This is a genomic window from Yoonia sp. BS5-3, from assembly GCF_038069655.2.
GTDB lineage: Bacteria > Pseudomonadota > Alphaproteobacteria > Rhodobacterales > Rhodobacteraceae > Yoonia > Yoonia phaeophyticola.
Window position 1 is genome coordinate 1,503,020 of the sequence record NZ_CP150951.2, and the last position, 113,457, is coordinate 1,616,476.

Annotated in this window: 113 protein-coding genes and 2 pseudogenes (2 of these 115 only partly in view); 67 read left to right on the forward strand and 48 right to left on the reverse strand. The window is 56.8% G+C overall.

Annotated elements, in window-relative coordinates:
* Together AABB29_RS07650 and fliF are read right to left on the reverse strand one after the other, a co-directional pair.
* A protein-coding gene (locus tag AABB29_RS07650) for a hypothetical protein (protein ID WP_341367497.1) crosses the window boundary here: on the reverse strand, positions 1-244 show its 5' portion. The gene continues 317 nt to the left of window position 1, outside the view; 244 of the gene's 561 nt are visible here — the first part of the coding sequence; the start codon lies at positions 242-244; its stop codon lies beyond the left edge, outside the window.
* The gene (gene fliF / locus AABB29_RS07655; protein WP_341367496.1) at positions 244-1,830 is read right to left on the reverse strand and encodes a flagellar basal-body MS-ring/collar protein FliF; all 1,587 of its coding nucleotides are present in this window, start codon (positions 1,828-1,830) and stop codon (positions 244-246) included. Before fliF ends, AABB29_RS07650 begins: the two co-directional genes overlap by 1 nt.
* 102 nt (positions 1,831-1,932) lie before the next feature.
* On the opposite strand from fliF, the gene fliL reads away from it, so the two are divergent.
* The 9 genes from fliL (at position 1,933) to AABB29_RS07700 (ending at position 11,125) form a co-directional block, all read left to right on the forward strand.
* Positions 1,933-2,427, forward strand: a complete 495-nt coding sequence (fliL, locus tag AABB29_RS07660; protein WP_373636859.1) for a flagellar basal body-associated protein FliL — start codon at positions 1,933-1,935, stop codon at positions 2,425-2,427.
* A gap of 13 nt (positions 2,428-2,440) precedes the next feature.
* A complete protein-coding gene (locus AABB29_RS07665; RefSeq protein ID WP_341367494.1) occupies positions 2,441-2,794 on the forward strand; it encodes a hypothetical protein in 354 nt (117 codons plus the stop codon).
* A complete protein-coding gene (locus AABB29_RS07670; RefSeq protein WP_341367493.1) occupies positions 2,791-3,360 on the forward strand; it encodes a magnesium transporter MgtE N-terminal domain-containing protein in 570 nt (189 codons plus the stop codon). The genes AABB29_RS07665 and AABB29_RS07670 overlap by 4 nt, the downstream gene beginning before the upstream one ends.
* A gap of 84 nt (positions 3,361-3,444) precedes the next feature.
* On the forward strand, positions 3,445-4,314 hold the full coding sequence (gene motA / locus AABB29_RS07675) for a flagellar motor stator protein MotA (RefSeq protein ID WP_341367492.1): 870 nt from the start codon (positions 3,445-3,447) through the stop codon (positions 4,312-4,314).
* Entirely contained in the window at positions 4,314-6,533 is a 2,220-nt protein-coding gene (locus tag AABB29_RS07680) for a hypothetical protein (protein ID WP_341367491.1), read from the forward strand. Before motA ends, AABB29_RS07680 begins: the two co-directional genes overlap by 1 nt.
* Before the next feature lie 248 nt (positions 6,534-6,781).
* On the forward strand, positions 6,782-8,872 hold the full coding sequence (gene flhA, locus AABB29_RS07685) for a flagellar biosynthesis protein FlhA (protein ID WP_373636860.1): 2,091 nt from the start codon (positions 6,782-6,784) through the stop codon (positions 8,870-8,872).
* Positions 8,869-9,651 carry a flagellar biosynthetic protein FliR gene (locus tag AABB29_RS07690; RefSeq protein WP_341367490.1) on the forward strand — a complete coding sequence of 261 codons (783 nt, stop codon included), beginning with the start codon at positions 8,869-8,871 and terminating at the stop codon, positions 9,649-9,651. Before flhA ends, AABB29_RS07690 begins: the two co-directional genes overlap by 4 nt.
* The gene (locus AABB29_RS07695) at positions 9,648-10,727 is read left to right on the forward strand and encodes a flagellar type III secretion system protein FlhB (protein ID WP_341367489.1); all 1,080 of its coding nucleotides are present in this window, start codon (positions 9,648-9,650) and stop codon (positions 10,725-10,727) included. Before AABB29_RS07690 ends, AABB29_RS07695 begins: the two co-directional genes overlap by 4 nt.
* Positions 10,727-11,125: a hypothetical protein gene (locus tag AABB29_RS07700; protein WP_341367488.1), complete on the forward strand. Its 399-nt coding sequence runs from the start codon at positions 10,727-10,729 to the stop codon at positions 11,123-11,125. Before AABB29_RS07695 ends, AABB29_RS07700 begins: the two co-directional genes overlap by 1 nt.
* On the opposite strand, the gene AABB29_RS07705 is transcribed toward AABB29_RS07700, so the two are convergent.
* The 9 genes from AABB29_RS07705 to AABB29_RS07745 are packed head-to-tail and all read right to left on the reverse strand — an operon-like array spanning position 11,113 to position 15,637.
* On the reverse strand, positions 11,113-11,607 hold the full coding sequence (locus AABB29_RS07705; RefSeq protein ID WP_341367487.1) for a flagellar basal body-associated FliL family protein: 495 nt from the start codon (positions 11,605-11,607) through the stop codon (positions 11,113-11,115). The two genes, AABB29_RS07700 and AABB29_RS07705, sit on opposite strands and share 13 nt — an antisense overlap.
* Before the next feature lie 21 nt (positions 11,608-11,628).
* On the reverse strand, positions 11,629-12,351 hold the full coding sequence (gene flgH, locus AABB29_RS07710; RefSeq protein WP_341367486.1) for a flagellar basal body L-ring protein FlgH: 723 nt from the start codon (positions 12,349-12,351) through the stop codon (positions 11,629-11,631).
* 5 nt (positions 12,352-12,356) lie between these two features.
* A complete protein-coding gene (gene flgA, locus AABB29_RS07715) occupies positions 12,357-12,773 on the reverse strand; it encodes a flagellar basal body P-ring formation chaperone FlgA (protein WP_341367485.1) in 417 nt (138 codons plus the stop codon).
* On the reverse strand, positions 12,770-13,555 hold the full coding sequence (gene flgG / locus AABB29_RS07720) for a flagellar basal-body rod protein FlgG (RefSeq protein ID WP_373636861.1): 786 nt from the start codon (positions 13,553-13,555) through the stop codon (positions 12,770-12,772). Before flgG ends, flgA begins: the two co-directional genes overlap by 4 nt.
* 12 nt (positions 13,556-13,567) lie before the next feature.
* Positions 13,568-14,284, reverse strand: coding sequence for a flagellar hook-basal body complex protein (locus AABB29_RS07725; RefSeq protein ID WP_373636862.1), 717 nt, complete (start codon positions 14,282-14,284; stop codon positions 13,568-13,570).
* A 2-nt stretch (positions 14,285-14,286) separates the two neighbouring features.
* On the reverse strand, positions 14,287-14,553 hold the full coding sequence (locus tag AABB29_RS07730; RefSeq protein WP_341367484.1) for a flagellar biosynthetic protein FliQ: 267 nt from the start codon (positions 14,551-14,553) through the stop codon (positions 14,287-14,289).
* Positions 14,553-14,834: a flagellar hook-basal body complex protein FliE gene (gene fliE, locus AABB29_RS07735; RefSeq protein ID WP_341367483.1), complete on the reverse strand. Its 282-nt coding sequence runs from the start codon at positions 14,832-14,834 to the stop codon at positions 14,553-14,555. Before fliE ends, AABB29_RS07730 begins: the two co-directional genes overlap by 1 nt.
* Before the next feature lie 11 nt (positions 14,835-14,845).
* Entirely contained in the window at positions 14,846-15,238 is a 393-nt protein-coding gene (gene flgC / locus AABB29_RS07740) for a flagellar basal body rod protein FlgC (protein ID WP_341367482.1), read from the reverse strand.
* Positions 15,239-15,247: 9 nt separating this feature from the next.
* Positions 15,248-15,637: a FlgB family protein gene (locus AABB29_RS07745; RefSeq protein ID WP_341367481.1), complete on the reverse strand. Its 390-nt coding sequence runs from the start codon at positions 15,635-15,637 to the stop codon at positions 15,248-15,250.
* 86 nt (positions 15,638-15,723) lie between these two features.
* On the opposite strand from AABB29_RS07745, the gene AABB29_RS07750 reads away from it, so the two are divergent.
* From AABB29_RS07750 to AABB29_RS07775, 6 genes and pseudogenes are all read left to right on the forward strand, one after another.
* Positions 15,724-17,082, forward strand: a complete 1,359-nt coding sequence (locus AABB29_RS07750) for a FliI/YscN family ATPase (protein WP_341367480.1) — start codon at positions 15,724-15,726, stop codon at positions 17,080-17,082.
* An 81-nt stretch (positions 17,083-17,163) separates the two neighbouring features.
* Positions 17,164-17,271: pseudogene (locus AABB29_RS07755) on the forward strand (aminoacyl-tRNA hydrolase); the annotation flags it as partial.
* Between the two features lie 63 nt (positions 17,272-17,334).
* Complete coding sequence (locus tag AABB29_RS07760) at positions 17,335-17,598, forward strand: type II toxin-antitoxin system ParD family antitoxin (RefSeq protein WP_341367479.1); 264 nt, start codon at positions 17,335-17,337, stop codon at positions 17,596-17,598.
* Positions 17,595-17,882, forward strand: coding sequence for a type II toxin-antitoxin system RelE/ParE family toxin (locus AABB29_RS07765; protein ID WP_341367478.1), 288 nt, complete (start codon positions 17,595-17,597; stop codon positions 17,880-17,882). Before AABB29_RS07760 ends, AABB29_RS07765 begins: the two co-directional genes overlap by 4 nt.
* A pseudogene (locus AABB29_RS07770) lies at positions 17,881-17,991 on the forward strand (aminoacyl-tRNA hydrolase); the annotation flags it as partial. The gene AABB29_RS07765 and the pseudogene AABB29_RS07770, both read left to right, overlap by 2 nt.
* 265 nt (positions 17,992-18,256) lie before the next feature.
* A complete protein-coding gene (locus tag AABB29_RS07775) occupies positions 18,257-19,777 on the forward strand; it encodes a hypothetical protein (RefSeq protein WP_341367477.1) in 1,521 nt (506 codons plus the stop codon).
* Here AABB29_RS07775 and pncB read toward each other — a convergent pair.
* On the reverse strand, positions 19,774-21,066 hold the full coding sequence (gene pncB, locus AABB29_RS07780) for a nicotinate phosphoribosyltransferase (RefSeq protein ID WP_341367476.1): 1,293 nt from the start codon (positions 21,064-21,066) through the stop codon (positions 19,774-19,776). The genes AABB29_RS07775 and pncB overlap by 4 nt on opposite strands.
* Positions 21,067-21,377: 311 nt before the next feature.
* On the opposite strand from pncB, the gene AABB29_RS07785 reads away from it, so the two are divergent.
* From AABB29_RS07785 to AABB29_RS07830, 10 genes are all read left to right on the forward strand, one after another.
* Complete coding sequence (locus AABB29_RS07785) at positions 21,378-21,626, forward strand: hypothetical protein (RefSeq protein WP_341367475.1); 249 nt, start codon at positions 21,378-21,380, stop codon at positions 21,624-21,626.
* Positions 21,627-22,030: 404 nt separating this feature from the next.
* Entirely contained in the window at positions 22,031-22,690 is a 660-nt protein-coding gene (locus AABB29_RS07790) for an outer membrane beta-barrel protein (protein WP_341367474.1), read from the forward strand.
* A 161-nt stretch (positions 22,691-22,851) separates the two neighbouring features.
* Complete coding sequence (locus tag AABB29_RS07795) at positions 22,852-23,658, forward strand: DMT family transporter (RefSeq protein ID WP_341367473.1); 807 nt, start codon at positions 22,852-22,854, stop codon at positions 23,656-23,658.
* A gap of 192 nt (positions 23,659-23,850) precedes the next feature.
* Positions 23,851-25,560 carry a heparinase II/III family protein gene (locus AABB29_RS07800; RefSeq protein ID WP_373636863.1) on the forward strand — a complete coding sequence of 570 codons (1,710 nt, stop codon included), beginning with the start codon at positions 23,851-23,853 and terminating at the stop codon, positions 25,558-25,560.
* Between the two features lie 16 nt (positions 25,561-25,576).
* Positions 25,577-27,166: a bifunctional phosphoribosylaminoimidazolecarboxamide formyltransferase/IMP cyclohydrolase gene (purH, locus tag AABB29_RS07805; protein WP_341367472.1), complete on the forward strand. Its 1,590-nt coding sequence runs from the start codon at positions 25,577-25,579 to the stop codon at positions 27,164-27,166.
* Between the two features lie 2 nt (positions 27,167-27,168).
* Entirely contained in the window at positions 27,169-27,675 is a 507-nt protein-coding gene (locus AABB29_RS07810) for a signal peptidase II (RefSeq protein WP_341367471.1), read from the forward strand.
* Positions 27,676-27,729: 54 nt separating this feature from the next.
* Positions 27,730-28,344: a DUF3035 domain-containing protein gene (locus AABB29_RS07815; protein ID WP_341367470.1), complete on the forward strand. Its 615-nt coding sequence runs from the start codon at positions 27,730-27,732 to the stop codon at positions 28,342-28,344.
* An 86-nt stretch (positions 28,345-28,430) separates the two neighbouring features.
* Positions 28,431-29,765: a pitrilysin family protein gene (locus AABB29_RS07820; RefSeq protein ID WP_341367469.1), complete on the forward strand. Its 1,335-nt coding sequence runs from the start codon at positions 28,431-28,433 to the stop codon at positions 29,763-29,765.
* A complete protein-coding gene (locus AABB29_RS07825; protein WP_341367468.1) occupies positions 29,765-31,075 on the forward strand; it encodes a pitrilysin family protein in 1,311 nt (436 codons plus the stop codon). Before AABB29_RS07820 ends, AABB29_RS07825 begins: the two co-directional genes overlap by 1 nt.
* Positions 31,076-31,464: 389 nt before the next feature.
* Entirely contained in the window at positions 31,465-32,382 is a 918-nt protein-coding gene (locus tag AABB29_RS07830; RefSeq protein WP_341367467.1) for a hypothetical protein, read from the forward strand.
* Positions 32,383-32,605: 223 nt separating this feature from the next.
* On the opposite strand, the gene galE is transcribed toward AABB29_RS07830, so the two are convergent.
* From galE to gmd, 5 genes are all read right to left on the reverse strand, one after another.
* Positions 32,606-33,634 (reverse strand): UDP-glucose 4-epimerase GalE, encoded by a 1,029-nt coding sequence (galE, locus tag AABB29_RS07835; RefSeq protein WP_341367466.1) that lies wholly within the window; start codon positions 33,632-33,634, stop codon positions 32,606-32,608.
* Positions 33,634-35,277: a M10 family metallopeptidase C-terminal domain-containing protein gene (locus AABB29_RS07840; RefSeq protein WP_341367465.1), complete on the reverse strand. Its 1,644-nt coding sequence runs from the start codon at positions 35,275-35,277 to the stop codon at positions 33,634-33,636. The genes galE and AABB29_RS07840 overlap by 1 nt, the downstream gene beginning before the upstream one ends.
* 144 nt (positions 35,278-35,421) lie before the next feature.
* On the reverse strand, positions 35,422-36,834 hold the full coding sequence (locus AABB29_RS07845; protein WP_341367464.1) for a mannose-1-phosphate guanylyltransferase/mannose-6-phosphate isomerase: 1,413 nt from the start codon (positions 36,832-36,834) through the stop codon (positions 35,422-35,424).
* Positions 36,835-36,843: 9 nt separating this feature from the next.
* Positions 36,844-37,812, reverse strand: coding sequence for a GDP-L-fucose synthase family protein (locus AABB29_RS07850; RefSeq protein ID WP_373636864.1), 969 nt, complete (start codon positions 37,810-37,812; stop codon positions 36,844-36,846).
* Positions 37,813-37,815: 3 nt separating this feature from the next.
* Positions 37,816-38,937 carry a GDP-mannose 4,6-dehydratase gene (gmd, locus tag AABB29_RS07855; RefSeq protein WP_373636865.1) on the reverse strand — a complete coding sequence of 374 codons (1,122 nt, stop codon included), beginning with the start codon at positions 38,935-38,937 and terminating at the stop codon, positions 37,816-37,818.
* 181 nt (positions 38,938-39,118) lie between these two features.
* Between gmd and AABB29_RS07860 the strand changes: the two genes are divergently transcribed.
* The gene (locus AABB29_RS07860) at positions 39,119-39,880 is read left to right on the forward strand and encodes a DUF2793 domain-containing protein (RefSeq protein ID WP_341367463.1); all 762 of its coding nucleotides are present in this window, start codon (positions 39,119-39,121) and stop codon (positions 39,878-39,880) included.
* On the opposite strand, the gene AABB29_RS07865 is transcribed toward AABB29_RS07860, so the two are convergent.
* Positions 39,877-40,752, reverse strand: a complete 876-nt coding sequence (locus AABB29_RS07865; RefSeq protein ID WP_341367462.1) for a LysR family transcriptional regulator — start codon at positions 40,750-40,752, stop codon at positions 39,877-39,879. The genes AABB29_RS07860 and AABB29_RS07865 overlap by 4 nt on opposite strands.
* Positions 40,753-40,848: 96 nt before the next feature.
* Between AABB29_RS07865 and AABB29_RS07870 the strand changes: the two genes are divergently transcribed.
* The 6 genes from AABB29_RS07870 to AABB29_RS07895 all read left to right on the forward strand — a co-directional run bounded on the left by AABB29_RS07870 (position 40,849) and on the right by AABB29_RS07895 (position 46,280).
* Positions 40,849-41,013, forward strand: a complete 165-nt coding sequence (locus AABB29_RS07870; protein WP_341367461.1) for a hypothetical protein — start codon at positions 40,849-40,851, stop codon at positions 41,011-41,013.
* A 314-nt stretch (positions 41,014-41,327) separates the two neighbouring features.
* Complete coding sequence (locus tag AABB29_RS07875; protein WP_341367460.1) at positions 41,328-41,888, forward strand: F0F1 ATP synthase subunit delta; 561 nt, start codon at positions 41,328-41,330, stop codon at positions 41,886-41,888.
* Complete coding sequence (gene atpA / locus AABB29_RS07880; RefSeq protein ID WP_341367459.1) at positions 41,889-43,424, forward strand: F0F1 ATP synthase subunit alpha; 1,536 nt, start codon at positions 41,889-41,891, stop codon at positions 43,422-43,424.
* A 22-nt stretch (positions 43,425-43,446) separates the two neighbouring features.
* Positions 43,447-44,319, forward strand: coding sequence for a F0F1 ATP synthase subunit gamma (locus AABB29_RS07885; protein WP_341367458.1), 873 nt, complete (start codon positions 43,447-43,449; stop codon positions 44,317-44,319).
* Between the two features lie 17 nt (positions 44,320-44,336).
* Complete coding sequence (gene atpD, locus AABB29_RS07890; protein ID WP_341367457.1) at positions 44,337-45,761, forward strand: F0F1 ATP synthase subunit beta; 1,425 nt, start codon at positions 44,337-44,339, stop codon at positions 45,759-45,761.
* A 93-nt stretch (positions 45,762-45,854) separates the two neighbouring features.
* Entirely contained in the window at positions 45,855-46,280 is a 426-nt protein-coding gene (locus AABB29_RS07895) for a F0F1 ATP synthase subunit epsilon (protein ID WP_341367456.1), read from the forward strand.
* Between the two features lie 49 nt (positions 46,281-46,329).
* Here the strand turns inward: AABB29_RS07895 and AABB29_RS07900 are convergent, their stop codons facing one another.
* Positions 46,330-47,046, reverse strand: a complete 717-nt coding sequence (locus AABB29_RS07900; RefSeq protein WP_341367455.1) for a hypothetical protein — start codon at positions 47,044-47,046, stop codon at positions 46,330-46,332.
* Between the two features lie 120 nt (positions 47,047-47,166).
* On the opposite strand from AABB29_RS07900, the gene AABB29_RS07905 reads away from it, so the two are divergent.
* Entirely contained in the window at positions 47,167-47,517 is a 351-nt protein-coding gene (locus AABB29_RS07905; RefSeq protein ID WP_373636866.1) for an H-type lectin domain-containing protein, read from the forward strand.
* 115 nt (positions 47,518-47,632) lie between these two features.
* Positions 47,633-48,244 (forward strand): hypothetical protein, encoded by a 612-nt coding sequence (locus AABB29_RS07910; RefSeq protein ID WP_341367454.1) that lies wholly within the window; start codon positions 47,633-47,635, stop codon positions 48,242-48,244.
* A gap of 25 nt (positions 48,245-48,269) precedes the next feature.
* Here AABB29_RS07910 and AABB29_RS07915 read toward each other — a convergent pair whose 3' ends face one another.
* Positions 48,270-49,289 (reverse strand): ribose-phosphate pyrophosphokinase, encoded by a 1,020-nt coding sequence (locus tag AABB29_RS07915; protein ID WP_341367453.1) that lies wholly within the window; start codon positions 49,287-49,289, stop codon positions 48,270-48,272.
* A 112-nt stretch (positions 49,290-49,401) separates the two neighbouring features.
* Between AABB29_RS07915 and AABB29_RS07920 the strand changes: the two genes are divergently transcribed.
* Positions 49,402-49,998, forward strand: a complete 597-nt coding sequence (locus AABB29_RS07920) for a 2-hydroxychromene-2-carboxylate isomerase (RefSeq protein ID WP_341367452.1) — start codon at positions 49,402-49,404, stop codon at positions 49,996-49,998.
* Positions 49,998-50,777, forward strand: a complete 780-nt coding sequence (locus AABB29_RS07925; RefSeq protein ID WP_341367451.1) for an alpha/beta hydrolase — start codon at positions 49,998-50,000, stop codon at positions 50,775-50,777. The genes AABB29_RS07920 and AABB29_RS07925 overlap by 1 nt, the downstream gene beginning before the upstream one ends.
* 92 nt (positions 50,778-50,869) lie before the next feature.
* Here AABB29_RS07925 and AABB29_RS07930 read toward each other — a convergent pair whose 3' ends face one another.
* Complete coding sequence (locus AABB29_RS07930) at positions 50,870-51,859, reverse strand: TIGR01620 family protein (protein WP_341367450.1); 990 nt, start codon at positions 51,857-51,859, stop codon at positions 50,870-50,872.
* Positions 51,856-53,268, reverse strand: coding sequence for a YcjX family protein (locus tag AABB29_RS07935; protein WP_341367449.1), 1,413 nt, complete (start codon positions 53,266-53,268; stop codon positions 51,856-51,858). The genes AABB29_RS07930 and AABB29_RS07935 overlap by 4 nt, the downstream gene beginning before the upstream one ends.
* Positions 53,269-53,363: 95 nt before the next feature.
* Here AABB29_RS07935 and truA point away from each other — a divergent pair, with 95 nt between their 5' ends.
* The 6 genes from truA to AABB29_RS07965 all read left to right on the forward strand — a co-directional run bounded on the left by truA (position 53,364) and on the right by AABB29_RS07965 (position 59,943).
* Complete coding sequence (gene truA, locus AABB29_RS07940; protein WP_341367448.1) at positions 53,364-54,140, forward strand: tRNA pseudouridine(38-40) synthase TruA; 777 nt, start codon at positions 53,364-53,366, stop codon at positions 54,138-54,140.
* 259 nt (positions 54,141-54,399) lie between these two features.
* The gene (locus AABB29_RS07945) at positions 54,400-56,034 is read left to right on the forward strand and encodes a peptide ABC transporter substrate-binding protein (protein WP_341367447.1); all 1,635 of its coding nucleotides are present in this window, start codon (positions 54,400-54,402) and stop codon (positions 56,032-56,034) included.
* 71 nt (positions 56,035-56,105) lie between these two features.
* Positions 56,106-57,029, forward strand: a complete 924-nt coding sequence (gene oppB, locus AABB29_RS07950; protein ID WP_341367446.1) for an oligopeptide ABC transporter permease OppB — start codon at positions 56,106-56,108, stop codon at positions 57,027-57,029.
* 12 nt (positions 57,030-57,041) lie between these two features.
* Entirely contained in the window at positions 57,042-57,968 is a 927-nt protein-coding gene (locus AABB29_RS07955) for an ABC transporter permease subunit (RefSeq protein ID WP_341367445.1), read from the forward strand.
* 2 nt (positions 57,969-57,970) lie between these two features.
* Entirely contained in the window at positions 57,971-58,936 is a 966-nt protein-coding gene (locus AABB29_RS07960) for an oligopeptide/dipeptide ABC transporter ATP-binding protein (protein ID WP_341367444.1), read from the forward strand.
* Positions 58,936-59,943 (forward strand): oligopeptide/dipeptide ABC transporter ATP-binding protein, encoded by a 1,008-nt coding sequence (locus AABB29_RS07965; RefSeq protein WP_341367443.1) that lies wholly within the window; start codon positions 58,936-58,938, stop codon positions 59,941-59,943. Before AABB29_RS07960 ends, AABB29_RS07965 begins: the two co-directional genes overlap by 1 nt.
* A 58-nt stretch (positions 59,944-60,001) precedes the next feature.
* On the opposite strand, the gene AABB29_RS07970 is transcribed toward AABB29_RS07965, so the two are convergent.
* Together AABB29_RS07970 and AABB29_RS07975 are read right to left on the reverse strand one after the other, a co-directional pair.
* On the reverse strand, positions 60,002-61,924 hold the full coding sequence (locus AABB29_RS07970) for an EAL domain-containing protein (protein ID WP_341367442.1): 1,923 nt from the start codon (positions 61,922-61,924) through the stop codon (positions 60,002-60,004).
* Positions 61,925-61,972: 48 nt separating this feature from the next.
* Entirely contained in the window at positions 61,973-63,259 is a 1,287-nt protein-coding gene (locus tag AABB29_RS07975) for an RsmB/NOP family class I SAM-dependent RNA methyltransferase (protein ID WP_341367441.1), read from the reverse strand.
* Between the two features lie 69 nt (positions 63,260-63,328).
* Between AABB29_RS07975 and AABB29_RS07980 the strand changes: the two genes are divergently transcribed.
* Together AABB29_RS07980 and AABB29_RS07985 are read left to right on the forward strand one after the other, a co-directional pair.
* Complete coding sequence (locus AABB29_RS07980; RefSeq protein WP_341367440.1) at positions 63,329-63,505, forward strand: DUF1674 domain-containing protein; 177 nt, start codon at positions 63,329-63,331, stop codon at positions 63,503-63,505.
* Between the two features lie 136 nt (positions 63,506-63,641).
* Entirely contained in the window at positions 63,642-64,757 is a 1,116-nt protein-coding gene (locus AABB29_RS07985) for a polysaccharide biosynthesis/export family protein (RefSeq protein WP_373636867.1), read from the forward strand.
* Here AABB29_RS07985 and AABB29_RS07990 read toward each other — a convergent pair.
* Entirely contained in the window at positions 64,749-66,911 is a 2,163-nt protein-coding gene (locus tag AABB29_RS07990; protein WP_341367438.1) for a calcium-binding protein, read from the reverse strand. The two genes, AABB29_RS07985 and AABB29_RS07990, sit on opposite strands and share 9 nt — an antisense overlap.
* A gap of 293 nt (positions 66,912-67,204) precedes the next feature.
* Between AABB29_RS07990 and AABB29_RS07995 the strand changes: the two genes are divergently transcribed.
* Positions 67,205-68,578 carry a phosphomannomutase gene (locus AABB29_RS07995; RefSeq protein ID WP_341367437.1) on the forward strand — a complete coding sequence of 458 codons (1,374 nt, stop codon included), beginning with the start codon at positions 67,205-67,207 and terminating at the stop codon, positions 68,576-68,578.
* On the opposite strand, the gene AABB29_RS08000 is transcribed toward AABB29_RS07995, so the two are convergent.
* Positions 68,575-69,582, reverse strand: coding sequence for an NAD-dependent epimerase/dehydratase family protein (locus AABB29_RS08000; protein WP_341367436.1), 1,008 nt, complete (start codon positions 69,580-69,582; stop codon positions 68,575-68,577). The two genes, AABB29_RS07995 and AABB29_RS08000, sit on opposite strands and share 4 nt — an antisense overlap.
* 101 nt (positions 69,583-69,683) lie before the next feature.
* Here AABB29_RS08000 and mutL point away from each other — a divergent pair, with 101 nt between their 5' ends.
* Together mutL and AABB29_RS08010 are read left to right on the forward strand one after the other, a co-directional pair.
* Entirely contained in the window at positions 69,684-71,507 is a 1,824-nt protein-coding gene (gene mutL, locus AABB29_RS08005) for a DNA mismatch repair endonuclease MutL (protein ID WP_341367435.1), read from the forward strand.
* Positions 71,504-72,742: a DNA recombination protein RmuC gene (locus AABB29_RS08010; protein WP_341367434.1), complete on the forward strand. Its 1,239-nt coding sequence runs from the start codon at positions 71,504-71,506 to the stop codon at positions 72,740-72,742. Before mutL ends, AABB29_RS08010 begins: the two co-directional genes overlap by 4 nt.
* Here the strand turns inward: AABB29_RS08010 and AABB29_RS08015 are convergent.
* The 3 genes from AABB29_RS08015 to AABB29_RS08025 form a co-directional block, all read right to left on the reverse strand.
* Positions 72,739-73,425, reverse strand: coding sequence for a YARHG domain-containing protein (locus tag AABB29_RS08015; protein ID WP_341367433.1), 687 nt, complete (start codon positions 73,423-73,425; stop codon positions 72,739-72,741). The genes AABB29_RS08010 and AABB29_RS08015 overlap by 4 nt on opposite strands.
* 145 nt (positions 73,426-73,570) lie before the next feature.
* Entirely contained in the window at positions 73,571-74,221 is a 651-nt protein-coding gene (locus AABB29_RS08020) for a ChrR family anti-sigma-E factor (protein WP_341367432.1), read from the reverse strand.
* 8 nt (positions 74,222-74,229) lie between these two features.
* The gene (locus tag AABB29_RS08025; protein ID WP_373636908.1) at positions 74,230-74,886 is read right to left on the reverse strand and encodes a sigma-70 family RNA polymerase sigma factor; all 657 of its coding nucleotides are present in this window, start codon (positions 74,884-74,886) and stop codon (positions 74,230-74,232) included.
* Between the two features lie 124 nt (positions 74,887-75,010).
* Here AABB29_RS08025 and AABB29_RS08030 point away from each other — a divergent pair, with 124 nt between their 5' ends.
* From AABB29_RS08030 to AABB29_RS08050, 5 genes are read left to right on the forward strand one after another with little or no spacing between them, the layout of a single operon-like run.
* Positions 75,011-76,312 (forward strand): FAD-dependent oxidoreductase, encoded by a 1,302-nt coding sequence (locus AABB29_RS08030; protein WP_341367431.1) that lies wholly within the window; start codon positions 75,011-75,013, stop codon positions 76,310-76,312.
* Positions 76,309-77,061, forward strand: coding sequence for a DUF1365 domain-containing protein (locus tag AABB29_RS08035; protein ID WP_341367430.1), 753 nt, complete (start codon positions 76,309-76,311; stop codon positions 77,059-77,061). The genes AABB29_RS08030 and AABB29_RS08035 overlap by 4 nt, the downstream gene beginning before the upstream one ends.
* Positions 77,058-78,287 (forward strand): MFS transporter, encoded by a 1,230-nt coding sequence (locus tag AABB29_RS08040; protein WP_341367429.1) that lies wholly within the window; start codon positions 77,058-77,060, stop codon positions 78,285-78,287. The genes AABB29_RS08035 and AABB29_RS08040 overlap by 4 nt, the downstream gene beginning before the upstream one ends.
* On the forward strand, positions 78,287-78,859 hold the full coding sequence (locus tag AABB29_RS08045; protein WP_341367428.1) for a DUF3833 domain-containing protein: 573 nt from the start codon (positions 78,287-78,289) through the stop codon (positions 78,857-78,859). The genes AABB29_RS08040 and AABB29_RS08045 overlap by 1 nt, the downstream gene beginning before the upstream one ends.
* A gap of 1 nt (position 78,860) precedes the next feature.
* Positions 78,861-79,598, forward strand: coding sequence for an SDR family NAD(P)-dependent oxidoreductase (locus tag AABB29_RS08050; protein WP_341367427.1), 738 nt, complete (start codon positions 78,861-78,863; stop codon positions 79,596-79,598).
* A gap of 74 nt (positions 79,599-79,672) precedes the next feature.
* On the opposite strand, the gene AABB29_RS08055 is transcribed toward AABB29_RS08050, so the two are convergent.
* A complete protein-coding gene (locus AABB29_RS08055) occupies positions 79,673-80,806 on the reverse strand; it encodes an alkane 1-monooxygenase (RefSeq protein WP_341367426.1) in 1,134 nt (377 codons plus the stop codon).
* Positions 80,807-80,855: 49 nt separating this feature from the next.
* Positions 80,856-81,854: an A/G-specific adenine glycosylase gene (locus AABB29_RS08060; RefSeq protein WP_373636909.1), complete on the reverse strand. Its 999-nt coding sequence runs from the start codon at positions 81,852-81,854 to the stop codon at positions 80,856-80,858.
* Between the two features lie 121 nt (positions 81,855-81,975).
* Here AABB29_RS08060 and AABB29_RS08065 point away from each other — a divergent pair, with 121 nt between their 5' ends.
* A complete protein-coding gene (locus tag AABB29_RS08065) occupies positions 81,976-82,485 on the forward strand; it encodes a DUF721 domain-containing protein (protein ID WP_341369114.1) in 510 nt (169 codons plus the stop codon).
* 13 nt (positions 82,486-82,498) lie between these two features.
* A complete protein-coding gene (locus AABB29_RS08070) occupies positions 82,499-83,164 on the forward strand; it encodes a DsbA family protein (RefSeq protein ID WP_341367424.1) in 666 nt (221 codons plus the stop codon).
* Between the two features lie 18 nt (positions 83,165-83,182).
* On the opposite strand, the gene lpxK is transcribed toward AABB29_RS08070, so the two are convergent.
* From lpxK to AABB29_RS08095, 5 genes are read right to left on the reverse strand one after another with little or no spacing between them, the layout of a single operon-like run.
* Positions 83,183-84,217 (reverse strand): tetraacyldisaccharide 4'-kinase, encoded by a 1,035-nt coding sequence (gene lpxK / locus AABB29_RS08075; RefSeq protein WP_341367423.1) that lies wholly within the window; start codon positions 84,215-84,217, stop codon positions 83,183-83,185.
* Positions 84,218-85,414, reverse strand: coding sequence for a glycosyltransferase N-terminal domain-containing protein (locus AABB29_RS08080; protein ID WP_341367422.1), 1,197 nt, complete (start codon positions 85,412-85,414; stop codon positions 84,218-84,220).
* A 15-nt stretch (positions 85,415-85,429) separates the two neighbouring features.
* Complete coding sequence (locus tag AABB29_RS08085) at positions 85,430-85,675, reverse strand: DUF4170 domain-containing protein (protein WP_341367421.1); 246 nt, start codon at positions 85,673-85,675, stop codon at positions 85,430-85,432.
* Positions 85,676-85,711: 36 nt separating this feature from the next.
* Entirely contained in the window at positions 85,712-86,503 is a 792-nt protein-coding gene (locus AABB29_RS08090) for a 3'(2'),5'-bisphosphate nucleotidase CysQ (protein WP_341367420.1), read from the reverse strand.
* Positions 86,490-87,836 carry a TldD/PmbA family protein gene (locus tag AABB29_RS08095; RefSeq protein ID WP_341367419.1) on the reverse strand — a complete coding sequence of 449 codons (1,347 nt, stop codon included), beginning with the start codon at positions 87,834-87,836 and terminating at the stop codon, positions 86,490-86,492. The genes AABB29_RS08090 and AABB29_RS08095 overlap by 14 nt, the downstream gene beginning before the upstream one ends.
* Positions 87,837-87,948: 112 nt before the next feature.
* Between AABB29_RS08095 and AABB29_RS08100 the strand changes: the two genes are divergently transcribed.
* Positions 87,949-88,482, forward strand: a complete 534-nt coding sequence (locus tag AABB29_RS08100; RefSeq protein ID WP_373636868.1) for an AAA family ATPase — start codon at positions 87,949-87,951, stop codon at positions 88,480-88,482.
* Positions 88,479-89,078: a bifunctional nicotinamidase/pyrazinamidase gene (gene pncA / locus AABB29_RS08105; protein ID WP_341367417.1), complete on the forward strand. Its 600-nt coding sequence runs from the start codon at positions 88,479-88,481 to the stop codon at positions 89,076-89,078. Before AABB29_RS08100 ends, pncA begins: the two co-directional genes overlap by 4 nt.
* Before the next feature lie 228 nt (positions 89,079-89,306).
* Here pncA and AABB29_RS08110 read toward each other — a convergent pair whose 3' ends face one another.
* From AABB29_RS08110 to AABB29_RS08130, 5 genes are all read right to left on the reverse strand, one after another.
* Entirely contained in the window at positions 89,307-90,191 is an 885-nt protein-coding gene (locus AABB29_RS08110) for a hypothetical protein (protein WP_341367416.1), read from the reverse strand.
* Between the two features lie 315 nt (positions 90,192-90,506).
* Positions 90,507-91,481: a DUF2125 domain-containing protein gene (locus AABB29_RS08115; RefSeq protein ID WP_341367415.1), complete on the reverse strand. Its 975-nt coding sequence runs from the start codon at positions 91,479-91,481 to the stop codon at positions 90,507-90,509.
* 73 nt (positions 91,482-91,554) lie between these two features.
* Entirely contained in the window at positions 91,555-92,898 is a 1,344-nt protein-coding gene (locus AABB29_RS08120) for a HAMP domain-containing sensor histidine kinase (RefSeq protein ID WP_341367414.1), read from the reverse strand.
* Positions 92,895-93,557: a response regulator transcription factor gene (locus AABB29_RS08125; protein WP_341367413.1), complete on the reverse strand. Its 663-nt coding sequence runs from the start codon at positions 93,555-93,557 to the stop codon at positions 92,895-92,897. The genes AABB29_RS08120 and AABB29_RS08125 overlap by 4 nt, the downstream gene beginning before the upstream one ends.
* Positions 93,558-93,696: 139 nt before the next feature.
* Complete coding sequence (locus AABB29_RS08130; RefSeq protein WP_341367412.1) at positions 93,697-93,879, reverse strand: hypothetical protein; 183 nt, start codon at positions 93,877-93,879, stop codon at positions 93,697-93,699.
* A 372-nt stretch (positions 93,880-94,251) separates the two neighbouring features.
* Between AABB29_RS08130 and AABB29_RS08135 the strand changes: the two genes are divergently transcribed.
* From AABB29_RS08135 to AABB29_RS08155, 5 genes are all read left to right on the forward strand, one after another.
* Positions 94,252-95,895 carry an AMP-binding protein gene (locus AABB29_RS08135; protein WP_373636910.1) on the forward strand — a complete coding sequence of 548 codons (1,644 nt, stop codon included), beginning with the start codon at positions 94,252-94,254 and terminating at the stop codon, positions 95,893-95,895.
* Between the two features lie 45 nt (positions 95,896-95,940).
* Entirely contained in the window at positions 95,941-97,584 is a 1,644-nt protein-coding gene (locus tag AABB29_RS08140) for an FAD-binding dehydrogenase (RefSeq protein WP_341367410.1), read from the forward strand.
* Positions 97,585-97,683: 99 nt separating this feature from the next.
* Complete coding sequence (locus tag AABB29_RS08145) at positions 97,684-98,664, forward strand: hypothetical protein (RefSeq protein ID WP_341367409.1); 981 nt, start codon at positions 97,684-97,686, stop codon at positions 98,662-98,664.
* Positions 98,665-98,896: 232 nt separating this feature from the next.
* A complete protein-coding gene (locus AABB29_RS08150; protein WP_341367408.1) occupies positions 98,897-99,577 on the forward strand; it encodes a Crp/Fnr family transcriptional regulator in 681 nt (226 codons plus the stop codon).
* Between the two features lie 400 nt (positions 99,578-99,977).
* Positions 99,978-100,970, forward strand: a complete 993-nt coding sequence (locus AABB29_RS08155; protein ID WP_341367407.1) for a TraB/GumN family protein — start codon at positions 99,978-99,980, stop codon at positions 100,968-100,970.
* 61 nt (positions 100,971-101,031) lie between these two features.
* On the opposite strand, the gene AABB29_RS08160 is transcribed toward AABB29_RS08155, so the two are convergent.
* The gene (locus tag AABB29_RS08160; RefSeq protein ID WP_341367406.1) at positions 101,032-101,682 is read right to left on the reverse strand and encodes a DUF2161 family putative PD-(D/E)XK-type phosphodiesterase; all 651 of its coding nucleotides are present in this window, start codon (positions 101,680-101,682) and stop codon (positions 101,032-101,034) included.
* Between the two features lie 546 nt (positions 101,683-102,228).
* Here AABB29_RS08160 and AABB29_RS08165 point away from each other — a divergent pair.
* Positions 102,229-103,146 carry a manganese-dependent inorganic pyrophosphatase gene (locus AABB29_RS08165; protein WP_341367405.1) on the forward strand — a complete coding sequence of 306 codons (918 nt, stop codon included), beginning with the start codon at positions 102,229-102,231 and terminating at the stop codon, positions 103,144-103,146.
* Positions 103,147-103,245: 99 nt separating this feature from the next.
* Positions 103,246-104,121 (forward strand): TIGR01459 family HAD-type hydrolase, encoded by an 876-nt coding sequence (locus AABB29_RS08170; protein WP_341367404.1) that lies wholly within the window; start codon positions 103,246-103,248, stop codon positions 104,119-104,121.
* On the opposite strand, the gene AABB29_RS08175 is transcribed toward AABB29_RS08170, so the two are convergent.
* The gene (locus AABB29_RS08175; RefSeq protein ID WP_341367403.1) at positions 104,113-105,066 is read right to left on the reverse strand and encodes an alpha/beta hydrolase; all 954 of its coding nucleotides are present in this window, start codon (positions 105,064-105,066) and stop codon (positions 104,113-104,115) included. The two genes, AABB29_RS08170 and AABB29_RS08175, sit on opposite strands and share 9 nt — an antisense overlap.
* A 75-nt stretch (positions 105,067-105,141) precedes the next feature.
* Between AABB29_RS08175 and AABB29_RS08180 the strand changes: the two genes are divergently transcribed.
* The 4 genes from AABB29_RS08180 to AABB29_RS08195 all read left to right on the forward strand — a co-directional run bounded on the left by AABB29_RS08180 (position 105,142) and on the right by AABB29_RS08195 (position 109,751).
* A complete protein-coding gene (locus tag AABB29_RS08180) occupies positions 105,142-106,080 on the forward strand; it encodes a bifunctional riboflavin kinase/FAD synthetase (RefSeq protein WP_341367402.1) in 939 nt (312 codons plus the stop codon).
* A complete protein-coding gene (locus tag AABB29_RS08185) occupies positions 106,073-106,537 on the forward strand; it encodes a YcgN family cysteine cluster protein (protein WP_341367401.1) in 465 nt (154 codons plus the stop codon). The genes AABB29_RS08180 and AABB29_RS08185 overlap by 8 nt, the downstream gene beginning before the upstream one ends.
* Positions 106,538-107,584 (forward strand): beta-eliminating lyase-related protein, encoded by a 1,047-nt coding sequence (locus AABB29_RS08190; protein WP_341367400.1) that lies wholly within the window; start codon positions 106,538-106,540, stop codon positions 107,582-107,584.
* Between the two features lie 289 nt (positions 107,585-107,873).
* Positions 107,874-109,751 (forward strand): EAL domain-containing protein, encoded by a 1,878-nt coding sequence (locus AABB29_RS08195; protein WP_341367399.1) that lies wholly within the window; start codon positions 107,874-107,876, stop codon positions 109,749-109,751.
* Positions 109,752-109,977: 226 nt separating this feature from the next.
* Here AABB29_RS08195 and arfB read toward each other — a convergent pair whose 3' ends face one another.
* The 5 genes from arfB to AABB29_RS08220 form a co-directional block, all read right to left on the reverse strand.
* Positions 109,978-110,403, reverse strand: a complete 426-nt coding sequence (gene arfB, locus AABB29_RS08200) for an alternative ribosome rescue aminoacyl-tRNA hydrolase ArfB (RefSeq protein ID WP_373636869.1) — start codon at positions 110,401-110,403, stop codon at positions 109,978-109,980.
* A gap of 419 nt (positions 110,404-110,822) precedes the next feature.
* Positions 110,823-111,464 (reverse strand): queuosine precursor transporter, encoded by a 642-nt coding sequence (locus AABB29_RS08205; protein ID WP_341367398.1) that lies wholly within the window; start codon positions 111,462-111,464, stop codon positions 110,823-110,825.
* A 75-nt stretch (positions 111,465-111,539) separates the two neighbouring features.
* Positions 111,540-112,391, reverse strand: a complete 852-nt coding sequence (locus AABB29_RS08210) for an esterase-like activity of phytase family protein (protein WP_341367397.1) — start codon at positions 112,389-112,391, stop codon at positions 111,540-111,542.
* Positions 112,392-113,294 carry a penicillin-insensitive murein endopeptidase gene (gene mepA / locus AABB29_RS08215; RefSeq protein WP_341367396.1) on the reverse strand — a complete coding sequence of 301 codons (903 nt, stop codon included), beginning with the start codon at positions 113,292-113,294 and terminating at the stop codon, positions 112,392-112,394.
* Positions 113,279-113,457, reverse strand: partial view of an MFS transporter gene (locus AABB29_RS08220; RefSeq protein WP_341367395.1) — the 3' portion only. It continues 1,201 nt past the right edge of the window; the window shows 179 of its 1,380 coding nt (coding positions 1,202-1,380); its start codon lies off the right edge, out of view; its stop codon occupies positions 113,279-113,281. Before AABB29_RS08220 ends, mepA begins: the two co-directional genes overlap by 16 nt.

The window sequence follows — 113,457 nt, forward strand, 5'->3', positions numbered from 1 at the left end:
TTTCGACCACTGCTCTGAGAAGCGGGGTGAGCGAGCCGATGATTTCGTTGCGGGCCTCCACATATCCGAAATCAAGGTTTCCGATGTTTTGTACCAATTCAGCATTGAGCGCCCCGATTTCAGCCTGTGTTTGCGCAATCCCGGCTTGCAGACCTTCTTCATAGCCCTCTTCAAATGTCCTGAGTGGGGCGATTTCTTCTGTTTCCACATCATCAAAGGACTCAAGTGTAAGCGCATGACCCATCACGCTTTCTCCTGTGCTGTTGGACCTTCAATCCAGTCCTGCAAAATCTGTATGGATTCCGTTTCGCGTTCGGCAATCACTTGTCGTAGACGGGTTACCGGGTCTTCTTCGAAGTCATCCACGACTCCCATCTCACCCATCGTATCAAATGATGCTGTGGCCATTTCAAAGGCTGGAGGTTCGGAGTCGTCGGTCAAGGCGGGTAATGCATCCGGTGCCGAAAGTTGCCCGGGCGGTGCCAAAATTGGCCGGACGACAAATAGCCCCAGTATCAAAGCCACAACCGCCAAGACGCCGATTTGTATAAGTTGCATTGTGTCGAGCGGTAAAGCAGGCGCATTTTCAGCCACTTCTGTTCCTAGGGGCGCCAAAGGTTCGAAAACCATCGATTGCAAGGTGATGACATCACCGCGTGCCGCATCAATACCTACCGCTGCCGAGACGAGCTCTTTTAACGCTTCAAGCTCTTCATCTGGTCGGGGTGTTGTTGTGGTTGTGCCATCGTCCGCGATACTAGTAACCCCGTTGACAAGCACAGCGACCGTCATCCTTTTTACCGCCCCTGGCGCCCGCAGCAATTGGCGTTCCGTTTCCGAAATTTCGTAATTGGTCAGAGTCCGGCTTTCGCTTGTTTCATTGGCTGAGCCGCCGCTGGCGCCGCCTGCGTCACCATCAGGTAAGTTTGACGCAACGGTGACATCGCGGCCGCGGTTATCGCTGGATGTACCGGCGCTTTCAGTCACGTCGGTACTGATCGCGATCCGGCTGTCGGGGTCTACAACCCGTTCTGTGATCGACTCTGTTTCAGTGATCGTCTCAAGTGACAGCTCCACAACCGCATTGCCAACACCGACCCGCGCGGCGAGCAGTCGTTCGGCTCGTTGTCGCAGCGCATCGGCTCTTTCATCTCCGCTGGGGCTTAGCACATTGCCATCCGCATCTGACATCAGCCCGCCATCATCATCAATGATTGCAACCGATTCGGGTAAAAGGCCGGGAACGGCAGAGCCAACCAAATATTGCAGGGCTTTGACATGTGGCCCGGACAGTGTTCCACCGGCTGTTGTCACCGTCACCGCCGCTGTTGGCGCCTGATCGCGTTGAAATGGGCGAGATGCCGGGGTTGAAATATGAACGCGCGCTGCCCGTATATGTGGGCTGGCGAGTATGGTGCGGGCCAGTTCGCCTTCTTTCGCGCGCCAATAGGCGGCATCGAACATTTGCGATGTCGTACTGAACCCGGATAGGGAATCAAGCAGCTCATAGCCCTGACTGCCCGTCGCGGGTAGCCCCTCTCCTGCAAGGCTCATCCGCAGGTTATCGCGTTCGGCCGTAGCCACATAAATCCCACCGCCACGCACTTCATAAAGAACGCCGCGCTGGTCTAAAGCTGCGATCACATCGCCGGCAACCCGCGCCTCAAGCCCGCCAAACAAAAGCGACATGTCCTTTGTTCCCGCACCCCGCGCGAGCGTAAGAACAGCCGCGAAGACTGCAATTGTTGCAACAATAACAAAGACACGACGCCGAGCATCAAGCGCGGTCCAGACGGTACTGAGGCTTTGCAAACTAGTTCTCCATAACATTGGCGTTCTGCCGAATGTTCTCTGTTTGGCCCAGTAGCCTTAACAATCGGTTAGGGCTTGTCAGTTTATGACCATTACATCGCAATTCTGAGAGGCAGCACCATGTCGACACCAGCTGATTCCCCCGATCCGGCTCCTAAGAAGGGATCCAAGATGCCTTTGATCATAGGGCTCGTCTTGGCGCTCGTCGGGGGCGGCGGCGGTTTTTTCGCTGTGCAATCGGGGTTGATCGGCGGCAGTGAATCTGTCGAAGAGGTGGCGGATGAACACAATACTGGCAGCGTAGAGCCGCCTGAAGCCTTGGCTTTTGTTGCTATCGATCCGCTGGTCATTTCGTTGCCCTCGTCGGGCGGGCGCGATCATTTACGCTTTGCTGCGCAGCTTGAGGTTACCCCCGACTATGTGGCTGAAGTTGAGGCCATTAAGCCACGCATTGTGGACGTGCTGAACGGTTATCTTCGCGCCGTGGAGTTAAGTGAATTGGAAGATCCAACAGCTTTGATCAAGCTCAGAAGCCATATGTTGCGCCGCGTGCAGGTTGTCGCCGGCGAAGGTCGCATAAAGGACCTTCTGATCATGGAATTTGTCTTAAGTTGAGAGGACGATAAAGATGATACTCATTGCAGATATTCTGCTTGTCGCTGGGGCGCTGGGCGCAGGTTTTTATTGCTACGTCCTATCGCGTAGATTGCGGCGTTTTACCGACCTTGAAAAGGGTGTTGGTGGTGCCGTGGCCGTCTTGTCGGCACAGGTTGATGATTTGACTAAGACGCTCAATCAGGCCCAATCGACAGCAAAATCTTCCGTCGATCGACTAGATGATGTCAGCGCGCGTGCCGAATCGGCGTCGCGTCACTTAGAGCTGTTGGTCGCTTCTTTGCATGATCTGCCTGAGCCTACCGCACAGTCGGCCGACAGTCCGTTCTTTGTGCGGCGGCCAAATGGTACCGGAGCACACCAGTGACACGCCAGATTAGACGGCGGCGGGGCCGTGGTACGTTGCATTTGATCGCGGGGCTATTAGTCGCCTCAGCTATCGTCCGAATAGGCGCGCAGTCCGGTCCGGCACTCGCCGAAGGCGCAACAATGGCAACCGAGGTCGAGCCGGAAACTACTCCGCCGGTTGAAACAGATGCTTTGCTGGCAGCATTTCAGGCCCGAGAGGCACGTTTGGTCACGCAGGAGGCGCAATTGCGTGACAGACTGCAGGCCCTACGTGTGGCCGAGGTTGAAATCGAAGAAAAGTTACAGGCGCTCCGCGATGCCGAAGAGGCGTTGAGCGCGACAATTGCCTTGGCAGAAAGTGCGTCTGAAACGGACCTCGCGCAGCTGACAACAGTCTACGAGAACATGAAGCCAAAAGATGCTGCCGCCCTTTTTGAGGAAATGACACCTCAATTTGCTGCAGGGTTTCTGGGGTTAATGCGGCCAGATGCTGCTGCACAAATCATGACCGAGTTGGAGCCTGAAACCGCCTATTCCTTTAGCGTCGTTCTGGCAGGGCGTAACGCAAATGTCCCGACACAATAGCCGCTGATAGAACATTAACATCTTTGCGATATCCGTCGTCGTAGGGTCAGTTTTTTGACGATACGATGAAGGGAACAAAACGACATGATTGGCATCATTGGTGTTGTAATCGTTTTTGTCACTGTCTTTGGGGGCTACCTGCTAGCGGGCGGGAAGATGGGAATCATCCTCAAATCGCTGCCGTTTGAGATGATTATGATTTGTGGCGCAGCCATCGGCGCATTCACCATCGGGAATGACAATTCGACTATCAAACACACGCTCAAAGACTTGGGTAAGGTGTTTAAGGGCACGAAATGGCAAGCCCAGGACTATAGTGATCTTCTTTGTCTGTTGTTTGAATTGATCCGCGTGGCGCGATCAAACCCTGTTGCCCTAGAAGGACATATTGAAGGGCCCAGCGAATCGCCCATCTTCAGCAAGTATCCCAAAATTCTCGGGGACACAGAAGCGATTGCCCTGATTTGTGATACGTTGCGATCCGCCTCCATGAACTATGACGACCCCCACCAGGTTGAAGAAATTCTTGAAAAGCGCATCGAGGCGACCTTGCACCACAAGATGCATTCCACCCACGCACTACAAACCGTTGCTGATGGCCTTCCGGCCCTTGGGATCGTCGCTGCGGTTCTGGGGGTGATCAAGACGATGGCGTCCATTGATCAGCCCCCCGAAGTTTTGGGAAAGTTGATTGGCGGGGCTTTGGTTGGAACTTTCTTGGGGGTCTTTTTAGCCTACGGTCTTGTCGGCCCCTTTTCGAACAAGGTGAAGGCAGTTATCGAAGAAGATGCGCATTTCCATCAGGTAATCCGCGAGGTTCTGGTCGCAAATCTATATGCGCATGCTCCGAATATTTGCATCGAAGTTGGGCGTCAAAATATGCCCAGCCATTATCGGCCAAGCTTTTCCGACATGGAAGAGGCTTTGAAGTCCGCAAAGCAGGAAGCAGCGTAATGCGTTTGTTTTTTGTATTCTTCTTTGCGGTCCTCCCCCTTGTCGCTATCGCACAACAAGTGCGCGTACAAACTGGCGAGCATAGCTCGTTCACCCGTGTTGTTGTAACACTTCCCCTGGACACTGAATGGCAATTGGGGCGCAATGATGCGGGATATCTCCTTCGTCTATCAGGTGTTGAAGGTTACGATTTGGCGCGCTTTTTTGACTTGATACCACGGACCCGGATCGTTGATGTGTCGCAGGGCAATCGTGCTGGCGATTTAGAATTAGATCTGGGCTGTTTGTGCTATGTGGACGCGTTCTTGGACGGTGAACGTTTCTTAGTCATGGACTTCCGTAATGGTGTTGCCCCGGAAACAGCCGCATTTGAAACATCGCTTGAGCCTCAGGTTCTCGCACCTGTGGAAGCAAGTTTACCTTCTCGAACCGGGCCCTCAATCTCCATTGGTAGGCGTCTTTTGCCGGTTACATTTTCGCAAGATGAGAAAGTAGCCGAGCCTCTGAATGAAGAATTCCCCGCGCAGCAACCGACAGGTACTGATGATCAACCGTCAGACAGTGCACCCCGCGATGAGGCATCGGGCCTTTCAGAACTAGAGCAATCAATCACCAGAAGCCTTTCCCGAGGGCTATCACTTGGCGTGTTGGAAGCTGACTTAATGACGCGCGAAGGTGAAGAGCAGGCTTTACGGTTCGGCGATTTACCCTCTCCTGGTCTGCAAACCAGATCCGGCATCGATTTGACAGCCATTCCTCCCGATCCAGTCATTGCGACCAATCAGGAAGGGAGTACCTGTCTGCCGGACAGCTACTTTGATGTGCGTAGTTGGGGCGACGATCGGGCCTTTTCCGAGCAACTTGGCGATGCTCGGATGGAACTTGCCGGAGAGTTCGACGGGATGGACGAAACATCAGTTTTGGCGCTCGCGCGCCTGTTCGTATATTTTGGTTTTGGTCGCGAGGCGATCCAGACTTTGGCGCTTGACGGGGCCCAGTCCAAAGAGCGCGAATATCTTACAGCGATTGCGCGGATTGTTGATGACGAGTACGTAAGATCGAATTTATTCTCCGGACAGGTCAGTTGTACATCTTCAGTTGCGCTTTGGGCCATGCTCGCCAGCGGTAGGGGGCCCTTGGATGGCCAAGCGGATGCAGCTTCAATCATGCGTGCTTTCAAAGATCTGCCCGTGGGTTTGCAAGCTCATCTAGGCTCAAAACTTTCAGAGCAATTTTTAGCAATTGGTGATGAGGACAGTGCTTTGCAGGTGCTTAGACCGGCAAGCGCGGCTGAGGTGCCAACTGTTGATACGCAGCTGGCTGAGATGGCATTGAAGCGCAGCCTTGGCGAAACAGACCAGGCTATATCGGATCTGGCCAACCTCGCAAGGACCGAGGTGACACCGGAAACAATGCTAAGACTATTGGACGCCATTCGGTCTGGTGACATCGAAGCGCAGGAATCGGACTTCTTAGTTGCGGACGCACTGCGGTTTGAAAATGCGACGATACCCGAAGCGGAACAACTGGGGGAAGCCCAAGTACGTGCTTACTTGGCGGGCGATGACTTTTCGGCCGCGCAAGCTTTGATAGATGAACTGGCGGCCCAAATTGAAGAAGACATGCTTGATCCTTTGAGAAACGATTTTGCTACTGCGGCCACTGCGCGGATGTCAAATGCAGAATTTCTGCAATTCGCACTTAATGAAACCCAACGGCCAACCACAGAAATCACGAAGGTCGATATGGCCCAACGGTTGCTTGAGCTTGGTTTTCCCGATCAAGCCGATGAACTTGTAAGTGGCGCCATGGTACCTGATATTTCCACAGACTTGGCCAAACTAAAGGCCGAGATCGCGCTAGCTAAGCGAGATGGTAATTTGGCTCTGTCCTATCTGGATTTTGCCGAGGTCGGTGTAGACGATCCGCTTCGTATCGCCGCGTTGGACATTCTAGCGGGCCTTCCAGCCTTGGCGAATGTCGTTGACGACGCGCAGCCAGAACAACAATTCTGGCGCCGGGGTGAGTGGGCTGCCTTGACTACATCGGAAGACCCTTTGTTACGCTACGCCTCTGAGGCAGTGTTGACCGAAACAGAGCCTGAATTGTCTGCGGCAAGACCTTTGGACAGTAGCCGCCAGTTGCTCGATGAAGCCGCGCGATCCCGAGCAGTTGTCACTGAGCTTCTGGATCGTTTTACATCCCCCGCAGATTTCTAAGCTATGGTTGTGAATTACAAATTATAAACCATTAGCTCATAGCTTGAGGTCGGTAAGCAGTAGAAAGTGCAATCCGACATGTTTGGCAGAATGCCAGAGCAGAGCTTTGTTGTGACGGTTTGTGACGTCTTCACGTCATATGCATTCCTAGATGGTTGGCCTCAACTAGGTTGCAATGTGATGCGCATACCCAGCGCATCGTTCAAATTTGTCACGGCAGGTTTGCTATCAAGAAACGGGCATTTCTGATGGTCGGCCTGTCGCTACGCGAAATGTTTCAACCAACGATCCTTTTGGCACTGGCTTTGATGGCAGTTATCGTGATGATGATTTTGCCGATGCCATCCTGGGTGCTTGATATAGGTTTGGCCGCCTCGTTTGCGTTAGCAATCTTGATGTTTACGGTCACGTTGTTCATCGACCGGCCACTAGATTTTTCCGCTTTCCCAACAGTTTTGCTGGCCTCACTCATGCTAAGGCTGTCACTAAACGTATCTTCGACCAAGTTGATTATTGGTGAAGGGCATACCGGTACAGATGCAGCGGGCGACGTGATCGAGGGCTTCGCGATGTTCGTCATGGGGGGCAACGTCTTACTTGGGCTCGTTGTCTTTTGTGTGTTGTTGATTGTGAATTTCGTGGTGATCAATAAAGGTGCAACGCGGATGGCTGAGGTTGGCGCGCGATTTGCATTGGATGCGATGCCGGGCAAGCAGCTGGCGATTGACAGCGATATGTCAGCTGGTGCGATTGATCATAATGAAGCCAAAGAACGACGTGAGCGCGAACAAGCCGAGACAACCTTTTTTGGATCGCTCGATGGTGCGTCGAAATTCGTCAAGGGCGATGCCATTGCGGGTTTGTTGATCACGGCGCTTAACCTCATCATGGGGTTGGTCATCGGTATTACCGTGCACGACATGCCTATCGGCTTGGCCTTTGAAACTTATGCGATTTTGACTGTGGGTGATGGTCTTGTTTCGCAAATCCCAGCCGTGGTGATTTCGATCGCTTCGGCACTCTTACTCGCACGGGGTGGGGCGACCGGGGCCACGGATTTGGCGCTTGTTGCGCAATTGGGGCGCCATCCCGCGGCAATTGCAACCGTCGCCGTTTTGATGGGACTGTTCGCCTTGGTGCCGGGTCTTCCATTTTTGCCATTTATGATCGGGGCGTTGACACTGGGCGGATGCGCCTTTGCGTTGTCCGCGGCGGCGGCCAGGGCGGAAGAAATGGCGGAAACTGCGCCAGTGTCGGCAGAAGAAGTTCCGCGCGAAGCATCGATGGGCGATGTGCTGGACCTTGATGATATCCATGTCGAATTCGCGCCGGACTTGGTGGATATGGTGCTTGATCCAGGTACAGGGTTGGATGCACGGATTGCGAATATGCGTAATCACGTAGCGACATCATTCGGGGTCGTGTTGCCGGAAATTCGGCTGACAGATAACGCTGCTTTGCCGCCCGGTTGCTATGTCGTGCATGTCCAAGGGGTTGAGCAGGTGCGCGACACGCTGAAATCTGATCAGGTTCTTGCGCTAATGAATGATGCTGCCCCGAACGCTTTGCCTGGTGAACAGGTGAGTGAACCGGTTTATGGCGCACCCGCACAATGGATTGATCCTACATTACAGGAAGAAGCAGCACTGGCTGGGCTTACGACGGTGCAGCCGACCGAGGTGCTTGCGACGCATTTACTGGAAATCGTGAAGCGAAATTTCCCTCGCCTTCTGACCTTAAAGGCATTGCGCCGCAGGTTGGACGAGATGCTGAACCTATCAGATCCAGCGCGGACCGAAGCAAACCGCAAAATGCTGGACGAGTTGATTCCGGACAAAGTGCCGGTCGATGTTTTGCTGTCAGTCCTGCGTCTCCTGCTGGAAGAACGCGTGTCCATTCGTAACCTGTCCTTGATCCTAGAGGCCACAGCTGAAGGTCGGCAGCTGTTTCAGACGGTTGATGGAATCACTGAACATGTGCGTCAGCGCCTTGGGTTTCAGCTCGTGGCTGAGATGCGTAGACCGGATGGGACAATCCCTTTGGTGCAACTTGCACCAGAATGGGAGGATACATTCACGACCTATGAAATCCGTACGGATCGGGGGGGCGGTGATGTTGCTTTGCCACCAGAGAATTTCAACCAACTGGCTGACGGTATAGCTGAAAAACTTGGGCAGGCGGCCGAGGCAGGCGCCTATGCTGCGGTGGTAACGTCGATGCGACGCCGCCGGTTCTTAAGGACGGTCATGGCAGCTAAGGGGATTATGAACCCGGTGCTGTCATTTGAAGAAATCGGCGTTGATGCAAGACCGGCTCTGGTCGGTCTGGTGCCCGCATGATCGAAGAACTTATGCCTTTGCTCCCGGTTTCACAGGCGGCGCTTTGGACAGGATTTGTCGTATTTATGCGCATTGGGGGATTGATGGCAGTCTTGCCTGCCTTTGGTGATCAGCCTGTGCCGATGCGTGTGCGCTTATTGCTGACGGTCATGTTTACAATTGTCGTTGCACCGTCCGTTGCAGGAAAGATTGGGCCGATACCAACGAGCGTTCTGCAAAGTGCAGCAATTTTTTTGCCAGAAGCCATGATCGGTCTCTTTTTTGGGATTTTCCTGCGCTTCTTTATCTTGGCGCTGCAAATTGCGGGGTCGATCGCGGCGCAATCGACATCCTTGTCACAGATATTCGGGGGCTCAACCGGCGTTGATCCGCAGCCGGCTATTGGGCATGTGCTGGTCGTTGCAGGAACGGCCTTGGCCGCCCTCTCGGGGTTACACGTGCAAGCGGCAGCCTACATGATCCATAGCTATAATATGGTACCGGTCGGGATGGCGCTAAGCCCTGAAACGGTTAGCATGATTGGGGTCGGTGAGGTGAGCCGGGCGTTCGGTCTTGGCTTTACCTTGGCTGCTCCATTCCTGATCGCATCGCTCATTTACAACGTCGTTCTTGGCGTCATCAATCGTGCGATGCCGCAATTGATGGTATCGTTTGTTGGTGCACCGGCAATCACGGCAGGCGGATTGGTGCTGCTGTTGTTGACGGCTCCGATCATTCTTGCAGTTTGGATGACGGCTTTTGAGCGTTTCATGTATCTGCCTTTTGAGGCTTGGCCATGAGCGGCGACCAAGACGAAAGTGACAAGCAATACGAGCCGACCCAGAAGAAACTGGACGATGCGCGCAAAAAGGGTGAAATCGCCAAATCAGCAGATCTGACGACGGCAGCTGCATATGGTGGTTTTCTGTTGGTTTGCATGACGATCGGGCCGGCAGCTTTGATCGGATTGAGCACTGCCCTGTCGGCAATGCTTGGTCAATCGCACGACCTGGCTCTCGCATTTTTCGCAGGCTCCGGGACAGCGCTTTCAGCGGGAATCCTCTCAGAGGTGTTTTGGGGCACTGCACCTTGGTTCGTACTGCCGGCAATCTTGGCGCTTTTGACGTTGATCGCGCAGCGCGCTGTTTTGTTCACGCCAAGTAAGCTCGCGCCCAAACTCAATCGCATTTCCCCGATTTCAGGGGCGAAAAATAAATTCGGGCGGCAGGGGCTTTTTGAGTTTGTCAAAAGCACGAGCAAGCTTGTGATCTACTCGGTCATTCTTGGATTTTTTCTGGCCGCGCAGATGGATCGGATCTTGGGCAGCATCCGTCTGTCGCCGGGCATGATTGTGGCCGAGCTTGGTCGGATGGTTGCGGGGCTTGCCGCCATTGTTCTTTTGGTCGCGTTGGTGCTGGGCGGGATCGATTTTCTTTGGCAACGGGCTGAGCATATTCGCAAGAACCGGATGAGTCGCAAAGAAATGACGGACGAGCACAAGCAATCCGAAGGTGACCCGGTTATGAAACAACAACGCCGCCAGCGCGCCCAAGAGATCGCGATGAACAAGATGCTGGCTGACGTTCCCAAGGCAGATGTTGTGATTGTTAACCCAACCCATTTCGCCGTCGCTTTGAAATGGGATCGCATGACAGATGCCGCTCCGATTTGTGTGGCCAAAGGCGTCGATGAAATTGCTGCCCGTATTCGTGAGCTTGCACATGAAAACGCCGTCCCGCTACATTCAGACCCTCCGACGGCGCGAGCGCTGCACGCGAGTGTCGATATTGGTCAAGAGATCAGCCCTGACCATTACCAAGCTGTTGCTGCGGCCATACGGTTTGCCGAAGCTGTGCGGAAGAAAGCGCGCCGCTGATGGGGGATGATATATCCGATCTGAAGGGGCTCACCGTGCTCTCGGGGCTTTCGTTCCGGGCAGCGCAGGCCCGCATGGCAGCATTATTGGAGCGTGAAGCGCGGTTGCGCCGAAACCTGTTGCAGCTTACCGAAAGCCGTTCTGCCCAGGCCCAAGCATCACGCGCCCCCGATGAGGCGGCTTTGGTGGCCGGGGCGGATATACGTTGGCATCATTGGGTCGACCAACGTCGCGCAGTCATCAATACCGAACTGGCGCAGGTTCTTGCATTACAAGAAAATTGCCGTGCTGCGCTGAAAGAGGCATTCGGCCGGGAACAAGCCGCCCAATCTCTTTTCGAACGGGCCGCGCGGGAGGGGAGCAGGAAGCGAAAACGCCAGGAGAATTACGAATCCTGACGTACAATGTCGATGATTAGAACATCGGTCACGATGTCCCCAGAAACGTCACGCGCAACGCGCATGAGGTCGTTTCGCAGTGCGCGCATATTTGTTCCGGCAGTGAAATTACCAGAGAAACCCCCGATATTTGCATGATCAAACATAACTTGCAGAAAACCATCACGCAGTTTTGGTTCAACGGCAAAGATGGCTGGCTGATTGCCTTCGGTTACCTCAATGCTAAGCGACAAGACAACCAATGCGGAAACACGCCCTTGCTCGACGACGGGAACGATGAACTGATTACTTAGTTTTGCATATTCGCGCGCTTCAGAAATCGGTTCTGGTGCAACCGCAGCCGTCATCGTCGCGGGGTCCCCGCAGGGATGCCCCTCGGCCAATTCATCGGGCAGCGGTTCAGGTTTCAGAACCAATCCAGCCCCAACGCCGGATCCTACGCCAACAAGCAACAGTAGAATTGGCAGCAACAATTTTTTCACGGAACTGACCTCTCGGTTGGCTTAAAAGGGAAGAACTGATTCAAGAACTTGCTGCCCATAGCGAGGCTGCTGCATGTCTGTGATTTGCCCGCGTCCTCCGTAAGAAATCCGGGCTGAAGCGATTTTGTCATAGGTAATTTCATTCTGCCGCGTGATATCTTCGGGCCTGACAAAGCCGGTAACGATAAGCTCGCGTAATTCGTAGTTAACCCGGACCTCTTGTTGGCCGAGTATCTCAAGTACGCCGTTTGGCAGGACATCCGTAATGGTCACAGCTACGCGCAAGGTTAGCTGTTCGTTCCGGCTGACCGACCCGTCGCCCGATGCAGAACTTTGCGAGCTAAGATCGACTAACTGGCTGGATGATGCGCCGTCCGGAAGGCGTTCATCTATCCGTTGCGGAATGCCAATAAGTTGCGATATGTCCGCACCCTGCGATGCCGATCGCGATCTGTCCGAAGAGTTCGAAATCTGGGCGCTGTCGTCAATTTCGATCACGACCGTCATAATGTCACCGCGTTGCATCGCGCGGCGGTCTCCCAGCAAGGATCCGCGTTCACCTGTCCAGAGCGATGCGCGCGGCGAAGGGCCAAGCGCGGATGTTCTCGCCGGATCAGGGAAGCTGGGATTGAACATGGCTTCGCGTTCAGCAGCCCGTTCGGGCGGCGAAAATTCCGGCGGCTTGCCAACTGGCGTGGTTGTACAGCCAGCCGCAAGCAGGGCGAAAATGATGACGTTACGCATTCTTGTTACCTCGCAACGTAAGCTGCGCCATCGGCGCCGATTTGGGCCGTGACAGTACTGCGCGAGCTGATATTCATGACGCGAATGCGATCACCGGGCCCGGCTCGACCCAGTGCACGACCCTCAGTCGTGATCAGCAAACCGTTTTGTTGATAGAGCAATGGAATGATCTGGTTACGCTCGACAATGGCGGGAAGTCCGATGTCGCCAGGCCGAATGGGTCGCCCTGCAAAAAGCGCGACCCGGGCTTCCATGCCGACCACATCATTGAGTTCAGTGACCCCGCCCGGGATATCACGGTTATTGAGCAACACATCACTGGGCATGATGGTCGTCTGCGCCGGGATTGTGCGGGCGGCCACAACCGTATCTGCCCAAAGGGGCCCCGCCAATACCGACAATAAAAGACCAATACGTATCATCTTAGCTGCACCATCGCGCTGAGCATTTGATCGGCAGCCGTGATGACTTTTGAGTTCAGCTCGTAACCACGTTGGGCTTCGATCAGATCGGTAACCTCACGCACAGGATCGACTGAGCTGTCCTCAAGATATCCTTGGCGCAATACGCCTAGCCCGTCTTCCCCAGGCGTTCCAACAGCAGATGGCCCGGATGCCGGTGTCTCAAGAAAAAGGTTCGAGCCAATCGCCTCAAGCCCCTTAGAGTTCGTGAAGCCGGCAAGTGTAAGCTGACCTAGAAGCTGCGGTTCAATCTGATCAACGAAATAGCCGTAAATTTCGCCCTCTGCATTGATTGAAACTGAACGCGTATCGCTGGGGATTGTGATGTCGGGCACGACTGAATAGCCATCGGACGTTACGATCAGCCCGTCGCCAGTAAGTTTCAGTGCGCCATCGCGGGTATATGCAGATACGCCCGACGGCAGCGTTACCTCCAGATATCCATCGCCTTCGATGGCGACATCCAGATCACCGCCTGTTGCCGCTAGCGAGCCTTGCGCCAGCATGACGGAAACAGCACTTGCCCGCACCCCCAAGCCAAGCTGAACGCCGGTTGGCAAAGCCGTTCCGTCGGATGCGTTGATTGTGCCGGGTCGGGCAAGTTGTTGGTAGTGAAGATCCGCAAATTCGGCGCGTCTGGCATTGTACCCGGTTGTGTTCATATTCGCGAGGTTGTTGGAAATCACTTCAACCCGCATTTGTTGGGCGGTCATACCCGCTGCTGCAATCTTAAGTGCGCGCATCTTAGGTCTCCTTTAACGCCGCATGGCTTCGATGACGCTTCGAATGCGTTCATCTTCTTTGTCGAGGAAGTTTTGGCCCAATTCGTAGGCGCGTTGGACTTCGATCATCCGGCTGACCTGTAAGATCGGGTTTACGTTTGACGCTTCTAGAAAACCCTGCAGCATGCGCCCATCGGGGATCGCTTCAAATCCGTCCGGTGCGTCAAACATCACGCCGCTTTCCCGGATCATTTGGGCAGGTTCAAGCGGTCTGACGAGCCCGACCTGCCCAACAGGCTGGCCACCTGCGCTGATTGTGCCATCGGCGCCAATACCGACACTGCCCAGACCTTGCGGGACAAAAACAGGTGCGCCACCGGGGTCGAGCACCGGATAGCCATCAGCGGTCACCAGATCACCGTTTTCATTGGGTGTGAATGCGCCGGCACGGGTCAGCCGCTGTCCGTTCGGCGTTTCGATCAGAAAAAAGCCGTCGCCTTCGATTGCCAAATCAAAGGTGCCGCCCGTTTGCGTCAGTGTACCTTGGGTGTCTACAGTATTGCGGACTGCTGCCGTTGCCATTGACAGGGACGATGCACTGGGGCCAAGCGCCTTGATGTGTTCTGAGAACATTACCTCTTCAGCGCGAAATCCCGTTGTTGACGCGTTGGCGATATTATTTGCGAGGGTCTGCATCTCGCGCATCAGCCCTGATTGGCGGGTCAGGGTCGTATATGAAGCGTTATCCATGGTCAGCCCCCTGCGATAATTGGTACAAGCGTGTCTTTGAATAAAGCGACCAGCGTTTCGGACATGAAGGCCATGGTGATCCAGAAAACCCCGATGATCGCGCCAAGTTTAGGTACGAAGGTCAGCGTCATTTCCTGGATTGATGTGAGCGCTTGAAACAAGCCCACCATCAATCCGGCAGCCAAAGCAACCGTCAGGATCGGGAGCGAGATGACCACTGCGACCCATAGTCCCTGTCGCAACGTGTCATAGAACAGTGCTTCACTCATCAGACGGGCATACGCAGAATTTCTTGATAGGCCTCTACGACCCGGTCGCGCACGGTTACAGCTGTTTGCACGGCAAGCTCGGTCTGGGCCAAAGCCTGCACCAATGCATGCGGGTCTGCACCGCCTGTCATTGATTGCATCGCGATGTCTTCGCTGTTTTGCAGCGTGTTCATAAAGCTTTGCGCGGCGCCAATAACGGCATTTCCACCCGCGCCATGCTCAGGCGATGTTGCGGTCTTGCTAGCCGCATAGTTTTGCGCGACGAGAGAACTGATATCCATCTTATTGCTCCTTAATTCCGCAGAAGTTCCATGAGTGATGACGACATTTGCCGCACCTGATCGAAGACTTTCAGGTTGGCCTCATAGCTGCGCTGCGCCTCGCGCGCGTCGGCTATTTCAAGCAACAGATTTACGTTCGATCCGTCGAAATGGCCGGTGTCGTCGGCCAACGGATTAGAAGGGTCGTAAATGCGGGCTAACTCTGTCTGGTCCAATCGGACGGGGCCGGTTTCAACGGCGCCCGTCGCCTGACCCTGTCGTACCATTTCTTCAAACGCGATAACTTTGCGCTGATAACCGGGCGTATCGCTATTTGCGATGTTCTCTGAAACATGCCGCAAACGGGTTGCCTGCGCTTTCATGCCGCTTGATGCGATTGACATTGCTTCGCTGAAATCTGTCATGACTACCCCTTAGTTTCTGCCAAGGCTGGTGCGCAAAATCGTCATTGTATGACGATAGATTGACAGCGCACGATTGTGTTCGCGGCTGATGGCGATTGAGTTCATCAACTCATCTTCAAGTGAGACGGTATTGCCATTGGGCGACGGCTCCCCTTCGGAGGGGGCGTACGCAGCGCTGGCCTGCAGCGCGTCTGTATTTAAGAAATGGCCGGGCCGCGTTGCCTGCATTTGGGCGGACTGAGACGTGCCATCAAACGCGTCTTGAAAGGATGCAATTTGCATCGCTTGATAACCAGGCGTATCTGCATTTGCGATATTCTGGGCGACAACCGTTTGCCGGGCTCCGGCATGGCGGGCCATGGCATGCGCAGTCTGGAACAGATCCAGTGAAGTATACATCGGGGGTTCTCCCTCGTCTGGTTTCAACGAAGCATTAAGGCTGATTCCTTAAGTATTGGTTTGTGAAAAACCGGTGAGAACAAAAGATGATCAAAAATATGTTCGATCATATGAAAATGACTGTCTCAGATTTACAACCTGTTCATAAAGTCGGCCGTGTGACGGGGGTTGCAGGGGGAACGGTGCTGGTTGGGAATGTGGTCGATTCGGCCCGTGTCGGTGATCGGGCGGTGATTACTTTAGATGATCGGCAAATGCGCGGCGAGGTTGTGAAACTCGACCAGCACGCGGTGTATCTTCTGATGGCCGGTGAGCCGGAAGGGGTTTCCATCGGGGATCGGGTCGTGTTCACGAAACGGCCGCGTTTCGCCCCTGATCGCAGCTGGATCGGGCGGGTCATTGACCCTGATGGCAACCCGATGGATGGGCGCCCGCTGCTTCATGGGCTTGAAGAGCGCGGCATGCGCTGCAATCCGCCCGCGGCGCATGCCAGGCGGGCCATGGGTGCGCGGCTTGAAACGGGGCTTGCGGTGTTCAATACTTTACTGCCCATCGTGCAGGGACAGCGGATCGGGCTGTTCGCGGGCTCTGGCGTGGGGAAATCGACGTTGATTGCGGATTTGGCCAAAGGGGTTGCTGCGGATGTGATCGTGATTGCTCTGGTTGGGGAGCGGGGGCGCGAATTGCGGCACTTCGTTGAAGAGGTCTTGGGTGAAGAGGGCATGAAACGGGCGGTGATCGTGGCGGCGACATCGGACAGATCGCCCCAGATGCGGCGGCAATGTGCCTGGGCGGCCACAGCGATCGCCGAGCACTTCCGGGACCAAGGGGATCAGGTGCTGCTGCTGATCGACTCGATCACGCGCTTCTGCGAGGCGCACCGCGAAGTGGCCGTGGCGGGCGGTGAGGCTGCAAATCTGCGCGGCTATCCAGCATCGACGGGGCCAGCGATTGCGGCACTTTGCGAACGGGCGGGACCCGGTTTGCCCGACACAGGGGACATTACGGCGGTCTTTTCGGTCTTGGTTGCGGGATCGGATATGGAAGAGCCTGTGGCCGATATGCTGCGCGGGGTGCTGGACGGGCATATCGTCTTGGACCGCCAGATCGCCGAGCGGGGACAATTCCCGGCGATTGACGTGCTCAGATCCGTGTCGCGGGCCCTGCCAGCAGCGGCGAACGATAAGGAGAACGAAATGATCGGACAGGCACGGGCGCATCTGGGAACCTATGACCGGGCGGCGTTAATGATCCAATCGGGGCTTTATACAGCAGGATCCGATAAAGAGGTGGATGCGGCGATCCAATGCAATGCGGCGCTGAACGCGTTTCTGACGATCAAAGACAAGCGAGGAACCTTGGCACATTTCGCTAAATTGCGGCAGGCCATGATCGGAGGTCCGAAAAGAATGGTGCCCGAGGATTTGCAGAAAACGGCGGGGTAGGTTGTGATCTTTGGCTATGGGATCCGCCGTGATGTAACTGAGAGATCGCCAAAAAGCAGCGGGCTGGGCGACTCCGAAGGACGGCGGCTGGCGACGAAACCGACCTATGGGTCGGTGAAGCGCAGGCTGGCGGGTAAGAAAGCGCGCGGAGAGGTGAAGGCGCTAAGGGGGAAGGTTGACGACGATTGATACCTTGCCGTGTCAGCCGCTGCGCTTTATGTTGTACCTATTCTTGGTACAGTGGGGTCAACCATGCCACGCAATACATCTGTTTCCCTTGGGGATCATTTTACCGGGTTCATTGAAAGCAAGGTTGAGACCGGGCGGTATAGTTCTGCCAGTGATGTGGTCCGGGCGGGGCTGCGGTTGCTTGAGGTCGAAGAAACGAAGCTGGAGCGGTTGCGGGCCGAGATTGAAAAGGGCATCGCGTCCGGTATCGCCGAAGACTTTGACTGGGACGAATTCCGGGCGCAGAAACATGCGGAATACGAGGCCAAGCAGAACTCTGCCAAGTGAAGCGGGTTACGTATGCCCACGCGGCGGTAAGCGATATTTCAGATATCTGGGACTACACAGAAGACCGCTGGGGTTATGCGCAGGCTGTGGCCTATGACGCCAGATTAGAAGAACGGATACTTGGGGTTGCCGCCGGAGATGTCGCTTCGCAATCAGCCGAAGAAGTCGGTAAAGGCTTGCGGCGCGTTTTGGCTGGACGCCATGTGGTTTTCTTTCGCGAGGACGCGGAGGCCGTGACAGTCTTGCGGGTTTTGCATCAGCGGATGGATGTCGGTGCGTTGTAGGCGCGCGACGAAACCGACCTATGGGTCAGTCAAGCGCAGGCTTGCGGGGAAGAAAGCGCGCGGGGAGGTGAAGGCGCTCCGGGGATCGGTTGATCCCGACAAATCGTAGGGCGGGGTTTTCCCCGCCGGGTGTGTGGGTTGGTGATAGGGCGGCATAGCGGGGAAAACCCTGCCCTACGGGTGTTTTGTGAGACCGTATTGTGTACTGTTTCCACGCTCCATTGTAGTAGGCCATAGAGAGTGCAGGGGTTGGGTATTCCGCATTTGTAATTGCCCTGCAATAACACCTATGGTTGCTTTCGGAGATGCCCGAACAGCTTGCAATTGGTGCCACAAGTTGGCATATTCTCAATATTTAGTAGGTGTTGGATACGATGACAGCAGAAATTGCGGTGCTTAATAAATCAGCGGTAGCTCTTGCTACTGATAGCGCAGTGACAATTTCTTCTGGTCAACAAACACTGAAGATATTCGAGTCAGCTGACAAGCTATTCGAGCTGAGTACTACACAGCCAATAGGCATTATGGTCTACAACGGCATGCAGTTTCTAGGGGTACCGCTCGAGACCGTTGTTAAAGGCTTTCGGAAAAAGTGTGATGACTTCGAGACGGTAGAGGACGCAGCCAACGCCTTCCTGCATCATCTTTACACTTACGTCGATGAAGCACCAGAGGAAGAACTGCGCGATAGCGTTGCCTCAGTGATCGCTCCAATCGCCGCCGATATCAGCACGACAATGCAGCAGGCCGTCATAAAGCGGCTTAACGATGACAATGAAATTGGCTCTATCGAAGATTTCAGAGAAGTGCAGGCAAAAATAGTTTCAGACGTTCTTGATAGATACGAAGATAGTGTTGACCAACTTGGTAAGGCTCAGTTTCTCCAACGCAAAGATAACAGACGACAGGCAGCGCTGTACAAGCGTCTGATAAGCAACGTAGTCAACGACTCGGTGACACTGCTTGCTGCAAGTGAGCTTGACCGCATAATTCAAATTTGCACGAAGGTTCTGCAGTCAAACCATATCTCGAATAACAAAACGGGGCTTGTGTTCGCTGGTTTCGGTGGCAACGAGATTTTCCCAACCTTGATATCGTTCGAGATAGACAGCGTCTTCGAGGCGAAAGTCCGCGCATTTCAAACCGAGCATTGTGACATCGACCGAAATGGGCGAAGGGCATTTGTCCGGCCCTTTGCTCAAAAGGAAATGGTTGATCGGTTTCTGTATGGGCTTGATGACCGACTTCGCAGCGATATCACTGAGTTTTCTAGCGAAACAGTTCGGAAGATCTCGGAGGGGATTATTGGCTCTATTGAGATAGAGGACGATCAGCGTACCGAGCTCAAAAAGTTGGCAAAAGATGCCGAAGAAGCCTTCATGAAAAGCTTAAACGACGATGCGTTCACCAGTTTTCAACAAAGATCGCGCAATGAAATCGAGAGTATGGTAGAATTTATGCCAAAACCTGAGCTTGCAAAGATGGCGGAAGCGTTGATCGATCTTACATCAATAAAACGAAAAGTGTCACAAGAACTTGAGACTGTCGGTGGACCTGTTGATGTTGCTGTAATATCGAAAAATGATGGTTTCGTATGGGTCAAACGAAAACACTACTTTCCAACCGATCTGAATTCGCGCTATTTCAACCGCAACGGCGGCGCCCCCCAACCGCAGATGGAGAAAACAATGATGCATGATCAACCACTTAGAAGTTCTTTACTCGATAGAGCTGATCGTAAGTCATTAGCAATGCCTGAGCAGAAAGAAGGGGACGATGTGCTTAAAGAGGTGATTTCTAAGGCGGCAGCAGAGATCGAAGCCGTTTTTGCCACTTCTGCGAAGAAGTACTCTGTAATGGATAAGAAGAAAAAGACGCAAGAAGCCGCTGCCTAAACTACAACCTCAACCCGGTCCTGCTCCCCAACCCCGAACACACGCTTATACCGGGTGATTTCTTCTGCCGGACCCATCGCTTTGTTGGGGTTGTCGCTTAGCTTCACCGTCGGCTGCCCGTTGGCCGCGACCGCCTTGCAGACCAGCGAAAACGGTGCCAGCCCGTCGTCCGCGACCAGCCCCTTAAAATCATTCGTCAGCATTGTCCCCCACCCAAACGACACCCGGCATCGCCCGGCGAATTGCTGTTGCAAGCTGATGATTTTGTCCACGTCCAGACCGTCCGAGAAGATCACCAGTTTCTGCCGGGGGTCCTCGCCCCGTGATGTCCACCAGTTGATCGCCGTTTCGGCCCCTGTCGCGGGGTCTCCGCTGTCGACCCGGATCCCTGTCCAGCCCGCAAGCCAGTCGGGTGCCCCGTCCAGGAACCCTTTGGTCCCAAAGGTGTCGGGCAGGATGATCCGCAGGTTCCCGTCGTGTTCCTCGTGCCAGTCGGCCAGCACGTCGTAGGGGGATTGCCGCAGCGCTTCGTCGTCCTTGGCCAAGGCCGCGTAGACCATGGGCAGTTCGTGCGCATTGGTCCCGATCGCCTCAAGATCCCGGTTTTTGGCGATCAAGCAGTTAGAGGTCCCGGCAAAGCGCGCTCCCAACCCTTCGGTCATCGCCTGAACGCACCAGTCCTGCCAAAGAAAGGAATGCCGCCGCCGCGTGCCGAAATCCGCGAGCCGCAGATCGGAGATGTCGCGAAGCTGTTCGACCTTTTCCCACAGTTTGGTCATCCCCCGCGCATAGAGCACCTGCAGCTCAAACCGCCCCATGTCCCGCAGCACGGCCCGGCTGCGCAGTTCCATCAGCACCGACAGAGCTGGAATTTCCCACAGCATCACCTCGGGCCATTTGCCTTCAAATGTCAGCTCGTACTGCCCATCCTTCTTTTCAAGGTGATAGGCTGGCAGCCGCAGGTCTTCGAACCAATCCATGAATTGCGGGCTGAACATCTGCCGCTTGCCATAAAACGTATTGCCGCGCATCCAGGTGCTTTCCCCCCGGCTAAGCGAGAGTGATCGAATGTGGTCAAGCTGTTCGCGCAACTCACCCTCGTCAATGATATCCGCGAGCCGGATCGCTTTGGACCGATTGATCAGCGAAAAGGTCACATGGGTATCGGGCTTGTTCCGAAACACTGATTGGCACATGAGCAGCTTGTAGAAATCCGTATCGATGAGCGACCGTACGATGGGGTCGATCTTCCATTTGTGATTCCAGACGCGTGTAGCGATGTCGACCATGAGCGGCTTCTCCCGGTAATTTGGACGGTGTTAGAGCAGCGCAAGGCTGGGCTTGCAAGTTTGCCGCATCAGGTTTTTGGCAGTGCATGCCTCTGGCGCCGTGGCAATTCCGCTACAGGTTGCATGGCAGTAGGTGGATAGGCCGCTGAACGGTTTTGCTCCCATCCGCAGTTCTAGCTGATTGGAACGGGTCGTATTTTGGTATTTCAGCCGGGACGCCAAGTGACGGTGAAATTGAAATCTCGAACACGCTTTCGGACGATGGTATGTACCCTCTTGAAGATTCTTAGACATTGGGCATCTACTATGGCTTGATGGCGCAGAACGGTTCTGAAGTCTACGGCGTCTTTGGCGTGTCTGCAACGCCAGCAACTTTTGGGCCAAACGATATTAATGCGGCAGGTTTTTCGCTCGGTGCTGGTGTTGATTTTCTGCTGGCAGACAATTTCGTGATTGGTGCTGAATATGTTTCTCGCTTCACCAGCTCAGAAGAATTTGTTGATGCAGATGTTGACATCAAGCTTGATACGATCTCGGTCCGCGCGTCCTGCAAGTTCTGATCAAAACTTAAATTTCTGAGGATACCGCGTCGATCAGGCGCGGTATTTTTGTTTGTAGGTATCAGGCCTTTGATCGGGGATGCTAGCCCGCCATTCGGTAGCGCTGCCGTGGCACTATAACATGATTTCGATTTGCTCGCCGTGACGGTCGATGGGTTGCCCAACCAATTCGGCAATCTTGTAGCCACTGGCGCCGACTGGGCCCCGTTTGGCCCGCAGGCGTTTTAGTCCCGTCTGGCTGATCACGTTTTTTGGCACTTTCCGACACGTAGATTTGACACACGCGGAGCTCAATTTTCGCCAACGCTGACGTTAGTGAACGTGAATTGCAGTTGTGCGACAAAACCGCCCAAATTCGGTCCACGCAGCATGATGCGTGTGTTTAGATTACCTAGGGAAAAACCATGAAAAATCTTAAATTGACGACCATCGCGTTTGTGATGGCCGGGACAGCTTTGTCTGCTGACGGCTTTTACATTAGCGGTAAAATCGGAGCGCAGACGCAGTTCCATGAAATTGAGCGCGACACGGGCGCTGCGCTGGGTGAACCCGATCAGAGCTTTGTGACCCGGACCGGCGAAACTGATGCCGGGGGCGGTATCGCTTTGGGCTATGAAAGCGGGATCGGCTCTGGGCCTCTCTATTGGGGCGCTGAGGCGTTTTATAACGCTGAATCTGCCCAGACGCGCAATATCAACGGGATTTTGGTCACAGATGTGCAGCTTGAGGCAACTTATGGCGCCCGTGCGATCTTGGGGGCTCAGGTCAGTGACGTTGTAAAGCTCTACACCCATGCCGGGGTCACTCAGGTCGATTTTGATGTGACCAACTCTTATACTTTTGCCCCGCCGGTGACCGAAGATTCATATTCCGAAACCGGTTTCTCCTATGGTGTTGGGGCGTCGGTGGCTGTCGCCGACAATTGGTCGGTCTTTAGTGAATATACCGAAGTTGTTGGCGTTGAATTCGACGGTATCCCTGAAATCGCTGGTGGGACAAACCGGGTCAACGACAACACGCTTGACCTATCGTCGTTATCGGTCGGGGTGAAATATTCCTTCTAAGGGATCGGATTCGAAAAAAACCAAGGGGCTGGGCGCAGGGCCTGGCCCTTTTTGTTTTATGTTGACTTGTGCGCCCTTCGGCCTTTTGTTCGCGCCGAACAGAAAGGCCCGTCATCGAGCAACAATTTCCCATACGTGTCGTCGCAAGTGTCGTTGTGGCGATGTTCCTGATCGTGGGCGGTGACGCAGCTGCGACGCTATTGACCACCTCAGGATTTCCGCAGGTTTTTGTGGCCTGGACACGTTTTGCCGTGGCTGCAGTGCTTCTTGCGCCTATTTGCGGGCTCAGCCGGGCTGAGCTGCGCCTAATGTTGGATTGGCGATTGGCTTTGCGCGCCCTTTTGATCGTTGCCGGCATTGTTTGCATCTTGACTGCGCTGAAGACCGAACCGATGGCCAATGTCTTTGGCGGTTTCTTTGTCGGGCCGGTCGTGTCTTACTTTTTATCGGCGTTGCTGCTTGGTGAGCGGATCACACCGCTGCGGACGCTGCTTTTGCTGGGTAGCTTTATTGGCGTCGTTCTGGTGGTCCGGCCCGGCTTTGGGATGACGACGGGTATGGGTTTTGCCATTCTGGCAGGGTGTTTTCATGGTTCTTACTTGGTGGCCACCCGCTGGCTCGCGGGCGGGTTCCGACCGCGGTTTTTGCTGTTTTCACAACTTGCAATCGGGGCGGTTGTTCTGGCTCCTTTCGCACTTGGCCCGATCCCGAAATTGACCTTGGATGCGGGAATTCTGATCACGTTGTCCGCACTGGGATCAGCTGGCGGCAATTTGATCCTTGTTTGGGTGAACCGGACAACACCTGCGGGGGTGGTTGCGCCGCTGATCTATAGCCAACTGCTTGCCGCGATGGTGATCGGGTGGGTCGTTTTTTCGCAATGGCCCGACAGTCAAAGCCTGATTGGCTTGGCGATTATCCTGGTCGCCGGGGTGTCATCGGTATGGTTCGCCGGGCGTGGACGCTAAAACTGAACCGCCTACGCCAGCTGTGTTCGCCAACTGCTCAGGCGTGACGCGTCAAAATACGAAAGGTATCCGAATGTGGACGTTTGAGTTTTTTATGCCGGAAGTGATCAGTCCAGAGAACTATGCGTGACTTCGCCTAAGCCTTTTCCTATGGTTTACCAAAGACAGAGTGGCATTTGAGGCGGCAGGATATTGGCACATTCCAACACATGGCGTGCCCGTTGGACGATTTTCATGCACCGGGTGCAGGCCAGGCGTTCCGCCCGGGGCCGGGCTGTGACTGCTTTTGTCTCTGCTCCTGAACCCCGCAGTATTGGTATTGTGTCCCGTGGCCGTCAGTTGATTGCCGGGAATTTTCTGTTTTCGGGGTTGCTTGTCGAAGGTCCAAACCTGTCGATTTGGGACATCGCCGCAAAGAACCCTGATGTGGCCGGTGAAATCCACGGCTGTGCCTGGCTGGATGATTTGGCTGCTATCGGTGATGAGCGCGCCCGCCGCCGCGCCCAGCGTTGGGTGTTTGAATGGATTGATCTTTACGGCAAGGGCACCGGTTCTGGCTGGTTTCCTGATTTGACCGGTCGCCGTCTGATCCGTTGGATCAATCACGGCTTCTTTTTGCTACGCGGTCAAGAAAAACCCCAGTCAGATTTGTTTTTCCAAAGCCTTGCCCGGCAGATGCAGTTTCTATCCCGCCGTGCGCAGGTCACCCCGCCCGGGCTTTCTCGGTTTGAGGCGCTGGCAGGGACCATTTATGCCGGATTGTCACTTGAGGGTATGGCCCATCATGTCGCCCGCGCGGCTGCCGCCTTGGCCAAGGATTGTGACACAGAAATTGATCCCAGCGGTGCCATTGCCACCCGCAATCCTGAAGAATTGCTTGAAATCTTGACCCTGCTCAACTGGACGGTTGAGGCCTTGCACGATGCCAATCATGATGTGCCCCGCGCAATTGAGCGTGCGATCGACCGTATTGTCCCGGTCTTGCGCGCCCTGCGCCATGCTGATGGGGCGCTCGCCCGTTTCCACGGTGGCGGTGCCGGGCTTGAGGGCCGGGCCGAACAGGCCTTTGCTGCGTCGGGTGTGAAAACTCTTCCAGAGCCCGGTTTGCATATGGGCTTTGCCCGCCTGACCGGTGGCCGCAGTTCTATCCTAGTCGATGCGGCAGCCCCGCCTCGGGGCGACTTGTCGGTTCGTGCGCATGCCAGCACCTTAGGAATGGAGCTGACCTCGGCTCGCCGCCCAGTGATTGTCGGTTGCGGATCGGGCGCCCGTTTTGGTGATGAATGGCGCCGTGCCAGCCGCGCGACGCCCAGCCATTCCACGTTAAGCCTTGACGGTGTTTCATCATCCGAGCTTGGCACCCAATCGGACCAGTTGACGAAGATCCCGACTTTGGTGCGCGCCAATGCCGATGATCCCCGCCGGTTGGAGCTATCCCATAACGGCTATCAGCCCAGCCACGGCTTGACCCATGCCCGTATATTATCCCTTTCCATTGACGGCCGGATGTTGACCGGAGAAGACCTGCTGACTGCCTTGGATTCTCAGGATGAGTCTCGCTTCGATTCGATCAATGTCGACGGTGTGGCGTTTTCGGTCCGCTTTCATTTGCATCCCGATGTGGAAGCCACCCTTGATATGGGCGGCACTGCGGTGTCACTGCGTTTGAAATCGGGGGAAACATGGGTGTTTCGCCATGATGGGGTGGGTACGCTGACCCTTGCCCCTTCGGTTTATCTGCAAAATGGCAGATTAAAGCCCCGTGCAACCCAACAGGTGGTTTTATCCGGGCGCGCAATGTCCTATGCGACACGCGTCCGTTGGTCGCTGGCCAAAGCCCAAGACACCCCCACTGCGGTGCGTGATCTGGAACAGGCCGATCCAATGGATGTGACCGAATAACCTTTTGGGGAATTTCATGACCGACCTCGCACCATTGCGCCGCGCGCTGCTTTCCGTTTCCGACAAAACTGGCCTGATTGATCTGGGCCGCGCCTTGGCCAACCGGGGGGTCGAGCTGTTGTCGACAGGCGGATCAGCCAAGGCCCTGCGGGATGCCGGGCTTGAGGTCCGCGATGTCGCCGATGTCACCGGTTTTCCCGAGATGATGGATGGCCGCGTGAAGACCTTGCATCCGGTTGTCCATGGCGGTCTGCTCGCCCGGCGTGACTTGGAAGGTCACCGCGATGCGATGGTCGACCACAACATCGGCCCGATCGATCTGCTGGTTGTGAACCTCTATCCGTTTGAGGAAACCGTCGCCAAAGGTGCCGATTTCGATACCTGCATTGAGAATATCGATATCGGTGGCCCGGCCATGATCCGCTCTGCCGCCAAGAACCATGCTTTTGTGACGGTAGTCACGGACGTCGAAGACTACGCCGCTGTGCTGGCCGAGCTTGATTCCAATGACGGCCAAACCACGCTGGCCCTTCGCCAACGTCTGGCCCAGACCGCCTATGCCCGCACCGCCGCCTATGACACCGCTGTCAGCACATGGATGGCAGGCGCGATTGATGCGGACACGCCCCGCCGCCGGTCGTTCAGCGGGACCTTTAAACAAACCATGCGCTATGGCGAAAACAGCCATCAGTCGGCGGCCTTCTATACCGACGGCACTAATCGCCCAGGTGTAGCGACCGCCCAGCAGCATCAGGGCAAGGAATTGTCCTACAACAACATCAACGACACCGATGCGGCGTTTGAATTGGTCGCTGAATTCGACCCCGCCGATGGCCCCGCCGTTGCGATCATCAAACACGCCAACCCATGTGGTGTGGCACGTGGGGCAACCTTGCTTGAGGCCTACACCAACGCGTTTGACTGCGACCGGACAAGTGCCTTCGGCGGGATCGTCGCGTTGAACCAACCGCTGGATGAGGTCACCGCTAAAGCGATTGTCGAAGTCTTCACCGAAGTCGTCATCGCGCCCGGTGCGTCCGACGCAGCCAAGGCCGTGTTCGCCGCCAAAAAGAACCTGCGTCTGTTGACCACCGAGGGCCTGCCAGATGTCAAAGCCCCCATCACCACCTACCGCCAAGTCGGCGGCGGGATTTTGGTGCAGGACAAAGACACAGGCTTTGTCGGCATGGACGATCTGAAGGTTGTCACCAAAATCGCCCCAACCGAGGCGCAAATGGCGGACCTGCTATTCGCCTGGAAAGTCGCCAAACACGTCAAATCCAACGCGATTGTCTATGTCAAAGACAAGGCGACCGTGGGCGTGGGGGCTGGGCAGATGAGCCGGGTCGACAGCGCCTTGATCGCTGCCAAAAAGGCCGAGCGTATGGCCGAGGCCATGGACTTGCCCCAGCCGTTGACTATTGGGTCTGCGGTCGCCTCGGACGCGTTTTTTCCTTTCGCCGATGGGTTGATGGAGGCCGCTGCTGCCGGGGCCACATGCGTCATCCAACCGGGCGGATCGATGCGCGACGACGAGGTGATCGCCGCCGCCGATGAGGCCGGGATTGCCATGGTCTTTACCGGCATGCGGCATTTCCGGCATTAATCATGCGGTTGATGGGTCTTACAGCGCTTTGGATTTTTCTGGTCGATCAGGCTACCAAATTCTACGTGCTTTTTGTGGTCTTCGGCTTTCAATGGGCACAGGTGCGGGTGCCTGTCGACGCGCTGCCGCGGGTGCCTGCGGTTGAGGTGTTTCCGCCCTTTCTGGTTTTCCGCATGGCCTGGAACAAAGGCGTCAACTTTGGCCTGTTCGCGGACTTCAATATGCGTTGGGTGCTCGTTGGTGTTGCCTTCGTCATAACAATCGCAGTGATATGGTGGCTCCGCCGCACGGGCGGGACAAAGTGGACCTATATCGCGGGCGGCTTCATGATTGGCGGCGCGCTGGGCAATGTCATTGACCGGGTCTTTTATGGTGCAGTCGCTGATTTTTTGAACATGTCCTGCTGCGGAATCAATAACCCTTATGCCTTTAATGTTGCGGATATCGCGATTTTCATCGGTGCGGTTGGGCTTGCCTTTCTTGCCGATGATAACAAGAAAGCGACGTGACCTCTGCTTGGCCTTGGGCTAAACAGGCTTGAAACCGTTTACTGGAATCTTTTGATGCGTGGACCTGTCACCTTTTCTCTGGCCCTTTTCCTTGTCGCGGCATGTGGTGATACTGACCGTCCTTTGCGTGATTTGCAGGCCGCAGGTGGCGGTCCGGATGAGTTTGCGGTGATCCCGCAAGAGCCGCTGGAAATCCCCGCTCAGTTGACACTGCCCACACCGACGCCGGGTGGTACAAATCTGGCTGATCCAATGCCGAATGCTGATGCCATCGTAGCGCTTGGCGGTGCACCCAATGCGCAGTTTGCGGGCGGCGTTCCCGCAGGCGATGCCGCGCTTGTTGCGCAGGCCAGCCGCTATGGTACCGATCCGGCCATCCGCGCTACGCTTGCCGCCGAGGATGAGGCCACTTTGGAACGCGCTCGCCTGACGAATGTGTTTAACCCGCTGAACCGCGATCGTTACTTCCCCGCGTATTCCCGTCAGGCCCTAGACGCATATGCCGAGCTGGAAAGGTTACGCGGCCTTGGCGTCACCGTGCCTGTTGCACCTGTCGCCGCCCAGACGGTGCCGGCAGATGCGCCACATGAAATTTGTGCCGATGTTGTTGGTGAGGATGGATCCTTTGTTGATCGGGTTTGCCTGCCCCAAGACACAGATCCATCCTAAACACTGGCTCACATCCGCGTTTGATCTCTTGAACCCTGCGCCAAGGGGCGTAGGTATGCGTGGCAACAATCGCAAAAAGGGTGCCCATGACACGTTTCTTCGCCGCCTTGGCCATGCTGATGACGACAAGTGTCGCATCGCAGGCCGCAGAAGTGACCTCATTCTCGCTTGAGAACGGGATGGAAGTCGTCGTGATCGAGGATCACCGCGCCCCGGTTGTGGTGCATATGGTCTGGTACAAAGTCGGGTCCGCAGATGAGCCCGAGGGTATCTCGGGCATCGCCCATTATCTTGAACACCTGATGTTCAAGGGTACCGATGTTCTGGAGCCTGGTGAATTTTCCGAAACCGTCGCGGCCAACGGGGGCAGCGATAATGCGTTTACGAGCTACGATTACACCGCCTATTTTCAGCGTGTCGCGGCGGACCGTCTTGAACTGATGATGCAGATGGAAAGCAACCGGATGAATAATCTGCAGCTGTCTGCGGAAGACATTGAGACCGAGCGTCTGGTTGTCATCGAAGAACGCAATCAGCGCACTGAAAACAACCCCGGTGCCCTCGCCAATGAGCAATTCCGCGCGGCCCAGTTCCAGAACCATCGCTATGGTGTACCGATCATTGGCTGGCGGCATGAGATCGAAGATCTGACCCTGCAGAATGTGCTGGATTTCTATGACGACCATTATGCGCCGAACAACGCAGTATTGGTCGTTGCCGGTGACGTGGACCCTGATGAGGTCCGCACCCTTGCCCAGACATATTATGGTGCCATCCCGGCTGAGCCACATGTAGCCGAGCGTATCCGTCCTGAAGAACCCCCGCAGCGTGCAGAGCGTCGGATTACTTATGTCGATCCACGTGTCAGCCAGCCTTATCTGCTGCGCAGTTATCTGGCCCCCGAACGCGATCCCGGTGCGCAGAAGGAAGCTGCGGCCCTTGTATACCTTGCTGAATTGTTGGGCGGTTCCTCGTTCACGTCGGACCTGGGCCAGGCCCTGCAGTTTGATACGCAAACCGCGATCTACACAAATGCCTCTTATGGCGGCTCATCATTGGATGACACGACCTTTAGTCTTGTTGTTGTCCCCGCCGAGGGGGTCAGCCTATCCGAAGCCGAGACGGCGATGGATGCTGTTGTCACCAATTTCATGAGCGCCGAGATTGATCCCGCCCGTCTGGACAATATCCGCAACCAACTGCGCGCCTCTGAAATTTACGCTTTGGATGACACCTCTGGCCTGGCCCGCCGCTATGGCGCCGCTTTGACCCAGGGCTTGACGGTTGAAGACGTGCAAGCTTGGCCCGATATCCTGCAATCGATAACCATCGATGACATCAAATCGGTGGCCGAAAAGGTCTTGAACCGTGATCAGGCCGTTACCGGCTGGGTTGTTGCCAACCAAGAGGAGGCACGCTGATGCGCCGTATTTTCTTCGCCCTTTGCTTGGCCATCATCGCAAGCAGCGCACAGGCCGAAATTGATATCCAGGAAATCACCTCGGAAGGGGGGATCAATGCATGGGTCGTCGAAGAGCCCAGCATCCCATTCATCGCTTTAGAAATCAGGTTCCGGGGCAGCGCCTCGCTTGATTTGCCGGGCAAACGCGGCGCCACCAATCTGATGACTGGTCTGCTTGAAGAAGGCTCGGGAGATATGAATGCCCAAGAATTCCAGACTGCTCGCGAAGCTTTGGCCGCAAGTTTCAGTTTTCGCAGCTTTGATGACACGTTGTCTATCTCGGCTGAATTTCTGACCGAAAATCAAGATGAGGCGCTGGCCCTGCTGCAGCAGGCCATCGTTGATCCGACGTTCGAGCAGGACGCACTTGATCGGGTCCGGGCGCAGGTTTTGTCTGGCATCGCGAGTGATGAAAAAGACCCCAACAGCATCGCTAGCGCAGCCTTTGACAGGGGCGCCTTTGGGGATCATCCATATGGGACGGCCATTGATGGCACTGCGGAAAGCGTCAATGGGCTGACCCGCGAGGATATGTTCACTGCCCATGCCAATGCACTGACCCGTGACCGCGTCTATGTCTCGGTTGTTGGCGATATCACCGCAGAAGAGGTCGGCCCGATGCTAGATACGCTTTTGGGCGGCTTGCCAGCCGAGGGTCCGCCGCTGCCTGCGGATGTGCCGTTTGGTCTGCAAGGTGGTGTGACCGTCATTGATTACGACACACCGCAGGCCGTGGCCCTGTTTGGGCACGTAGGCATGAAGCGTGATGATGCAGACTTCTTTGCGGCATACATCATCAATCACGTTTTGGGCGCGGGCGGTTTTGAATCTCGTCTGATGACCGAAGTGCGTGAAAAGCGCGGTTTGACCTATGGGATCGGTACATCGCTTGTTCCGAAATTCCACGCCGAGATGATCATTGGCCGCGTGGCGTCCGATAACAGCACGATTGCAGAAGCGATTGCGGTCACTCGCGATGAATGGCGCCGCATGGCCGAAGATGGGCTCAGCGTTGAAGAGCTTGAACTGGCCAAGACCTATCTGACCGGAGAATACCCACTGCGCTTTGACGGCAATAGCGACATTGCCCGAATTATGGTGGGGATGCAGATGATCGATCTGCCCCCGTCCTATGTGATCGACCGGAATGACTTTATCGAGGCTGTAACGCTTGAGGATATCAGCCGCGTTGCCGCTGATTTGCTGCGCCCGGATGACCTGCATTTTGTTGTGGTCGGCAAGCCGGAAGGTCTGGAAAGCACGCAATAACGCGCGGATTTCCGCCGGTTTTTGATTCAAAAGCCTCAAAATCGAACACATTACGACTTCGTTATGTATCGGGCTTATTGACAGCTTGGGCAAATCTGCATCTATCGTCTCCGTCTGAATATCGGAGGGGACCACCTGGATTATAAAAAGCCATTGATGCTCATCAGCCTCATGCTGATTATCGCGATCGCTGGTTTGGGCCGGCGGTGGTATGCCTATGTGACCAATAAATAGTCGCCTTTTCTCGATGATACCGGCATGAAAATCAACGCGCGTGCGCCCGGGTTTATTAATGAATGGGGCTGCAACAAGTTGGCTGAGAATTTCCCGAACAACGCACGTCCGCCGCATCGTTGCAGCTAAGACGTACATTAGAAGAAGTTGGAATAATGCAAGAATTACAATTCGCCGAAGAACAATATAAGCGGTCATTTTTTGGCCTATTGCTGGCGCCACCGATCAGCGCCGCGATTGGCGCCGCGTTGGGTTTTGCCTACGCTTTTGTCGTTAATATTAATCCGTTCATCTATTTGGGCTTTATCGCAGCGATCGTTTTGGGTGTGCTGCTTGCATTTGGCGGCATCATAGCGACGGGTATTTTCGGTTCATCGGATCGCTTCACGCGGCTTTTGGCTGCGATTGCCGCAGCCGCGGGTTGCCTTTGGATGTACTACGCCCAGTGGTTGTCGATGAATGAGGTGCCGCTGTGGTCGATAACGCCGATCATGGACTGGTACACACTGGGCTTTGTTGAGCCGTTCCGTGTCGCCTTTGAAGAAATCGCCCCATATGTGAGCTACTCTGTCTCGCGGGCCGGACGGTCAAGCGGTGGTGATGTCGGCGGCGCGTTGTGGTTCTGGTATATCGAGATCGCATTGATTGCGGGCCCACCGCTTTTGTTTGCCCTGTTCGCAGGGGGTACAATGGTTAACACAGCCACGGGCGGCAGCATGAACGATATCGATCAGTCCTTCGTCGTTTCGCATCTCGCAAAATCTGACATTGCCGCAAAAGAAGCCGACATGAAAGCACGCGACTTTTCGCTATTTCAATTGATGTCCGGCGCTGATGCCAACCGTATTCTGTCCAATGCCGGTGCAAAGAAAAAAGAACATGTGCCCGCGTCCAGCATCGCTTTCTTCCGGGATACGAAGGATGCAAGCGTTTACTCAATCGAGGTTAGCTCGGGTGGGTATACCTATGACAACGAAGACGGTTGGGAGTCCTCTTTTGATGATGTTGTCGTGAAGCATCTTTTGATCAGTCAAGCTGAGTATGAAGGGATTGTTGCGCGTCTTTCGCAGTAGTCTATCTGGTGTGACATGTTGTGAAATGTCTAAAGGGCACCTTGGTATATGGGGTGCCCTCTTTTGCTTTTGTGTACTGGCCGGGCAAAAAAGTTAAGTTAATTTTCTTTGTGTGAGAAAACGCACTGAAGCACCCGTCGCGGCATCTTATACCGCGATCAAGGGCTATTTTGAGTAAATATTTAACGAGTTTCCAAGCTCCTCACGCATCAGCGTGGGGAGCTTATTTTTTGGGGTCGCCGCGATCATATCCATGCGGGTTTGCTGATTGCCATGCCCATGTACTGGCCGTCATATCATCCAGCGCATGTGTTGCTTCCCATCCCAGCTCGGCTTTTGCCCGGCTTGCGTCTGCCTGCATCGCGGCAATGTCCCCCGCCCGGCGGCCTGCCAATTTTGTTGGGATGGTCTTTCCACTGGCCCGCTCAAAGGCCGCAACCATATCGCGCACGCTATAGCTGTCACCCGTCCCGACATTGAATGGCCGCGCGCCCGTGTTTTGATCGGCATAGTCCAGTGCCGCCACATGCGCCCGCGCCAGATCGACCACATGGATATAATCGCGCAATCCGGTTCCGTCGGGTGTGTCGTAATCATCCCCGAACACGGTCAGTGCCTCACGTTTGCCGACGGCGACCTGTGCAATGAACGGCATCAGATTGTTCGGGATGTCTTTGGGGTCTTCCCCGATCCGTGATGAGGCATGCGCCCCAACCGGGTTGAAATACCGTAAGAGAACTGCTGATGTATCCGGCTGTGCGCTGGTCCAGGCCGTCAGCATGTTTTCAGCCATCAGCTTGGTCTGTCCATAGACGGATGTCGGGTTTGTTGGATGTGCCTCGTCATAAGGCAGGTAGACCGGGTCACCATATACAGTGGCTGATGAGGAAAAGATCAGCTTTTTGACGCCAGCACGGTCCATCGCATTGAGCAGGGCCAATGTTCCCGCCACATTCACATCATAGTAAAGCAGGGGCTTTTCGGTGCTTTCACCAACCGCCTTTAGACCCGCAAAATGGATCACGGCATCGGGGGCAAACCCTTGCATGACTTCATCCAGTTTTTCCGGATCACGGACATCGCCGGTGAAATCCATGACAGCCCCGTTGGACAGGGCCCGCACCCGTGTCAAAACTTCGGGGGTGGCGTTGCTGTAATTGTCCAACACGCAGACCTCATGGCCTTGGGCCATCAGTTCAAGCAAAGTGTGACTGCCGATATAACCGGCCCCGCCGGTTACCAGGACCCGCATCAGAGGATGAAATCGCCTGAAGACAGACCGGTCACGCCATCGACAAATATCTCAAGATCGGCATTGCCATCGCCATCAGAGTCAAGCTGCACGATCGTGTCACCGCCGCTTTCTTCAAGCCGGACCTCACCTGCCGTATTGCTGAAACCGGTCGTCCCAACGAAGGTCAGCCCGCCGATATTGGACAGATCGATGTCATCGGTGCCTGTTTCGAAATCGGTGATCGTGTCGCGCCGCGTGGAGTCGGCGTAGCTATCGCTGATGAACTCAAACACGAAATCATCGGCTCCTGCACCGCCAGTGAGCGTGTCTGCGCCCAGACCACCGATGATGATATCCGCGCCACCATCGCCGCTGATGGTATCATCGCCCTTGCCGCCATAGATCGTATCCCCGCCATTGCCGCCAGAGATATTGTCATCACCGCTGCCGCCGTCGATGATGTCGACCCCGGTTCCACCTGTGATGTCATCAAAGCCAGAGCTGCCGAAAAGCGTGTTGGTGCCGCTATCTGCGCTAATTTCATCTGACCCGGAATTGCCGTTGGCCTCATCATTGCCGGTGCCTGTGTCGATCTCATCATCGCCACGCCCACCGATAATTTCGTCCGAACCGCCATTGCCGACCAGCACGTTGTCGACCGCGTTCCCGATCAGGGTATCATCACCGTCCCCGCCTGTGGCGTTTTCGATAACGGCCCCATTGGCAATCGTGTATCCGCCTGCGATCCCTTCGACATAGGACAGATAACCGCCCCCACCATCGGCATATTGCAGCGTTGCGGCGCGCAGATCGATGGTCGCATCGTTATTCCCGGTATAGGTGATTGTGTCGCTTCCACCGGTGTCCCAGATCCCAACCCAGGCAGCGTCACCCAGGTCATAATCGTTGCTGCCACTGTTATAGGTCGTGTTCGCGCCATAGAGCTCTTGCAGGATCGCGATATCAAGCGCCATCGGTGTTGCCGCGTTGCCGTCGGTATCGGATGCAGGATCACCAAACCACCCGTCATTATAGGACATGATCGTGTAAACCTGCTGGTTCAGATCATAATCGCCGTAAAAGCCAAAAGGATAGTTTGGATCAGATGCAGAACCAGCCAGCCCTTCCATAATGGTCACGCCGTCATGCGGGTGATCTAGGCCAAGCCCATGTAGAAGTTCATGGATGATGGTGGCGTAGCCCAGTCCACCGTCATCAAGCCCGGCCTCGCTCCAGCCAAAGCCGTTTGCGTTGAACGCTCCCATAACGGCACTGTTATCCCCGGCAAATGCGGGGGAATAGAAGTAGCCCAAGAAACCGCTGCTTGGAAATTCGTCGTCATCCAAAACCAGCTGGAAATCTGCATTTGCGTTGGTTGTCACCTGAAACGTTATATCGATGTAGTTTGAGATCGCGGCAAGCGCGGCTTCAACCCGTTGCTGCTCATAAAGTGTCCAGCCATCAGATTCGATTTCATCTGAACCGGTCGGATCGTTGATTTCGTCCGCGGCATTCGCTTCTTGTCCATTAGTGACAAAATAGACTGTAATCACGTCATCCGTCCGATAGGTTCCGCCGTCGAGCGAGTCGGTCGGACAGTCCCCTGACACACCGGAAATGGCGGCAGAGGTGTTGGCAAGCGCTTGACAGACTTCACACACGGACAGTCACTCCTTCGAAACGATTAACTTGTAAGCGTATATATTCATCATTGTGGCAAAATTCAGTACCAATGACGTGATGTCAAATGTCCTACCTGATATGGGCGGGTTTAGGCTTATTGGATGGGCCGCCCATGTCAGCGGTCAATTTCGGGCGTAGATGTCTTCATAACGGACGATGTCATCCTCACCCAGATAGCTGCCTGTTTGCACCTCAATCAGAATCATCGGGACTTTGCCAGGGTTTTCCATCCGGTGTTTTGCCCCCAAGGGAATATAGATTGACTGGTTTTCGGTCACCAGTTGCACATCGTCGTTCACCGTTACTTTTGCGGTGCCCTGCACGACGATCCAATGCTCTGACCTGTGGTGGTGCGATTGCAGTGACAGGGCCGCCCCTGCATCCACCACAATCCGTTTCACCTGAAACCGATCCCCAATCGCAAGGCTTTCAAACCACCCCCAGGGCCTGTGATCTTTGGGAAAGCACTCGGCCTGCGGTGCGTCGTTTGCCTTAAGCTGGGATACGGCCTGTTTGACATCCTGCGCCCGGTCTTTGGTACTGATCAGCACAGCGTCCGGCATGGCAATGGCCACGATATCCTGTAGCCCGATCCCGACAAGCTGCTGCCCGTCGATTTCAGAGCGTAGCAATGTGTTCTGGCAGTCGATGGCGGTGGTTTGCCCAGATGCGGCCATGCCATCGGTTTCGGTTTCGCGCCAAACTGCGGCCCAGTCGCCCAAATCGGACCAACGGCCCGTATAAGGAACAACCGACAGGTTTTGCGCCTTTTCCATAACCGCATAGTCGATCGATATTGCAGGTGCATCAGCCCAGGGTTCTGGCGCCAACCGCAAAAAGCCCAAATCGGCTTGCGCATCGGCGATGGCTTGTGCGACAGCCTCATAAATTGCGGGCGCAGTATTCTGATAGGCCGCGATGATTGTTTTGACGCAGAACAGGAAAATCCCCGCATTCCACAAATACCGCCCTTCCGCGAGCATTTCAGCCGCGCGGGTGCTGTCTGGCTTTTCAACAAAGCTTTTGAGCGGGATGGGGGTGCCTGCATCAACGGGGGCCGCGTCCAATTCAAGATAACCATAGCCGGTCTCAGGCCGGTCCGGCGTAATCCCGAATGTGACAAGCTGGCCGGCCAGTGCTGCGGGGATCGCAGCCTCAACTGTGCTGGTAAAAAGTGCATCATCGGGGATCACATGATCGGATGGTGCCACTAGCATCAATCCATTGGGATCGGTGTTTTGCAGATGCAAGGCGGCGGCAAGCACGGCCGGGCCGGTATCGCGCCCCGCAGGTTCGATCAGAACGGCGCCCGGATCGATCCCGATCTCTTGCAATTGCTGGACCGCGATGAACCGAAACGCATCTGCCGTTACCACGACGGGTTGGTTAAATTGCGATCCGCCCAACCGTTTGGTGCTGGCTTGAAACAGGCTTTCCTCGCCCATCAACGCCGAGAATTGCTTGGGATAGCTTTTACGTGACAACGGCCAAAGCCGCGTGCCCGAACCGCCGCATAAAATTACCGGAGTGATCATGGCGTCTTCCTAACTGGCCCGTAATGTCTGGCCGGATGTTTGTTGCGCCAAGAACCATTCATAGGTGGATGCGATCCCAGCGCGTAAATTGATTTTGGGTGTCCACCCTAGCCGATTGATGGTGCTCGTATCTAGCAGTTTACGCGGTGTGCCATCGGGTTTTGACGTATCACAGCGGATTTCCCCCTGAAATCCAACTGTTTCGGCGATCAGTTCCGCCAGCTCTCGGATCGCGATATCTTCGCCGGTTCCGATATTGATGTGGCTTTGCATCGGCTCGGTGTGGTTTTCATACGCGTCGCCTGGCAATCCCATGACAAAGACCGAAGCCGCAGCCATATCATCGACATGCAGAAACTCGCGCCGGGGTGTCCCGGTGCCCCACAGGGTGACATGATCCAATCCTTGCCGGGCCGCATCGTGAAAACGCCGCATCAAGGCTGGCAGTACATGCGCGTTTTCCAAATGGAAGTTATCGCCCGGCCCGTAAAGATTGGTCGGCATAATAGACCGATAATCGGTGCCGTATTGCCGGTTATAGCTTTCGCAAAGCTTGATCGCGGCGATCTTGGCGATGGCGTAGGGCTCATTGGTGGGCTCAAGCGTGCCGGTCAAAAGCGCGTCTTCGGTGATCGGCTGCGCAGCGTCGCGCGGATAGATACATGATGATCCCAATTGCAGCAGTTTCTGTACGCCCGCCGCATAGGCCGACGTGATCACATTGGTTGCGATCATCAGGTTTTCGGCGATGAAACTGGCTGGATAGGTATTATTGGCCATGATCCCGCCGACCCTGGCCGCGGCCAAAATGACCTGATCTGGCTTTTGATCCTGCATGAACTCATGCACGGCGGCTTGGTTCGTCAGGTCAAGCTCAGCCCGCGTCGCGGTAAGAAGCGTCACGCGATCATCGGTCTGTAGCTGCCGCAAAATCGCGCCGCCCACCATGCCGTTATGCCCTGCAACGAAGATACGCATCAGCTATGCCTCGATTGAAATCGGTTGACTCATCCCATGTTCTTTCAACAGGGCCTGGCGCTGGGCGGCTTGTAGATCGGTGGCGACCATTTCGGCACACATCTCTTGCGCGGTAATCTCTGGGGTCCAGCCGAGCTCTTTCTTGGCTTTTGTCGGATCGCCCAGCAATGTTTCCACCTCTGCGGGCCGGAAATAGCGCGGATCGATCCGCATCACTACATCGCCCGGTTTGACCGCTGGCGCAAGATTGCCATTTACATGCGCGACGGTTGCGATTTCATCAACGCCGCTGCCGCTGAATTCCAGGGTCATTCCCAGCTCAGCCGCTGACCATATGATGAAATCCCGCACTGAATGCTGTTTACCCGTGGCAATCACATAATCATCCGGCCTGTCTTGTTGGAGCATCATCCATTGCATACGCACATAATCCTTGGCGTGCCCCCAATCGCGCAGGGCATCGATGTTGCCCATGTAAAGACAGTCTTCAAGCCCCATGGCGATATGGGCAAGCCCGCGGGTGATCTTGCGGGTCACAAAGGTTTCGCCCCGCCGGGGGCTTTCATGATTAAACAAGATGCCGTTGCAGGCATACATTCCATAGGCTTCCCGATGATTCACGCAGGTCCAAAACGCATATAGTTTAGCGACGGCATAGGGGCTGCGTGGATGAAACGGGGTTGTTTCGGTCTGCGGCGTTTCTTGTACCAGTCCGTAAAGTTCCGAAGTTGAGGCCTGATAAAACCGCGTCTTGTCATGCAGCTTCAGAAAGCGGATCGCCTCAAGCAGCCGCAACGTTCCGAGCGCGTCCACATCTGCGGTGTATTCAGGGGCTTCAAAGCTAACCGCCACATGCGACTGAGCGCCAAGATTATAGACTTCATCGGGCGCGACATCGGCCAGGATACGCGTCAGGTTCGACGCATCGCCAAGATCACCATAATGCAGAACAAACCGGGCGTTGTCGGTTTGCGGGTCTTCATAGATGTGATCGACCCGGTCGGTATTGAAAAGTGAGGCGCGCCGCTTGATCCCGTGTACCTCATACCCTTTCTCCAGCAAAAGTTCCGCCAGATAAGAGCCGTCTTGCCCGGTCACACCTGTGATTAACGCCCGTTTTGTCATGCAACCCCTCGCTGTTTCGCTTCTTATGCCACCGAATTAACGTTTTGGACACCTTCCGTCGGTGTTCGTGCCGTCGAAACCTTTACGTTGTATTAACCATCGTGCGGTGATTGAAGGGATCGTTGAGTTTGATGGCGAAATACTGCGCGCGATTTCATTTTTCGCGGAAGGTGCCATTCCCATGTCAGACCAAACCCCCAATCTGTCCATGCCCTATATCATGCCGTCGCAGGCCCAAAAGCACGTGACTCATAATGAGGCGATCGAGCTGCTTGATATGATCGTGCAGCTGACCTTCGAATCTGCCGATCTGACCACACCCCCAGCGAGCCCCGCCGAAGGACAAGCCTGGGCCGTCAGCGCAGGCGCAACGGGTGATTGGGCCGGGCAGGACGGCCAGATTGCAGCTTGGCGCGGCGGCGGTTGGCTGTTTGTTGCGCCGCAAGATGGCTGGCGCGCCTGGGTGCGCGATGTGGCTGAAATTCAGGCCTTTACGGGCGGGGCTTGGGTCACGCAGGGCGAGGAAGACTTTCAGAACCTGCCCAGCGTCGGCATCAACGCGACCGCCGACGCGACCAACCGGCTCAGCGTGAATGCCCCCGCGACCTTGCTGAATAATGATGGGGCTGGCCATCAGGTTAAGATCAACAAGGCCACGGCGGCTGATACGGCGTCGCTTCTTTATCAAAGTGGCTTTTCAGGCCGGGCCGAAATGGGGCTGGCAGGCAATGATGATTTCAGCATCAAGGTCTCGGCAGATGGGTCAGCCTGGTTTACGGGCGTGACTGTGGCTGCGGCCACAGGGCATGTGCAGATTGATCAGGTTTTGCATCTCAATCCGACGGCTGCCCCCGCAAGCCCTGCCGCCGGAGATGTCTATTTTGATGCGACCGCTGCAAAGTTGCGTTGTTATGATGGCACCGCCTGGCAGGATTTGTTCTAGCCCTGAGCGTTTTTTAGCAGCCATGATTTAAGGATCTTGGCCCGCTCGGACAGGATGCCGGGACGATGGATGATGTAATAGCCCAGCTCTTCATGCTGGGCGCGCATCAGCGCCACAAGCCGTCCGGTAGCCAGGTCATCTTCAATCAGCGCGCCGGCAATCACCGCGACACCGCCCCCGGCGCGCGCACCCGCCAAAAGCATGCTGCCGGTTGCGACCGTGTTGGCCTGACAGCAGGCCATATCGAACCCCGATTCTGTCACCCATTTCTGTGCTTCACTGTCCTTGGACGTAAACAGCCAAGGCAGGTCGTAAAGATCACTGAGCGCCTTGATCGTTCTGCCTTTGACCAGATCCGGGGCGGCGACAACGGTATAGTTTGCAGCAACAAGATGGGTTGCCGTAACATCCGGCCAATCCCCCCGGCCATAACGGATCGCCATATCGAATCCATCCCGGCGAAGATCAACCAGATCCATACTGGGACTGACCGACAGTGAGAATCCGGGATGTTCGGCCCAGAATCGGGTCAAGCGGGGCATCAGCCAATTGTCGGCAAAGCTGGGTGTCACAGAAACCGAAAGAGGGCGCGCATCAACGTCCTCGTTGATTGCCTTGACCCCTTCCACAATTTGGCGAAAGCCTGCGGAAAGCTCAGCGGCGAGGGCCGCGCCGGTTTCCGTTGGCTTCATCGCACGTCCGTCTCGCAGCATCAGAATCGTGTCCAAATGCGCCTCAACCGCGCGTACATGCTGCGCAATGGCGGCATGTGTGACGTTCAATTCCTGCGCGGCGGCGGAATATGAGCCGGTCCTGGCGGCAACCTCAAAAGCGCGCAAAGCGGCTAGCGATGGGATATCACGCCAGTTCATATGATAGTTCAGCTAACATATATAAAATCATACAAACTCGCATCGGCGCATCAAGTGCTTTAATTTCTTTTCATCAGCATCGAGAAAGGAAAAGCCATGCTAACAATACTCGCAGACGCATTTGTACGCAGCAAGGGACCGAAAGACTGGGATGCGCCCGATCATTGGACATCGGGCAACCCACGTCGCGGGCCAAGCAATCATGAGCGTGAGGCGGCATATTGGCGCAGACGGGCGCATCGTGACGTGGGGCTTTGGTAGGCGCTGTGACAACGATTCGACCGCTGAGGCGCGCGATCTGGAAATGATCGCGCGCCTTTTTCTATTATTTATGCACATGACACATTTTTCTGATCCGATTTAGGTAAATAAGGTGGCCAAACCGGCCCCCTGTACCATATGCGGGTTATCGCAGCGGATTCTTCTTGCAGAGTGCTTGCGGCATAATACCACCTCTGCTACATCCGCCGAGATTTTTAGCTCTTGTTAACGCGGGAGCAAAACAACTTGTCCATTCGCTGCCCCACGGACGAGGGGTGTCGCGGGTCTGGACCAAAGACATCGGAAGGCGACACGTGTCCGAAACAGCTGGTATTTCAACAGGCATCGCTGCGCGTTATGCGACTGCCGTGTTCGACCTCGCCAAGGAAGGCAAGGCGATCAAATCCCTTGAAACAGATGTTGCTGCGCTTGATGCGGCAATGACCGACAGTGCCGATCTGCGCACTTTGCTGACTTCACCGCTTTACAGCCGGGACGAACAGTCAGCTGCGATCACAGCGATCGCGAAGAAAATGAAGCTATCAGACACCACAAGCAACGTACTGGCCCTGCTTGCTGCAAAGCGCCGCTTGTTTGTGTTGCCACAGCTTCTGAACGTGCTTGAAGGCATGTTGGCTGATGAACGCGGCGAAGTGACTGCCGAAGTCACGACGGCCAAGAAATTGACCAAAGCGCAAGCCGAGAAGCTAGCCAAAACACTCAAAGCCCAAGTGGGCAAATCTGTCACCATCAAAGAAACCGTCGATGCATCAATCATTGGCGGTCTTATTGTTAAAGTGGGCTCAAAGATGATCGACACGTCGATCGCCTCCAAGCTCAACGCACTCCAGAACACTATGAAAGAGGTCGGATAAATGGCGATCCAAGCGTCTGAAATCTCTGCGATCCTGAAGGACCAGATCAAAAACTTCGGTCAGGAAGCCGAAGTGGCCGAGGTTGGCCGGGTACTGAGCGTCGGCGACGGTATCGCCCGCGTTTACGGCCTGGACAATGTGCAGGCCGGTGAAATGGTCGAATTCCCAGGCGGTATCCGCGGGATGGCTTTGAACCTGGAAGCTGACAACGTCGGTGTTGTTATCTTTGGTTCCGACCGTGACATTAAAGAAGGCGACACCGTTAAGCGCACCAAGTCCATCGTTGACGTGCCTGTCGGTGACGAACTGCTGGGCCGCGTTGTTGACGGTCTGGGCAATCCGCTGGACGGCAAAGGTCCGATCAAGACGAAAAGCCGCGCCGTTGCAGACAGCAAGGCCCCTGGCATCATCCCCCGTAAATCGGTGCACGAGCCGATGGCGACCGGCCTGAAATCCGTTGACGCGATGATCCCAATCGGCCGTGGCCAGCGTGAGCTGATCATTGGTGACCGCCAGACAGGTAAAACTGCTGTGGCGCTAGATACGATCCTGAACCAGAAATCCTACAACGATGCTGCTGAAAACGAGTATGACAAGCTCTACTGCGTTTACGTGGCTGTTGGGCAAAAGCGCTCGACCGTTGCGCAGCTGGTGAAAAAGCTCGAAGAATCCGGCGCGATTGAATATTCGATCGTTGTGGCGGCGACGGCCTCTGACCCAGCACCGATGCAGTTCCTTGCCCCTTATGCGGCGACTGCGATGGCTGAGCACTTCCGCGATAACGGCCGTCACGCGCTGATCATCTATGATGACCTGTCCAAGCAGGCTGTGTCTTATCGTCAGATGTCCTTGCTGCTGCGCCGCCCACCAGGGCGTGAAGCTTACCCAGGTGACGTTTTCTACCTGCACTCTCGTCTGCTGGAGCGTTCGGCCAAGCTGAACGAAGACAATGGCGCAGGGTCTTTGACCGCGCTGCCGATCATCGAAACCCAAGGTGGTGACGTGTCGGCCTTTATTCCGACAAACGTGATCTCTATTACCGATGGTCAGATCTTCCTGGAAACGGAACTGTTCTACCAGGGTATCCGCCCTGCGGTGAACACCGGTCTGTCGGTGTCGCGGGTTGGGTCAGCTGCCCAGACCAATTCGATGAAATCTGTTGCGGGTCCAGTGAAGCTGGAACTGGCGCAGTACCGCGAAATGGCCGCCTTTGCGCAGTTCGGTTCCGATCTGGACGCCGCGACACAGGCCCTGCTGAACCGCGGTGCGCGCCTGACCGAGCTGATGAAACAGCCTCAGTACGCACCACTGACCAACGCAGAAATCGTCTGCGTGATCTATGCGGGCACCAAAGGCTATCTGGACAACGTCGACGTCAAAGACGTGGGCCGGTTCGAAGCTGGTCTGCTGAAACATCTGCGGACAAACGCCTCTGACGTGCTGGACTTCATCACGAAGGAAGATCCAAAGATCAAAGGTGAAGCCGAAGACAAGATCAAAGCCGCTTTGGACGCATTCGCCAAAGACTTCGCCTGAGTTCCGGACATAGGAGACCCTTATGCCCAGTCTTAAGGACCTAAAAAACAGGATCGAAAGCGTGAAATCCACGCGGAAGATCACAAAGGCCATGCAGATGGTCGCGGCCGCAAAACTGCGCCGCGCCCAGGATGCAGCCGAGGCGTCACGCCCCTACACAGAACGGTTTAACGCCGTGATGGCAGGGCTGGCCGCATCGGTTGGCGGATCAGATACGGCACCTAAATTGCTGTCCGGTACGGGCAGCGATCAGGTGCAATTGCTGATCGTAATGACAGCCGAACGGGGCCTCTGCGGGGGCTTTAACGGCAACATTGCCAAGCTGGCGCGCAGCCATGCGCAAAAGCTGATTGCCGAAGGCAAGACCGTGAAAATCGTGACCGTCGGCAAAAAAGGCCGCGACGCGATCAAACGCGATTTGGGTGAATATTTCATCGACCACGTCGACCTGACCGAGGTCAAGCGCGTGGGCTATGTGAACGCTCAAGATATCGCCAAAGCGGTTCTGGCCCGGTTCGATGCGGGTGAATTCGATGTCGCGACGATCTTCTTTGCGCGTTTCGAAAATGTTGTGACCCAGCACCCGACCGCGCAACAGATCATCCCAGCCCAGTTCGAAGCGGCCGAGGACACAGAAGCGACCTTGTACGACTACGAACCTGGCGAGGAAGAGATCCTGGCAGACCTTCTGCCACGGGGCGTGGCCACGGCGATCTTTAGTGCTTTGCTGGAAAACGCCGCCTCAGAACAAGGCGCCCGCCAGTCCGCCATGGACAACGCGACGCGCAACGCTGGCGACATGATCGACAAGCTGACAATCGAGTTCAACCGCTCGCGTCAGGCTGTGATCACCAACGAGCTGATTGAAATTATTTCGGGCGCGGAAGCGCTCTAGGACCCGGAGAAACTTAAATGGCAAACGCAAAAGGTAAGGTCACGCAGATCATCGGCGCCGTCGTTGACGTGCAGTTCGATGACCATCTGCCTGAGATTCTGAACGCCCTGACCACTGACAACAACGGCAAAGAGCTGACACTTGAGGTGGCACAGCACCTGGGTGAGAACACAGTTCGTGCCATCGCGATGGACTCGACCGAGGGTCTGGTGCGCGGGCAAGAGGTGTCTGACCAAGGCACAACCATCACTGTTCCCGTGGGCGACGCCACATTGGGCCGCATCATGAACGTCGTGGGCGAGCCTGTGGACGAAAAAGGCGCCATCGGCGAGAAAGAGCGCCGCTCGATCCACGCCGAAGCTCCAGAATTCGAACAGCAATCGACCGCTTCTGAGGTTCTGGTCACCGGCATCAAGGTGATCGACCTGCTGGCTCCTTACGCCAAGGGTGGTAAAATCGGCCTCTTCGGCGGTGCGGGTGTTGGTAAAACCGTTTTGATCCAAGAGCTGATCAACAACATCGCGAAAGTGCACTCGGGCTACTCGGTTTTCGCCGGTGTGGGCGAGCGGACCCGTGAAGGGAACGACCTCTACTACGAATTCATCGAATCCGGTGTTATCGACGCCGAAGACCTGACCAAGTCCAAAGTGGCCCTGGTTTACGGCCAGATGAACGAGCCTCCAGGCGCACGTATGCGTGTGGCACTGTCCGGTCTGACAATGGCGGAATCCTTCCGTGACCAGTCCGGGACTGACGTTCTGTTCTTCGTTGATAACATCTTCCGCTTTACACAGGCGGGTTCCGAGGTGTCCGCGCTTCTGGGTCGTATTCCGTCTGCTGTGGGCTATCAGCCAACACTGGCCACCGACATGGGTGCGATGCAGGAACGGATTACATCCACGAAAAACGGTTCGATCACGTCCGTGCAGGCGATCTACGTGCCTGCGGATGACTTGACCGACCCAGCGCCTGCAACGTCGTTTGCGCACTTGGACGCGACAACCGTTCTGAACCGGGCGATCTCGGAAAAAGGGATTTATCCGGCCGTTGATCCGCTCGATTCGTCTTCGCGCCTTCTCGACCCAGCCATCGTTGGGGAAGAGCACTATCAGGTTGCCGCGGATGTTCAGAGTATGCTGCAGCGCTATAAGTCGCTTCAGGATATCATTGCGATCCTGGGCATGGACGAACTGTCAGAAGAAGATAAACTGACCGTGTCGCGTGCGCGTAAGATCGAGCGCTTCCTAAGCCAACCGTTTGATGTGGCCGAGGTCTTCACCGGCTCGCCCGGTGTGCAGGTATCCCTCGAAGACACCATCGCGTCGTTCAAAGCGGTTGTAGCTGGCGAATACGATCACTTCCCTGAAGGTGCCTTCTACATGGTTGGCGGCATCGAAGAAGTGAAAGCCAAAGCCGAAAAAATGGCAGCAGAAGCCGCCTAAGCGGATCGCGCCCCGGACTTGATCCGGGGCCTCCGCCCCGCACTCGACCAAGAGGTCCCGGGTCAAGCCCGGGACGCGTGAAGGAAAACAGATATGGCAAACCTACAATTCGATCTGGTCTCGCCCGAACGCCGCCTGGCGTCGGTCGAGGCGACCGAGGTTCAGATCCCCGGCGCAGATGGCGATATGACAGCCATGGCAAATCACGCGCCGACCATTACCACATTGCGCCCCGGCGTTCTGACGGTGGTCCATGGTGGCGGGTCTGACCAATATATCGTGTCCGGTGGATTCGCCGAAATCACGGCTGCGGGTGTTTCGGTTCTGGCCGAACAGGCGTTGCCCAAGGCTGAAGTCACCCAAGAGGTCTATGATCAGATGATCGCTGACGCTAAGGCTGCGTACGGCCGCGCGCAAGAGACCTTTAAGAATGAGCCTGGCCCGGTTGATGACGCAGCAAAGCTGCTGTCGGATATGGTGGCCATTGGCGGTACGATTGGTCTGTCGACAAAGAACTAATCGCCTCTGCGCGATCTTTTCGAAAAGCCCCGGCATCGTCCGGGGTTTTTTATGGAACGGCGACGACCGAAACTGTAGCGATGCCAATTGTGGCGGCAGCCCCATCAATGGTTGCGTCAATATCGCCATGCACCCCGGTGTTACTACCAAGCGCATAAAGCCCATCAGCGTTCGTACCATTGAAGCCGCCGACCAGATTTCCATCCACCGCAAACAGGTTCAGCCCGTTATCAAGCGTGCCCGAAATGTCGAAATCAACATCAGCACTGCCGTCGGTCCCGGCAAAGATATCGCCATTATCAATCGTGATCGTTCCCTCGTAATGGGCGACTTGTGTCGTGTCATATTCATCAATGGCGACGCCCATGAAATCTGTGGCCGACCCACTGAGCGTTGCACTGGCAAAGCTTGCTTGGACGGTCGCGGCGCCGATGACATTGGCAGACACTGTGGCGTTGCCGACAATCAGATTCATATATCCTTCATAGGTCACAGTACCGGTTGTTGGCAGCGGCGTTCCGCCACCCGCGACCGCGGCGCTGCGCACCGTTGGAAAATCCGTATTGACGATGTCGTAATAGGCCGCGCTTTCCGCGGCCGTGGCGACATTCAGATCACTGGGTAGATCAATCGGATCAGGATCCGTCCCGCCGCCACCGCCGCCGCCAATCGGGTCATCATCCCCCGCTGATGAACCGCCACTGCAGCCTGAAACAGCCGATAAAGCCACGCCAAGAACGCCCGCATAGATTGGAAAATATGACATTTCAGGCAACCAACTGTTTTCCGCGTTGGGTTAATGAGTTATCAGGGAGTGGTTAATCAAAACTTATTTTGTAAGAGGTTACTCATTGGCTTTGGGGGCCTGAGGATAAACAAGATACGCATGCGTAAATTAAACAGTGGCATCGTTGGCATTGATCAGGGCGATGTCGTTCTGTTTTCTGATTTCGAAGATGATGGGCAGATGTGGCGCGGCGAGGGGCCGCGCATGTCGCGCGCGCCGGTCCGGTTTTCCGAACCCTTTGTAACCCCCCCTGTGGTTCAGGTGTCTATCTCGATGTGGGACATTTCGAACAACACCAACACCCGCGCCGACGTACAGGCGGAAAACATCACGATTGAAGGTTTTGAGATCGTCTTTCGGACCTGGGCGGATACACAAGTCGCCCGGGTCAGGGTCGCCTGGACATCCTTCGGTGAGCTGCCAAATGACGACGGGTGGGAGCTGTACTAGGCTCGCGAGTATCAATTAACTATTTGACAAAAAACTAATATTCGATGGAATTGCATTGAGACTGCGTGTTAACGTAAGGTAAGGCTCTAGTTCATTTGTTTACGAGGAGAATATCATGCATCCATTTAAAATCATCGTACCCGCGATCTGCTGTCTGTTCGGCCATTCTGCCGCTGCTGATGGGGTCTATTATGGCGGCGGACTTTTTTACACCGACGCAACTTCCCTTAACGAGCCGGACGGAACCGCAGAAAGCGCCGATAGTTATTTCGGTGTGAGCGGAACCGTCGGTTATCGGTGGGATCAGCCAACCTCGTTTTTCGGTGCCGAGGCGGATATAGATTTGCCAATTGGCAGCGATTTCGAAGCGAATGGCGCCAGTTGTGAGGACAGCGCGACTGACCCATATTATTGCACACATAACGCAACGATCCGCCTTCGCGGGCTCGCAGGCATACCTGTGGGTAACTTCGAAGGTTTCGCATCAGCTGGTTTCACTATTATGACGGGCGACGGTGCAGTCTCTCCTAATGAGCAAGATACAGGCGTAAATACCGGGTTTACCGTCGGCGTCGGTCTGCAGCAAGATCTTGGCGGCAACACGCTGCGATATGAACTGATTTACGACAATGCCGAAAACACGACGACAAAACCGACAAATGGAACTTTAGAATATGAACCCACTTTTGAGGCGCTGACTGCGAAAGTAACCTTCCTTTTTTATTGACCGCGATTGTTATGCGGTCGGGGGCTTACTCGGCCGCATAAAGCCCTTCATAGATCGGCCCCAAGGTCTTGTGATCAAACAGCGATGACACGGATGTTCCGTTCCACGTGTTCAGGATCGCTTGGGCAAACATGGGGGCCGTCGGGACAATCCGGATATTTTTGCAGTTTTTGACCGGTTCAGTCGCTTGGATCGTGTCGGTGATGACAAGGCTTTCCATGACCGAATTTGATACCCGTTCCACAGCGGGGCCGGACAGAACGCCGTGTGTGATATAGGCGTGCACCTCTTTCGCGCCGTTTTCCATCAGCACTTCGGCGGCCTTGCACAATGTCCCGGCCGTATCCACAATGTCATCAACGATCACGCAGACCTTGTCTTGCACGTCCCCGATCACAGTCATTTCCGCCACTTCGCCGGGTTTGCCGCGCCGTTTGTCGACGATTGACAGGGGTGCATTGATCCGTTGCGCCAGATCGCGGGCACGGGCCACACCACCCACATCGGGCGAGACAACCATCACTTGATCCATCCGCCCCCGGAAATTATGCATCGCATCCAGCGCGTAAATGGGCGAGGCATAAAGGTTATCGACCGGGATATCGAAAAAACCCTGGATCTGCGTGGCGTGCAAATCCAGGGTCAAAACGCGTTCGATGCCTGATTCAACGATCATATTCGACACCAGCTTGGCCGTGATCGGGGTGCGGGCCTTGGACCGGCGATCCTGACGGGCATAACCGAAATAAGGGATCACGGCTGTGATCCGGGCCGCAGATGACCGGCGCAGCGCGTCGGCGATGATCAGCAGCTCCATCAGATTGTCATTGGCCGGGTTCGAGGTGGGCTGGACGACATACATGTCCTCGCCGCGAACATTTTCGAACACTTCGACGAAAATCTCGCCATCGTTGAACCGCTCCACCCGGGCATCACATAGCCCGACTTCCATACCGCGATGCATGGACATGCGACGGGCGACGGCTTTCGCTAGGGGCTGGTTTGCATTTCCGGAAATCAGCTTTGGCTCGATCATGGTAGGCATTTGGGGGGTCCTCTGGCAGAAGGCCGGTCGGTGTAACAGATTCGTGGCGTTGACACCTGCTAGCACAGGGTTACCGTCCCGCAAAGAATTCAGCAGCCCCAAGAGGTCCAAAATGGCACATATCGACTACTACTTTGCAACACTCTCGCCCTTCACTTATCTCAGCGGCACCCGTCCCGCAGAGGTTGCAAAGAAACATGGCGCGACGATCGCCTATAAGCCGTTGGATATCATGGCGCTGTTCGCGCGCACTGGTGGCACGCCCCCGAAGGACCGCCACCCGAACCGTCAGGCCTATCGTTTGCAGGACATGGCCCGCCGGTCCAAGCTCTTGGGTGCGCCTCTGAACCTGAAACCGGCGTTTTGGCCCACGAATGGGGCGCCCTCATCCTATGCGATCATCGCGGCGCAGAATACAGGCGGCGATGTTGCCGCGTTGGTCAAGGCATTCGGGGCCGCCTGCTGGGCGGATGAGCGTGATATCAGCCAAGATGACGTCGTCCGCGATTGTCTGGAAAAGACCGGCTTTGATCCGGCTTTGGCTGACAAAGACATGATGACCAGCGCCGATACTTTCGCCAAAAATCTTGAAGATGCGGTCAGTGCCGGGGCCTTCGGCGCACCGTTCTTTATTACCGACACAGGCGAATGTTTCTGGGGTGAAGACCGGATTGATGATCTGGACGCTTATCTGGCGGGCAACATCTGATGTTGCAAATCGCAGGCCACCATATCCATACAGCCACGGTAGGGGATGGCGCGCCTGCGGTCATGATCCATTGTGCCTTGTCCCGCCACGAATCTCTGTTGCCGCTGGCGATGGCGATTGGCGGGCAGGTCACGCTTTTTGATATGCCCGGCCATGGTCAAAGCGCCGATTGGGATGGGAAAGAAGACTATCAGCAGCTGGTGACAAAGGCGGCAGCTGCATGTTGCGACGGTCCCACCCATGTGATTGGGCATTCGTTCGGGGCGACGGCCGCGCTGCGCTTAGCGGTAGAGCACCCTGATCTGGTCAGCCGCCTGACCTTGATTGAGCCAGTCTATTTCGCCGCCGCCAAAGGAACCGAGGCGCATACCGCCCATATCAGGGCCTTTCAGCCCTTTGTTGGCGCGATGCTGACAGGTGACGAAGAACGTGCCACACAAATCTTCAGCGACATGTGGGGCGATACAATGTGGGATCAGATCCCACCGGTTTTGCGGCGTTATCTGATTGATCGGATCCATCTGATCGTCGCTGCCGGGGCCGCGATCGAAGAAGACGCAGATGGGATCACATCGCCCGCGCGTTTGGGAAATGTGAACATTCCGGTCACGCTGATCCGGGGCGGCCAAACGCAACCGGTGATCGGGGCAATTCACGCGGCGTTGCAAGACCGTATCAAGGGCGCGCAGGATCACGTTGTGCCCGCGGCCACACATATGGCCCCGATTGGTCATGCGAAAGACGTGGCTAAGATCATGCGCGCTGCATCCGATCAGTAACGGTGTGGCCTAGGATTAGGACCCGAACCATCATCAGCAAGAACCTGATAGGGCCCTGACCCTGGAAGGTGCGAACAGTTCGGCCGGGCCGATCAATTCCCGCCAAAAAGCCCGGTTAGCGCGCGCCTGACCAATGCGGTGACCGACGGGCGCTTTTGGGCGTGAAAGGGCAGGGGGCGGCAGACCTCGATGGCGGCGACGCCCACCCTTGCGGTCAATGCGCCGTTCACAACCCCTTCGCCAAACCGACGTGAAACCTTGGACAGCACCCCGCCGCCTGCGACAGAGCCAATCAGATCATCGCCAACGGCAACCGCGCCTGTGGCCACCAGATGGGTCAAGACCGACCGGGTCAACCGCCAACTGCCAAGCGTGCCGGCCCGCCCGCCATAGATCTCGGCGACCCGGCGGATCATGCGCAGATTGGCGGTCAGGGCGGTGAACAGATCGGCCAGCGCCAGCGGGACAATCGCAGTCACGGTTGCGACCTGCCGGGCTGCGGCTTCAACCTCGCGTTGGGCGCGCTCATCCAGTGGGATCAAAAGGCTGGTCTCGGCCAGTCCGATCAGCCCGTCCGCATCCAGAACCTCGGTGCTGCGCGATGCCAATTCAGACCGACCCCAGGATGTGTCCTCACGGCCGCGATAAAGCTTATCCAGGGCGCTGATCACCTGGCGGGCGGCTTGCAGATCACTATTGGCCAGGGCTGTTGCCGCGTCATGTTGGATCTGATCAAGCCGGCGCAATCGTCCAAAGGCGGCCAGTTCGCGCAGCGCCACAATCAGCAGGATGGCCATCAGCACAGCGATCAAAACGGTCGCGATCCCGCCCAGTAACGGTGCGCGGGCCAGCAAGCCGGTCACATAGTCCCAGGCAGCGAGCGAGACGATAAAACCGGTCAGCGTCAGGGCCACAGACCAAAACCAGCGGGCCAGCCGCGATGGCCTACGGGCGGCCAGCGCCGCGACCTGCTGCATTGCGGCCGCCCGGGGTGCCTCGGCCAGGTCTGGAACCGCCGGGGCCAATTCGGGCTTGGCCGCTTCGCTGTCTTCCAGATCGATCAATACAGGCCCGTTTGTCATAACCGGTCCCCCAGCAGAAATTGCGCAGCTTTGTCCAACCGAATATGCGGCGGCCCATCGCCGGGGCGCAGGGTCAGCGGGGCGGGGGCGAAATTCATGATGCTGTAATCGGCATCCAGCCAAGTCTCAGACCCGTCGCGGGCAGGGGCAAGCAAATGCGCAGGATCACTGGGCAGCTTGCCGGGGTAAAATGCAGCCTGTTTGCCATTTTCCAGCAGGCGCCCCCGGACGACATCAAGCGGGCCGTCGCGATGATCAACGGTTTCTTCGACCGTGGTGCGCAGGGCGGCGATGGACATGGCTGCGGTTTTGGCTCCGGCGAAATCGGCCCGGTCTTTGGCTTCACGCAGCAGGGCTTGGGTGATCGCCGTCAGTTGCGGGTGTTGGCTGTGATGCAAATGGTCGGCTTTGGTGGCGGCAAACAGGATTTTCTCAACCCGGCGTCCCTGAAAGATGCGCGTCAGAAAGGCGTTCTTGCCAGGGCGAAAAGCGCCAAGGATGCGGGCCATGGCGCTGCGCAGATCTTCAAGCGCGGCTGGGCCCGCATGGATCGCACCCAAGACGTCAATCAACACGATCTGCCGGTCGATCCGGGCAAAGTGATCCCGAAAGAAGGGCCGGATGATATTGCGCTTATAGCTTTCAAAGCGGCGCTCAAATTCACGGCCAAGCGTGCCGCGCGGGTACTTGCCCGGCAGTAGCGGGGCAAATGTCAGCACAGGCGATCCGGCCAGATCGCCGGGCAGCAGAAACCGGCCGGGTGAGCAGTCTGAGAAACCGGCCTCGCGGGCGGCTTGAAGATGGGCGGTGAAGGCTGTGGCCAGGTTTTGGGCAGCAGGCTCATCCAGCTTGGCATTGGGGTCTGTTTCCTGGGCCAGGGCGATATAGGCATCGCCGCCAGGCCGCCCAGCGGCCCGGGACAGTGCGGCAGCGGACCATGCGGTATAGGTTTGATCCAGCAGCCCCAGATCCAGCAGCCATTCGCCGGGATAATCGATGATATCGATATGCACAGTGCGCGGGCCGGAAAACCCACCAATCAGCCCGCGCGGTTGCACCCGCAAGGACAGGCGCAGTTCACTTATTTGGCGGGTGCCATCAGGCCAGCTGGGCGCGGGCGCGGTCAGGCGGGCCAGATGCGTCTCATAGTTAAAACGGGGGATCGTGTCATTGGGCTGCGGCTGCAAATAGGCGGTCTGGATATTGCCATTGGCCGCAGCGGCCAGCTGGGGCATGCGCCCGCGATCCATCAGGTTGGCGATTAGCGAGGTGATAAACACCGTTTTGCCAGCCCGCGAAAGACCGGTGACACCCAGGCGGATCACAGGTTCGCTGAAAGGGGCGGTCACTGTATCGCTGACCCCCTCGACCGTGCGTATGATCTGGTCGGCTATTGTTCCGATTACCAAAACAGGCCCCCTTGCTGACTTTGGATGAAGATAGGGCCGGGGACGGCGGATGTGTAGGGATTGATTTTGCGCCATGCTCCCCCTAATCGGTGCGCATGCCCCGTTTTGCCCTTCTTGTCGAATACCATGGTGCGCCCTTTGCCGGTTGGCAGCGGCAGAATGACCAGCCGTCAGTGCAAGGCGCGATCGAAGCGGCCTTGGCCAAGCTAGAGCCGGGCGAACATACAATCGCGGCAGCGGGCCGGACGGATGCGGGCGTTCACGCAAAAGGGCAGGTGGCTCATTGCGATCTGACCAAAGATTGGGATCCGTTCCGGCTGTCAGAGGCGCTGAACTACCATCTTAAACCGCATCCGGTGGCGATCTTGAATTGCGCGCGGGTGGGCGATGACTGGCATGCGCGGTTTGATGCGACCCAGCGCCGGTATTTGTTTCGGTTGATCTCTCGCCGTGCGCCGCTGACATCCGAGGCAGGGCAGATGTGGCGGGTGAACCACGTGCTGGATGCTGCCGCAATGCAGGCCGGGGCCGATCAACTGATCGGGGCGCATGATTTCACGACCTTTCGGTCCTCGATTTGTCAGGCGAAAAGCCCTGAAAAGACGCTGGATGTGCTGACAGTGTCCGAAATCCAGCGGCCCGATGGGGTCGAATACCAATTCGACGTGCAGGCGCGCTCTTTTTTGCACAATCAGGTGCGCAGCTTTGTTGGCACGCTTGAGCGGGTCGGGGCAGGCGCCTGGCGCCCCGATGACGTCGGGGCGGCGCTTGCGGCCAAAGACCGGGCGGCTTGCGGGCCTGTTTGTCCGCCGCAGGGGCTGTATCTGGCCGAAGTGACCTACCCGGATGATCCCTTCGCGGCCAAGGCCTAAGACGCGTCGGACTTTGTCGAATCGCGCAGCGGTCGCGCCGGGCGCAGAGCACAAATATTTCGGATGTGCCGCCGATTTTATCGACATCTTGCGCGACGCAGGCAAAAACTTGCAGGGAAATATTGTTCCGTAGCGTTAACGTTCGATTAATCTTGCCAATCCGCAAAACAGGGCGAAGGATAATGACATCTGCGCAACCTAAGCGCAAAGCCATCAAATGATTGCATCGCCAAAAGATGCAACGAACAGGGAGATAGCCATGACATTGAAAACCAAGCTACTTGCGACGACCTCAGCCTTGCTGATTGCCTCATCCGGGGCGATTTGGGCCGATGGGCACGCCACACATCCCGAAACCGGCGAAACGCTGGCATCGGATCAGACCTTCACCTATCGCGATCTGGACGAAAGCCCGTCCATCGATCCGGGTATGGCCGAAGACAGCGCAGGTGGGGATATCATTCGCGACCTTTTTGAAGGTCTGTATAACCACGATTCAGCAGGTAATCTGGTGCCCGGGGTGGCGCTTAGCCATACGGTTAGCGACGATAACCTAGTGTACACTTTCACGCTGCGGGACGATGCCAAATGGTCAAATGGCGATCCGGTCACGGCGGCGGATTTTGAATATGGGTGGAAGCGGGCAGCATCGCCCGAGCTGGGCTCGCCCTATAGCTGGTATATCGAACTGACGACGGTTGAAAACGCAGCCGAGGTTCTGGCCGGTGACATGGACCCGTCCGCGCTGGGTATCACGGCGATTGATGACACCACGCTGGAAATCCGGTTGACACAGCCGCTGCCCTATTTCCCGGATATGACAACCCACTATACGCTTTTCCCAGTACATCAGGCCACGGTCGAAGCTTTCGGCAGCGAATGGACGAAACCTGAAAATATGGTCTCGAACGGTGCCTATGTCCTGACCGAGCATGTGCCGCAAGAACGGCTGGTCCGCGAACGCAATGAAATGTACTGGGACAACGAAAATACGATCATCGAAAAGACAGTGTCACTTGTGATCCCTGATGAGAACGTGGCTTTGACACGCTTTTTGGCCGGTGAACTAGACCGGACCCATGTACCCGCAGGACAGTACCCAAGACTTGAAAGCGAATATCCAGACGACATCATGTCCGTGCCAGAGGCATGTTCCTACTATTACACGATCAACCTGACAGATACGGCCAACCCCGCCTTGCTTGATCCCAAAGTACGCCAGGCGCTGTCGCTAGCGGTCAACCGCGACGTGATCGTCAATAACGTACTGGCAGGTGGCCAGGTCGCGGCCTACACCTTTACGCATTGGGCGACAGCCGGGTTTGAAACCCCCGAAACACCCATTTCCACGATGGAGCAATCCGCCCGTGACGAGATGGCCAAAGAACTGATGGCCGAGGCGGGCTATGGCCCCGACAATCCATTGTCGGTGAACCTGATCTTCAACACCTCCGAAGCGCACCGGTCGGTCGCGATTGCGATCACGCAGATGTGGCAGCAGACCTTGGGTGTGCAGACGGAACTGGCCAATCAGGAATGGCAGACTTTCCTCGAAACACGGGGCAACCAGGACTATGAAATCGCCCGCGCAGGCTGGTGCGCCGATTATAATGAGGCATCGACCTTCCTTGATCTGATGGATTCAGGTTCTGGCTACAACGATGCTAAATACAACAACCCCGACGTTGACGCGTTGCTAGCCGAGGCCAAGACAGCCGCTGATCCACAAGCGGCTTACACCCAGGTTGAGCAAATCATCAGCCAGGATGTGCCAATCATCCCGATCTATCACTATGCGGCGGCCTATATGCTCGACAATGAGGTCGAGGGCTGGCCCTACGAGAACTTCCAACAGAAATGGTATTCACGCGAGCTGTATAAAGTCGCTGAATAATCACATCGCGTGATAAACCGCGCCCGATCCTTTTGGGCGCGGTTTTCCCATTCTGTTTGGACCCCTGACACATGCTAAGCTTTGTGATCCGCCGCCTTGCCGTGGCCATCCCGACCCTTTTGATATTGGTCGTCCTGTCCTTCATCCTGATGTATGCAGCCCCCGGCGGGCCGTTCAATTCCGAACGCCCCCTGCCGCCCGAAGTGCTGGCCAATATCGAGGCGAAATACGGGCTGGACCAACCGTTCTGGAAGCAAATTGTGAACTACGTGGTCGGCGTTGTGACCCAGTTCGACTTTGGCCCGTCCTTTCAATACAAGGATCGCAGCGTCAATGACGTGATCGCCCAAGGCTTTCCGGTCACACTGACCTATGGGTTCTGGTCATTTGTGGTGGCCGTCACGGTTGGGGTGTCCTTGGGGGTGGCGGCGGCGATCAAACAGAACTCATGGCTTGATTACCTTGCGGTTGGGGCGTCAATCGGGGCGCAGGTGCTGCCTAATTTCGTGATGGCGCCGATCCTTTTGTTGATCTTTACGCTGTGGCTTGGGTGGCTGCCGGGGGGCGGCTGGAATGGGGGGCAATGGCAGTTCCTGATCATGCCGGTGATTGCGCTGTCCACATCCTACATGGCCTCGATCGCGCGGATCACGCGGTCTTCGATGCTTGAGGTGCTGAACACCAATTTCATTCGGACCGCACGGGCCAAAGGGCTGCCGATGCGCCGGGTAATCTGGCGACATGCGATGAAACCAGCCATGCTGCCGGTGCTGTCCTATCTGGGGCCAGCCTTTGTGGGAATGATCACCGGGTCGGTGATCATTGATGTCTTTTTCTCAACAGGCGGGATCGGGCAGTTCTTTGTGAACTCGGCGTTTAACCGCGACTATTCGGTCATCATGGGGATCACCATCCTGGTGGGGACCCTGACGATCCTGTTCAACCTTGTGGTCGATATCCTCTACGCCTGGATCGACCCCAAAATCCGCTATTAAGGGGGCTGTCTGATGTTTCCCAATAAAGCCGCAGTTGAAGGCGTGGGCGACGCGATGCAATTGGCCGAGGTCAAGGGCCGCTCGCTTTGGGCGGATGCGCGGGCGCGGTTCTTTCGGAACAAGGCCGCCGTGGTGTCGCTGATCTGCCTGGGCCTTATCGCCGCCTTCGCCTTGTTTGGCGGGGCGATCGCGCAATATGAAAATGACTATGTCGATTTTTCACTGATCGGCAGCAACGCCTATCTGGGCGTGCCATCCATTGAAACGGGGCATTATTTCGGAACCGACAGCAACGGGCGCGATCTATATGCGCGCACGGTGCAGGGGACGGGCATTTCGCTGATGGTTGGTGTCGTTGGGGCGCTGGTCGCTGTGATCGTCGGCACGCTCTACGGGGCCAGCGCCGGCTATTTTGGCGGGCGTGTTGATGGGATCATGATGCGGACGGTGGACGTGCTGATGTCGATCCCATTCATGTTTGTCCTGATCCTGATGCTGGTGATCTTCGGGCGATCCATTTTCATGCTGTTTTTGGGGATCGGGTTGATTTCCTGGCTTGATATGGCGCGGATTGCGCGGGGGCAGACGCTGACGATCAAAAACAAGGAATTTGTTGAGGTCGCCGTCGCCACGGGTGTGCATCCAATCCGCATTATTCTGCGGCATATCGTGCCGAACCTGCTGGGAATTGTGATCGTCTATGCCACGCTTTTGGTGCCGAACATGATCATCTTCGAAAGCTTCATCAGCTTTCTGGGGCTTGGCGTGCAGGAACCGGCAACCTCGCTGGGGGCGCTGATCAACGAAGGGTCACGCAATATGCAATTTGGCTATCATTGGCAGATCGCCTTCCCGTTATTCTTTTTCGTCGTCACCATCTTCGCCTTCTTCTTTGTTGGCGATGGGCTGCGTGACGCGCTTGACCCAAAGGATCGTTAGAGATGAGCCTTTTGGAAATCGAAGACCTCTCGGTCACCTTCAACACCGCTGATGGGCCCGTGAATGCGGTCAATGGGGTCAGCTTTGCCATTGATAAGGGCGAGACCCTGGCGATCGTGGGCGAATCCGGGTCGGGCAAAAGCCAGACAGCCTTTGCCGCCATGGGGCTATTGGCCAAAAATGGGCGCGCGCAGGGTATCGCCCGCTTTGACGGCCAAGACCTGCTCAGCATGACACAGCGCCAGTTTAACAAGATCCGCAGCAAAGATATGGCGATGATCTTTCAGGATCCGATGACCTCACTGAACCCCTATTTGCGGGTCAGCGATCAGATGGCCGAGGTGCTGATGCTGCATCAGGGGCTCAGCAAATCTGCCGCAGTGGCCGAGGCGGTGCGCATGCTGGATGCGGTCCGCATCCCGGATGCGCAGGCGCGGGTGACGATGTTTCCGCATGAGTTTTCGGGCGGGATGCGCCAACGGATCATGATCGCGATGTCGCTACTCTGCCAGCCCCGGCTTTTGATCGCAGATGAGCCGACAACCGCGCTGGATGTCACCGTGCAGGCGCAGATCATGCAATTGCTTGCCGATATCCGGCGGGACTTTGGAACAGCGGTGATCCTGATCACGCATGACCTTGGCATCGTTGCCGGTTTTTGTGACCGCACCCTCGTGATGTATGGCGGCCAGATTATGGAAGAAGGCCGCACCGACGATATTTTCGCAACGCCTCAGCACCCCTATACCAGCGGTCTGCTCAAGGCTGTCCCGCGGCTGGACCGGGATGCAAAAACGCTCGCAACAATCGCGGGTGAACCGCCGGATATGTCCAGCTTGCCGCCAGGCTGTCCGTTCTCACCGCGTTGCGCGCAGGTTCTGGACCATTGCCCGGCCAAGCGCCCGGCGCTGGCTGCGGCAGGCGATCGGCGCCGCGCCTGCCATCTGCCAGCGCAAGAGGTGGCGTGATGTCAAATCTGCTTTCTGTTCGCGATCTGTCTGTCGCATTCGATATCCGCATGCCCGGCGCCTGGCCCTGGACAGCGCCGCGCAAGCTGCATGCGGTATCCGAAGTGTCGTTCGATTTAGAAGCCGGGCAATGCCTTGGAATTGTTGGCGAATCCGGGTCTGGAAAATCGACCTTGGCGCGGGCAATTGTCGGCACCATCCCGTCAACATCGGGGAATATCCTGTTTGAAGGCGCCGATCTGGCCAATATGGACCCGCGCCAACGGCGGGTGCATCGCCGTGATGTGCAGATGATTTTTCAAGACCCGCTGGCCGCGCTGAACCCGCGTATGACAGTGGGCGAGATCATCGCAGAGCCGCTGATCACCCATGAGCCCAATACACCCCGCAAAGAGGTCAAAAAGCGCGTTGCCGCGCTCATGGAACGGGTGGGCCTGCTGCCTAATCTGATCAACCGTTATCCGCATGAATTTTCTGGTGGGCAATGCCAGCGGATCGGGATCGCCCGCGCCCTGATCTTGCGCCCCAAGCTGCTGATCTGCGATGAGCCGGTATCGGCGCTTGATGTCTCCGTGCAGGCGCAAGTCATCAATTTGTTGATGGAATTACAACGGGATATGGGGTTATCGATGATCTTCATCGCCCATGACCTCAGCGTGGTAAAGCATATCAGTGACCGGATTTTGGTTCTGTATCTGGGACGCGTGATGGAAATGGCCGATAGCCAGGTGCTGACCACCGCGCCAGAGCATCCTTATAGTCAGGCGCTGATCGCCTCGGTGCCGATCCCTGACCCGGTGCTTGAGCGTGAACGCCCGCGTCCGATTTTGGAAGGTGAGCTACCCTCGCCGTTGAACCCGCCATCGGGCTGCGTTTTCCGAACGCGCTGCCCCAAAGCGAAACCATCCTGCGCGGAAAGGGTCCCCGTTTTTGACGATATTGGCGGCAGTCATCTGGTGGCCTGCCCCTATCATGCGGGGCAGCCTGATCTGGTCGCCGGCGAATAAAACACGCTGCAAGATCGCGTACGGAACCTGTACATACGCTGTACATACGCGCCTGTCCCTAGCCCGCAGCTTTGATATTGTCTGGCAGGGTATGCGCCGCGATAACGTCGGCCGGGCGCGCAAGGCCAAAGTGATAGCCTTGCAGCACATCGCAGCCCAAGACGGACAAAAGGTCGGCCTGGGCTGCGGTTTCGACACCTTCAGCGGTGATTTTCATCCCAAGTTTGCTGCCCAACAGCACGACGGTCTCAATGATTTCGCGTGACCGATCTGGATGATATTCCAACGCGGTGACAAAGGACCGATCAATCTTGAGCCGATCAAATCCGTATTTCCAAAGGTAGCTAAGGCTTGAGAATCCGGTGCCAAAATCATCCATCGCAAGCGCAATGCCCATGTCTTTGAGCGTGTCGATTTGCATCTCAACGCTTGTGCTATCTTCAAGCAAAAGAGATTCCGTAATCTCAAGTTCCAGATGACGCGCTGGGAAACCAGATGCGCGCAGCGCGTCTTTGACAATATTGATCAGCTCACCCGATTGGAACTGGACGGTTGAGATGTTGATCGCGAGCGTCCGGTCTTTGGCACAAAGGGCCATTGTTTGTGTCGCCGTATTGATGACCCAACGCCCAATGTCATCAATCAATCCCAGCTCTTCGGCCAAGGGAATAAAGATACTGGGCGGGATCGGTTCCCCCTTTTCATCGGATAAGCGTAGCAAAGCCTCATATCCGATAACCTCACCATCTTTTCCACCAACAAGTGGCTGATAATGGAGCTCAAAATCGCATTCCGCAGTTGCTTTCCGCAGCCTGGTTTCAAGCGCGTGCCGCTTGCGGCGTTCTTCGCCCATTTCCTTGCCGTAGACGGCAAAGTCATTCCGCCCGGACGCTTTGACATGGTAAAGTGCAGCATCCGCATTGCTGAGTATCTGATCAAGATCGTCGCCACTTCGCAAAGCTGCAACGCCGATGCTGACAGAGCCTTGCAGTCTGCTGGCCTCAATTTCGATTTCTGCGGCGCATTCGGCCAGAATACTGCGGATTTTTGGGATTGTTTCCCCGATTTCGGTATCGCGAAAGATGATGACGAATTCATCGCCACCAAGCCGCGCCAACAAATCCCCGTTCCGGCAGTTCTTCCGCAACACGTCTGATACATGTACCAGATAGCTGTCACCGCCTGCATGCCCGTGTTTGTCGTTGATACTTTTGAAATTATCGAGATCTATGAAACATAGAACGGAACTGTGATCAGTCTGTGCCAGTTCTGCGGCCTGAAACATGAATTCGCGTCTGTTTTGTAAGCCGGTGAGCGGGTCGAAACGCGCTAGAAATTCCGCGGTCTTTTCTGATCTTCGTGTCAAAATGCGCTGAAGCCAAAAGGCCACCATCGGGCCTGTAAAGACAATGGTAATAAAGCCAATCAACATCAGGCCAAATGTACGAAAACTGTCCTGAAAATAGGTCTGCTTCGCGGTTTGATTGACATAAACCTCAACAACGCCCACCACCTGCCCATTGTCGTCAGTCAATGGAATATATGCCTCGGCATAAAGATCGGGCCGATCCGGTTTGGCAGTGCCGTCAAAGACTTCGATAATTGGGATACCCGTTTGTGCGACCTGCATTGGTTCGGGATCTTCGATCGCAGCGATACCATCAGGATCGATGATATTGGTTTCGTCCGACACCAAAGACAGTCGGCCCTGCGCGTCAAATAGTTTGAAGCGAAATACATCACCGAGCACGCGAATTTTGCGGATCACTTCGCGTTGTTCTTCGTTCGGCAGGCCAGTTTGCACAAGCGTTGTCAAATCGGGAATGCTATCGACAGCATAATCGCCCCAATGATGGGCCTTATCCACCGCATCACGCGCGATCACCCGGTCCACGGCTGTATTGACGCTGAACCAAATGATCACCGCAATCAATGCGATGACAACGCCGCCAAAGGCCACAGCACGCAGGAAGAATTTCATCGCATTACCCCCAAAATCCCCTGCTGTATGGCGGCAATCGCCTAAGATTCAGTGAAAAGCGCTGGGGGGTTTGGTCAAAACGGCTAGATAGAACCCATCCATCCCACCCAGATCGGGCCAATAGTCAGGGCGCAGTCGCAAGCCGCCCTCTTCGGTCAGCCACTCAGGCGCAATGCCGGGGATGTTCAGCGCGTCCCGGTCTACGCGCAGATCGGGATGTCGCGCCAGCGCCTCTTCCACTTGCACTTCGCCCTCATCGGGCAGCAGCGAACAGGTACAGAAAACCAAACGCCCCCCGGGTTTGAGCAGGCCAAGCGCGTGGTCGATCATCACCTCTTGCTGTGCAATGAGCGCGCCAAATTCGGACCCGTCCTTGGCATAGGGCAAATCGGGATGCCGCCGGATGGTACCTGTGGCAGAACAGGGCGCGTCCAGCAGTACGGCATCAAAGCCTGTCGTCTCAAATGCGAAAGCATCGCTGACATGGGTCTGCGCCGTCAGCCCCACACGGGCAAGGTTTTCTGACACCCGCGCCATGCGCCGCGCGGACATATCAACCGCTGTGACGTCGGCGCCGCCTGCGGCCAGTTGCAGCGCTTTGCCGCCCGGTGCCGCGCAGAGGTCAAGTACCTTTAATCCGGTCACATCGCCCAGCACTTTGACCGGGATGGCCGCCGCCGCGTCTTGTACCCACCAATCACCCGTCTCGTAGCCGGGCAGCGCCGAAACCTGGCCCTGGGCCATCAACCTGACCGATCCCGTTGGCAGCACCGTGCCGCCCGTCGCTTTGGCCACAGCATCGGGGTCGGTCTTGGCGGTCAGATCAAGCGGAGCGCCCGCAAAATGCGCAGCCTCCATCCCTGCGACCGCCGCGCGGCCCCACGCCGCGACCAAGGGTTGACGCAGCCAGCCGGGGGTCAGCGGGACCGCACGTTTTTCCCAACCGGCCTGGCCCTCATCCGCGATTTTGCGCAGGACCGCATTGGTCAGCCCCTTCATGGCCTGGGTGCGTTTGTTGCGCCCGACGATTTCGACATAAGCATTCACAACGCCATGGGCCGCCTCGCCGCTGCACAGCTCAATCACGCCAAGGCGCAAGGCATTCATGACATGATCCGGCGGGGTCTTTTTCAGGTAAGGTTTCAGCATCCGATCCGCCCGGTCGAGGCCGCGCAAGGCCTCAGTCGCAAGGCGCTGAGCGCGGGCGCGATCCTCATTGGCAAGCTGGGTCAGGGCCCCGCCTGCAATCAACTCGTGCATCAAACGGCCCGCGCCGGTGATCTCCATCAGCAAATGATGGGCAGTGCGGCGGGCGGGCAGACCTGTTTGTTTCATGGCAAATCTCTTGAAGCTGGGTAGCAGGGCCGTATATCAAACCTGTAGCGCCGACAAGGAGAGCCCACCATGGCCGATGACCAAAAGGACGATCTACCGCCCGCCGCAAAGCGGGCCCTTGCTGAGGCTGAAGAGCGGCGCAAGGCGGCAAAAGAGGCCTTGCCGGTCGAACTGGGCGGGCGCGACGGACCTGAACCTGTGCGCTATGGCGATTGGGAAAAAAAGGGCCTGGCGATCGATTTCTAGTTAGGACGGTATTGCCGTACATACGCCTTATGTATGTGGTCTGTGCGCAAAACAGACGCCCCACATAATCAGCCAGTTGGTGTTCCACATCTGCACCGTGTAAATTGCCCGCACGCTGCCAAAGGAATCACTCGGTTTGAAATTATTTCGTATCGTCGCGCCCCTGTTATGTGTTGCTGTTGCGGGTTGCGGTCTTCCGCGCGGCGCTGGTTTTCAGTCTGAAGTCTTAGCCGCTTCAAATGCGGGCAACCGCGAAGAGGGCGAACCGGCCGTCTATGATTTCGAGGTCTATGAGGTCACCCGCGAAACCTTGCCGCTGCTGCAATCCTGGCCACGCAGTGACGTGCAATCCTACCCTTGGATCGCGGCGCAAGAACAACCGGCATCGCTGATTATCGCGGCGGGCGACCGGGTACAGCTGACGATCTGGGATGCTGAGGAAAATTCACTGCTGGCCGGAACCGGGCAACGTCAGACTGCCCTGCAGGAAACGCAGGTCAGCACGACGGGCCGGATTTTTGTGCCCTATATCGGCGAATTGCGGATCGCGGGCATGTCCCCCGACACGGCCCGCGCCCGGATCGAAGAAGAGCTGGTGCGCACAATTCCTTCGGTTCAGGTGCAGCTGAATGTTGAGCCGGGGCGCCTGAATACCGCCAATCTGGTTGCAGGTGTGAATGGCACGGGCCTTTATGAATTGCCCGACCGGAATTTCAAACTGCTTGATCTGCTTTCGATGGGCGGCGGGGTGGATGGGTCGCTGTTGAACCCGCATCTCCGCCTGATCCGGGACGGGCGGACCTATGGTGTGCCTTATGACCGTCTTTTGAAGGAACCCGGACTAAACGCGACCGTTCGCGGCGGTGACCGGATCATCGTTTTGGGCGACGAACGGCAGTTCATTTCGCTGGGCGCCACCGGGGTGGAAGCTGTGCATGACTTCACCAAGCAAGACCTGTCCGCGCTTGAGGCCATGGCGATTATCGGCGGTGTCTCGGACGGGCGCGCGAACCCTGAAGGCATTCTGATCATGCGGGAATATGACCTGTCAGAGATCCGTACTGATCAAAGCGGTCCACCGCGTGATCGGGTGGTCTTTGTCATCGATCTGACTTCGGCGGATGGTCTGTTCTCGGCCGGGAATTTCATGTTGCAGGACAATGATTTGGTCTACGGCACCGAAAGCGCGCTTGGCGCGGCATTGACGGCCGTGAATGTGTATTCGACTGTGTCGAGCTTTGTTTCAGAATAAAGCCATGTCATCGGCCAGCGTGCTGAAATCATCAACGCCATAGATTTCAAGGACATTCCCGTCTTCAAGATCAATGGTGACGGTGGTGCCGTCAACGCTGCCGTAAACCATCAGGACATCCGCAGCCGAGGTCAGGCCAGTCCAAAGCGATCCATCCAATGTGATCGTATCAAGCCCTTGCTCAAAATCCTCAATCACATCTTCGCCGCCGTTGAAGATAAAAGTATCCGCACCGGCGCCGCCCATCAAAAGATCGTTCCCGGTGCCGCCATCCAGAACATCGTCGCCCGCGCCGCCCAGAATGATATCCGCGCCCGCTTCGCCCATCAGCGTATCGTTGCCGCCGCGCCCCAACAGGGTGTCATCGCCGCTACCACCATGGACCATATCGTCGCCGCTGCCTGACATGACAACATCGTCCTCGTCGCTGCCATCGATCTGGTCGGCGGCAGCGCCGCCACTGATCGCGCCAGCCGTGTCCGCTACCGGGCTGGTGCCCGTCAACGCATCGCGCAAAACATCCAGATTGCCAGACGCCAGTACAGCGGTGCCGGTCAGCATGGATGTATCGCCGCTGTCATCGGCAGGCAAAGGATCACCTGGGTTTGGATCAATGGGCGGTGTTGCTGGGCCGGGATAGCCCGGCTCAATCTCTTGGGGCAGGCGCAGCCCACCAATCAGGTCTGCATTGTCCAGATTGCGATAATCAATCGGCCCACCATCGGCGCTGAGCACGATCAGGGTTTCATTACCGTACCGAATTTCCATACCGTCTTCGCGCAGGCTGATCGTGAGCTGGCTGATGTCGCGCAGCATTGGCCAAAGCGACAAAACAATCTGATCCTCACCCACGGTGAAATCGGTGATGGTGTCGATCTCATCATCTGCTGACAGGATAAATACATCTGCACCTGCCCCGCCGGTCATGATGTCGCTGCCAAGCCCATCGCGGATGATATCCGCACCGGCGCCGCCACTGATATCATCATCGCCATCATGACCCTGAAGCGTGTCATTGCCGGCGCCGCCCACCAGCACACCGCCCGCCAATGTTGCGGTTGCAGTAATGCCCGCTGTGCCCGTGCTATAATGCAATTGGGTCACACCTGTTTCGCTGCTGCTGGCCACATAGATATCCAGCCCATCATCGCGCCCGGTGGCCGCGATGGCGCTGATGTTATCAAGACCCATATCAACCGTGTCTTCGATATGGGCCTGGGCCACCAGATGTCCGCCCTCCATCAGCACAAAGATAGACAGACCATCATCAGCGCCGCCGGCGATGACATAGGTGCGCCCGTTATGTTCAATGACCTCAATGGCGGTGACGCCTGAAAACCTTGTGCCCAACGTGTCGATCAGATGTTCGCGAATGATCAGGCTGCCGTCATCGCCGATTTCCATAACGCTCAGGCTGCTGCTGCCCGCCGAGGCCAGAACAACAAAGCTGCTATCACCGACAGTCGCGGTTTCCATTGCCGTTGGGGCGGTGATCCAAAGACCGTCATCATTGCCGAGACTTTCAGCAGCGCTCAGGCTGCCGTCACTGCCAACGGCCCAGCTGGTGATCCCGTTCTGCGTACCGCTGGCGCTGATCAGAAATGTCTGCCCATCAACAATGACGCTGGCCATGGTACTGATCGCGGCGGTGTAGGTATCGGCGACGGCAGGCACGGCACTATAGCCCTGCAGATTGCCTGCGGCGTCAAAATCCAACCGGGTGATCCCGTTTTGCCCGGCAATCGTGCCATAGGTCACCTGTGCACCGCTGCCCAGGGTCACGGTAATCCCGTTCTGGAAACCAGCCGCGGTGCCAAGCCCGGTGGCGGGGTCAAAGCTGCCATCGCTGCTCAGCGTGATCGTCTGCATCTCGCCCGACACAGCGCCGCCTACCAGCAGGCCGGTTTCGCCATCAATCGTGACAGGCATCAGGCTGCTGGTGCCGCCGGGCAAATCGCCCCCCTCAAAGGCCACCGTATCAATCAGATCAAGTGTGCCGCCTTCGATCTCCCAGCTGCTGAGAACGCCGTCGAAGCGGGTGGTGCTGAGCAAAACATCCGTGCCACCGACATTGACGATCTCAAGATCGGTGATCAGCGAATATTCTAAATCAGCTTCCGCTGTGATGTAGTTTATGAACGAAATCTCGTGCATTAATAGTTGCCCCCAAAAACTACGAACAGGTTTGCAGGACCGCTACGGTATGGTCATGATCGAAATAGGGCTAACTTACGGTTCTTATTGCAGAATTCACTCAACAGAAGGGGGTATTTGCAGCATATGCAAACCTTTTTTGTCTTTTAACCTTTGTGAATTTTCCTCGTAAGCGTGACGAATTAGTCGCGTAAATGCGACGAATTTGAACGGTATTTAGAACGATTTCTGAATGATTGATGAACACACCAAGGCCGCGTTAGAGTAAGGTCAGGTTTTCTAAGGATATATCGATGCCACCCAAGTTCGGCACCAGTGGTCTGCGCGGTCTTGTGACCGAGCTTACGACCGATTGCGTCACGCGTTATATCACCGCGTTTGTACAATCCTGCGAGACGGGAACGGGGCTTTTCATCGCGCATGATTTGCGCAATTCCTCGCCTGGGCTAGCCGAAACTGTTGCAAAAGCGGCCTGCGATTTGGGCGTGGACGTCACATTATGTGGCCCCGTGCCCACCCCGGCGCTTGCCTTGGTCGCAATTGAGGCAGGCGCCGCGGCCGTTATGGTCACAGGCAGCCATATCCCCGCAGACCGCAATGGGCTTAAATTTTATACCCCCCAAGGCGAGATTTCCAAAGTTGAGGAGACCGCGATCCTGACCGCATTAGATCAGTCCCCCGAACCGGCCAAACCGGGTGTGATCCACCGGGATGACAGCGCGGCTCAGGCCTATATCGCCCGTTATACCGGCGCTTTCGGGCAGGCTTTGCGGGGGCTGCGCATCGGCCTTTACGCCCACAGTGCGGTCGGGCGCGATTTGATGGCCCAGCTGCTGGGCGATTTGGGCGCCGAGGTGATGACCTTGGGCCATTCTGATGTGTTTGTGCCCGTCGATACCGAAGCGGTTCCGGCCGATATTCGCGCGCAATTCATAGAATGGGCCGGCGCATATCGGTGCGATGCGATTGTCTCAACCGATGGTGACGGGGACAGACCAATGCTGGCGGATGAAAACGGGGCGATCATCCCCGGTGACCTGATGGGCCAAATCACCGCCGCCGCGCTGGGCGCCCGCCGGGTTGTCACGCCGATCTCATCAAATACGGGGGTTTTTCGTAGCGGTTTTGCGCAGGTCTTATCAACCAAGATCGGCTCGCCCTTTGTGATCGCGGGTATGGCGCAGCTGGGCGGCGACGTGGTTGGGTATGAGGCAAATGGCGGCTTTCTGCTTGGTTTTGAAGGCGCGGGGCCGACTGGGCCGCTTCCGCCCTTGATGACGCGCGACGCGGTACTGCCCCTGATCGCGACCTTGACCGCCAGCCGCGGCGGCGGTCTGGCGGCGCGCGCGGCCGCCGAACCGGCACGGTTCACCGCCGCTGACCGGCTGCAAGAGGTGCCTGTCACCCGCTCTCAAGCCCTGGTGCAGCGTTTGACGGCAGATACAGATGCGCGCGACCAATTCGTGGCCGGGCTGGGCGGCGTAGCCTCGGATATCAACACGCTCGATGGGCTGCGGATGACATTGGATGATGGCCGGATCATCCATTTGCGCCCCTCCGGCAACGCCCCGGAACTGCGGCTATATGTAGAGGCAGGAACCCCGGAAGACGCGGCGCGCACGCTGAAATCAGGGCTGGCACAAATGGCCAAAGCGGTTGCGGTTTAACGGGCGGCGTTCGCTGCTGCAACCTGCGCCTCGGCCTCAGCGGGCATCCCGCAGATCAGCGGATGATCCCGGCGCGCCCGGTCCCAGCCAAGCACGGACAGCACTGTTTCAGCCAGGGCGCGCGTGACAAGCCCCGCTTTTTGCGCCTTGGCGGTTGAAACATTCAGCATCTGCGCAAAGGCCGGATCATCGGGCAAGATCAGCGGCAAATCGGTCCAATGCCGTTGCCCTGCTGCGGTGAAGGCCGCAAGGGGAAGATATGTGATCGCCACATCTTTGCCCGTCTGGCCCAGAATCCCGGCCAGCATCGTGGCAAAACCCATCGGCTGCCCGGTCAGGTGAAACGTGTCGCAATTCTGGGCTGCCGTCGCCTTTAGCAGAAAAGCGGCGGCGTCCCGGACATCGATGATCTGCATGTTCCGATCTTCGGGTCCCGGCACATAGGCAAGGCCATCCCGGTCTAAACGGCGCACCCACCATGTGAAGCGGTCGGTGTAATCCTGCGGCCCCACGATCAGACCTAGCCGAATATGCGTGCAGCGCCCGGCAAATGCATCTTCTGCCGCCAGCTCGCATGACCGTTTAAGCCGCCCGTAAGCTGCACCATAAGGATCGGCCTTGCCGCGCAACGCAGCGGGCACGGCATCTGCCAATGCCAAATCCGCGTCGGTCGCAGGCGGGGCATGGGCACTTTCGTCAAATTGCGGCACGGTCATCTGATCATAAACGGAAATGGACGACACCAGGCAATAATGCACGCAGCCCACGGCCTGCGCCAATTGGCGCACCATGTCCGGGGCGTAGGCACAGGTATCGATCACTGCATCAAACTGGCCGGACAGATCCGGCAATGGGGCAGTGCGATCGGCAATCAGGCTTTGGGCACCCTTAGCCACGTTACGACCCGAGCGGGTCATGACCGTCACATGATGCCCGGCCGCAACCGCTGCCTCGGCCGTGGCTTTTCCCAGAAAACCGGTGCCGCCTACAATCAAAATACGCATATCATGCCTCCTATTTATGTAAGTGTGTACTTACATAATGGAAAGATCAAGCTTGTTTTCACCCTCGCAGAATCGGGCAAAGCCATGCTAGAACTTGTGGCATGGCAATCGCAGACCCCCAGATAAAGGCGCCCCCGGTGATCCGGCAGCTTGATGACGCCGCAATCAACCGGATTGCAGCCGGCGAAGTGCTTGAGCGGCCTGCCTCTGCCGTCAAAGAGCTGGTCGAGAACAGCATCGACGCCGGGGCGGCCCGGATTGAGATTGATATCGCCGATGGCGGCAAGACGCTGATCCGTGTGACCGATGATGGCTGCGGGATTGCGCCGGATGACTTGCCAATGGCGTTGTCGCGGCACGCGACCTCAAAAATTGATGGCTCTGACCTTTTGAACATCACCTCATTCGGGTTCCGGGGCGAGGCGCTGCCATCGCTTGGGGCTGTGGGTCGTTTGACCATCACCTCGCGCGCCGCAGGCGAAGAGGCTGCGATGATCAGCGTTGCGGGCGGCAGTGCCGCGCCGGTCCGGCCCGCCGCCCTGTCTGGCGGCACCGTCATCACCCTGCGCGATATGTTCTACGCCACCCCCGCCCGGCTGAAATTCCTGCGCACGGACCGCGCGGAAAGCCAGGCCATTGGCGATGTCGTCAAACGACTGGCCATGGCAGAGCCTTTCGTGACCTTCATCCTGCGCGATACCTCAAACGGGGATCAGCGCACGACCTTTCGGGCGGACGCGGAAACCGGCGATCTATTTGATGCGCTGCACGGGCGGCTGCGCACAATTCTGGGCCGCGATTTCGCGGACAATGCGCTGCGTCTCGACACCCAACGCGAGGGGTTTCACCTGACCGGCTATGCGGCTCTGCCCACATATTCGCGCGGCGCTGCGGTGGCGCAGTTCCTGTTCGTGAACGGCCGCCCTGTGCGGGACAAGATGCTGCTGGGCGCGTTACGGGCGGCCTATATGGACGTGCTGTCGCGGGACAGGCATCCGGTGGCGGCCTTATTCGTGGATTGCGACCCCACGCTTGTGGACGTCAACGTGCATCCGGCCAAGTCCGAGGTCCGCTTTCGCGATCCCGGCACCGTGCGCGGCTTGATCGTCTCAGGCCTGCGCCACGCGCTGGCCGAGGCTGGGCATCGCGCGTCAACCACCGTGGCCGATGCGACTCTTGGCGCGATGCAACCGCAAAAGCCCAGCGCCCCAATTTATCAAATGGATCGGCCCAGTTTCAGCGCCCGCTCAATGACATTTCAGGCGCAGGCGCCCCAGATGCAGCCCGGCTTTAACGAGGCGCCATCGGCCCGGATTGAACCGGTGGAGGAGAACGCGCAGGATCATCTGCCCCTTGGCGCCGCACGCGCGCAGGTGCATGAAAACTACATCATCGCGCAGACCGAAACCGGGATCGTGATCGTCGATCAGCACGCTGCCCATGAACGGTTGGTTTATGAAAAGCTCAAAACCCAGATGGCCGAAAATGGTGTCGCTGCGCAGGCGCTTTTGATCCCTGAAATCGTTGAGATGACCGAAGCAGAAGCGGCGCATTTGATGAGCATCGCAGATGATCTGGCCAAGCTTGGACTGACATTGGAACCCTTTGGCGGCGGGGCGATTGCTGTGCGCGAAACCCCCGCCATTCTGGGCGAGGTGAACGCCCAAGCCATGCTGCGCGACATTCTTGATGAGCTCGCCGATCAAGGTGAAAGCGCCAGTGTCAAAGCCCAGATCGACGCGATCCTCAGCCGGGTTGCCTGCCATGGCTCAATCCGGTCGGGGCGGCGGATGCAGGGCCCCGAGATGAACGCCCTTCTGCGCGAGATGGAGGCGACCCCCCTGTCAGGTCAATGCAATCACGGGCGGCCGACCTATGTGGAACTGCAACTGTCCGATATTGAGCGGTTGTTCGGGCGCACATGATTCAGATTGGCGACCAAAGCTATGCATTTGATGACCCGGCAGTGATCGGCACTGGGCTGGCTGCGCTGATCGCGCTGCTGATCGTGATCCTGCTGATCATCACAGTCCGGCGGGCAGGGCGTTCGACGCAGACGGCGGAATATGTGGCCGGGCAGATGGGGCGGCTGGCCCAGGATATCGGGGTGCTGAACCAAGGGCAGCACACGCTGGCAGGCAGCATCAAGACCGTCAGCGAACAGCAGGCCAGCGGGCAGTCTCAGGTTTTGCAAAACATGGAACAGCGGCTGGCCGAAGTGCGCCAGCAAATGACCGATCAGTTGCATGAAAGCCAGCGGCGGTCCGCATTGGCGATGGCCGAGATGCAGGACAAGATGAAGGAAAGCCTGACGGGGTCATCCGAAAAGACAACCAAAAGCCTGACCGAATTGCAGGAGCGGCTGGCGACCATCGACAAGGCGCAGACGAATATCGAAAAGCTGTCAGGTGACGTGCTGTCCTTGCAAGACATCCTGTCGAACAAACAGACACGCGGGGCATTTGGGGAAATCCAACTGCAGGATATCGTGTCCAAGGCGCTGCCCGCCGATAGTTATTCCTGGCAGGCGACATTATCCAACGGCAAGCGGCCCGATTGTCTGGTGCATCTGCCCAATCCTCCGGGGCCGATTGTGATCGACGCCAAATTCCCGCTGGAGGCCTATGAACTGCTCATGGCGGCCGAAACGAAACCCGACCGGGAACGCGCGCTCAGCGCATTTGGGGCCGCGATCAAAACCCATATCAAAAAGATATCCGAGGATTATCTGATCGAAGGGGAAACTGCCGACGGGGCTTTGATGTTCTTGCCGTCCGAGGCAGTCTATGCCGAATTGCACGCGCGCCTGCCCGAAGTGGTCCGCTTTGGGTTTGCGCAACGGGTCTGGATCGTGTCACCGACGACATGCATGGCAACGCTGAACACGATGCGGGCCATATTGAAAGATGCGCGGATGCGCGAACAAACCGGCGCGATCCGCAAAGAACTTAGCCTGCTTGGCGGCGATGTGGATCGGCTGGTGACGCGGGTCGGCAATCTTGACCGGCATTTTGGGCAGGCGGCGAAAGATATCGAAGATATCAAAATATCAGCCGAAAAAGCGGGTAAACGCGCGCATCGGCTGGATAATTTCGATTTTGCAGAAATCGCGCCCGAGGCTGACGCAACAATCGTGCCACTAACGCGGCCCAAAGACTAGCCCGCGATCCGCCCGCAAACGCCGCCCGTGTCAAGCGGCGCCAGATATTCTGAGTGGGGCAGAAACAGCCAGCCGACCACGCCGGGTCCATCATCATTTTGCACATGGCCAAACACCCAGCCCCGGCTGCCGGGAAACGCACCTTCGTCGTAAAAAATTTCAAAAAGTGAAGCGAGCGTTTCGTCTTGCAGCAAGATATCATGCTGAAAACGCAGATCACCTCCGGGGCGCCAGGCGCCAAGCACGCGGGCATTGCGATCAGGCGCGGCAAAAACGGTTTCGGCTTCACCTACACGGTCCATGCAGGAAAATTCGTTCAGGGAATCAGCAGGTTCAGGCGGCTGCACATCCAGATCCAGGCGCAGGGCCAAATCAAGGCGGGGATCGGTGGGCCACCGGATTGTTTGAAACTGGGGCTGATCTGTATCCACCCGGCAGCTTCGATCCGCTTCCTGCGCGAGAATTCGGTTTACCATGATGGTTGCCTGGGCCCCCACAGCAGGCGAGCTGGTCGTGCAATCGGCATTGTCAAAAACGGCCTGTCCAAGCGGGCTGGAAAAGCAATAGCCCGCGCTACTAGCCATGGCATTACGCGCAAACCACAGCTCTTCGCAGGCTGCATCGCTTTGGGCCATCAGCAGATTGGGTAGCAACATGAACAGTAATAGAAACCGAACCATCATCCCTTCCTTTCAGCATGCAGCATAGCAACAGCGGATCGCGCCACATAGCACGCAGGTTAGGTTTATCGGTTTAGGCGGAAAAAGCCCCGGGTTTTGCCCGGGGCCTTGCCAAAAAAGCAGGCTTTTGCTGGTTAGGGTGCTGACCCTAGATGCCCACAAAACGCTGTGCGATACGGGGCATCAAGCCGGTAAAGCGCAATGGGGCGTCAGTTGCTGCCAGACAGATGCAATCAGCACCTTCTTCGGCCACGGGTGTGTGATGCAGGTCTTCATTGGCCACTTCGATATCGCCAGCAGCGAACCGGTCGGTTTCATCGACAAACGCGCCCTGCAGGACCAACGTCAGTTCGGTGCCGCGATGGCCATGGTCCGGCACCGCCGTACCTGCGGGAATGCGCAACAGGCGGACCGTTGCATCGCCATCCGTATTCAGGATCATCTGGCTGACACCGCCACCGACTTTGCGCCATTTCACATCTTTCAAATCCCCACCAACATAATCGGCCAAGGGGGCGGGAAAGACGCCGCCGGCGGCTTGCTTGCGTGCAATTGGCGGGGCGCTGTGACCGCTTTCAATCAAAGCCATGGTCGCGGCCAGGGAATCGGCTGCCATATCGACCGGCGAGGCGCCCATCATGACTTCACCGCCCACAGCTTCATATTCGGCCAAAGCGGCGCGGCAAGTGTCGCACATCGAAATATGCGAGGCGACAACGAGGCTAAACGCCTCGGGCAGCGTGCCCGCAGCATAGCCCATCAACAAAGGCTCGGTCAGGTGATGCTTAATCTGTTTCATTTCACTCATCATGTCATTGCGTGGCGCAAGCGGTCCAGCGCCAGTCTTATTCGCGATTTGATCGTGCCCAATGGCAGTCCGGTCTCAGCTGCGATTTCGCTATGGCTGAGATCGCCGAAATAGGCCTTCTCAATCAGTTTCCGTTGCTCAGGGGGCAATTTTGAAATCGCCTCGCCCAGTTGTTCCGTTTCTTGTTGCAAGCCCAGCGCCTCGGCCTGTTCCGGTTCGGCCTCGGGGCCCCATGGCAAATCTTCTGGTTCAGGCCGGCGCTGTTTGCGCAGCATGTCGATGTTCCGGTTCCGGGCGATGGTGAATATCCATGTAGATACGCTCGCCTTCGTCGGGTCGAACAAATGGGCCTTGTTCCATAAGGTCGCCATGACCTCTTGCGTACACTCCTCTGCCAGCTCCGGGCTGGCCCCTGATTTCATCAAAAACGACTTCACGCGCGGGGCGAAATAACCAAAGATTTCAGCAAAAGCTGCTTTATCTTTGTGATCGCGGACCGCTTCGACCTGGATGATCCAGGCCTTGCGCTTCGACGTTTCTTCAATCGTCACCTTCTGTGCCCCCGGCTTGCGAAAACCTCGCGCTTTCAACCCGTTATAGGCTGAAACCTGACGCGATGCATCCGTTTTCGGCAACACTTGTGTTTCGTTCAACATACAGTGTTTACGGGCATGTGCGGGGATTGGATCACCCGCTATGACATTTTTCTTATGATCCGCCATCGCGTGCCCTGCGTAAGAAAAGCAATACACCAAAAGACACATCGGAAAGACGATCTTCATGCCATTTGAAACTGCAACGAACCGGCCACGCAAAATCGCAGTGATCGGGGCCGGGATATCTGGCATGGGGGCAGCGCATGCGTTGTCAAAAGACCACCACGTCGTCTTGTTCGAGGCGGAACGACGCCTGGGGGGGCATGCGCGCACCCGCTTTGCCGGGCCCAATAATGATCAGGCGGTCGATACCGGATTTATCGTCTTTAATGATGCCAATTACCCAAACCTGACAGCACTGTTTGATCATCTGGACGTGCCGATTGTCGACAGTAACATGAGCTTTGGTGCCTCATTCAATGGCGGCGAGATGGAATATGCGCTGCAGGACCTAAATTCACTTTTCGCAACGCGCAGCAACATCGTGAACCCGAAATTTTACCGGATGTTGCGCGATCTGATCCGGTTCAACCGCGATGGGCTGGCGGCAAGTCAAAACGACGAAAGCCTGACCGTCGGCGGCTTGATGAAAAAGCTACGGCTGAGCGATTACTTTCGCGATCACTACCTGCTGCCCTTCTCCGGCGCGATCTGGTCCACGCCCAAGGAAAAGATACTCGACTTCCCCGCCTATGCCATGATGCGGTTTTTCGACAATCACGCATTGCTCAGCGCGTCGGGGCAGCATCAATGGTACACGGTTGATGGCGGCTCGCATCAATATGTGACCCGGCTTGAGGCCGATATGCGCAAACGGGGCATCGATATGCGGCTCGGCGCGCCGATCCAAGGGGTGCGCCGTGACCCGTTTGGGGCAGATGTCCGCGCAATCGGTGGTGATTGGGAACGGTTTGATGAGGTGGTCTTTGCCACCCATTCCGACGACACACTGGCGATCCTGTCCGATGCGACGCAATCCGAAAAAGACGTGCTTGGCGCTGTGCGCTACCAGCCAAACCGGATTGTCCTGCATTCAGACACTTCCGTTATGCCCAAGCGGCGGCAGGTCTGGTCATCCTGGACCTATACCGAAGACAACCAACGCAACGCGCAAGAGATCGACCTGACCTATTGGATGAACTCACTGCAGCCGTGGCTGAAGGGGCAGGATTTCATGGTGACCCTGAACAGCAAACGGCCTATCCGCGAAGATCTGATCTGGGATGAGGTCACGCTGCGTCATCCGGTCTATGATCTGGCCGCGCTGAAAGCCCAGCAGGATGCGGCCGCCATGAACGGCTCAAACCGGACATGGTTCTGTGGGGCCTGGATGAAAAACGGCTTCCACGAAGACGGGCTGTCCAGCGCGCTGGATGTGGTGCACGCGCTGAACGCGGCCGAACATCTGGACATCGCAGCAGAGTGACCCAGCCCATCCATCATATCGCAGGCGAGACGTATCACGGCAGGCGCGGGGCAACCAAAAACGCCTTTCGGTATTCCATCGACTATGTACTGCTGGACGCCGAAAGCGCGCCCAAAACGCCGCGTCTTTTTGGACGCAACGGTGGGGGCCTGATGTCGCTGCATGACAGCGACCATGGCGGTCCGCCGAAAGAGGGGCGCGGCGCGGCTTGGGTGCGCGACATTTTGCAGGCGCATGACATTCCGGCCCCGGCCCGGATTGAACTATTGGCCCAACCACGGGTGCTGGGGCATGTGTTCAACCCGGTGTCTTTCTGGCTGTGCTATGATGATGCGCTGACCACCGTGATTGCCGAAGTAACCAATACTTTTGGCGATCGGCATTCCTATCTTTGCAGACATGATGATGGGCGGGCGATCACAAAGGCAGATACAATCGCGGCCAAGAAACTGATGCATGTTTCGCCTTTTCAGCCAATGGAAGGCGGATATGTGTTTCGATTTGATATTTCTGCAGATGATATCAATATTTGGATCGACTATAGCTGCGGACAAGGCGGGCTGATTGCAACGCTCAAGGGCGCGCGCAAGCCGATCACGAATGGCTCTATCCTGCGGGCGTTGTTCCGGCGGCCACTGGGGTCACGCCGGGTGCTGACCTTGATCCATTGGCAAGCACTGAAGCTTTGGATGAAAGGGGTGCGCTACCGGCCGCAACCGGCCCCACCGGCGGAAGAGGTCAGCAGATGAAAGCCCTGGCTGAGCGGCTGCCGGCCTATACCGGCTTTGCCGCTGTGCTGGCCGGGGCGGGCCTGCCGATTTATATCTACGCACCAAAATATTATGCGGATACTTACGGGGTCAGCCTGACAGCGCTGGGCGCGGTTCTGTTTGGGTTGCGGCTGATCGATGTGGTGCAGGACCCGGTTCTTGGCTGGCTGAGCGAGCGGCTGAACCGCAGCAAAAAGCAGATCATCACAGCCGTTGCGGGGCTGCTGGCCCTGTCCATGATCGGACTTTTTGCGGTCAGACCGCCGGTCGATCCACTCTGGTGGTTCGGGATCACGATCACCGGGCTTTTCACGGCCTTCAGCTTCCTTTCGATCAATTTCTACGCGCAAGGGATCAGCAAGGCTGGCAACGACCCGCAAGGGCATATGCGCCTGGCGGCATGGCGCGAAAGCGGGGCGTTATTGGGGGTCTGCATCGCGGCGGTAATCCCAACGGCATTGGCCGGAATGGTCGCGGCACCTTTTGCGGCGTTTGCCTATGGCTTTGCCGCCGTGACCCTGATCGCCGCGGTTTTCATGTGGCCCGAATGGAAAGAGCAGGCCAGCCCAGAGCCATCATATATCAAAGATATCCTGCGTGACCGGACCGCCCGCAAACTACTGATCCTGGCGCTGATCAACGCAGCACCGCTGGCTGTCTCATCCACGCTTTTTCTATTCTATGTCGAAAGCAAATTGCAGGCGGCAGGCTGGGAAGGGGGGCTTTTGGTCCTGTTCTTTCTGGCAGCGGCCGTGTCATCGCCGCTGTGGTCAATGTTGGCGCGGCACTTTGGGGCAAAGCCTGTTTTGATCACCGCCATGGTCCTGGCCGTTGCGTCATTTGGCTACACGCTCACTTTATCTGCGGGGGATGTGATCCCTTTCGCGATTGTCTGCGTATTAAGTGGAGCAACGATCGGGGCAGACCTGACACTTTTGCCTGCGATGTTTGCAAAACGCATGTCCGTCATCTCGCCCAATGGGGGGCAAGGCTTTGGGCTTTGGAACCTGGTGAACAAATTCACCCTGGCTTTCGCGGCAGTGCTTTTGCTGCCGCTTCTGGAACGATCCGGCTTTGTGGCAGGGCAATCTGATTTGCCGCCCGAGGCGATAACCATGCTGACGGTGCTTTACGCGCTGGTGCCGTCGCTTTTGAAACTTGTGGCAATCGGCCTGCTGTTTGCTACCAAATTCGAGGACGATTGATGTCTGTTTTGACGTACATCCTGATCGGTGCGGCCTTGATGGGGTTGGCATTTTTCTTGAAGATCCGCTTTGCATCTTTTGGAGCGCAGACACCGGATGATTATGCCGACGGGCCCACATTTGACATCCGTGAACGCTTTAACGGGCCGATCCAATGCGAGGGCGTGATTTACGGACCAACGGGGCGGGTCTCATCCCGTTTCGTCGCTGATTTTGAGGCCTCATGGGAAGGCAATATCGGCACCATGGTCGAAAAGTTTCACTATGACAGCGGGCAGGTGCAAGACCGTGTCTGGACGCTGACCCTTGGCAATGATGGCCGTATTCGCGCCGAAGCCCCGGATCTGGTCGCCCCCGGCCATGGCCAACAAAGCGGGTCAGCGGTTCTGCTGAAATACCGTATCAAATTGACGTCAGAGGCTGGCGGTCACGCACTGGATGTTACAGATTGGATGTATCTGATGGCCAACGGGTCGATCATGAACCGCAGCCAGTTCCGTAAATTCGGGATCAAAGTTGCCGAATTGGTCGCCACGATGCGCCCCAAAGACAAAACCTACGCAGGAGAATAACGTGAAGAACTGGCAAGGAAAACGATACTGGCTTGTAGGTGCAAGCGAAGGTTTAGGACGCGAGCTAGCCTTTACGCTTAGCCGTGTCGGGACCGAGGTGATCGTTTCCGCCAGATCCGAGGACCGCCTGAAAGAACTGGTCGCCGAACTGCCCGGCAAAGCGTCTTACGTTCCTGTTGATGTCACGGACAGGGCCGCTGTCGAAAAAGCTGCCGCCGAGGTCGGGGATATCGACGGGGTGATTTATCTGGCCGGGGTTTATTGGCCCATGCAGGCCGCAGAATGGGACAATGAAAAGGCCGATCTGATGGGCGAGGTGAATTTCCTTGGCGCATCGCGCGTCGCCGGGGCCGTCATCAAGGATATGCTCGCCAAGCAGGCTGGCCATATCGTTTTGGTCGGCTCACTGGCCGGTTTCCGGGGGCAGGCTGGGGCCATCGGGTATAGCGCATCAAAAGCCGGGATGATGACCCTGGCCGAATCCATGCAGGCCGATCTGCGCAAGTCGCCGGTTTCGGTCCAGCTGGTGAACCCCGGCTTTATCAAAACGCGGCTGACCGACAAGAACACATTCAACATGCCGTTCATCATGTCCGCCGAAGATGCTGCCAAAGAAGTGTTCGAACACATGAACACGGATGGCTTCAAGAAAAGCTTTCCAATGGTCTTTTCATGGCTGTTCCGCCTGTCCCAATTCATGCCGGACTGGATGTATTACCGGATTTTCGGGGCCAAGTAAGACGCATTGGTTTCACCTGCTGCGTATGTACGCCATATGTACAGCGTCTGTACGCCAAACATACGCGCCTTATCTTACCGCGGCCAAGGGTTGCTGGCGGTCTTGTAAGCCGTCCAATCGGTAATTTCGGGATAATATCTTTCCCGCCATTGCTTGATCCGCGGATGCATCGTTTTGCGCCACATCGTCGGAAACATCGCGATCATGGTCATCAACGGATAGCCATAGGGCAATTGCGGGGCATCATCCTCGGAATAGGTTTGCAGCAGTGGAAAGCGGCGGTTTGGCTTGTAATGATGATCCGAATGGCGCTGCAAATTGATCAACAGCCAGTTTGACGCCCGATGCGCCGCATTCCATGAATGGCGGGGCAGCACATGTTCGTATTTGCCGTCCCCGATATGTTTGCGGGTCAGACCGTAATGTTCGACGTAATTCACCAGCTCAAGCTGGAACACCGCCCAAAAGGCCTGCACCGAAAACAGAAAAATGCCCCACCAACCGCCGATAATCGCGGCCAACAGGATAAAGCCTGCTTGCAGCGCCCAATAGCGCCAAAACGGGTTGGATTTGTGGTGCCATTTCAACCCCTTGCGGTCCAGCATCGCTTGTTCTGCTTGAAACGCTGAAACCAAGGATTGCCGCAACACACGCGGAAAGAACCGGTAAAAGCTTTCGCCATAGCGCGCAGTCACCGGATCACGCGGCGTGCCCACATAGCGGTGATGGACCAGCAGATGCTCGGACCGGAAATGTGAATACAGCACAGAGGCCAGCAGGATATCGGCCAGCCAGCGTTCAGGCTTTGGCTTTTGATGCATCAGCTCATGGCTGTAATTGATCCCGATCGTGCCCGACAAGATGCCCAGCCCGGCAAATAGCGCCCATTCCTCAACCCAATGCAGATGCCCTGATCGGGTGACGTAGATCATAAGGCCAAAGATCGTCACCAGTTGAACAGGTGTCCACAAAAGCGTGATCAATCGGTGCCAGAACAGCTGATCTTCGGGCGTTGCGACATCCGCGTTGTCTGGATTCACCCCGATCACGAAATCAAGGCCCGTGAACAGATACCATGTCGACAGCGGCAGCAGCAAAATCCACCAGCCGCCCAGCATCGCAACGCAGATCGCCAATGGCACCAGCCCAAGCGACAGCCAAAATGGCAATGCGGCCCCCAAAGTCGCGGTGTTTGTTTCTGCGGTCATCACCATCCTCCCGCTGATAGCAAAACCCTAGTTAAGAACGTGCAAAGTCTCAATCACCCTGCAATGCAGACGTCGCAAGGTCATAGACCTTGCGCATCGCTGTGGGCAGCGCGGCGGGGCGAAAATCACCCGCCGGAACAAACTGCCCGCGCTGGGCGGCTGCGTCTTGCGGGACGAATGCCACCTCGATCTTCAGCCGCAAATGGAAATGGGTGAAGGTGTGGCGCGCCTCTGCGGGCAGGCTTGTCCAATCGGCATCAAGCGGCGGGTTGGGGGCGGGCGCATCTGACCAGTCAGACCCAGGCCAGCCCAACATCCCGCCAAGCAGCCCTTTTTCCGGACGCTTTTCCAGCAGCCACGCCCCATCGGCCCGCCGCGCGACATAGGCAATGCCGAACCGGGTTGGTGTTTTCTTTTTGGGGGTCTTTTTCGGCAATGCAGCAGCCGTGCCTGCATCGCGCGCGGCGCATGGACCGCGCCAGGGGCAAATCCCGCAGGCCGGGTTGCGCGGCGTGCAAATTGTCGCCCCCAAATCCATGACCGCCTGCGCATAATCGCCCGGTCTTTCCGGGGGTGTCAGCGCCGCCGCCAGATCTGTCAGTTGCGGTTTTGCGCCGGGCAGAGGCGCGTGCACATCGTAAAGCCGGGCCATAACCCGTTCGACATTGCCGTCGACCACGGTTTCAGACCGATCAAAGGCAATCGCTGCAACCGCAGCGGCCGTATAGGGCCCGATCCCTGGCAAGGTTAGCAGCTTGTCATAAGTGTCAGGAAAAATGCCGCCATGGTCGGCCACAACCGCCCGGGCACATTTCAGCAGGTTGCGCGCCCGCGCGTAATAACCCAGCCCGGCCCAGGCCGCCATAACATCGGCATCATCGGCAGCGGCCAAGGCGCTGACATCGGGCCAAAGCGCCATGAATTTGCGGTGATAATCGCGCACGGCGGCCACGGTGGTTTGTTGCAACATCACCTCGGACATCCACACCGCATAGGGGTCTGGCAGCACGCCAGCCTGCCGGTCCGCAGGGGGCACCCGCCAGGGCATCACACGCGCATGGGTGTCGTACCAGGCCAAAAGCTCTGAACTGAGGTCACGCAATCTTTATTATCCCGCAATTTCTACACGCTGACTTGGCGCAACGCCTGTCATAGAGTAGTGCGTGAATATGAAACAACCACGCCCCAAAGGCACCACGCGCGGATTTTCCCGTGCGGCGACGTTGATGCAACCGCGAATTCGCAAGGCCAGCGAAGACCGGGGCTTTGCTGTGACCCGCTTGTTGACCCATTGGCCCGAGGTCGTGGGCACCGCCACCGCCCAGATCGCGACGCCTGTGAATGTCAGCTACGGCAAGGGCGGCATGGGCGCGACCCTGACACTGCTGACCACCGGCGCACAGGCCCCGATGCTTGAGATGCAAAAAGAACAGATCCGCGAAAAAGTGAACGCTTGCTATGGCTACCGGGCCATTTCGCGCGTGCGCATTACACAGACAGCCCCGACAGGCTTTGCCGAAGGGCGCGTGGCCTTTGCGCCAGCCCCAAAGCAGCGGAAAACCCCCGATCCTGCCGTGCAATCGGCGGCGAAAGACCTATCTAAGCACGTAGAAGATAACGATCTGCGCGCTGCGCTTGCGGCGCTGGGTGCAAATGTCTTATCGAAACAAAAAACCTGATCAGAGGTAGATTATGGAACGCAGAACTTTTTTAGCCGCTGGTGGCGGTGCAATGTTGGCCCTGGGCACCGGCTGGATGCTGAGCCGCCCCGATCCGGCCACTGGCCTTTTGCCCGGCGCGGCCCACGCGCAGACGACAGATGGCGCGCTGCCTGAGATCGTGGATATGGTCAAAGGCAACCCGGATGCGGATGTTGAGGTGATCGAATATGCTTCATTCACCTGCCCACATTGCGCGTCTTTCCACGCCAATCAGTTCCAGCTGCTCAATTCCAACTATCTTGAGACCGGCAAAATCCGTTTTGTCTATCGCGAGGTTTACTTTGACCGCCCCGGTTTGTGGGCATCGATGATCGCCCGCTGCACCGGAGACTCCGATTTCTTCTTTGCCTTCTCTGATTTGCTGTATCAGCGTCAAAGTGAATGGCTGGCTGGCGGCGATCCTAGCGTGATCATCAATGAATTGCGGACGCTGGCCAAGACGGCTGGTCTGGACGATGCCACGCTTGATGCCTGCCTGAGCGATGCGGCCAAGGCCGAAGCCCTGTTCACATGGTATCAGGAAAACGCGGATCGCGATGGTATCAACTCGACCCCGAGCTTCCTGATCGATGGCGAGAAATACGGCAATATGGCCTATGATGAATTCGCAGGTATTCTGGATGGAAAGATCGGCTAAGCCGATCCAACATGAAAGCTAATCAGCGGGCCCTCCTTCGGGCCCGTTTTCTTTTGTGGGCTTGGCTACCAGCCCCAGCCGATCCAACGCCGCATCCAGCGGTTCCCAATCCTCAAGCATCAGACGGACAGGTAAGGTCAGCACCTTCATCCGAAAACTGTCGGGCAAACGCACTGCGTCTTTTTCGGTTGTGACCAGCTGCGCCTGGCGGGTGTGGGCTTCGATCTCAAGCCGTTTCATCAACGCATCTGTCAGCGGTTGATGATCGGCGAGCGCCTCGGCCCGGATCACCTCGGCCCCCATGTCGCGCAGGGTGATAAAGAACTTTTCAGGATGCCCGATCCCGGCAAAGGCCAGCAGTTTCAGGTCCCGCCAGGGCATGCCTGTGGGCAATGGGGCCAGATGGCCGGACAGATGTGGCAGATCATGGTGCCAGGTCGCTTCGAACCGGTCCTGCGCGGCAGGGGGGCCGATGGACAGCACAAGATCCGCCCGGCGCAGCCCCGCTGGTACCGGTTCGCGCAATGGCCCTGCCGGGATCACCCGCCCGTTGCCAAACCCGCGCAGCGCATCAACCACGATGATCGACAGATCCTTGGCCACATCCGGATTTTGAAACCCATCATCCAGCAGGATGACATCCGCCCCCGCCGCTTGCGCCTGCGCGACCCCGGCCGCGCGGTCTTTGGCCACCCAGGTTGGCGCGAAGGCAGCCAGCAACAGCGGCTCATCCCCCGTCTCACCCGCCTTGTGTCCCCGTTCATCAACCTGCACCGGCCCGTCCAGCGTGCCCCCATACCCGCGTGAGACGACATGCGGCGCGTATCCCCGCGCTTGCAGCCGCTCAATCAGCGCGATGGTCGTGGGGGTTTTACCGGTGCCGCCTGCATTGATATTGCCGATGCAAATGATGGGAACTTTGGCCGTGATCTTGGGCGTCTGGCCCACCCTGCGCGCCGTCAGCCCTGCATAGATCGCGCCCAGCGGTGCCAGCAGACGCGCCATGATGCCTGGCGCATCAGGCGGACGAAACCAGAAAGATGGCGCGCGCATTCAGCCCACCATTTCGTCAAGGCGGCTGCGGATATAGGCCGCCACCCGGTTGGTCACATCTGCCCCGCGCGAGGTCACATCCCAGGCCGCATGGGCCACTTTGGCAGCCACATCCGGTGACAAAAGCGCCTCAACAATACCGCCCAGATCATCGCTAGAGCGGATCAACCGCGACGCCCCTGCCGCGTTCAGCCGGGCTGTGTGTTTTTGATAGGGGGCTATTTCAGGACCATAAAGCGCGACCGAACCCAGCGCCGTTGCCTCAAACGGATCGCGGCAACCACCGCCATGCAGCGTGCCGCCCATGTAGCAGATCGGCGAAATACGGTACCAAAGCCCGATTTCTTCGTCAGTGTCGGCGATATAGATTTGCACGGTTTCCTCAGGGTCCATTTCTTCGGAGCGCAGCGCGACCTGAAACCCATCCATCCGCATGAATTCAACGAATTGCGGCGCATCATCCAGATCAGACGGGACCACGATCAAAAGCAGGCGATGGGCGCGTGCGCTGGCCTCTTGATGGGCGCGGCACAAATCGAACCATTCTTCGATCTTGGCCCCCGCAGCCAGCCAGACAGGGCGCGTTCCGATGGTCTTTGAAAAAGCCTCGCGCTCTTCTTCATCGCAGGGCAGGGCCGGTTCGCTGTCTTCCATCGCCCCGGTCACCAGGATTGTTTCGGGAATGGCCCCGGCCCGGATCAGCCGATCAGCGGCTGCATTATCAAGGGTCAGCGCCGCCTCAAAACCCGTCAAGACAGAGCGCAGCGCGCCGGGAACCCAGCCGCCAGCGACGTTATCAAGCCCCTCACCATCGGCATCCACCAGGATACGCGGCACATCCGCCGACCGGATTTCATCCAGCAGGATCAGATCAAGATCGCCACGCATCCAGATGACCATCACTGGCTGCCAATGATCGATGAAACTACGGATTTTCTCTTTGCCCTTCGGTTCGGGCAATGCGCGGTCAGATGGATAATGCCCCCAGTCGCGCAGGGTGGCGATCAGCTGGATCGGATCGCCATCTTCGGACAGTTTACGGCCCAATGTCTCAATCGCGGTCAGCTGCTCGGCATGTGTGCAGCGGGCCCAAATGATCGTGCCGGTGGGGCGGGGTGGTTGGGCGCCCTGGTCACTGCCTTCATCGACAGATCCCAGGCTGGCCAGATATGCCGCGATGGAAAGGGATCGTGCCATGGCGCAGGTCCGGTATTAGCTGCCCAGTTCTTCTGTAGCAGAGGCTTCGGTTTCTTCATCCCGCAGCCGGTGAATATGGGCAATAAAGTAGCGCATATGGGCGTTATCAACAGTGCGCTGGGCCGCAGATTTCCAGGCGTCATAGGCCGCTGCATAATTGGGGAACATGCCAACGATATCAATTGCGTCAACATCCTTGAACGCATTCTTGGTTGGATCAACAAGTTCGCCACCGAAGACGAGATGCAGGCGCTGAGTCATGTGAAAACCTTTGTGAGTGTTACTGTCAAAAGCACCCTACGGCTTTGACAGGCCCGGCTCAAGCCGGGCGGCCAGCGCTTTGTGCAATTTTGGTCCTGCGGCCAGAACACCGGGCACTTGCGGATGCGGATTGTTAAAGCGCAGCACCTGGTTGGCCTGATCAGTCACGATGGCCCCCGCCTCGGTCGCGATTAATGCGCCGGCGGCGATATCCCATTCCCAGCTGGGCCGGAATGTAAGCATGCCATCAAAACTACCATCCGCAACAAGGCAAAGGCGATAGGCCAGGGATGACCGGAAGGTCCGTTTGACAGGCGGCACCTGCCCGTCCTTCCAAAACGGCGGGGTCAGGTTGATCTTGGCGCCCAGTATGGTGGCATCTTCCAGCGGGGTTTGCGTCGGCTGGATCGGCGCGCCGTTGCGCGCCGCCCCTTTCCCGGCAGAGGCCGTGAACAGCAAATCCCGCACCGGCATGAACACGGCTGCATCGATAACGCGCCCGTCTTCGACCACGGCCAGCGCGTGCCCCCAATCTTTGCTTCCTTCGATAAAGCCACGGGTGCCATCGATTGGGTCAATCACAAATTGCCGTTTGGTACCCAGCCGATCCGTGCCGTCTTCGGTTTCTTCGGAAAGCCAACCGTAATCGGGGCGGGCCTCAGCCAGAAATTGTTCAAGCATTGCATTCACGGCCAGATCGGCCTCGGTCACCGGGCCTGCACCATCGGGTTTGTCATTCACAGCCGGGTTTTTGCAAAAATAGCCCATGGCAATCTCGCCTGCCGCGCGGGCAGCCGTGCTGAGCAGGTCTAGATCAGTCCCCGGCAAGTGTGAGCCCTTCAACCAAAAGCGACGGCACAACCCGCGACAGATGCGCCTGCCCATCATTGGCGGGCACAATCCGGCGCAGCATATCCCGCAGATTACCGGCGACGGTACATTCATTGACAGGATAGGTGATTTCACCGTTTTCGACCCAAAAGCCCGCAGCCCCACGCGAATAGTCGCCTGTATTGGGGTTGATGGTCGATCCGATCATCGACGTTACCAACAGGCCAGTGCCCATTTGCGCAATCAGATCATCCCGGCTGGCTGCGCCCTGGGTCAGGCTGACATTGGACAGGCTTGGCGATGGCGGCGAACCGGTGCCAGCCCCCGCATTTGCGGTGCTGTCCATCCCCAGTTTGCGCGCATTGGCCAGATCAAGCGTCCAGCCCGTCAACACCCCATCATCGACAATGGCCCGCCGCGCCGTTTGCAGCCCTTCGGCGTCAAAGAGGCGCGATCCGGTGACCCGGGCGCGGTGCGGGTCTTCGATCAGGGATATCCCCTTTGGCAAGACCTGCTGCCCAATCGCATCGCGGAGCCAGCCAGAGCCGCGCGCAATGGTCGCCCCATTTACGGTTTGCAGCAAACTGCCAATCAGGCTGCTGGCAACCCGTTCGTCAAAAAGCACCGGAAAGGCCCCGGTTTTTGGCTTGCGCGCGCCGGTCCGCTCAACCGCGCGCGCGGCCGCGACAGTGCCGATGTCTTCGGCATCGCGCAGGTCGGCCTGAAAGACGCGGCTGTCGAAATCATAATCGCGTTCCATCTGCGTACCAGACCCGCTGATCGCCACACAGGACAGGCCGCGATCGCTACGGTCATAGCCTGCAGAAAAGCCGTTGGTTGCAGCCAGATGCACGCGGCGGCGGCCATAGCCTGCGGCGGCCGATTGCACCTGCGAGATCCCGGGATTGCGCAATGCGGCGGCCTCGGCCCGGGCGGCGTCTTCTTGCAAGGCGGCGGGGTCGGGCTCATCGGTGGGATCAAAAAGCGCAAGCTTTGCTGTGTCTGTATCGGTGGCCAACTGATCAGGCGTGGCCAAGCCGATATACGGGTCCTCGGGGGCTTCATGGGCCATGGCGACGGCCCGCTCTGCCATCTGGACCAGCGTATCGGGTTTGCTATCTGAGGAGGACACACAGGCCTGGCGCTGCCCCACAAGAACCCGCAGACCGATGGTAATCCCTTCAGAGCGTTCCGCCTGCTCAAGCGCCCCGGCGCGCACTTTGATCGACAGGCTGGTCCCATCAACCGCAATCGCATCCGCCGCATCCGCGCCGGCCTTGCGGGCGATATCCAGCATTTGTTGGCTAAGCTCAGAAAGGGATTGGGTCATACATTGTCCTTTGGTTGGCCCAGACCTAATGCGCACCCTGCGCCCCCGCAAGGCCCCGGCACGGCCAGAGCACCGGTTTTCATTCGGCCCGCAGCCTGATAGCTGAAAAGCTATGCAGCGCGTTATGATCACAGGTGGGCCCGGATCGGGCAAAAGCACGCTTGCCCGTATCATGGGGCAACGGACCGGGCTGCCCGTCTATCATATGGATCAAATCCATTGGATGCCCGGCTGGGTCGCGCGGCCAGATGCGGACAAGATTCCGATGGTTCTTGACGTGATCGCCAAGGAACAGTGGGTCTTTGAGGGCGGAAACTCTGTGACCTATCCAGACCGGGTCGCACGGGCGGATACGTTCATCTGGCTTGATCTGCCGGTCAGCCTGCGCTTTTACCGCGTGGTCTGGCGGACAATTCGGGACCGGGGCACGGTCCGGCCTGATATGGCACCTGACTGCCCCGAAGGTTTTCACGGTGAGACCTGGGATTTCTGGAAATGGATTTGGCGCACGCGCAATACAGCGCGGGCCAAGCTGGCCGCCATCGCCGCAAACCCCGGTCATATGAAGGTGCATCACCTGACTTCCCGCTCGCAGGTCGCCGCATTCATTGCTAACCTACCCGCAAAACAGGAGAGCCAGCCATGACCCATGCCCTACTTGTGATCGATGTGCAGAATGATTTCTGCCCCGGCGGTGCGCTGGCTGTTGCCGGTGGGAACGACATCGTGCCGGGGATCAATGCGGCCATGGATGATTTCGACGCTGTGATCCTGACCCAGGATTGGCACCCCGCCGGACATTCGTCATTCGCATCCAGCCATGATGCTGCCCCGATGAGCATGACGCAAATGCCCTACGGCCCCCAGGTGCTTTGGCCCGATCACTGCATTCAGGGCAGCCCCGGCGCTGCGTTTCACGCGGATTTGCAAACGGACCGGGCGGATTTGATCATCCGCAAAGGGTATAACCCGGCGATTGATAGCTATTCGGCCTTTTTTGAAAACGACAAGACGACACCAACCGGGCTGGAAGGGTATCTGCGCACACGCGGGATCGATCAGCTGACTTTGGTGGGCTTGGCCACGGATTTCTGCGTGAACTACTCGGCCGTGGACTCCGCAAAACTGGGGTTCAAAACCTCTGTGAACACTGCGCTTTGCCGGGCGATCGACTTTGACGGCTCGCTAGATGCAGCGATGGCAGGGATGCAAGCGGCCGGGGTGAAAACAGGGCAGATTTAAGCGCCCCATTTCTTTGACCAAAATCACGGACTGCGGCTAAGGGCACCGGCCCAAAGGTCCAGCATTTCTGATCCAAACCGGTCATGCAGCGCGCCAGCATTAGTGGCTCGCACGGCGGACAAAGAGTGCCTTCGTCATCACCCGACCAACGACTGCATTGGACGCAAAATATTACCCCTAACGTCGGGACTAGTTCACCTGAAGTTCACACTATTTCAGAGTTTCACCTTAGTTGAGATTTGGGTTAAAACGCCGATCTGCCAACAACTTCACAGGCCCCTCACTTGTACCGGGAATTGGTGCAGGTTCAATTTCGACGGTGAGGAAGAAGTATGCTGAACTTAACGGGTCGGGAAAGTTTGGATCTAACCCGGGATCAGAGTCGATTGGCCGCAAACTGAAGCCAGACCGATGATAATTTAGATCGATCTTTGGCGTTACAATGCCCTCGGCAATCCCGGCCTCTTGATCACCCAAAATGCCTTCTGCTGTTGAGTGGTATCCTCCAAATTCAAGGTCCAGGGTCCAACTACTTTCAATGAGGGCGATGCCTGTCAGCGACTGGCAAATATCGGCTCGGACAAGTGCATCTACTTGGATGTCTGCTTGTTCGACTAGCGCATTCAAAGATGACGGGGAACGTGAAACATCACAGGGAATCTCGAATTGCGTTTCTTCAGTTCCACTTCGTTGAGTGATGTAGCACTTTGGAGCTTCCCGTTGTATCACTGTCTGATTAGAGCCTTTTCCATCATAGTCCGAATGGCAAAGTTCAGCGTTATGTATTGGCCTCGCTCCGAAATTCGTCTGGCCGATAATACAGGTCTCATCAATCCATCCTTCGCGCGGATCATTGTACTGGTAGACAGAACCATCCCACGTCTCACCTTCGACTTCGAAGTCGAGATCATCAGCAACAATTTCGACTGAAAACGCCACTTCTCCAGGCCCATTGCACTTAGGGTGATCACCTAAAACTGTAATCGGAGCGAAATAAGTACGAGGATTGAGCCTCTCAATAAGCTCTTCAATTGTTTGTGTTGCTCCAACGTTTGGGAGAGCGAGCGAAAACAAGATAGCAAACGCGCTAATTCTGTGGCGGTATACCTTCAAAATGACCCCTTATGATGCAATGAGCGTGGTGCTGAGAAACTTCCCTGAAGTTCCAACGTAAACGCCTTCCACCCTATTCCGAGGTAGGGCGCATATCCACCGTAAAAGCATACGTCCTCTACCAAATCACTCAAGTCCAGCACAGGAAATGCCACTGCTAATGGGGCACATCTTGATGTTTAGCTGACATTGGCTGCGCAGGAGAAAATGTACAGGTTGGGCTCCTTTGCGACCTTCGCCGCGATCCGCGCGAAGATGTTCTGATTTTGCGTCAATGCTGTGACGTCGAAGTCAAATACCCCTGACCTTCGAAACTTACCGCAAAACCGGCGCAGGTCCGAGCGGGAGCAGCCCCATCGACATGAACCCGTCTCGGAAGGTTAGCGGAAGCTGCAACACCCCGTCGCTGCCTGCCATTGCACCTGCCATCGTCCTGACCGTCGCCGCATTCCCCGCATCCACTGCCCCTGTGTCCACCAGCAAATCAATCAAACGCCGCCATTCAGCCGTTTCAAAGATGATCTGACCTTCGGGGATGCCCTGGGCGTCAATATCCAGCAGACCAGCGGCGCCCAGCGTAATATCGCCCCAAACCACGTTCAGGCTGCGCAGGTCAAGCGTGGTCACGGCGGGGGGCGTCCCTTCCAGGGCGAACCGGTCAAGCGGGCGGTCAAAACTGAGTTGCGCATCGGTCGTCAGGCTTGAAATCTGATCGCTCAGCCCGATCTGCCGCACCAGATCCGCAGGCAAGACCAGATCAGCAATCGCAACATCCAGACCATAGGTCTGCGCCTCTTCCTCAACGGCCGTCAGTGCCACGTCGCCACTTGCCAGCTGCATGTCCCAGCCCTGATCAGACCGCAGCAAAGCGTCTTCCATCAGGACCGAGGCCGCATCAAAACTGGCGGCCATATTCATGCGGGTGGCGGCATTCAGCTGCAAAGTAGTCGCAGCGATTTCAATGTTCTGCCCGCCAATCCGCAGGGTCTGGGTTTCGGGCAGGCTGAGGCTTAGCTGCGTGGGCTTTATACTGGGTGCGGCGAGTTGCAGATCGGGGCCATTCCATGCCCAAAATCCATCGGGCGCGGCCACAGACAGACCCGTGATATCCAGCGAAAATTGACCCGGAAAACCGGTCACGCCCATCGCGCCGGTTTCAACCTGCCAACCGTCGCGGCGGATTTGTTCCAGGGCTTGGCGCAACCCTTCTTGCGCGCCTTTCGCAGCCGCAAACCAATATCCGCTAAACAACAACGCCAGAAACAACAGCCAAAACATCAAACGTCGCATCCGCGCGCTCCTCTCTTGCCACGGTGCAGATGTAGCGGCGGGGCTGGGAAAGGGCCAGTGCGATGCCCGTCTTTCAGGATTGCGGGGGGATTGCCGCCTTTAATGTGACGGTCGCCGCCAAACCACCCAAAGTATCGGCGCGTTCAAGACCAAGGGCGCCGTCATAGGCATGGGTCAGGTCCTTGACGATGGCCAGCCCAAGCCCGGTGCCCGGTTGCGCCGTATCCAGCCGCTGCCCGCTTTGGGTTACAAAGGCCATATCCGCCTCGGCAATACCAGATCCATCATCGGCGACGACAATCGTCAGCAGGCCATCTTGTTCAAAGGCATTAACACGCACCTGCGTCTTGGACCATTTCACCGCATTATCCAGCAAGTTCCCGATGATTTCATCAAAATCGCTAGGCTCAATCCGGGTATGCATATCTGGGGCGATCTCGGCGATCAGGCTGCATTCGGCATTGCGCGCAAGGGCATCAAAAGCGCGTACCATGCGGTCTAAGGCGGCCGAGACATCCAAAATGACGGGCATTTCTGCCTTACCATCGGCCCGCATCCTGGCGAAAGATCGGTTCAGCTGGGCGTCCAGCCGGTCCAACGCATCAAGCGAAATCTGCATGTCGTGGCCATCTTGACGCAGCTCTTCCAGCGCGTTGCGCAAAATGGCAGAGGGGGTCTTGATCGCATGGGCCAGATCCGCCGCTTGCCTGCGGGATCGGTGTGATATCTCGCGGTTGCGTTCCAGCAAGCTATTGATGTCATTGACCAAAGGAACAACTTCGGTTGGGTATTCGGCAATATCCAGACCATCCTCGCCCTGCCATCTGCGGGCCACATCACGGCGCAGGGCGTTCAGCGGGCGCAGGACCAACGTAACCTGCAGCAAGGCGCCAAAGACGCCAACCGCCGCAACGACACCAAAGGTCACCAGCAGATTGCGGCGAAACAAGGTCTGATTGTCCTGCAAACGCTGCAAGGATGAGGCGACCTGCACATACCAGCTTTGACCATCGTCAAACTGCAAGAGCCGCCCGATATTGCGCACGGTCTGCCCGTCGGGCATGCGCAAACTGCGGTTTTCTTGCGCATCATCGGGTTGGGCAATGACAGGCAGGCGCATATCCTGCAATGAAGGCGAGGCAAGAACAGAACCATCAGGGGCCTGAATTTGCCAGTATTCACCGGAAAACGGGCGCTGAAAGTCGGGATCAGTGATCCGGCGCGCCAGCATATCCGGCGTCGTCCGATAGGTTTCAACGACGGCAATCACCACTTCATGGCGACGTTCGAGCATGGCATCGAAACTCTGCTCGGTCTGGCGCAAGCCAAGCGATGCAAGACCCGTGATACCGAGCGCAATGATTACGATCGCAGACAGAATGCCGCCCACGACAGCGCGGGCGCGCAAAGACTTCATGCAGCGGCCTTGATCACATAACCGCGGCCGCGGACTGTCTCGATCAGCTCAGTGCCCAGCTTTTTCCTAAGCCGGTTCACAAAGACCGCAATCGTATTGGAATCCCGGTCACCATCATATTGATAGATATGTTCTGACAGCTCCATCCGGGACACCAGACGGCCCGCGTTGTGGAACAGATAAGACAGCACCGCGATTTCCTGCGATGTCAGGCTCGCGGGCACACCTGATACCAGCACCTGATTGCTGCGGGTATCAAACATGACATTATCCTTTGAAAACACAGGGCTGGCGCGCCCTGCTTGGCGGCGGATCATGGCGCGGACCCGGGCGGATAATTCAGGCATATGGAACGGTTTGACCAGATAATCATCAGCCCCCGCATCCAGCCCATCCACCCGCTCAGACCAGCCATCCCGGGCCGTCAGCAACATCACCGGGGTCTGCACCCCATTGCCGCGCCAGTGTTTGAGCACAGTGATACCATCCCGATGAGGCAGGCCGATATCCAGGATGATCATGTCATAAGGTTCAGTTTCACCCAGAAATTGGGCTTCTGTCCCATCCCTCGCAATATCGACAACGCGACCCTCCGAGGTGAGGACATTTTTGATTTGTTGAGCAATAACCTGCTCGTCTTCGGCAACAAGAATACGCATGACTTAAGGTTAATAAGGTGCCATGGCGTAAGTTTGACCACTTTACGTCGGATGGCAGCAGAGTTGGGGCAATCGCGTGACGCTAAAATGCATGTTGCGCCGCAATTGAGGCGCGCCTGACTTAAAAGTTAAGAAAGTGTTAATCGTCCTGCGGGTCAGCCAACGGCATGCTGTCTGTCAGCCTGTCCAGGATATCGTCCACTTTCGGAAAGCGTTCACTGCATGGTCCCGCATCATTGTCATTGGCCGGGTGACGGGTTTGATCAGACTCTTTGTCATTGCTTGAAAAAGCGTCTTCCAAAGTGAACTGGCGGACCGGCATGATACAAAACTCCGAACTCAATCTTGGCCGCAGCGGCCTAATTGTGTGCTTTCCTCAATGCTTCATTAACTTTTTTATGAAGCGGGTAATGTGAACCCAACACAAACAATTTGTTCATATTGCGTTTATGATGGGGTGAAACTGGTACAGATGGCCATGTTTCGCCCTTATTTCATTGAAAATCAGGCCGTTAAAAAATGTCGATATTTTTTCGCGGTGCGGAATCTCAGCCCCGAATCCCCTGGAACTTGGCGTAAATAAGGCAGATTCCTTACAATCACCAATTGATGCCCTACAGCCATGGGGCGAACGCGAATCGTTCCATCTGATATGATTGACATGGGCAGGGCCCCCGTCCACGCTTTGGGCGTTATGCTACAAAAACGGTCCGATATCTCTGCAACGCGGGATGCGTTTTCGTGGGCGATCCCCACTCGCTTTAATATTGGCGTCGATATCTGCGATAGGGTGGCCAGGGAAAAGCCCGATGCGCTGGCGCTGGTCGATATCGACGCGGATGGGCACGCGACCGATTATCACTTTGAAGGGCTGCGCAAGCTGTCGAACCAATGGGCGCATGTCTTGTCGGGGCAATGCCAGCCAGGTGACCGGATTGCGGTGCTTCTGCCGCAATGTGTCCAAACGGCCATTGCCCATATCGCGATCAGCAAGATGGGATGCATCGCGCTGCCACTGTTTACATTGTTTGGGCCAGAGGCGCTGCACCACAGGCTGGCCGATTCCGAGGCACGCGCGGTGATCACAGACGCACGGGGCGCGGCGCAATTGGCGTCACTGCGCAGCGCGCTGCCTGATTTGCAGACCGTGTTCTCAATCGATGGGGGCGCGGGCGCGGACATCGACCGCCCGCGCAAAGCGGCGCCAACTGATTTCACACCGGTCGCCACATTGGCCGATGATCCTGCGATCCTGATCTATACATCCGGGACAACAGGGGCACCCAAAGGGGCGCTGCATGCGCATAGGGTCCTGCTGGGGCATCTGCCAGGGGTCGAGATGAGCCATGATTTCTTTCCGCAGCCCGGTGATAAGATCTGGACGCCCGCCGACTGGGCCTGGATCGGTGGGCTGCTTGACGTGCTGATGCCCGCCTTGCACCACGCTGTGCCGGTCGTGGCCTGCCGGTTTGCTAAGTTCACCGGCAAAGCGGCCTTTGATCTGATCCGCGCGCAGGGCATCACCAACGCCTTCTTGCCGCCCACAGCGCTGAAATTGATGCGGCTGGAAACGCCTGATCATCCGGTACCCATGCGGTCCGTCGCCAGCGGGGGTGAGACATTGGGAAAAGAGCTGATCGCCTGGGGCCAAAAAGTCTTTGGGACCACGATCAACGAATTTTACGGGCAGACGGAATGCAATATGATTGTCTCGTCCTGCGCAGCGCTTGAACCGGCAGAGCCGGGGGTGATGGGCTTTGCCGTGCCCGGACATATCGTTGAGATCATGGATGATACCGGTCGCATTTGTCAGACTGATGAAGAAGGCAATATCGCCGTGCGCGGACCTGACCCGGTGATGTTCCTGAGATATTGGAACCAGCCGGGGGCGACGGCGAAGAAATTCATCACCAGCGGCGGACATGACTGGCTCTTGACTGGCGATAAGGGGGCCAAAACAACCAGCGGGCGGATCCGGTTTATCGGGCGCGATGATGATATCATCAGCTCGGGCGGATACCGGATCGGCCCGGCCGAGATCGAAGACTGCCTGCTAACCCATCCAGCCGTCCAACTCGCCGGTGTTGTGGGGCAGCCCGACCCGATCAGGGGATCAATCGTGGCCGCATTTATTCAGCTGGCGGCGGGCTTTGTGGGCTCTGATCAATTGGCAAAAGACATCGCCGGACATGTGAAAGCACGGCTGGCGGCCTATGAATATCCCCGCGTGATCCGCTTTATCGATGACATGCCCATGACAACGACAGGCAAGATCATCCGGGCCAACCTGCGGGACCGTGCCGCGCAGGACGCGACGGAACCCGGCCCAAAGGTTTGACAAGCCGCGTCAATCAGCAAAACTGCAGCGCGGGAGGATCAGATCATGCAAAGCGACGTTGTGATAATCGGGGCCGGTTTGGCGGGGCTTGTGGCCGCTCATGCCCTGATCGAGCAAGGCAAAACCGTCACGATCCTTGATCAAGAAGGGCGGCAAAACCTTGGCGGGCAGGCGTTCTGGTCGCTGGGCGGGCTGATGATGATCGACACGCCCGAACAGCGGCGGATGCGGGTGCGTGACAGTCTGGCTTTGGCCACAAATGACTGGATGGGCGCCGCCCAATTTGACAGACCCGAGGATCACTGGCCCCGTGCATGGGCCGAGGCCTATCTGGATTTCGCAGCGGGCGAGATGCGGCCGTGGCTGCACGGGCTGGGCATGCGCTGGTTCCCGGTTGTTGGCTGGGCCGAGCGGGGCGGCAGTTTTGCCGATGGGCACGGAAATTCTTTGCCGCGGTTTCACATCACATGGGGGACCGGTCCGGGCGTTCTGAAACCTTTCGAAGACCGGGCGATTGAGGCTGAAAAAACCGGTAAACTTCAATTCGGGTTTCGGCACCGGGTGACGGGGTTTGAGATCAGCAATGGGCAAATCCGCGGGATCAGTGGTGATATTCTGGCCGAAGACAATGCCATGCGCGGGGCCGCAACAAACCGCGATGTGATTGATCAGTTCACGCTTCAGGCGGATCGGGTGATCGTGACCTCTGGCGGCATTGGCGGCAATTTCGATCTGGTGCGGCGGAACTGGGATGCGTCAAAATCGGGGCCGCTGCCTGACAAAATGGTCTCGGGCGTGCCAGAGCATGTGGATGGGCTTTTGCTGGATATCCTGCAAGACGCCGGGGGGCAGCTGATCAACACAGACCGGATGTGGCATTATACAGAAGGGGTGCAAAACTGGGATCCGATCTGGCCCAAACATGGGATACGGATTCTGCCAGGGCCATCCTCGATGTGGTTTGATGCAACGGGCGACAGGCTGCCTGCGCCCTGTATGCCCGGTTTTGACACGATGGCCACCTTGCATGAAATTTGCAGACGGGGGCATGACCACACCTGGTTCGTACTGACGCAAAAGATCATCGAAAAGGAATTTGCGCTTTCGGGGTCCGAACAGAACCCGGACCTGACCGGGGGTAAATGGGGCGGCGTTCTTAAAGAACGGCTTGGCAAAGGCGCGACAACAGCTGTTGAGGCGTTCAAGGACAAAGGTGCTGATTTTGTTGTGGCGGATGATTTCGACACGCTGGTTGCCGGGATGAATGACCTGGGCGGGGGGCTCATTGACCCTGCTAGGCTGCGCGCACAGATCAATGCGCGCGATGCGCAGATTGATAATCCTTTCACCAAGGATGCGCAGATCGCTGCGATCCGCACCGCCCGGAACTATCTGGGCGATAAACTGATCCGCACAGCCAAACCCCATAAAATACTGGACCCCGCGCATGGGCCGCTGATTGCGGTGAAACTGCATGTGGTCACACGCAAGACGCTGGGCGGCATTCATACCGATCTGGACGGGCGGGTCTTTGCGCCGGGTGGTACCATCATCGACGGGCTTTTTGCAGCAGGCGAGGCCGCTGGCTTTGGCGGCGGTGGGTATCATGGCAACAATGCACTTGAGGGGACGTTTCTGGGCGGCTGCATCCATTCAGGGCGCCGCGCCGGGCGGGCCGCGGCTGGGTAAATTTTGAAAAATTCTGGCTGAATGTGTCCCAGCGCACATTCGCGTGTCGGCTGGTTAACGTAAGGTTTCAGCAACGTCACGCTGCCAGGAGTTTTCCCGATGTTTGCCTTTGCCCCCGCCTATCCGTCCCGCACTGATCTGGACTGGTGCTGGTATCTGCGCAAGCAAGGCGCGATGGGCGAAGCGGTTGAGCGTATTTTGCACGATATCGGTGTGATGAACCCCGGCGGTTGGGCCGACTGGAAAGCCAGCACGTTGACCAATACCGGCGCGCCTGTGGCCATGAACTTTACCTATGATAAATCGGCGCTTGAGCTGACCACCGAAGTGGCTGATCCCGGTGATGATCCCACAAACCGTGTCAGCCATGTTTGCGCCTTGCTTGAACGGTTGGGTGGCACAGCGCCGTCCGCTGCGCTGCGCGACGTCATCAGCACCGCCCAGAGCGAGGCAAACTTGCGCTACGGTGCGCGGCTTGGCCTTCGGAAAAGTAAAACAGATTTGCAGACAACGCTTTATGCCGAATTGCCTGCCGCGGCGGCTGATCTGTCGGGGCTCATGTCATCCGTCAATTTCAAACCCGTGCTTGATGATCTGGGCGATGCGGCACGCACGACAATGCTTGGCTTTAATGGGACGACTGGGCAGGTGACGCTTTATTGGCTCGTTGAAGATGCGGATCGTTCGGTGCTGCCAAAGTTGACGGCACCCACAGATGTAGACCCACAATCATTGTCGGCGACCATCGACAAAATTGCCGAAGGCACGCCTGCCGATGCGCTGCCTTGCCGCAAAATGGGCTTCAGCTATGCAGCAACAGGGCCTGATGCGGCACCTGAGCTGTCGCTTTATTTCTCAGCTCAGGGGCTGTTTGGCAACGACGCCGCGATTGAAAAGCGGGTCAAATCATGCAGCGCTGATCGGCTGATTGGTTATTCGCAACTGATGGAGATCCTCAACCCGGCCCCGCGCGGTCAGACCCACCATGGTCTGATCACGATGACCGGACAAAAAAACACAAGCCCGGCGCTTTCGATCAGTGTCGCGGCCGCATATCACTGCCCGTTCGAAACGATGTAGTGACACGATCGTCCCTGGTGGAGCAGAGCGGATGGATCGCACCATGCGCTCTGCTTTATCGTGTCTGCATCATTTGTGGTCTTGGAAGATAAAGAATCCGGTCTATAGTCGGCCCTGTTGAACAGGAGAATACGATGACCGGCCCGAAGCCAGCAGCCTTTGTCATTGACGACAAAGACGTTTTTGACAGTAACCTGGTTTCCAAACTCCCTTATTTTGAACCAGCGTCGCAATGAAGGCTGCGCAACTTCTTGGCTATGACTTGCCTCTTTTTGCGGGTCTGACCCCCGATGACTTGGCGGGCATTCCGCTTGATTTCACCGAACAACGGCTTGAGGCATGGCAAACGATCTTTGATCAACAGGACGATTCTTACGATTTGTATTTCCTGCTCGAAGGGTCATTATTGGCGGTTTTCTGGACAAGCGAGGGGCGCGAAATCGTCTTTTCACGGTTCCCAACCGGGGCCTATTTTGGCGAATTGGCAGCCTTTGACGGAATCTCGCGCTCGCTCGCGGTTGTTGCAAAAACCCCGGCGCGGGTGCTGGCGGTAAAGCGCGACAGCTTTCTACAGCTTTTCAACAATGTCCCGCTGTTGCGCGACCGGATCACACGGCATCTGGTTGAACGTATCCGCTCTCTGACCGAACGAAACATGGAGATGACCACGCTATCCGTTGAACAAAGGGTCAGCACCTATTTGCTGCGGTTGGCAGCGGAAAGCGGGCAATTACAGCAAGGGGCGGGCATCACAAATGCGCCAACCCATGCCGAAATCGCCGGATCTATCGGTGCAAATCGGGAAATGGTCAGCCGATCAATCAGCAAATTATCCAAACGTGGGGCGATCAAAGCAGCCCGGCAAAGGATCGAAATTCTGGACCCTGACGCACTCTCAAGTGAATTAGTCTGAAATTTTTTCTATCGCCGTCAGGATTGTCAAATCTCAGCCACATTTGCCTATTATCAATTCTGTAGAAATCGGGCGTACCAGGCGAAATGATGAAAGTTGTCAGTATATTAGGTGCAGAAGCAACATTGATGTTGCTGGGTGGTTTGGTCGGCATGGCTTTGCTGGCGATCGGCTAATCACGTTTGGATATCGGCGGCCTGACCCACACCGGGCAGGGTGGACTTGTTATCATTGAGATTTTCTAGCTAGGAACGCGGGGCGGCGTTTGTTCGCCATGACGCGTGATCGCGCGGTTGCTGATCAGGCCGCCGCGACGCATGATCTGTTTCAACGCTTAGGAATTGATCGGCTTCGACATCTTCCTAAGTTAAAGATGACAGTCAGATTTAAAGGATGACAGATGTTTCGACGCGCCATAACCATCGCCCTGCTTACGTGCTTCGGCCTGCCAGCTGCTGCGCAATGTGTGGGCTCTAGCTATGCTGAGCAATTGTCTCCAGCCGAGCAGGCCGAACTGCGCCGCGTGACAGATGCGATTCCCTACGCACAAGGCACCCTGTGGACTGCAACGCGTGATAGTGATGTGATTACAATCGTCGGCACGGTGCATATCTACGATCCGCGGCTTGAGCCACTTTATGCGCAAATCGAAGAGAACGTTTTGAGCGCCGATCTGGTTCTTCTCGAAGCAACCCCCGCGGAAGAGGCCGAACTTGAACAAATGGTGATCACGCAGCCAGATCTGCTATTTATCACCGAGGGGCCAACCTTACCCGAACTGCTGGATGCCGAAACCTGGGAACTGATTGCCGATGCCTCAACCCAGCGCGGCATCCCCGGTTTCATGGCCGCGAAGATGCAGCCTTGGTATCTGTCGCTGATCCTGTCGATCCCGCCATGCGCCACGCAGGATATGCTCACGGGTCGTCTTGGGCTTGATCATATGATCATGGCAGGCGCTGAAGATGCTGGTGTGCCGATGCAGGCCCTCGAATCTGTGACAACGATGTTCGATCTGTTTACAAATAACCCCGTTGATGAACAGATCGACATGCTCATGGTCAATCTGACCAGCCCTGAAGTCCAACAACAGCTTTTTGTGTCGATGCTTGACAGTTATTTCGCGCAGGAGGTCGGGGCGCTTTGGGAAATGACGCGCATCGCCATGGCTGAAGTACCGGGCATTGACCCTAGCACAGCAGAGGATGTTTTTGCCGAGATGGAGCAGTCTCTACTGGTCACGCGAAACCACAACTGGATGCCAGTCATCACTGACGCGGTGGCGGCGCATGATAATCTTGTGATCGCGGTTGGGGCCGCCCATTTGATGGGCGAAGACGGGATCTTGCGATTGCTTGAAAATGATGGCTGGGATCTAACGCCGTTTCCCTAGGCCGCGAAAGAAATTCGCGAATTTCTTTCTGGTCGCTCAATTTTCGCGAAAATTGAGCGTTTCAAGCGTCCCCGTAATCCGCCAATCCCTGATGGCCCGTGTCGGTCAGCGCATAAACCCCGCGTGAGACGCGGGTGAACCAACCATAATGATCATCGGCCATAATCCGGGTCGCATCTGGCACTTCCGCCCATTCCTTTACCACTGCGCCGCGTGATGGACCATGCGTCGCCAAAAAGCGGGCACAGCGCAACGCATCCTGTCGATATCCCGTAACGATCCCATGCCGTGTTGCACCACCTGCATTCGGGTCACCTTGCAAACGCTCAAAAGCACGCAATAGCTGCGCCGATTTCTTTTTGGATTTGCGTGGGGCATAGGGGCCCGGATCGGCCAAGACCTCAACATGACCGTCACGCAGCCTAACGGTCATCACGCCGAGGCCGATGCGGCGGGCCAGCTTCACATTCGCCTGCAACGCTTTGCTCCGGCCACCGGCCGGTACGGCGACATAGACCAAATCCGTCACGGCAAGCCGGGCAACCCCCTGATGGAACAGGGCCAGTGAGAAACCCAGCTTCAGTTCAATCACTACAACATCTTCGCCGCGGCGGGCCACAACATCTGCCGCGCCAACCTCACCCTTCACCTCATAGCCTTGCCGCTGCAAATAGGCTTTGATGGGTGGATAAAGATCAGCCTCACGGGGCATTGCGACACTCCTTTGCGGCAAACAGAAATGCAAATCCCGGCTGGGCGCAAGCCCTGCCACAACGATGCGGCAGGGCCAATGGCTTAGCGGCCGCCTTGACGCCCGGGGAACCGGGGTGGGCGTCCAGTGCCGCGCCGTCCGCGATCTAAGCCAGTCGGCGATGTCCGGGGTCGCCCGCCCAGCGGTTCGGGACGCACCGCGCGCCGGTTTTTGGTTGCAGATATCAGTTTAGACCCCGGTGTCCGGGGTGGTTTGGTTTTACGGGGCATGATGTGCACCTATTCTTGAAACAATCAGATGGCCAAACGGCCTGCGATATCGCCCGTAGGCGCGATCAGAACTGATCCATTGTCAGGGTGCTCCTTCAAAAAGAGAATAGATCAATAAGCGCGGATTAAACGTGCTGGTCCATTGTCTGTGTCCTCCGTTTGATGCCTCAACCTACCACATCCGCCGCAATCAGGTCAAACCCAAGCGATGGGGTGACAGGCAACAGCTACACTCATATATACGGGGCAAAACCTGCATCCATGGAAAGTGATCCGCATGACAACCCGCGTTTTTGGCCATAAATCCCCTGACACTGACAGCACCGGATCACCTTTGATCTGGGAATGGTTCCTGAACCACACCGGCTTTGAGGCAAAGGCCGCCTTGCTGGGCCAGCCCAATACAGAGGCCGCTTTCGTGGCAAAGCGTTGGGGTTTTGCCCTGCCCGAGGTGATCAATGATGTGGCCGATGACCAATCCTGCGTGATCGTTGACACCAACAACCCCGCCGAGTTGCCTGCAAATATCAATAATGCCGACGTGCTGGCGATTATCGACCACCACAAACTGACCGGCGGGCTGGAAACCAAAAACCCGATCAATATCACCATCCGGCCTTTGGCCTGCACCGCGACGATCATGCACCAGATGATGGGCGACGACGCCAAACATATGCCCGACGGTATCAAGGGGCTGATGTTGTCATGCATTTTGTCTGATACGCTGGCCTTCCGCTCGCCCACCACCACCGAGGTCGACAAAAACCTTGCCGAAGCTCTGGCGCGCGACCTGAAAATCGATATCGAAGCCTACGCCACCGAAATGTTCGATGCGAAATCCGATATCTCGGCCTTCTCGGATGCGGAACTCTTGCGGATGGACAGCAAGGAATACGCCGTTGACGGCACGAAATTCCGGGTCTCGGTTCTGGAAACCACATCGCCCAAGATCGTGCTGGACCGCAAAGCATCACTGATCAAGACCATGCCGACAGTGGCCAAAGAGGACAAAGTCGATCAGGTCCTTCTGTTCGTCGTGGACATCCTTAAGGAAGAAGCGACCATGCTAATCCCCAACGACCTGACAAAGGGTGTCGCCGAGAAATCATTCGACGCGACCGTTGAAGGCGACAGCGTGGTGCTGCCCGGCGTGATGAGCCGCAAAAAGCAGATCATCCCTGCACTAAAGGTCTGACGCCGTCCCGGACCTGATCCGGGACCTCAAACAGCACCCTGTACGTACGGCATATGTACAGGGTCGGTACGCATTCTTGCACTGCACAAAGGTGAACAAATGACCCAGATCATCGACCAATTCGCCGACATCTCGGGGCAATATGATGCCGCTTTTGTCGACCTTTGGGGCTGCATGCATAACGGCATTCAGGCAATGCCTGACGCCGTTGCCGCGATGCAAAAATACCGCGCTGCGGGCGGGGTCGTGGTGCTGGTCACCAACTCGCCCCGACCATGGGACAGCGTCGCCCGGCAGATCAACGGCTTCGGCGTGCCCGATGATGCGTGGGACGCCATCGCGACCTCGGGTGATAGTGCGCGCGCGGCTATGTTTCGGGGGATTGTGGGTGAAAAAATCTGGTTCATGGGGGAAAGCCCGCGGGATGATGATTTTTTCAAGCCTTTGAAAATCATCGAAAATCCGGTGGATATCCAAAGGGTATCACTGGAAGAGGCCGAAGGCATCGTCTGCTGCGGTCCTTTTGACGCGATGGCCGATATCGATGTGAACCGGCCCGAATTTCTCTACGCGAAACAAAAGGGGCTCAAGCTGCTCTGCGCCAATCCCGATATCGTCGTGGATCGGGGCGAGGTGCGCGAATGGTGCGCCGGTGCCTTGGCGCAGCTCTATACAGAAATGGGCGGTGAAAGCCTCTATTTCGGCAAGCCGCACCCGCCAATCTACGATCTCGCGCGCCGACGGCTCGCTGCGTTAAACAAAGTGCCATCCGATGCGCGTATCATTGGGATCGGCGATGGGATCGGCACCGACGTGCTAGGCGCCATGCAAGAAGACATCGACGCGCTGTTTATTTCCGGGGGGCTGGCCGCTGCCGAGACAAAGACCGAGGACCAACCAGACCCATCGGCGCTGAGTGCCTTTCTGGACAAGCAACAGACAAACGCGACCTACACCATCGGGCATCTACGGTAACGCGTTCGGTTGGGCTGCGGTGTAGGTATCAACTGCATCGGCAAAGGCTTTGAGGGAAAACGCCCACATCGCTTGGGCGCTATCAGATTGCGGGGCGATCACCTCAACCCCATGATAGGCCCCTTCAAATACCTTGAATGTGGTGGGAACCCCTGCTGCCGCCAGTCTTTCAAAATAAGCGATATTTTCATCCAGAAATAGATCCTGATCCCCCACGAAACCCACAGCAGGCGGCTGCCCGGCCACGCTGGCACGCCGCGCCGGCACAGCACAGTCAGCCGTCGCTCGGCCTCTTAGATACATATCCCACGCCAATATGTTCTTGCCACGGCTCCACAATAGATTGGCCGGATCGCAATCGGTGAAATTCTCGGGGCGGTCATCGAACATTCCATAGATCGGAAACTGGCAGGCGATGTTCACCTCACCCCTGTCCTGCGCCATCTGGGCCACCGCCGCGACCAGGCCACCGCCGCCACTTTCGCCCATGACAAACAGCTGATCAGAGCGCCCGCCGATCTGTTCAGCCACATCACGCGCCCACAAAAGCGTTTCGTAACAATCGTCTAGTCCCGCTGGAAACGGGTGTCTCTGCGATAGCCGATAATCCGGCATCACAAAAATCGCAGGGCGTTCGGCAATGTAGCGGGCGGCCCGACCATAGTTCTGCTCGGGCGTCCCAATCGCAAAACCACCGCCGTGAAAATGCACAACGATGGGCAGTTTACCTGCCATTTGCCTTGGCTTGATCACCAGCGTCCGAATGTTGCCCTTACCGATCTCGGGCGGACGGGGGATATAGACCGTCTCAACCAACAGATCCTCTGGCAGCTTGCCCCATTTTGCGGCCAAGTTGTTCAGATGCATGATCCCCAACCCCAAGCGATTATCGGGCAAACGCCTGGCCAAACGGAACAATTTTGTATCAGCAGTTGGATCAATCATGACAAAACCCTAGGTCCTTCGCACCCGCGCCACAAGCAACCTTGCACCCCTTCACGGGCCACGCTACGCAAGGCTATGCGCATTATCCGAGACACCGTTTTTGTTGATTCAGCCGACCGAGGCGCTGTCGCGGCCATCGGGAATTTTGACGGTGTGCATCTGGGGCATCAATCGGTGATTGATCTGGCCCGGCAGGTGGCCAAAGACGCCAGCGCCCCCTTGGGCATCATGACGTTTGAGCCGCATCCGCGCAGCTATTTTTCTAACAACCCCACGCCCTTCCGCCTGATGAATGCCGAAGCAAAGGCGAACCGCCTTGAAAAGCTGGGGGTCGAAAAGCTGTATGAGCTGCCGTTTAACGCCAGCCTTGCTGCGCTCAGCCCGCGCGATTTTGCCCAGACGATCATTGCCGATCAACTGGGGCTGAAAGGTGTGATTGTGGGGGCCGATTTTCGGTTCGGTCATGGCCGGGCCGGCACCGTGACAGATCTGGCAGAATTTGGCACCCAGATGGGGTTTGGCACAACAATTGCACCGCTTTTGCGTAACGATCTGGGCAATGTGTCCTCAACCGCGATCCGGGCCGCCCTCAGCGATGGCAGACCCCGCGACGCAGCCGTGATGCTGGGCCATTGGCACCGGATTGAGGGTGACGTGATCCGCGGCGACCAGCGCGGGCGGGATCTGGGATATCCCACGGCCAATATGTCAATCGCGGATCTACATCCCCCCAAATTTGGGGTGTACGCCGTGAAGGTAAACGTGCTGACCGGTCCGCATCAGGGCAGTTATGATGGGGCGGCTTCTATTGGGGTGCGCCCGATGTTTGGGGAAAACCAGCCCAATTGCGAAACCTTCCTGTTCGATTTCAAGGGTGATCTTTACGGATCGACCCTATCTGTCGCGTTGGTCGATTATCTGCGCCCCGAACAGAAATTCGATGGGCTTGATGCGCTGATCCAGCAAATGGACGCTGATTGCGATCAAGCACGCGCGATTTTGGCCAATGTCTGATATCCCCCGCAGCGGCCTGCAGGACCGGTTTTGGGAAACCAAACCAATGGCCAAGCTGAACCGGCAGGAATGGGAAGCGATTTGTGATGGCTGCGGCAAATGCTGCCTGAATAAGCTGGAAGACGAGGAAGGCACTGTTGCGCTCACCCGCGTCGCCTGCCGCCTTTTGGATGACACGACTTGCCTGTGCAGCAATTACAAAAATCGGCATGATTTTGTGCCCGAATGTATCGTGCTGACCCCGCAAACGATCAAGGATAACCTTTACTGGCTGCCACTGACCTGCGGTTACCGGCTGATCTATGAGGGGCGCGATCTTTACGATTGGCATCCGCTGATTTCGGGCGACCCGGCTTCGGTCCATGAGGCGGGCGTGTCGATGCAGCACCGCACAGTCTCCGAGGTCAATACCGACGAAGACGATTGGGAAGACCACATCATCGAGGAGCCGCTATAAATGTTTTTTGCCTCTGACAACGCCGGCCCGGCCCACCCCAAAGTGATGGAGGCCTTGATTGCCGCCAATGAAGGTTATGCCATGGGTTACGGCGCCGATCCGATCATGGACGCGGTGCGCACCCAAATCCAAGGGCTGTTCGAGGCCCCTGACGCCGCTGTCTATCTGATCATCAACGGCACGGCGGCCAATTCCGTGCTGCTTGGGACGATGGCCCAGCCATGGCAGACGATCTTTTGCGCCGATGTGGCCCATATCCATGAGGATGAGTGCAACGCGCCCGAATTTTATAGCGGCGCAAAGCTGACATTGGTCCCCACCACGGATGGCAAAATGGCCGCCGACGATCTGCACCAGAAAATCGCAGCCGAGCAAAATCGCGGCGTGCACGGCCCGCAACGCGGCCCGCTGTCAATCACCCAAGTGACAGAGAAGGGGACGCTCTACAGTCTTGATGAACTTGCCGCACTTAGCCGGATTGCGCAGGATTTTGGCATGCAGACCCATCTTGATGGCGCGCGCTTTGCCAACGCCTTGGTCGCACTGGATTGCACCCCGGCCGAGATGACCTGGAAAGCCGGGATTGACGCTGTCAGCTTTGGCGGCACCAAAAACGGCGCATTGGGGGTTGAGGCCTGCGTGATTTTCGACCCCGCCCTTGCGTGGGAATTTGAGCTGCGGCGCAAACGCGGCGGGCATCTTTTGTCCAAACATCGGTTTTTATCTGCGCAAATGCAGGCCTATCTGACCGATGGGCTCTGGCTGGATATGGCCCGCGCGGCCAATGCGCGCTGCATGCAACTGGCCGAAGGGCTGCGCGGGCACAATGCGGCCGAGATGCTATATGAACCGCAGGCCAACATGATCTTTTTCCAGATGCCCCGGTCCGAACATAAGCGCATGCGCGATGGCGGTGCGGTCTACTATGTGATGGACGGCGATCCCGAAGTGGGCGACCCGGATGAGCCGCTGACGGGGCGGCTTGTCACCGATTGGTCGATGACTGCGGAAGGGGTTAGCCAGTTCCTTGATCTGCTGCGTGGTTGACGGACCCGTCAGCCCTTTGATTGCGAAGAAATTTTCGTAATCTCGGACGAATTTACCAACATATGATTCACTATTTTCTGCGTAATCTTGTCAAGCAGAGCGCTGGTTTCAGGGTAGGCACGTGTATCGAATCATAGAATGCATCACGCAAGAGCACAATTATTGGCTTTTGGCTGCGGCTGTATTGGTATGCGTTTCCGGCTCTTGTCTGTCGATCTTGATTTCTCAGCGACTTCGGCTTGCAACGCGGCAGCGGCGACGGGTGCAATTGCCTCTTTCCGGGCTTTTGATGGGTACAACGATCTGGTCGACGCATTTTATCGCGATGCTGGCCTATGATCCCGGGGTCACCCACGGCTATGAACCATTTCTGACAGGTATTTCCTTGGTCGTAGCGGTTTTGGGCGCAGGTGTTGTGAACATCGTCTTCATGCATACGGCGACCCTTGCAGGGACGCTATTGTCTGGCGCGCTATTCGGCTGTGCGGTCGGGGTGATGCATTATGTCGGGATGTATGCCTATCTGATCCCCGGATATTTCGATTGGGCGGCAGGCCCGAAAGTCGCGTCCGTCCTGATAGGGGCGGCGCTGGGGGCCGCGGCATTTCACCGGGCGGCGTATCCGGTCACCAGATATTGCTGGCTTAGCGGTGCTGTTTTGATGGCGCTCAGCATTTGCGCGCTGCATTTTGTCGGCATGGGGGCGATGACGCTCAATCTCAGCCCGCTCTTCACTGTGCCTAATCAGATGATATCAGATGATATTTTGGTCATTCTGGTTTTCGGGATCACTGTTATCTTGCTGGCAGTTGGCTTTGCGACCTTGAGCATTGAAATCAAGCTAGAAGATGAAGCCGTCAAGAAGCTTCAATACAGCGCGTCACATGATCACCTGACAGGCATCCCGAACCGGTTGTGGCTGATGCAATGGTTCGATCAATTCGCGATGCATGGTGCACAATTCAACCGTGGTGTGATCGCGATCATTGCTATTGATTTGGACCGCTTCAAAGAGGTCAATGATCTGCGTGGGCGCGAAGCTGGTGATCACGTTCTCAGAACAATTGCCAGCAGGTTCGATGCTGTCTGTGGAACGCATGAGCATATCGCGCGCACGGGCGGGGATGAATTTATTGCAATCAAGACGGATTTTGAGATTGAGGAGGAGGTGCTTGATTTCGGAACCCGCCTGCAAACCGTCATTAATGAGCCCATCAGCGGCAAGGGATATACCCATCAACTCCGTGGATCTTTAGGGGTCGCAACAAGCCTTCATGCCGGAACAGATTTGGATGATCTGATCCAAAAGGCCGATTTTGCAATGTACCGGGCCAAAGAAGCCGCCGAGACAAGCCTGTGTGTCTACAACGCTGAAATGGATGAACAAAAACGGGAAAAACTATTGTTGGTCGAAGACCTGCATAATGCGATCAAGAACGATGAATTTTTGCTGGTCTATCAGCTTCAACAAGAGCTGGTCACGCTAGAACCTATTGGCTGCGAAGTGCTATTACGCTGGCACCATCCAGAACGGGGGCTGGTTTCGCCAGTGGAATTCATCCCGATCGCAGAAGAAACCGGGTTTATCCAAGAGCTCGGGTTGTGGGTGCTACGCACAGCCTGTCTTGAGGCCGCAACCTGGGACAACGCACTTAGCATCGCGGTCAATGTCGCGCCTCAGCAATTGATCGCGCCAAGCTTTCTTGAGGATTTGTCAGATGTTCTTTTTGAAAGCGGGCTGGCACCAGAACGGCTAGAGCTGGAAGTGACCGAGGCGAGCGTGATCTCCGACCAGGCGGCCACACTCAAAATCATCCAGCAAATCAAAGAGATGGGCATCGCCATCGCAATGGATGATTTTGGAACGGGCTATTCGTCGCTCGCGACGTTGCAGATGTTTCCGTTCGACAAGATCAAGATTGACCGCAGTTTTGTGACCGACATCCACAACAACCATCAACGCGCGGCAATCGTCCGTGCAACTCTATTGCTTGGCAAATCCTTGGGGATTCCGGTTTTGGCAGAAGGTGTTGAGCAAGAGGCAGAACTCCAATTTCTGCAGAAGGAAGCCTGCAACTATTTTCAGGGTTTCTACTTTGGCCAACCTTTGCGCCGCGAAGAAATACGGGCCATCAGAATGGATCGGGTGCATTCGCATGTAGCATAAGACAAAGTGTTCTTGTGCCGATTAGGCCAAAAAACATCCAGGACGTTTTCACAGCACCGGCCGGGTGATCAGGCGATCGGGTGTTGGTGGCATCGGTGCGGTTGCTGGAACTGGTCAAAAAGTCTCAGTCGATTTTGCGCCGTTAAAATTAACGGTTCAGCCGGTAACAAAGCACATAGCGGCGCTTGTTGTTCATCCTGTACCAGATGGCGGGAATAAGGTGGGTTTACCCGTTGTCGGGGTCGACGGCTCCGCGCAGCGCTTTGACTTGCCCGCGCGCTTTCTTACCCGCAAGCCGCCGTTTCACAGACCCATATGTGGGTTTCGTTGCAACCCGCCTTTTGGGGCGCTCGCACGCTTTGCGGATCAGATCAGTCAGGCGTTCCTTGGCGATCTCGCGATTGCGTGCCTGGCTGCGGGTGTCTTGCACGAAAATGACAACGGCACCGTCCTGCGTCCACCGGCGTCCGGCAAGACGGCGTAGCCTTGCTTTGACGGGGTCCGGCAGGTTGGGCGACCGGGCGGCCTCAAAGCGCAGCTCGACCGCCGTGGACACCTTGTTCACGTTTTGCCCGCCGGGGCCGGACGACCGGGTGAAGCTTTCTGTTAGCTCCCAATCGGCGATTTCGATCTGATCATTGATCCGTATCATTTTGCCAAAAATACTCCCGCCGGAGGCATCCGCCCTTCCTGCATTTACAAACGTATGTACGCCGTATGTACAGGTTCTGTACGCAAAACATATACCCCGAAAATCAACGATGGGCGGCCGCATTTAGCTGCGCCAAACGCTTGCCCGCTTTCGGTGAAACCTTTGGTTTCCCCGTGAAAAAGGGCCACCCCGGCGATGGGATGGCCCTTTCCTGAATTACGGAGGTGGGTCGGTTAGGATCTCCACCTTATGGTCTTCTCAGCCAAGGGCTGCCCTAGCTGCGACCCCCATAAGTTGTCCCGACACATTTCTCCAATACCTCATGATGCACTGGATCACCTCCTTTCAAAAAGTTTCGCCTGACAGAAGGTTCGCACAGATTTGGTATATTTCAAGTAAAAATATACCAAAGCTAGCGATTAAGTGACTGGCTGCGTGATCCGCCCAACAATGATGCGGAATGGTATCAAAGCAAGCAACGCGATGCTCAGCTTCACACCCCAATCCGCAACGGCCAACGAAACCCAAAGCGGCACAAGCGGCCCGACGTTCAGGAACGGCACAAGGTCTTGGGCCCAAACGATTTCTTCGGTTGCGGCGCTGCTGAACCCGTTGAACACAGCGGCAAACGCGATTGAGAAGAATACCAGCGTATCGACGCTTGATCCGATCAGCGTGCTGGCCAGCGGTGCCTTCCACCATGACCCTTCACGCAGCCGATTAAATACTGCAATATCAAGCAGTTGTGCGACAGCAAAGGCAGTCGCGGAGCCGATGGCGATCCGCAGGGCAACAGCTGGGTATTCGTACCCGTCGCCTTGCAACATGACTTGAGATCCGATCAGCGAACAGATGATCCCCACAATCAAACCTGCAAAAACGACCTTGCGCGCCGCAGCAACCCCGTAGACGCGGTTCATCACGTCTGTGACCAGAAAGGCGAACGGATAGGTAAAGGCCCCCCAGGTCAAAAGACCGTCGAGGATCAGGAATTGAACAAGGATGTTGGACGCCACAACGATGGTGGCCATGGCGAAAACGCCGGGAAGGATGCGTGTCATAGTGATTTTCCGTTTTGACAAGGGTGCGGCACTTGGCCCCCAAGGGCGGGGACAGCGTCCCCTAACGCCGCGGCGCTATTGCGTCAATCGGTATTCGACGATCTGCGTTTGTTGCAACATCCGGTAATTGTCATCGGCCACCATAGTCAGCCGGATCCCCTGCGCATCTTCCCACACGGCGATCCCTTCCAGATTGTCATGGGTTCGCGCGGATGTATGCAGGATCAGTTCTTCGTTGCTGCCATCCAGATCAAACCGGCGCACCCGTGACAAAAAGCCGATCCCGATGAAATCACGCTCGAGCACATAAAGCTTGCCATCCGGTCCCACATCCGCGCCTGCGGTCAAAAAGGCGCCGCGCCGGGGAATGTCGAAAGCGTAGCTCCAGATACTGCCGCTTTGTCGGTAGACGGGGAATGGGCGCGTTTGCCGGCCCGAGCGTTCGGGCATTGTCAAGAGATCACCCGAGGGTGTCATCGCCAAAGCCTCGAACGAGGAGTTTGGCTGCAAATCAGCAAACCGCCGATCCGTCCGCAGCGCTGATGCGTTGGATGTGATCGTTTCAAAACTGCGCAGCCCATGAACCGTTTCGAATGAGACATGGATTGTACCATCCGGTGCAATAGCGATCCCCTCGCTATCATGGTTCTGCCCGTCAAATAGCGCCCCGTCGGGTCCGCGCATTTCGGCGATTTCCAAGTTCGCGATACCGCTGATCTGCCCGTCCGTGCGATTAAACTGACCGCTAAAAAAGATGCCCCGATCGCTGATCGCAACAAAGCTGGACCCGTCATCAGACAGCTCTATCCCGGACAGACCACCCAGGCGTGGGTCGTCCGTGTCCCAGACATAGGTGCCCAGATGGATGGCCTCGGCCCATGCCGCACTGGCGCTGAAAAGCGCCCAAAACCAGATCAGAAACCGCACTTATTCGGAATTCAAAACGGCCAGACATTGCCCGGGCAGGTCGGCCATTGTCAATTCTCCGCGTGGGGGGGCTGGTGTGGCGTCGGGATCGGGTGGCGGTGGGTTCAGGATGCGGTCAACCCAGCCCTGCGCCTCGGCGCAGCCATCGCCCGGGGGCGGCGGGGTTTGCGGGGTGCAGCCTCTTTCACCTTCGGGGCAATTGAGCCGCACATGGAAATGATAGTGATGGCCCCACCAGGGGCGGATCTTGCTAAGCCATGATCTGTCGCCCGTCGCCGAGTTGCACATCGCCACTTTGGCCCCGGGGAAAACGAAAATCCGGGATGTGCGCGGGTCAGAGGCTGCGGCCCGCAGCACGGCTTCATGTTCAGGCGTCCAGCTGCTGTTTGTAAATGCCCCACTCTGACGCCGCATCGAGATTGAGGACAGCGTTTCACGTTCCTGAACAGTCAGATCCAGCCGATCCGGTGGCAGCATCCAGATATCGACATCCAGCCCGTTTTGGTGGCTGACATGCCCTGTCAGCATCGGCCCACCGCGCGGTTGGCTCATATCGCCTACATAAAGCCCTTCCCAGCCCGGCAATGTCGCGGCAAAGCGGCTGAGGTCTTGGATATAGTCGATGGTGATCGGCTGCGCCCAGTTGCGGTTGCGCGACAGACGCATGGCCTGCCAGGTCGGCCCTGTTTCAGCCAGCTGCACACCGCCCGCCTGACATCCGCGCGAATAGCCGCCAAAGACCTGCGGTTCTTGCTGGGATGCTTCTGGCACCGCCCCAAAAAGCGTTTTGGCGATCCTGGTATCGTTGACGTTCTGCGTTGCGAGGCTCAGTGGCGGCTCATCCTCGCCCTGGCAAGCGGCCAAGCCAAGAACCACAGCAACACATGTTAGGAAGCGGACCATTCTGCGCGATCTCCGTCTTTGTTGACCCATCGTAACAACAAAAGGCCGCAGATGAAAAGGAATAGAACCGGTAAATACGCAAGCTGTACGCTGCTTGTCAGATAGCCAAAGAGCGCGATCAAGGCGGGTGCCAAAAAGGCGGTTGCCTTGCCCGACAATGCAA

Excerpts from the sequence above, each read along its gene's own strand:
- AABB29_RS08180 (WP_341367402.1), top strand. The coding sequence starts at position 105,142 with ATGCGCATTATCCGAGACACCGTTTTTGTTGATTCAGCCGACCGAGGC.
- AABB29_RS07820 (WP_341367469.1), top strand. The coding sequence starts at position 28,431 with ATGACACGTTTCTTCGCCGCCTTGGCCATGCTGATGACGACAAGTGTC.
- AABB29_RS07700 (WP_341367488.1), top strand. The coding sequence starts at position 10,727 with ATGGGGGATGATATATCCGATCTGAAGGGGCTCACCGTGCTCTCGGGG.
- AABB29_RS08150 (WP_341367408.1), top strand. The coding sequence starts at position 98,897 with ATGAAGGCTGCGCAACTTCTTGGCTATGACTTGCCTCTTTTTGCGGGT.
- AABB29_RS08000 (WP_341367436.1), bottom strand. The coding sequence starts at position 69,582 with ATGCGTATTTTGATTGTAGGCGGCACCGGTTTTCTGGGAAAAGCCACG.
- AABB29_RS08060 (WP_373636909.1), bottom strand. The coding sequence starts at position 81,854 with ATGCCCTGGCGGGTGCCCCCTGCGGACCGGCAGGCTGGCGTGCTGCCA.
- atpA (WP_341367459.1), top strand. The coding sequence starts at position 41,889 with ATGGCGATCCAAGCGTCTGAAATCTCTGCGATCCTGAAGGACCAGATC.
- AABB29_RS07810 (WP_341367471.1), top strand. The coding sequence starts at position 27,169 with ATGCGGTTGATGGGTCTTACAGCGCTTTGGATTTTTCTGGTCGATCAG.
- oppB (WP_341367446.1), top strand. The coding sequence starts at position 56,106 with ATGCTAAGCTTTGTGATCCGCCGCCTTGCCGTGGCCATCCCGACCCTT.
- AABB29_RS07845 (WP_341367464.1), bottom strand. The coding sequence starts at position 36,834 with ATGATCACTCCGGTAATTTTATGCGGCGGTTCGGGCACGCGGCTTTGG.
- AABB29_RS07690 (WP_341367490.1), top strand. The coding sequence starts at position 8,869 with ATGATCGAAGAACTTATGCCTTTGCTCCCGGTTTCACAGGCGGCGCTT.
- AABB29_RS08055 (WP_341367426.1), bottom strand. The coding sequence starts at position 80,806 with ATGACCGCAGAAACAAACACCGCGACTTTGGGGGCCGCATTGCCATTT.
- AABB29_RS07795 (WP_341367473.1), top strand. The coding sequence starts at position 22,852 with ATGTTCCTGATCGTGGGCGGTGACGCAGCTGCGACGCTATTGACCACC.
- AABB29_RS07925 (WP_341367451.1), top strand. The coding sequence starts at position 49,998 with ATGTTGCAAATCGCAGGCCACCATATCCATACAGCCACGGTAGGGGAT.
- AABB29_RS07895 (WP_341367456.1), top strand. The coding sequence starts at position 45,855 with ATGGCAAACCTACAATTCGATCTGGTCTCGCCCGAACGCCGCCTGGCG.
- mepA (WP_341367396.1), bottom strand. The coding sequence starts at position 113,294 with ATGGTCCGCTTCCTAACATGTGTTGCTGTGGTTCTTGGCTTGGCCGCT.
- pncA (WP_341367417.1), top strand. The coding sequence starts at position 88,479 with ATGACCCATGCCCTACTTGTGATCGATGTGCAGAATGATTTCTGCCCC.
- AABB29_RS08145 (WP_341367409.1), top strand. The coding sequence starts at position 97,684 with ATGTTTGCCTTTGCCCCCGCCTATCCGTCCCGCACTGATCTGGACTGG.
- AABB29_RS07760 (WP_341367479.1), top strand. The coding sequence starts at position 17,335 with ATGCCACGCAATACATCTGTTTCCCTTGGGGATCATTTTACCGGGTTC.
- AABB29_RS07960 (WP_341367444.1), top strand. The coding sequence starts at position 57,971 with ATGAGCCTTTTGGAAATCGAAGACCTCTCGGTCACCTTCAACACCGCT.
- AABB29_RS08165 (WP_341367405.1), top strand. The coding sequence starts at position 102,229 with ATGACAACCCGCGTTTTTGGCCATAAATCCCCTGACACTGACAGCACC.
- flgH (WP_341367486.1), bottom strand. The coding sequence starts at position 12,351 with ATGCGTAACGTCATCATTTTCGCCCTGCTTGCGGCTGGCTGTACAACC.
- AABB29_RS08205 (WP_341367398.1), bottom strand. The coding sequence starts at position 111,464 with ATGACACGCATCCTTCCCGGCGTTTTCGCCATGGCCACCATCGTTGTG.
- fliF (WP_341367496.1), bottom strand. The coding sequence starts at position 1,830 with ATGTTATGGAGAACTAGTTTGCAAAGCCTCAGTACCGTCTGGACCGCG.
- arfB (WP_373636869.1), bottom strand. The coding sequence starts at position 110,403 with ATGATACGGATCAATGATCAGATCGAAATCGCCGATTGGGAGCTAACA.
- AABB29_RS08155 (WP_341367407.1), top strand. The coding sequence starts at position 99,978 with ATGTTTCGACGCGCCATAACCATCGCCCTGCTTACGTGCTTCGGCCTG.
- AABB29_RS07865 (WP_341367462.1), bottom strand. The coding sequence starts at position 40,752 with ATGAACTGGCGTGATATCCCATCGCTAGCCGCTTTGCGCGCTTTTGAG.
- AABB29_RS08185 (WP_341367401.1), top strand. The coding sequence starts at position 106,073 with ATGTCTGATATCCCCCGCAGCGGCCTGCAGGACCGGTTTTGGGAAACC.
- AABB29_RS07725 (WP_373636862.1), bottom strand. The coding sequence starts at position 14,284 with ATGGATAACGCTTCATATACGACCCTGACCCGCCAATCAGGGCTGATG.
- AABB29_RS08160 (WP_341367406.1), bottom strand. The coding sequence starts at position 101,682 with ATGCCCCGTGAGGCTGATCTTTATCCACCCATCAAAGCCTATTTGCAG.
- AABB29_RS08125 (WP_341367413.1), bottom strand. The coding sequence starts at position 93,557 with ATGCGTATTCTTGTTGCCGAAGACGAGCAGGTTATTGCTCAACAAATC.
- AABB29_RS08030 (WP_341367431.1), top strand. The coding sequence starts at position 75,011 with ATGCCATTTGAAACTGCAACGAACCGGCCACGCAAAATCGCAGTGATC.
- flhA (WP_373636860.1), top strand. The coding sequence starts at position 6,782 with ATGGTCGGCCTGTCGCTACGCGAAATGTTTCAACCAACGATCCTTTTG.
- AABB29_RS07750 (WP_341367480.1), top strand. The coding sequence starts at position 15,724 with ATGATCAAAAATATGTTCGATCATATGAAAATGACTGTCTCAGATTTA.
- AABB29_RS08130 (WP_341367412.1), bottom strand. The coding sequence starts at position 93,879 with ATGCCGGTCCGCCAGTTCACTTTGGAAGACGCTTTTTCAAGCAATGAC.
- purH (WP_341367472.1), top strand. The coding sequence starts at position 25,577 with ATGACCGACCTCGCACCATTGCGCCGCGCGCTGCTTTCCGTTTCCGAC.
- AABB29_RS08120 (WP_341367414.1), bottom strand. The coding sequence starts at position 92,898 with ATGAAGTCTTTGCGCGCCCGCGCTGTCGTGGGCGGCATTCTGTCTGCG.
- fliE (WP_341367483.1), bottom strand. The coding sequence starts at position 14,834 with ATGGATATCAGTTCTCTCGTCGCGCAAAACTATGCGGCTAGCAAGACC.
- AABB29_RS07695 (WP_341367489.1), top strand. The coding sequence starts at position 9,648 with ATGAGCGGCGACCAAGACGAAAGTGACAAGCAATACGAGCCGACCCAG.
- AABB29_RS07995 (WP_341367437.1), top strand. The coding sequence starts at position 67,205 with ATGCCACCCAAGTTCGGCACCAGTGGTCTGCGCGGTCTTGTGACCGAG.
- flgA (WP_341367485.1), bottom strand. The coding sequence starts at position 12,773 with ATGATACGTATTGGTCTTTTATTGTCGGTATTGGCGGGGCCCCTTTGG.
- pncB (WP_341367476.1), bottom strand. The coding sequence starts at position 21,066 with ATGGTCGACATCGCTACACGCGTCTGGAATCACAAATGGAAGATCGAC.
- AABB29_RS07665 (WP_341367494.1), top strand. The coding sequence starts at position 2,441 with ATGATACTCATTGCAGATATTCTGCTTGTCGCTGGGGCGCTGGGCGCA.
- AABB29_RS08015 (WP_341367433.1), bottom strand. The coding sequence starts at position 73,425 with ATGATGGTTCGGTTTCTATTACTGTTCATGTTGCTACCCAATCTGCTG.
- AABB29_RS08115 (WP_341367415.1), bottom strand. The coding sequence starts at position 91,481 with ATGCGACGTTTGATGTTTTGGCTGTTGTTTCTGGCGTTGTTGTTTAGC.
- AABB29_RS07815 (WP_341367470.1), top strand. The coding sequence starts at position 27,730 with ATGCGTGGACCTGTCACCTTTTCTCTGGCCCTTTTCCTTGTCGCGGCA.
- AABB29_RS08135 (WP_373636910.1), top strand. The coding sequence starts at position 94,252 with ATGCTACAAAAACGGTCCGATATCTCTGCAACGCGGGATGCGTTTTCG.
- AABB29_RS07775 (WP_341367477.1), top strand. The coding sequence starts at position 18,257 with ATGACAGCAGAAATTGCGGTGCTTAATAAATCAGCGGTAGCTCTTGCT.
- AABB29_RS08065 (WP_341369114.1), top strand. The coding sequence starts at position 81,976 with ATGAAACAACCACGCCCCAAAGGCACCACGCGCGGATTTTCCCGTGCG.
- AABB29_RS08140 (WP_341367410.1), top strand. The coding sequence starts at position 95,941 with ATGCAAAGCGACGTTGTGATAATCGGGGCCGGTTTGGCGGGGCTTGTG.
- AABB29_RS08095 (WP_341367419.1), bottom strand. The coding sequence starts at position 87,836 with ATGACCCAATCCCTTTCTGAGCTTAGCCAACAAATGCTGGATATCGCC.
- AABB29_RS08100 (WP_373636868.1), top strand. The coding sequence starts at position 87,949 with ATGCAGCGCGTTATGATCACAGGTGGGCCCGGATCGGGCAAAAGCACG.
- AABB29_RS07830 (WP_341367467.1), top strand. The coding sequence starts at position 31,465 with ATGCAAGAATTACAATTCGCCGAAGAACAATATAAGCGGTCATTTTTT.
- AABB29_RS07955 (WP_341367445.1), top strand. The coding sequence starts at position 57,042 with ATGTTTCCCAATAAAGCCGCAGTTGAAGGCGTGGGCGACGCGATGCAA.
- AABB29_RS07905 (WP_373636866.1), top strand. The coding sequence starts at position 47,167 with ATGCGTAAATTAAACAGTGGCATCGTTGGCATTGATCAGGGCGATGTC.
- AABB29_RS07945 (WP_341367447.1), top strand. The coding sequence starts at position 54,400 with ATGACATTGAAAACCAAGCTACTTGCGACGACCTCAGCCTTGCTGATT.
- AABB29_RS08010 (WP_341367434.1), top strand. The coding sequence starts at position 71,504 with ATGATTCAGATTGGCGACCAAAGCTATGCATTTGATGACCCGGCAGTG.
- AABB29_RS07975 (WP_341367441.1), bottom strand. The coding sequence starts at position 63,259 with ATGAAACAAACAGGTCTGCCCGCCCGCCGCACTGCCCATCATTTGCTG.
- fliL (WP_373636859.1), top strand. The coding sequence starts at position 1,933 with ATGTCGACACCAGCTGATTCCCCCGATCCGGCTCCTAAGAAGGGATCC.
- AABB29_RS08085 (WP_341367421.1), bottom strand. The coding sequence starts at position 85,675 with ATGACTCAGCGCCTGCATCTCGTCTTCGGTGGCGAACTTGTTGATCCA.
- AABB29_RS08020 (WP_341367432.1), bottom strand. The coding sequence starts at position 74,221 with ATGAAACAGATTAAGCATCACCTGACCGAGCCTTTGTTGATGGGCTAT.
- AABB29_RS08175 (WP_341367403.1), bottom strand. The coding sequence starts at position 105,066 with ATGATTGATCCAACTGCTGATACAAAATTGTTCCGTTTGGCCAGGCGT.
- flgC (WP_341367482.1), bottom strand. The coding sequence starts at position 15,238 with ATGACAGATTTCAGCGAAGCAATGTCAATCGCATCAAGCGGCATGAAA.
- AABB29_RS08170 (WP_341367404.1), top strand. The coding sequence starts at position 103,246 with ATGACCCAGATCATCGACCAATTCGCCGACATCTCGGGGCAATATGAT.
- mutL (WP_341367435.1), top strand. The coding sequence starts at position 69,684 with ATGGCAATCGCAGACCCCCAGATAAAGGCGCCCCCGGTGATCCGGCAG.
- AABB29_RS07885 (WP_341367458.1), top strand. The coding sequence starts at position 43,447 with ATGCCCAGTCTTAAGGACCTAAAAAACAGGATCGAAAGCGTGAAATCC.
- AABB29_RS07860 (WP_341367463.1), top strand. The coding sequence starts at position 39,119 with ATGTCAGACCAAACCCCCAATCTGTCCATGCCCTATATCATGCCGTCG.
- lpxK (WP_341367423.1), bottom strand. The coding sequence starts at position 84,217 with ATGCGCGCGCCATCTTTCTGGTTTCGTCCGCCTGATGCGCCAGGCATC.
- AABB29_RS08070 (WP_341367424.1), top strand. The coding sequence starts at position 82,499 with ATGGAACGCAGAACTTTTTTAGCCGCTGGTGGCGGTGCAATGTTGGCC.
- AABB29_RS08190 (WP_341367400.1), top strand. The coding sequence starts at position 106,538 with ATGTTTTTTGCCTCTGACAACGCCGGCCCGGCCCACCCCAAAGTGATG.
- AABB29_RS07930 (WP_341367450.1), bottom strand. The coding sequence starts at position 51,859 with ATGACAAACGGGCCTGTATTGATCGATCTGGAAGACAGCGAAGCGGCC.
- AABB29_RS07900 (WP_341367455.1), bottom strand. The coding sequence starts at position 47,046 with ATGTCATATTTTCCAATCTATGCGGGCGTTCTTGGCGTGGCTTTATCG.
- AABB29_RS08195 (WP_341367399.1), top strand. The coding sequence starts at position 107,874 with ATGGGTACAACGATCTGGTCGACGCATTTTATCGCGATGCTGGCCTAT.
- AABB29_RS08025 (WP_373636908.1), bottom strand. The coding sequence starts at position 74,886 with ATGTTGAACGAAACACAAGTGTTGCCGAAAACGGATGCATCGCGTCAG.
- AABB29_RS07745 (WP_341367481.1), bottom strand. The coding sequence starts at position 15,637 with ATGTATACTTCACTGGATCTGTTCCAGACTGCGCATGCCATGGCCCGC.
- AABB29_RS07970 (WP_341367442.1), bottom strand. The coding sequence starts at position 61,924 with ATGAAATTCTTCCTGCGTGCTGTGGCCTTTGGCGGCGTTGTCATCGCA.
- AABB29_RS08045 (WP_341367428.1), top strand. The coding sequence starts at position 78,287 with ATGTCTGTTTTGACGTACATCCTGATCGGTGCGGCCTTGATGGGGTTG.
- AABB29_RS07730 (WP_341367484.1), bottom strand. The coding sequence starts at position 14,553 with ATGAGTGAAGCACTGTTCTATGACACGTTGCGACAGGGACTATGGGTC.
- galE (WP_341367466.1), bottom strand. The coding sequence starts at position 33,634 with ATGCGGGTCCTGGTAACCGGCGGGGCCGGTTATATCGGCAGTCACACT.
- AABB29_RS07910 (WP_341367454.1), top strand. The coding sequence starts at position 47,633 with ATGCATCCATTTAAAATCATCGTACCCGCGATCTGCTGTCTGTTCGGC.
- gmd (WP_373636865.1), bottom strand. The coding sequence starts at position 38,937 with ATGACAAAACGGGCGTTAATCACAGGTGTGACCGGGCAAGACGGCTCT.
- flgG (WP_373636861.1), bottom strand. The coding sequence starts at position 13,555 with ATGCGCGCACTTAAGATTGCAGCAGCGGGTATGACCGCCCAACAAATG.
- AABB29_RS08040 (WP_341367429.1), top strand. The coding sequence starts at position 77,058 with ATGAAAGCCCTGGCTGAGCGGCTGCCGGCCTATACCGGCTTTGCCGCT.
- AABB29_RS07680 (WP_341367491.1), top strand. The coding sequence starts at position 4,314 with ATGCGTTTGTTTTTTGTATTCTTCTTTGCGGTCCTCCCCCTTGTCGCT.
- AABB29_RS07980 (WP_341367440.1), top strand. The coding sequence starts at position 63,329 with ATGGCCGATGACCAAAAGGACGATCTACCGCCCGCCGCAAAGCGGGCC.
- AABB29_RS07790 (WP_341367474.1), top strand. The coding sequence starts at position 22,031 with ATGAAAAATCTTAAATTGACGACCATCGCGTTTGTGATGGCCGGGACA.
- truA (WP_341367448.1), top strand. The coding sequence starts at position 53,364 with ATGCCCCGTTTTGCCCTTCTTGTCGAATACCATGGTGCGCCCTTTGCC.
- AABB29_RS07915 (WP_341367453.1), bottom strand. The coding sequence starts at position 49,289 with ATGCCTACCATGATCGAGCCAAAGCTGATTTCCGGAAATGCAAACCAG.
- motA (WP_341367492.1), top strand. The coding sequence starts at position 3,445 with ATGATTGGCATCATTGGTGTTGTAATCGTTTTTGTCACTGTCTTTGGG.
- AABB29_RS07920 (WP_341367452.1), top strand. The coding sequence starts at position 49,402 with ATGGCACATATCGACTACTACTTTGCAACACTCTCGCCCTTCACTTAT.
- AABB29_RS07850 (WP_373636864.1), bottom strand. The coding sequence starts at position 37,812 with ATGCGTATCTTCGTTGCAGGGCATAACGGCATGGTGGGCGGCGCGATT.
- AABB29_RS07825 (WP_341367468.1), top strand. The coding sequence starts at position 29,765 with ATGCGCCGTATTTTCTTCGCCCTTTGCTTGGCCATCATCGCAAGCAGC.
- AABB29_RS07965 (WP_341367443.1), top strand. The coding sequence starts at position 58,936 with ATGTCAAATCTGCTTTCTGTTCGCGATCTGTCTGTCGCATTCGATATC.
- AABB29_RS08080 (WP_341367422.1), bottom strand. The coding sequence starts at position 85,414 with ATGGCACGATCCCTTTCCATCGCGGCATATCTGGCCAGCCTGGGATCT.
- AABB29_RS07870 (WP_341367461.1), top strand. The coding sequence starts at position 40,849 with ATGCTAACAATACTCGCAGACGCATTTGTACGCAGCAAGGGACCGAAA.
- AABB29_RS07990 (WP_341367438.1), bottom strand. The coding sequence starts at position 66,911 with ATGCACGAGATTTCGTTCATAAACTACATCACAGCGGAAGCTGATTTA.
- atpD (WP_341367457.1), top strand. The coding sequence starts at position 44,337 with ATGGCAAACGCAAAAGGTAAGGTCACGCAGATCATCGGCGCCGTCGTT.